This is a genomic window from Streptomyces sp. NPDC028928 (genome assembly GCF_055564915.1).
Genome location: NZ_JBVHVI010000018.1, coordinates 55,103 through 157,396 on the forward strand (window position 1 = coordinate 55,103; position 102,294 = coordinate 157,396).

The window sequence follows — 102,294 nt, forward strand, 5'->3', positions numbered from 1 at the left end:
ATCCAGCAGAGCATCAATGCCTACGACCCGCTCTACCGCCTCAGCGAGGTGGGGCTGCTCGACCTGCTGCTCACCGGCTTCTACCCGGCGCTCCCGTGGATGTCGTTCGTGATCGCGGGCATGGCACTGGGCCGCCTCGACCTGTCCTCCGGCACGGTCCAGCGGCGCCTGGCCACGCTCGGTGCCGCCCTCACCGTGACCGCGTACGGCATGTCCCTGCTGCTCGCCGGCAAGGACGCCTTGCGGAGCATGGCGGAAGACGGGTCGTCGTCGGGCGGCTCCGGTTCGATGCCCCTCGACAGCGGGTCGGTACCGCTCGACAGCGGGTCGTTCCCCGACAGGCCGGCGTCGATGCTCCTGACGGCCGGGCCGCACAGCGGCACCACGTTCGACATCATCGGCAGCGTCGGAGTCGCGATCCTCGTGATCGTCGGTGCGACGGTGGCGATGGACCGCCTGCCGCGACTGCGCCGCCTGGCGAAACCGGTCATCGCCGTGGGCACCATGTCCCTGACCGCCTACGTCGGCCACTTCCTCGCACAGTCCGCGCTGTCCGTGCCCGCCGGGACCAGCACCCAGCAATCATGGGTGCCCCTGCTCATGTTCATCCTCGGAGCCACCCTGTTCGCCGCGATCTGGTCCCGCTTCTTCCGCCGCGGCCCCTTGGAATACCTGCTCAACGCCGCCACCAAGCCGGCGAAGCACATCCGATGACACCGACCGCATCCCCTGCAAAACCCCGCCCACTACCCGAGAAACCCCAGGTCAGGGCCACACCAGGCAATAGGGCTGATGCCCCGCCTCATGCAGCCGGTGGCTGAAGTCCTGCCACTCGTGCAGCGATTGGAGGCGGTGGGGCACTGACCTGGGGTTTCTCGGTGAAGTGTGCGTTGACCTGCGGAAACTCGTCCCGGTAGTTCCCATGGGTCAGCGCCGTTTCCCGGGCTCATGTGCCCTGGATGTGCCCTGCCCTGGATGCAGAACCTGGGAAGCGCCCGCCAGCTCGGCGCATACATGAGGCCGTCTTGCTCGCTGTTTCCGATCCTGGTCCCATGGTCATTGGCCTTTGATGGGATGCGAAACGGAGGGCGCGTGAGCGGCTTACAGGTCTCCGTATGGAAGCGTTACGGCCATGACCGTCTCTACGTGAATCAGTCGGATGGCAAGAAGGTCGCATGGTTCGACCGCCGCACGGGGTATCTGGAGCTTCTGGCCGAGGAGCAGCGGGACGCGGTGCTCGACGCCCTCGCTCCCTACCTTGCAGCTTCATCTTTGCCTGTAGCGCAAAAGGCACTGCGTTCTAAAGACGACCTTGCGGGGAACCGCCCAGGGCACGCGCTGCAGACGAAGGTGGACGAACTGGCGCCCGGCTTCTGGCGGTGGGCGTTGGCCAGGTTGTCCGGTAGGCGCCTGGAGGTGGACAGCTGGCGTACCGGACTGGCCGGCGAGCGTCGTGTGGGAGTGGAGCTGGAGAGGCTGGTGCCGCGCGGCTGGCGAGTATTGCATTCCATACCCCTGGCAGGCGATGTCGACATCGACCACGTCCTGATCGGGCCGGGCGGAGTCTTTTGTGTCAACACGAAGTGCCATCGCGGGGCACGTGTGTGGGTGGGCGACGACTCGGTTCGAATAGGCGGCCAGTCGTACCCCTACGTGCGGAAAAGCCGAGCAGAGGCGCGTCGGGCGTCGGTCGCACTGACGCATGCATGTGGCTTCCCCGTCGAGGTGCAGCCGGTGCTCGCCTTCGTTGCGGTGGCAGAGCTACGGATCGTGCCGTCACTCCGGGACGTACGTGTCCTTCAGGAGCGCGACATCGCGGCGTTCAAGCGCCTCAAGACTGGCTGGGGACCGAACAAGGTCGAGTTGGTGTACACGGCGGCACGTGATCGCCGCACATGGGTTCGCTCCTAACGGTTGGCCGGGTTTCAGTCAACTTCCGCGGAACCTGGCTTGTTCACGTCATTACTCGCCGGTCCCTGTTGATGGCGGCGCTTTTCTCCCGCATTCTGGAAGGCTTTCCGTCGAGCCATGATCTGGGGGATAGGTGTCTCTTCACTCTGCACTCCGTGCGAACGATCCGGAGGCGGTGCACCGCACACGCCAACTCATCGAATACATGCGCGAATTCGTTCGAGGGTCGTACAAGCCGGTGCGGGAGTGGCAGAAATACCCGGAGGTCCTCTGGCTTTCCGACCTTCCGGACGACAGACTCCGGCGGAACCCGGATCGCGACCGGACGCTGCTCAAGGTGGCACACCGCCCGCCTCGCCCAGCTCCTGTCCTGCCCGAGGTGCTGGTGGGATGGGTCGATCCCGAAGCAGCCGCCACCGCGTCGCCCGAAGCGCCTCCGCTGGCCGAGTCGGGACCGGGGCAGGGTTGGCAGGAGGACGAGAACGGAGACCTGTTCAAAGTTTCCGAGATCCGTCGCGAGGAAGCGCCCGACGTGCTGCGCGCTTACACGCGATGGCTCGACGCGTGGCGCAAGTGGTCGGAGAAAGAGCGCGTCGACCGCCCTTACAGGGAGCTCCATCAGCAGCTGTACCGAATGGCGACCAGGATTCAGCAGGACGGCGAGGAATACGAGGCGGTACTGGGCGCCGGATTGCTGACCGTCGGAGCCACACGTCCGTCGGCGCGCATCGCCCGGCACATTCTGACGGCGCCGCTGATACTCACCGTGAGTCCCACGAACATGTCCATCACCGTCGCCCTCGCCCCCGGCGACCCGGCGCGGATGGAGGACAGCGAGTTCCTCGACGCGGACGCGGGCTACAGCACCCGGCTGCTGAGCCCGCTGCGGGACCGTGTCGATACGGAAGGGTTCCAACCGCTGTCCCGTGACTGCCAGGACGTGCTCGGCGACTGGTCGGAGAGGGCGTTCGGTACCGATCGCGCGGTGGCGTTCCACCGTGGCTGGGGCCGCCCGCCCGCTGACCCGGCGCTGCCGGTGCCCACGCTCGGGTTCGCGCCGGCGATCATTCTCCGCCAGCGGGGCCAGGGTGCCCTCGTGAATTTCTACGACGGCATCGCGAACCGCCTCGCCCAGCCCGGTGCCATCGCTCCGCTGGGCCTGGCTCAGTTGCTGTACCAGCTGGAAGCGGAGGACCGCAGGGTGTGGGGTACGGCGGCAGGGAGCCGTGACGTGCCGCCCGCACTTGGCTCCGACCCGCTGTTTCCACTGCTGTCGAACGAAGCCCAGCGGGAGGTACTGAGGCGCCTACAGACCGATACCGGCGTCGTCGTTCAAGGACCGCCGGGCACGGGAAAGACGCACACCATCGCCAACCTCGTGTGCGCCTTGCTGGCGGACGGCAAGCGGGTACTCGTGACGAGTGAGAAGGGCCAGGCTCTGAAGGTCCTGCGGCAACAACTGCCGCCCGAGCTGCGCAACCTGTGCGTCCTCCAGGGCGACCGGCGCCAGGACGGCAGCAACGACCTGGAACAGTCCGTGCGCGCGCTCTCCCAGCTCAGTGCCACCCAGTCGACCGAGCGTCTCGACGTAAGGATCAAGAGCCATGAGGCGCTGCGCTCGGAACTGTCGGACACCCGCGCGCGGCTCCGTGACGAACTGCGCGCCATACGTGAGGCGGAGTGGTACGAACACCTCGACGTGGCACCCGGATACAAGGGGCGGCTTGCGGAGATCGTGGAGGCTGTCGCTGCCGGTGCATCGAAGTACGACTGGATGCCCGCTCTGCCCGCCTCGGCACCGCGCGAACCTTCGCTGAGCCAGGATGAGGCCCAGCGCCTGCTGGGCCTGGTGTCCCGGCACGGGGCCGGAGTACTGGACGAGCATGCCGCCCGCTGCCCGGACCCCGCGGACTTCGTCCCACCCGTGCTGTTCGAAGAAGCGGTCAACGCCCTGGACGCCGCTGTACGTGCCTGTGCTGCGTCGACGTCCGACACACTTGCCCTCGAACTCGCAGACCGTGGGGACGAGTTGATCGCAAAACTGGTCGGTCTGCTGGACGCGGCGGAACACGCGCTGCAGAGCGAGGGACTGCCGGGTGACCCTGCCGCCTGGCCGCCAGAGGAGTGGACCACGCGCGCCTTGCAAGACGGAATGGCCGGCCGGCGGCAGCAGCTGTGGGAGGGAGTGCGACAGGCGTCCGCCCGTGCCGAGGGCGTGCAAAGCGTGCTTCAGCACATGCCCTTCGCTGTGCTCGACGTACCCGACTTGGCGCTTGCCGAGGAATCACGTCTCATCGCCGCCGGGAAGGACCTCGAACAGTACTTGCGTGCAGGTGGCAAGCTGCGCAAATTCGCCCCGAGGCCGGTCCAGAAGGAGGCCCAAGTCCTTCTGCATGACTGCCGGGTGGATGGGCGGCTGCCCAGCACACCAGACGAGATCTCCGCGTTGGTGGCTCATCTGGCGGCACGCCAGTGCGTTCGGCAGCTGAACGAGCGCTGGAAGAGCGTCGACGCGCCCGAGGCCGAGGGCTCCACGCAGGTGGCTCTGTCGGAGCTGCTGGACCGGGTGCCAACGCTCCGCGCGGTAGACGGGTTCACCCAATCCGTACGTACGCTGCACGAAGTCCTACTCAAGGCCCGGATCAAGGCCACGGTGCGGACGGCACAACAGTGGGACGATGTCCGTACGTCGGCGAACGGTGCGGAACGGCTGCTTCGTGCCCGTGAGGCGGAGGAGAGGCTGCGGTCCATCTCCGAGCAGCTGCCGCGACCCGATGCCCGCGGAGTGGCCGAGCTGGCAGAGGTGCACCGTGCTGTCACCGCCCGTGATGTACGGGCGTACTCGTCCGCGATCGACTCGCTGACGGAGGCGTTCCACCGTGAGGCCGACCGCCGGGAGGCTCGCAAACTCCTGGACCGACTGTCCGAGGACCACCCCGAGCTGGCCCGGCGCTTCGCCGAGTCCCCGACCGAGGCGGTGTGGGAGACCCGCCTTGTAAACCTGGATGGTGCCTGGGCATGGCGGCAAGCACGCACCTTCCAGGACACGATGCTGAAACCTGGCAGAGAAGCCAAGCTGGAAGGTGAATTGGAAGCGGTTGAGACGCAGTTGCGGAAAACGGTGACCCAGCTGGCGGCCGACCGAGCGCTGTACCACTGCCTGGACCGGATGACGGCTGGACAGAAACAGGCGCTGAGTGCCTACGCGTCGGCCACGGCGAACGCAGGCAAGGGAATGACGGCACTCGGCAAGCGGCACCTGAAGGCGGCACGTTCCGCGATGCGTGACGCGCGTGCCGCGGTCCCGGCATGGGTCATGCCGATCAAGCAGGTGGCCGAAATGATCGATCCCGAGCCGGACGCCTTCGACGTCGTCATCGTGGACGAGGCGAGCCAGGTCGGTCTGGACGGTCTGATGCTGCTGTGGCTCGCTCCGAGGATCATCGTCGTGGGTGACGACAAGCAGTGTGTCCCGTTCTACACAGGCGGCAAGCACGAACGGCTCAACGAACTCCTCGACTCACTCCTGCCCCATCTCACCGACTGGCAGCGGGACGGACTCAGCCCTAAGTCCAACCTCTACGACCTGCTGTCCGCGCGCTTCAGCGAGACGATCCGGCTGACCGAGCACTTCCGGTGCATGCCGGAGATCATCAAGTGGTCCTCCGCCCAGTTCTACCCCGACAACGAACTGGTGCCGTTGCGGCAGTACGGAGCGGACCGGCTGCGGCCCCTCGAAGTCGTTCATGTGCATGAAGGTCACTGTGAGGGACGGCGAGAGACCCTGGTCAACAGGCCCGAGGCCGAGCGCATCGTCGCCAAGTTGCAGGAACTCGCGGAGGACGAAGCGTACGCGAAAAGGAGTTTCGGAGTCATTGTGCTCCGTTCCGGACACCAGACAAGGCTCTTGGAGAATCTCATCGACACGCGGATCGATTCCTCGATCCAGGAGCGACACAACATACGTGTCGGCACGGCCGAACAGTTCCAGGGGGACGAAAGAGATGTCATCCTGCTCTCATTGGTTGTCGACGCCGACAACACCCGGGCCCTGACCGGCCAGGGTGACGGAAGGCGTTTTAACGTGGCCGCCAGCCGGGCCCGCGACCAGATGTGGCTGTTCACCTCCGTCACACCGGACCAGCTGCGCAGCAGGGACCTGCGTCACTCCCTGCTCACCTATATGCAGGCGCCGCCGGAACTTCAGGGCACATCTCCCAGCCTTTCCGCCGTTTCCCCCGACGAGCAGTGCGAGCCGTTCGAGTCGCTCTTCGAGCAGCGCGTCTTCCGCAGGATCAAGGAACGCGGCTACCACGTCGTCCCCCAGTGGAAAGTCAGCGGCAAACGCATCGACCTCGTCGTCGTTGGAGAGACGGCCCGCCTCGCCGTGGAGTGCGACGGCAGCCCGTATCACTCCACCCCTGACCAGATCCGTGACGACTACGAGCGGGAGCGGGAACTGCGCCGGGCTGGCTGGCAGTTCTGGCGCATACGCAGCAGTGAGTTCGCCTTGTCTCCGGAGGATTCGCTGACTCCGTTGTGGAAGCGCCTTGACGCTTTGGGGATCCGGCCCGGAGTCACCGAGGATGCCCAGGGCGACTCGGGAAGCACTTGGGTCCCAATCGAGATGGACGATGCCGACCTCACCACCGATGAACTCGACGCCATGCTCGATGAGGATGCGTCCGTCTCTCTCGAAGGAGCTTGATGTGAACGAGATCTTCGACGACAGCACGCTGACGGAGATTGCCCACCTGATTTGCGGGGACGAGACGCCGCTGCTTTACCGGAAGGGGTACGAGATAGCCGCCTTCTTCCAGCGTGCGGGCTGGGACGGCGTTCCCGAGTACGACGGCACACCGAGGCACAAGTGGACCTTGGATCTCCTCAGGGAGCGACAGGAGGACGGTACGGACGACGCCAAGCGAGCCGTCCTTCGCCTGGCGAATCGCCTTGAGTACTACAACCAACAGCAGGAGTACCACGCCACGTTGAAGCGGCTCAACGAGATACTTGTGCTCGACGGACGCCGGATCGGCGAGGAAGGAGGCCAGCCGGTCCTTACCCGCTGCGAAGTCGGTTTCGGGGACGAAGTACGGCAGCAGTTGCCGCGTGTGGAGCTGAAGGTTTCCGTGACGGATGTGGTAAGCGACCCGGACCTCGCCGCTACTGTGCAACTGCGGCTGGACGAGGCACGCACCTGCTACGAGCACGGAGCCTATACGTCGGCGGTCATCATGCTGGGCAGTCTCCTGGAGGGGGTGCTCGCACATGCCGCGCAGGTTCGCGCCGCAGGCGTACGCATGCCGAAGCCGTTGCGAAACATGGGGCTGAATGACTTCGTCGACTTCGCGTACGAGAATAAATGGATCGAGCACGATGCCAAACTCGCCTCGGAGCTTATCCGGCACTACAGGAATCTCGTCCATCCCCTGGCGGAGAAACGGACCGGACACAGCCCGAACCGCGACACGCTCGACATGTGCTGGCCGGTAGTGAATGCCACGTTGAACGATCTCGCGGCGACGGCGGCAGCGCCTCCTGTTCCGCCCACTCCGCGTGCGCCGGCAGAACGAGGTCGTGGTCGCAATCCTCATGCCTCCGCACAACGCCCAACGCCGGCCTCTGTCGCTCGTCGCCGTTCGGGTGGGGAACAACGGCAGGCACTTGAACCGCGGCTGCCCATCCAACGTGGGAGGATAGGCGCGGAGTAACACTTCCTAATGCCGCGCGCGCGAGACCCGCGTCGTAGCTTGGCGCGTCCGCTTCGAATTCCCCAGCGCTCAGTTAGTTCCAACCGTCCAGCGACACCTGAGGCCCGTCGGCCAGATAGCGATGAAGGGCGCTGGCGGTGGTCTCCACGAACTCCTCGGGGATGGCGTCGGTGTCGACCCAGCGGACCTGGGCGTGCTTGCGAGGTTCGCGATTCTCCGGCTCGCCGGACCACTCGTGGGCGACGAAGACGACCGTGAGGAAGCCGTTGGGAGCTTCCACGCCCCAGGCGCCGTGGATGATGTGGGCGACCTTCAGCGCTTCCGGCTTGACGGTCAGACCGGTCTCCTCGTACAGCTCGCGGACTGCCGTCGCGGTGATCGGCTCGCCGGGCTCGCTCTTGCCGACGGGGAGGTCCCACATGCCCTTGGCGAATTTGGCCTGGTCGCTGCGCTGGAGGAGGACCACGCGGTTGGTGGCCTCGTCGTGGACGATGACGGCGGCGACCAGCAGAGTCATGGATTCCAGAGCGGGCTTGAGCGCCTTGGGCTGGTCATCGGTTGTCGGCTGAGCCACGGGGGTCCCTTCGTCGGCCGGGTTGGTGGGCATGTTAGGCGAGCGCCTCCCGCGCGCGCCGGGCCAGTTCGGCGGCGCCGGGTACTTTGCGCCGCTGGTAGACCGCCAGGGTTGATCGGATGGAGGTGATGGCCTTGCGAGTGCGGTCGGAGGTCATTCCGTCCATCAGCGTGAGGGCCTCGCTCCAGGCGGCGACTGCCTCATCGGCGCGGGCCTGGGCGGCGAGGCTGTCGCCGAGGTCGGCGTAGGTGAGGGCGTGGACGCGCTTGTACTTCACGGGGTCCCAGCGGATGAGCGCGTCACGGTGCTGTTGCTCCGTTCCGACGTGATCGGCGAGGTCGGTGAGGGTGCGAGCCGTGTGGCTGGCGACGGTGCCGGCGGCCGGTCCGCTGACGAGGGAGAAGCTGGGCTGGGGGCCGTCGTCGCGGAGCAGAGCGTCTTCGGCTGCCAGCAGGGCGCGGGCCGCTGCGGGTTTCTCATTGACTGCGGCGAAGGCGCGAGCGTGGGTGATGTGGAGCAGGGCCTCGGTCTGACCGTCTACGCGGCCGATTCCACGGCTGAGGGCACCTTCTACCAGGTCGACGCAGTGGTGGGGCTGTTTGAGGCTGAGGGCCTGGTGTGCGAGGGCGCGCATCATCCAGGCGGCGTGACCGTGCGGATCGGCTTCGCAGGCGAGCTGGTAGCCGACCTGGTAGTAGCGCTGGGCTGCGCCCTCCTGGCCGAGGTCGTGGTGTTTCCAGCCCGCGAGGTAGGCCAGCTCGGCGACGGCGCCGAAGGCGGCACGGCGCAAGGCTTCTGAGGCGAAACGGGCACGCAGCATCGGAGCGGCGGTGTCGGCGAGGTAGGCGGTGACGGTGGTCAACCCGTGGCCACCACCCAGGCGTTCGTCGGCCGCGCTGAACACGGCGGTGATCTGGCGGACCACGTCGACATCCTCCGCTCCTACCAGGGCCCTGCCGGTGCGAGCGCGGAGCATCCGGGACGCGGCCTCGTGGTCGTAGGCCAAGGGCATGGCCACGCCTGCGGTCGTGAAGGCGGCAACGGCGAGGAAGCGGCGCCGTTCCATGTCGGCACGGCCCAGGTCGGTGACCGTGACCACAGGATCAGGGTCGGCAGGGACGGCGACCTCGGGGTCGCGCAGGCCGATCTCGGTGAGGGTGACGGGGCGGCCGGCCCGGCGGGAGAGGGCCTCCGCCAGGTAACGGCCGGTCCGTCCGGTGGGCTGACGGGTGCCGTTGACCCAGTGGGAGATCGCCGACTTGTTGGTGTGGATGATCTCGCCGTTCTCCGCGGCGATCCGGCGCACCTCCTTGGCCAGCGCGTCATACGTGCAGCCGATCGCGTGGATGGCTTCGCGTAAACGGACATGGGGTTTGTTGGGTGCCGCCATGACCTCCTCCGTCCTGGGGGCTGTAAACCGCGTATACCGCTTGGCCTCGCCCACACCGTACCCACTGTGCGTGACGGCGTGTTCACTGAATATCAGCCGCCCGGCCCCGGTCCGACACCGTTACCCGGCCCCCTTCGGCCGGGCGGCTCCCCGAAGTTCCGTACGCCCTCCCCGAGTTCAGGCATGCCCGTGCCCGAACCCGGCCGATCAGAGACGGAGACACGGTGACCACCATCGACACCACGGCCATCACGGTCGAGCTGCCCGAGGCATTCGACGAGCGCTGGAGCCGCCTGCCGGGCATTCAGGTCGACGGCCGGCGCATCACGATCGACCCGGCCGAGTACTTCTTCCGCTTCGAGTCCAACACCTGGCTCGTCGCCGACTGGGAGCTGGTCAAGTCCCAGCTCCTGGACGTGCAGGAGACCACCGAGAGCGCGGTGGAGCAGCTCGCACTGGACTTCATCAAGGCCCATGGCGAGTCCACCTCGGACGCCGCCCGGGTGCTGTCCACCGCCTACGAGGTGTACGCCTACCTGTTCCGCGACGACCACCTCGACGGGCTCGGCCTGCCGCAGATCACCGCCGACCACCTGCGGATGCTGCGCGAGGCGGCCACGCTCATGGCACTCAACAAGGTCGAGCTCGACGGGCACATCTCCAACGTCGGCCCGTGCTGGTTCTTCCCCGCCGCCACCTCGGTCGTCTTCGACCTGAACGACGAGATGGGCGGGATGCTCGACGAGGTCTACCACGGCGGCTGGTTCAACGAGCACCGCCGCATCGAGTCCATCAAGGCCCACGCCGCCCTCGGCGGACGTCTGGTGCACGGCTGCCAGTCCGTGCCGGACCAGTCCGGCGGCGTCGTCGCGCCCTACGGTGCCTCGATGGCCAGCTTCCGCGATGACCTGGCCGCCTTCAAGGCCGGCTGGATCGAGCAGGTCTACGCCCACCGCGTGACCCCCGCCGCGTAACACCCAGCAGTACGGCTCCGGGGCGGGCAGGCACGCTCGCCCGCCCTGGACGCCACCAAAACGCAAAGGAGACCCCGTGAACGACAACCTCACCACCGATCTCCTCGCCAACCTGTGCATCGTCGCGAACCAGACCGCCGCCAAGCGCGAGGAGGTGAGGGTGTGGTCGATGTCCGGCGTCGAACGCGTGACCTTCCCCGACGGCAGCACGCGGATCTTCAAGTACGCCAAGAGGCCCTTCGACAGCGAGGACCAGGCCCTACGGCTGGCCGACACCCTCGGCACCCCCGTCCCGAAGGTCTACCACTCGGTCCGGATCGAGGGCTGGCTCGGCATGCTCCTTGAGGACCTCGGCACCCCCATCCGAGAAGCGGATGACCTCGACGGTGCCGCCGCGGCCGTGGTTCTCCACCGCACGCGCACGGCCGGCGCGCTGCCCGTAATGCACGAGGAAGGGCTACGGGCCCTGCCCAGCCACGCCCTGGACCACCTCGACCAGCTCCGCAAGGCCGACCGGTGGCAGGACACCGGCGACATCGAGCAGGCCCTCAACCAGATCGCCCAGGTCGCCGACGCCCGCGCGCAGGGAACCGCCCTGGCCCCGTTCGGCTGGGTGCACTCCGAGTTCCACCCCACCAGCCTCCACATCGGCCGACGCGGCTGGCGCCTGCTCGACTTCGCTCGCGCCTTCACCGGGCCCGGACTGCTCGACCTCGCCAGCTGGCACGGCACCCTCGACGACCCCGACCCCGTGCGCCTCCGCGTCTTCCTGGAGTCCTACGTCACCGAAGGCGGCACCCCGGACGTACTCGCCGAGCGGGGCGGCCTGCCCGCGGAGAAGTGGGCGCTGGGCTGGCACCGCATGTGGGCCGTCGAGTGGTTCATGGAGCAGTCCATCCGCTGGATCAACGACCCCGCCACCGATCCCACCTACATCAAGGTCGTCCGCAGACACGTCTCCGACGTCCTCCAGCTCCTGGAGGTGTAGGTGCTCGCGCAAGCCTCCCCCTGGTACGCCCACGCCCTGCAGCGCACGGCTGCCGGCCCGGCCGAACCACTCGCCCCACCCGCCCGGATGGAGTGGACTACACGGCCAGGCATCGGACCCGGTGCCGAGATCCTCGGCCCTGACCTGAGCCGCAAGCGTGTGGTCGAACTTGGCTGCGGACCCGGCCACAACGCAGCATGCCTCGCCACCCGGCACGCGGCCCACGTCACCGGCGTCGACCTAGTCGGCCTGCAAGTCCGCAGGGCCCGTTCACATTACGGACGGCTGAACAACCTCACCTTCGTCGCCGGCCATGCCCTGCACTACCTGCAGGCCGGTGACGAGCAGTTCGACGCGGTCTACTCCGTCTTCGGCGCCATCGGCCTCGTCGCTCCCGAACTCCTGCTCCCCGCCATCGCCAACCGCCTCAAGCCCGGCTGCTGCCTGGCCTTCTCCGTCCCTCACCCACAGCGCGGCGGCCGGGCCCCCGCTGCCGGCAACCGACCCTGCCGCGACTACGTCACGCTGCCAGACCGCACCCGCCTTCCCGTCGCTCGCTGGGACTTCGACGCCGCCCGCTGGGAGAAGCACCTCGACCGCGCGGGCCTGTGGCTGGCCTCGGCCCAGGACTTCCACGACCCCCGACAGGGCCGCTGGCCCGCCACCCTGCTGATCACCGCACGCAAGCTCTGACACCTGCCCCGGCTTCCGCGGAGGAACCGATGCGCCCCTACCTGCTCATCGACATCGACGGCGTCCTCATACCCTTCCCCGACGCGGGCGGGTCGACCCCGGCTACCCACTCGCGCTACGACGTGGTCCCCACCGGTCGAAGCGCCGACGACCCGGTCACCATCTGGCTCAACCCCGACCACGGCCTTGCCCTCATGGAGGTGATCGGTACCGGCCTGGTCACACCGGTCTGGTGCACCAGCTGGCGCCAAGACGCGACGACCCTGATCGGCCCCCTTCTCGGCCTTCCGCCACTACCGCACGTCGCCTTGCCACGCCCCGACATCACCACCAGCCACCCCAACGGCTACCTGTGGAAGCGTGACTACGTCGACGCCTGGCTGGGCGACGCGCCCGCTGTGTGGATCGACGACGACTTCACCAGCCTCGACCACGAATGGTCAGTGGAGCGTGGCGCCCGCGGGTTGCCGACTCTCCTCATCCAGCCCAATCCCCGAGAGGGTGTCCAACCGGAGCACTTTGCGGAGGTCTCGGCATGGGCTATGGAGGTGTCCACGCTCCGGGGAAGCGAGTCCTCGCCTCTGCGTGAATCTGAAGCTGCATAGGCAGAGGCCGCTGCAGCGGATCTCCGCTTCAGGCTGGTATCGCCATGAGGGATGTGTCGTGGGCCAGCGCCGGAATCACCGGTGTCGGAGGAGTCGGCACGAGGAGCCCAGGGCACATCAGTGCCCCCGGCGAAACCAATGTGCCCTCAATGTGCCCTGGCCGCCTGAAGGCCCCTTCCGGCACATGACGAGGGCGGGGTCCGAAAACCCCGCCCACTACCCGAGAAACCCCAGCTCAGGGCCAAACCAAGCAATAAGGCTGATGCCCCGCCTCATGCAGCCGGTGCGAGAAGTCCTGCCATTCGTGCAGCAACTGGTACACGTTGAACGCGTCCCGCGGCCCGCCCCGGTCCGGGACCGTCGACCAGATGAACGCCGCCGCGCCCACCGCTTCCTCGCCGATGTCGCGGAGGGGGTCGACGACGGTCATGGGGAGCTTGACGACGGCGTAGTCGGGGTGGAGGACGACCAGTTCCAGCGGGGGGACCTTGTGGAGCGGCACGCCCTCGATGCCGGTGAGGACCATGGCGGCCATCGTCTCCGGCTTGATCTTGGTGAACATGCCGTTCATGCCCAGCTCGTCGCCGCCGAGTTCCTCGGGGCGCATCGAGATGGGGACGCGGGCCGCGGTCGCGCCGTCCGGCGCGCCGAAGTATTTGTACGTCACCCCCACCCGACCACCATTCCTGCTCCCCGCCCGGAGGCGGTCGGCCCGGTGGTCGAGCCGGCGGTCGGTCGGCCGGTCCAGCCTGCGCTCGCGGCGCTGGTCGGGCTCGCTGTCGAGCTCCCGGTCGATCTGCCGGTCGTACCGCTCGGGCTCACTCGGTACACCCTGTGTCTGACGTGCGTCGCTCTGCCGTGTCTCGGTCGTTTCCTCCGCGTCGCGCCGGTGCCTTCCCCGCCGGGCACGTCGAGGACCCAGGTCATCAGTCCCCTCGCCCAGTCCGCCACCGCGATGCATATCTCCACCCGACTGCTTTTCTAGGACGCGTGGCCCCCGCCGCGCAACCCGATCATCGTGTCAGTGACCTCCCCCACGGCCGCCCGCCGAAACGTGCGGTGGAACAACAGTCCACGCGGGGAAACTCCCGGCCCCTGATCATTACGTGCGTATGAGCTGTGTGTATCAGGTCTCAGTCTCGCAGATGAGGGATGACGCCACGCGCTGCCGATTCACCGCTCCGATCCCGAGGCCGACCGCGGTCCGCCCGGGCCGCGGCCTACCCTGAGGAGGTCACCCCGCAACCAGAGTCGGAGAAGCCGGAGAAGCCGCACGTCATGAGTGCCATGAGCGAAACGCCCTATCCCTACGACGCGCCCGCCTCACAGGCGCTCTTCGACCGCGCCTCCGTCGTCACCCCGGGCGGGGTGAACTCCCCGGTGCGCGCCTTCCGCGCCGTCGGCGGCACCCCCCGGTTCATGGTGTCGGGCAAGGGGGCCTACCTCACCGACGCCGACGGGCGTGAGTACGTCGACCTCGTGTGCTCGTGGGGACCCATGATCCTCGGGCACTCGCACCCCGAGGTCATCGCCGCCGTACAGGAGGCCGTGGCCCGCGGTACGTCCTTCGGCACGCCCGGCGAGGGTGAGGTCGCGCTGGCCGAGGAGATCGTCGCCCGGGTCGAGCCCGTCGAGCAGGTACGGCTCGTCAGCAGCGGCACCGAGGCGACCATGTCCGCCATCCGGCTCGCCCGCGGGTTCACCCAGCGGTCCAAGGTGATCAAGTTCGCCGGCTGCTACCACGGGCATGTGGACTCGCTGCTCGCCGCGGCCGGGTCCGGTGTCGCCACGTTCGCGTTGCCCGACACCCCCGGTGTCACCGGGGCCCAGGCCGGTGACACGATCGTGCTGCCGTACAACGACCTGGAGGCCGTGCAGGAGGCCTTCCACCGGCACCCCGGTGAGATCGCCTGTGTGATCACGGAGGCGTCGCCGGGCAACATGGGCGTCGTGCCGCCGGACCCCGGGTTCAACCAGGGGCTCAAGGACGCCTGCCGGAAGAACGGCGCCCTCTTCATCTCCGACGAGGTCATGACCGGCTTCCGTACCAGCCGCGCCGGGTGGTACGGCGTCGACGGGGTCAAGCCGGACCTGATGACGTTCGGGAAGGTCATGGGCGGCGGGTTCCCGGCCGCCGCGTTCGGTGGCCGTGCCGACGTCATGGCGCACCTCGCGCCCGCCGGGCCTGTCTACCAGGCCGGCACCCTCTCCGGTAACCCGGTCGCCACCGCCGCCGGTCTCGCCCAGCTGCGGCTGCTCGACGACGCCGCGTACGACAAGGTCGACGCCGTCTCCGCGCAGATCCAGGGCCTGGTGACGGAGGCGCTCAGCAAGGAGGGTGTCGCGCACCGGCTGCAGACCGCCTCCAACATGTTCTCCGTGTTCTTCACGGACCGGCAGGTGCGCACCTACGAGGACGCCAAGCGGCAGGAGTCGTACCGCTTCACCGCGTTCTTCCACTCGCTGCTGGCGAACGGCGTGTATCTGCCGCCGTCGTCCTTCGAGTCCTGGTTCGTGTCCACGGCCCATGACGACCGGGCCATCCAGAAGATCGCCGACGCCCTTCCGGCGGCGGCCCGGGCGGCTGCGGAGGCCACGGCGGAATGAGCACCCCCCCGAGCAAGAACGACAACGCCAAGAACGAGATCACCGAGAAGGGCAACGGCGACATCACCGTCGTTCATCTCATGCGGCACGGTGAGGTCGCCAACCCGGACGGGATCCTGTACGGGCGGCTGCCCGGCTACCACCTGTCCGAGCTGGGCCGGCAGATGGCCGAGCGGGTCGCCGAGCACCTCGCCTCGCGGGACGTCACCTATGTGTGCGCCTCGCCGCTGGAGCGGGCGCAGGAGACCGCCACCCCGATCGCCAAGGCGCACGGGCTGGATCTGGACACCGACGAGCGGCTGATCGAGGCCGAGAACGTCTTCCAGGGCAAGACCTTCGGGGTCGGCGACGGCGCGCTGCAGCGGCCGGGCAACTGGAAGCACCTCGTCAACCCGTTCCGGCCGTCCTGGGGCGAGCCGTACGTGGACCAGGTCGTGCGGATGATGGGCGCGTTGAACGCGGCCAAGGACCAGGCGCGGGGGCACGAGGCGGTGCTGGTGAGCCATCAGCTGCCGATCTGGATCGTGCGCTCGTACGTCGAGCGGCGGCGGCTGTGGCACGACCCGCGCAAGCGGCAGTGCACGCTCGCCTCCCTGACCACCTTCACCTACCAGGGGGACAGGATCGTGTCGGTCGGGTACAGCGAGCCCGCCATCGACCTGGTCCCGGTCCATCTGCGGGCCGGCGCCAAGCCGCAGAAGGGCAAGGGCACCGCGCAGGGGAAGGCGTTCGGGGCCTGAGCGCTCCGACTCCGGTGTACTGACCGTCCGTTTAGCGTGACTTAGGGTGGCTTGCCGGAAACCTTGCGAAAAACATAAGAATTACTGGAACCTCCCCGATCTTCGCGCCCTCTTGCTGGGTGACCACCAGCAGGCGCGACGAATCGGGGTTTTCCATGCGCACCTTCTCCCGGACCCTCTCCCGGCGGGGAGCACTCGGCCTCGGCGCGGCCGCGGCGGCCGCCGCCTCGCTCGCCGGCTGCGGGAGTCTCACGTCCTCGGACGGCGGCGGGCGCCCGAACGGTTCCGGCCAGGGCCGGCCCGGCCACGGTGGCGGGAACGGTGCGCGTCCGGCGCGGCCCATCGGCGACGGCTCGACCTCCTTCACGGGCGGGCAGCCGCACCAGCCGGCCAAGCCCGAGCCGCTGGAGCCGGGGCAGACCCCGCCGCAGTTCGTGATCTTCTCCTGGGACGGCGCCGGCGAGGTCGGCAACGGCCTCTTCCCGCGCTTCCTGGACCTGGCCAAGGAGCACGGCGCGAGCATGACCTTCTTCCTCTCGGGGCTGTACCTGCTGCCCGAGTCGAAGAAGCGGATGTACGAGCCGCCGAACAACCCGCGCGGCGCCTCCGACATCGGCTACCTCACGGACGACCACATCAAGGCCACGCTGAAGAACGTGCGCCGGGCCTGGCTGGAGGGGCACGAGATCGGCACCCACTTCAACGGGCACTTCTGCGCCGGCTCCGGCACGGTCGCCAACTGGACCCCGCAGCAGTGGGCGAGCGAGATCGAGCAGGCCAAGTCGTTCGTGAAGGAGTGGCGGACCAACACGGGCTGGACCGACCTGCCGTCGCTGCCGTTCGACTACGACAAGGAGCTGGTCGGCGGCCGTACGCCCTGTCTGCTCGGCCAGAACAACCTGCTGCCCACCGCCCGGAAGCTGGGCTGGCGCTACGACGCCTCCTCGCCGGGCGGCCGTCAGGTGTGGCCGGAGAAGAAGCTGGGGATCTGGGACCTGCCGTTGCAGCAGATACCTTTCCCCGGACGTTCCTTCGAGGTCCTGTCCATGGACTACAACATGCTCGCCAACCAGTCCCTGAACTCGACCAAGGCGCCCTCCTACAACTACCCGGGCTGGCGCAAGCAGTCCGCGCAGGCGTACATCCAGGGATTCCAGCGGGCATATGAGACAAATCGGGCACCGTTCTTCATCGGCAACCACTTCGAGCAGTGGAACGGCGGCATCTACATGGACTCCGTCGAGGAGGCCTTCAAGCACATCGCGCGCGAGAAGGAGAAGGGCGCCGACGTGCGGCTGGTCTCCTTCCGGCAGTTCGTGGACTGGATGGACGTCCAGAAGCCCGAGGTGCTCGCCAAGCTGCGCACGCTCGGGGTCGGGCAGCGGCCGGCGGGGGGCTGGAAGGAGTTCCTGCGGGAGGCCAAGGGTGCCGCGTCCAACGCGGCCTGATGTCCTGAATGTCCCGTGTAAATACGCCCTGAAATGCGGTTTTCCGCCCGGCAGGGGGGCGCGCGAAATCCCCGGAACAGGCATGCGAAACTTTTCACATGAGTACCCGTAGCCGCGCCGTCCTGCTCAGCGCTGTGGCCGCCGTCGCGGCCCTGACCCTTTCCGCGTGCGGTAAGGGCGGTATCTCCGGTGGCGGTGGCGACACCAACTTCGTCACCGGCAACAACGGCATCGACACGGTTCCGGCCGGCAAGCGCGCCACGGCCCCGGACCTGTCCGGCAAGACCATCGACGGCAAGACCGTGGACGTCGCCGACTACAAGGGCAAGGTCGTCGTCATCAACGTCTGGGGCTCCTGGTGCGGGCCGTGCCGGAGCGAGGCGGAGTACTTCGCCAAGGTCTCCAAGGAGTACCAGGACAAGGGCGTCCAGTTCGTCGGCATCAACACCCGCGACAACAGCACCACCCCCGCGGTCGCCTTCGAGAAGGAGCACGGGGTCGAGTACCCGAGCCTGTACGACCCCACGGGCAAGCTGATGCTCCGCTTCAAGAAGGGCACGCTCAACCCGCAGCTCATCCCCTCCACCCTGGTCATCGACCGGCACGGGAAGGTCGCCGCACGCGCCCTGGAGGCGCTCGACGACACCACCCTGCTGAAGATGATCAAGCCGGTGCTCGCGGAGAAGTGACGTGAGCGCACTCCTGACGCTCGCGGCGGAGACGGGCAAGAACCAGACCGTGCTCAACGGAGCCCTGCTGGTCGCCCTGCCGATCGCCCTCCTCGGCGGCCTCGTCTCCTTCTTCTCCCCCTGCGTCCTTCCCCTGGTCCCCGGTTACCTCTCATACGTCACCGGGGTCGCCGGCACCGACCTGGCCGAGGCCCGGCGGGGACGGATGGCCGCGGGTGCCGCCCTGTTCGTCCTCGGCTTCACCGTCGTCTTCGTCTCCGGCGGGGCCCTGTTCGGCTTCTTCGGCTCGACCCTGCAGGAATACAAGGGCACCCTGTCCAAGGTGCTCGGCGTGCTCATGATCCTGCTGGGCGTCTTCTTCATGGGCCTGATGCCCTGGCTGACCCAGCGCGAGTTCCGTTTCCACCGGCGCCCCGCCACCGGCCTGGTCGGTGCGCCCGTCCTGGGCGCCCTGTTCGGAATCGGCTGGACGCCCTGCATCGGCCCCACGCTCGCCTCTGTCGTCGCCCTCTCCTCACACGAGGCGAGCGCCGGCCGGGGCGCGATACTGACCATCGCGTACTGCCTGGGCCTCGGTGTTCCGTTCGTGGTCACGGCCGTGGCCTTCCGCAAGGCGCTCGGCGCCTTCGGCTGGGTCAAGCGCCACTATGTCTGGGTGATGCGCATCGGCGGCACGATGATGATCGTGACCGGTGCGCTGCTGCTGACCGGGGCCTGGGACCACCTCGTGCAGGAGATGCAGGGCTGGTCCAATGGCTTCACCGTGGGGATCTGATCGATGAGCACAACCGAAACCGACAAGAGCCAGGACCAGGAGGACCTGGGGGCGGCCGGTTCCCAGCTGTCCACCGCGCCGCGGGAGGAGATCGCCTCGGTGCCCGCCCTCGGCGTCATCGGCTGGGCCCGCTGGTTCTGGCGGCAGCTGACCTCCATGCGGGTCGCGCTGCTGCTGCTCCTGCTGCTCTCGCTCGGCGCGATCCCCGGCTCGCTGATCCCGCAGACCGGCGCCGACGCCACCAAGGTCGAGGACTTCCGCGCCGCCCACAGGACGCTCGCGCCGGTCTACGACAAGCTCGGCCTGTTCCACGTCTACAGCTCGGTGTGGTTCTCCGCGATCTACATCCTGCTGTTCGTCTCCCTCATCGGCTGCATCGTCCCGCGCACCTGGCAGTTCGTCGGCCAGCTGCGCGGCCGCCCGCCGGCCGCGCCCAAGCGGCTGACCCGGCTGCCCGCCTACACGACCTGGCGCACGCAGGCCGACCCGGAGCAGGTCCGCGAGGCCGCGCTCGCGCTGCTGAAGAAGCACCGCTTCCGCGCCCATGTCGCCGGTGACGCCGTCGCCGCCGAGAAGGGCTATCTGCGCGAGGTGGGCAACCTGGTCTTCCACATCGCGCTGATCGTGCTGCTGGTCGCCTTCGCCTCGGGCCAGCTGTACAAGTCGGACGGCAACGTGCTGATGGTGGAGGGCGACGGCTTCGCCAACACGCTGCCGATGTACGACGACTTCAAGTCCGGCAGCCTGTTCGAGACCGACGACCTGGTGCCGTTCAGCTTCGACCTCAAGGACTTCAAGGGCACCTACGAGACCAGCGGCCCCAACAAGGGCACCCCGCGCACCTACGAGGCGAAGATCCGCTACAGCGTGGGCGCGTACGGCAAGGAGAAGCCGACCACCGTCAAGGTCAACGAGCCGCTGAAGATCGACGACTCCAAGGTCTACCTCGTCAGCCACGGCTACGCGCCCGTCGTCACGGTCCGGGACGGCAAGGGCACGGTCGTCTTCCACGCCCCCGTGCCCCTGCTGCCCCTCGACGGCAACGTCTCCTCGCAGGGCGTCGTCAAGGTCATGGACGGCTACCGCGACGCCAAGGGCAAGAAGGAGCAGCTCGGCTTCCAGGCGTTCTTCGTGCCGACCTTCGACGCGCGCAGCGGCACGATGCTCTCCCAGTTCCCGGCGCTGCTGAACCCGCTGCTCGCGGTGAACGCCTACCACGGCGACCTGGGTGTGAACTCGGGCATCCCGCAGAGCGTGTACCAGATGGACAAGAAGCACATGACGGCGTTCAAGGACGCCAAGGGCCAGCTGCTGAAGAAGCTGCTGAAGCCGGGCGACACGCTGACGCTGCCGAACGGCGCCGGGTCCATCACCTTCGAGAAGGACATCAAGGAATGGGCCGGCTTCGAGATCGTCCAGGAGCCGGGCGGCGGCTGGGCGCTCGGCGGTGCCCTCGCCGCGATCTTCGGTCTGGCCGGGTCCCTGTTCATCCAGCGCCGCCGGGTGTGGGTGCGCGCGGTGACCGGCCCCGACGGTGTCACGGTGGTCGAGATGGCCGGGCTCGGCCGCAGCGAGTCGGCGAAGGTGCCCGAGGAGCTGGGCGACCTCGCCGGAATCCTCTACGACCAGGCGCCGGGGGCCCCCGACCCCGACGACGCCTCCGAATCCCCAGTCGTACCTGCCGAAGGGGCTGAGAAGTGACCCTCGCCGCCGCAACCAACGAACACCTCGCGAGCATCAGCAACACGCTGATCTACTCGTCGATGGCCGTCTACACCCTGGCCTTCTTCGCCTACATCGCCGAGTGGCTGTTCGGCAGCCGCAGCAAGGTGGGCCGTACGGCCGCCGCGCTCACCGCCGGCGGCGAGCGGAAGGCGGCCGCGCCCGCCGTCACCGTGCAGCGGGCCGGGGGCACCGCCGTGCTGGAGCGGCCCAAGGTCGTGGTCCGCTCGGCGTCCGGCGCACGGGACGTGCCGGACGGGCCCGGCGCGCACGGCGGCGACGAGCAGGGCGACCTCTACGGCCGGATCGCCATCTCCCTCACCGTGCTCGCGTTCCTGGTGGAGCTGGGCGGCGTCGTCGCCCGCGCGGCCTCCGTGGAGCGGGCGCCGTGGGGCAACATGTACGAGTTCAACATCACCTTCTCCACGGTCGCGGTCGGCGTGTACCTCGCGCTGCTGGCCCTGAAGAAGAACGTGCGCTGGCTCGGCCTGTTCCTGATCACGACGGTGCTGCTCGACCTCGGTCTCGCGGTCACCGTCCTGTACACGGCCAGCGACCAGCTGGTGCCGGCCCTGCACTCGTACTGGCTGTACATCCACGTCTCCACCGCGATCTTCTGCGGTGCGGTGTTCTACGTCGGCGCGGTCGCCACGATCCTTTACCTGTTCAAGGACTCGTACGAGAACAAGCTCCAGACCGGCGGCAAGCCCGGAAAGTTCGCCTCCTCGGTGCTGGAGCGGCTGCCCGCCTCCGCGTCCCTGGACAAGTTCGCCTACCGCGTCAACGCGGCCGTCTTCCCGCTGTGGACGTTCACGATCATCGCGGGCGCGATCTGGGCGGGCGACGCCTGGGGCCGGTACTGGAACTGGGACCCGAAGGAAACCTGGTCCTTCATCACCTGGATCGCCTACGCCTGCTACCTGCACGCCCGCGCCACGGCCGGCTGGAAGGGCCGCAAGGCCGCCTACCTGGCGCTGCTCGCCTTCGGCTGCTGGCTGTTCAACTACTACGGCGTGAACATCTTCGTCAGCGGCAAGCACTCGTACGCGGGCGTGTGAGTCCCCGGTCCCACACACTGGGGGTATGAGCGGTTCCATCGAACAGGGCACCAGCCAGACCCACGGGAACACGCACATCCTCCACTTCCTGGTGCGGCTCCCGCAGCCCATGGAAGAGGTCTGGCCGGCGGTGGCCACCCCCGAGGGGCTCGCGGGGTGGTTCACCGCCGTCGACGTTCTCGAACCCCGGCTGGACGGCCTGGTCACCCTGGGCGACCTGGGGACCGGGCGGGTGACGGCGTGGGACGTGGACCGTGTCGCGGAGTACACCGTGGAGGGCGGCGGCCGGGTCCGGTTCCACCTGGAGCGGCACGGGGACACGGCGAGCGCGCTGCGGTTCACCCACGAGTTCCAGGGCGAGGGGGAGACCGAGCAGCGCTGGCGGACCAGATTCGAACGACTGATCGAACTCCTGGGGTCCTCGGAATCCCTCCCCGGGGAGGGCGCGGAACCCCTCCCCGGGCAGCTCACCTAGGACGGCGGCAGGCACTCCTTCCCCGGCGGCTTCCCCTCCGGCCAGGCGATCCGCACGAAGCGCGAACCGCCCTCGGGGGTCAGCTCCACCACCGGCACCGCCTTGTCGTACGGGTTGCCGTGCACGTCCAGGCAGATCCAGCCGCTCGCCCCGTTCACCCGCAGCGAGCCCTTGACCTGCGGCCACTGCAGGCCGACGTCCGTGAGCGCCGGGACGGACCCGCCGGACGGCACCGCCTCCCGGATGCCGTGCACCGCGAGCCGCAGCGCGTCGTAGCCGATGATCAGCTGCCCGTCGTCCAGGGCGGCCGCACCGATCGGACCCACCGGCGCCCGGCCCGCGTCCGCCAGCAGCCGGCGCAGCGCGGTGAAGTCCGCCGCCGAGCCGCCCGTCCGCTCCGGGGCCCTCAGCCAGGCGTCCGGGTGGGCGAGGGAGGTGTAGCGGACGGACAGGTTGTGCACTGGCGCAGCTGGGTGTGCCGGCCCGCGAAAAGGATCGTGTCCGTCTCCCGGGAGGTGTCGCACACCAGGTGCGTGATCTGCCGGAAGGTGTTCGCGGTCGTGCCCTCCTCGGTGCGGTCGCCGGGCGGAGTGAACGGCTGCGGCTCGTACGGCGAACCCTTGATCAGCGCCGCGAACGACTGCTGCAGCGTCCGCGTGTACGGGTCGCCGGGCTTGTCGTACACCAGCAGCGCCCGGCCCGCGCTCACCTTGGCGAAGGAGGCCAGCGCGCGGGCCTCGTCGGTGTTGGTCGGCGCCACCCGGGCGAGCCCCGGGTAGGGGTCCTTGCCCCCCTGCCCGTTGGCGAGGTCGTCGGCGGTGATGGTGGAGCCGACCACCGGGATGCCGTGCCGGGTCAGCTCCCTGACGGCCTGCTTGTTGGCGTAGGTGCTCTGTCCGATGCCGGCGACCGCGCGCAGCCGGTCCCCGCTCCTCGTCATCGCCGTCAGCTGCTCGACCGTCCGCCGCCAGTGCGCGCCGGTCGCCCCCGGGTTGGCGAGCACCAGCCGGATCTGCGGGCGCTCCCCGTTGGAGTCGTGGTTGGCCCGGTACTGGGCCAGATAGGCGCCCTGGAGCTGGTGGCGGATGTCGTTCAGGCTGGTCGGCGACGCGGAGGTGTACGGCAGCATCACCGCCACCGTCACATAGCCGCCGGGCTTCAGCCGGTCGTTCTCCCGGCCGATCGCCCCGACCACGTCCCGCAGCCGGGGCTGCCCGAAGTCGTACGGGCCCGTCGCCACGCCCACGCACTCGTCGCTGCCCTCCGGCCGGGCCACCCCCGGTCCGCAGGACCGGTCCTCGTGCAGCAGCACCCGGACCGCGAACACCAGGCCGGCCACCAGCGCCGCCGCCACCAGCAGGGCCGTGTAGCGGCGCAGCGGGATCTCCCACACGCCCTCGCGTATCCACGTGCCCACACCCCTGCGCGCCATCACGCCTCCCCGCTGTCGTCGTCCGGCCCGCCGTCCCCGCCGTCCCCGCCGTTCGCGTCGTCGGGGTCGCTCATCGGCCGCCCGGCCAGCGCCGCCGCCGGCCAGTCCCGGGAGGCCCGCCACAGCAGCGCGTTGCCCGCCGGCCGCAGGTTGGACAGCTGCTCCAGCTCGAAGCGGAGCCGGTCGCACACCTGCGGGTCGGGCAGCACCAGCGGGTCCGCCAGCAGCCACACCGCGTGCAGCAGCCGGCGTATCCGCAGGTGCAGTACGGCGTCCGCGCCCTCCGGCACCGCGTGCCCGGCGTCCGTACGGCCGAGCGCGACCACGGTCCGCCGGTCGCCGCGGCCGGTGAAGTCGCGGCCCTCGGCGTCGTGCGCGTGGAAGTAGGGCGCGGACGCGATGAACCGCAGGCCGCGCAGCCAGGCCCGCGGCTCCGCCGTGAGGAAGGTGTCGCGAAGGTGGGCGACCGCGCCCTCGGTGTCCCCGAGGGCGAGTTCGTGGTGCAGCCGGTACGGCGCGTGCCCCTCGTCGGGGTAGTGGGCGATCAGCGTCTCGTGCGCGGTACGCCAGGACGTGTGGTCGGCGTCCCGCAGATGCAGCCGGAGCAGCAGCAGGGTCCGTACGAACGGATCACCGACGAACCGGCCCGGCACATCGGGCAGCCCCTCCTGGGCGAGCAGCGTCTGCAACTCCCGGACGCTCGCCGGACCGAAGGTGTCCGGCAGCAGCGCCGCCGCCAGCGCGCACGCCGACCCGTGGTCGTGGGCGGCGGCCAGCACGGTCAGCGTGTCCAGGTGCTCGGCCGGCACCAGCCGGGCCAGCAGCGCCTCGTAGGCGGGCACGGCGGGCAGGTCCTCGGCGGGCCGCACGCCCGACGTCAGCAGGTCGGCCGGCGAGGACGCCCCGGCCTGGGCCTGCGCGGCCGACTCGGCGAGCAGCACGATGCCCAGCGGGTTCCCGCCGGTCAGCCGGTGCGCGGCAGCCGCCAGGTGCGGCGGGACCGCGGTGTCCTGGCAGACCGCGCCGACGATGTGCAGCGCGTCGTCCGCGCTCAGCGGCGGCAGGGCGAGCAGCAGCGCCCGCGAGGAGGGCGTCGCCTCCGGCACCCAGTCGCAGCGCCGGGCCACCTCCGGCAGCGCCCGCCGCACCGCGCCCGGCAGCTCCTGACGGCCCTCCCCGCGCCGGGCCGCGACGAACGCCACCCGGTCCACGATGCCCTCGGTACGGTCCCGCAGCACGGCCGCCATCAGCCCCGGCCCCGGCGCCGACTGCGCGTTGTCCAGCAGTACCAGTGGCCGGCCCAGCCGCTGCATCCGCGGCAGCACCCCCGCGTACGCCTCCGTCAGGTCGGCCAGCAGCGCCCGCACCAGATACCGCTCGGCGTGCTCCCGGGAGCTGCCGCCGTCCCGGAAGTGCTGGGAGAGCAGGATCAGCCCGCGCTGGGCGTTGCCGCCCGCGTTCGGATACGTCCGGTACCACACCGACGCCTTCTGGTGCCGGCGGTGGGTGAACCCCTCGGCGACGGACTCCAGCGTCGCCTCGATGGCGCCCGACACCAGCGGCCCGGTGCCGGTGGCCGCGGCGACCACCTTGGCCGCCACCTTCCCGGCCCAGCGTCCGGCCAGGGAGCCGATCCACGAGCCGCTCTCGTTCAGCAGCAGGATCCGCTCGACCTCCCGGCGGATCCGCTCCGAGTCGGCGTCGCCCCAGCCGCCGGCGGCCACCGCGACCAGGCCCGGCATCAGCCGCGGGAACGTGATCCGCCCGGCACCCGTCACCGGCGCGGCGAGCTGCTCGGCGAGCACCAGCAGCGCCTGCCCGAGCGGCGACCAGGAGGCGGCGGGCCGGTCCGCGGGCGGCGCCCGGAACTGCTCCTCCGCGCAGTCGACCAGCGCGACCGGCGTATGCCCCCGGTAGGCGTCCCGCAGCTCCTCGAGAACCGCGCTCTTGCCCAGCCCGCGCGCCCCCGTGAGCACCACGAACGGCGGTTCGTCCGGATGCTCGTACGGATGTGCGCGGTGCTGGTGCGGGCGCAGGCCCACGAGCCGCGGCGCGAGGCCTGCCGGATCGACGTCGAACAGCGCTCCGCGCCCGTGCAACCGTCTGTGCACCGCATCTCCCCCTCAACGGCAGTGTAGGAAGGGGGAGTTGCTTCAGACCAGGGTCCGTGGTGTCCGTTGTGTTACGAAACCGCGGGGAGGCTCCCGTCCGCCACCGAGGCGATCCGGTCCCGCAGCCGCTCCACGTACAGCCGCATCGTCTTCGCCGCGATGTCCGTGTCCGGGTACCGGCTCGCCAGCCACAGCCCTTCGGGCAGCCGGTTCACCCACACGCACACCTGGTCCCCGTACGACACCCGCATCAGCCCGTACGCCTTCCACTGCGCCCACCGCTCGGCACCCGGGATGACGCGGGCGTCGACGTAGGACACGATCGAGTACAGGTCCGGCGAGGTCGGCCGGAAGTCCGCGCCGAGCAGGCGCAGCACCCGGGCCAGCGGCATCCGGGCCAGCGACCGGTTCGCCTGCAGTTCGGCACGGACCGCCCGCAGCGCCTCCGGGAAGCCACGGGTGCGGCCCACCGGCACCTCGATCGGGGCGCCGCCCACGTACCAGCCCACCGAGTCGCTCCACCGCGACTTCACCCGGGTGTGGAACGGCACCACCGTCCGGTACACCGGCCGCCCGCCGAGTTCGTGCACGATCAGCCCGGTCGCGGCCAGCATCCCGACCAGGCTGCCGCCGTACGGCCGGCAGTACGCCTCGAACGCCGCCGCCGCGTCCGCGTCCGCCAGCGGCTCGCACAGCATCTGCTGCCGGGGCAGCGGGCCGCCCGGCGTCAGACCCAGGTCGACCGGGAAGCCCGGCAGCATGCCGTCGCAGCGGCGGATGAACTCCCGCCAGCGGTCCACGACCGCGTGCCGGCCGTCGATGCCGTCCGCGCCGGCCCGCTCGATCTCGCAGAAGTCGACGTAACTGGCGGGCGGCACACCGTGGTCCGGCTCGCTGCCGGCCAGGCCCGCCGCGTACAGCTCGTGGATCTCGGCGGCGATCCGCTGCAGGGAGTAGGCGTCGACGTTGCTGTGGTCGAACGCCATGTACACGCTCGCGCCGTCGTCGCGTACGACCGCCGTGTAGATGAGGTTGGGCCAGCGCAGCGCGTCCGCGACCGTGTCGAAGCGGTGCTGGAGGTACCCCACGAGACCGTCCGCGTCCGGGAAGTGGCCCGCCTCCTCCCGGTGCAGGGACACGTCGGCCGCGTCGAGCGTGAACCGGCGCAGCTCGTCGCCGGCCCAGCGGAAGCCGCTGCGCAGCGTCTCGTGCCGCAGGGTCCAGGTGTGCAGGGCCCGCTCCAGCACGTCGAGGTCGACCGGGCCGGGCAGGTCGAAGGCGGTAGCGAGCCAGGTCGGCACGAACAGCCCGTCGTCACGGACGCACTTGGCCGTCCTGATGTGCGACTCCTGGATGTAGGCGGGCGGCCGGGAGTCCTCCGGGAGCGCCGTCGCCGCCGCGACGGTCGCCGGGCTCAGCGTCCACTCGACGAGCCGTCCCGGCCGGACCTCGCAGCGCTGGATGTCAGTGATTCGCACGCGTCTCCCATCACAGAAGGGGGCCCCTGGATGCGGGCCCCCCTCCAAGGCAATGCCGTGGGACGCGGCCGGGACATGCCCGTCCGGTCCATTTCAACGGAACGGGTGGCAGGCCGAACGCGGAAGTGATTAACCGTCGGTGACCGGCGGACAGTTCGGTCTAGGGTCGTTACGCACGCTGACCGGGGGAGTGACAGGGAGAGCGAGTTGAACGGGGAACACCACGGCGTCGAGCCGTTGGAGGACGACGACCCGCGGCGGATCGGGCCGATCCCGCTCGTCGGGCGGCTCGGGGCCGGCGGCATGGGCCGGGTCTACCTGGGGGTGCACCAGGGCCGGTACGCCGCCGTCAAACAGGTGCTGCCGTCCGTGGTCGGCGAGGACAAGGACTTCGTACGGCGCTTCGGGCACGAACTGGACAACCTCGCCCGGCTGCCCGCCGACGCCACCGCACCGCTGCTCGCCGGTGACCGCGCCGCCCGGCCGCCGTGGTTCGCCACCGCCTACGTGCCCGGGCTGACCCTGCGCGAGGCCGTCGAGGCGCACGGCGGCCCGCTGCCGGCCGGGTCGCTGTGGCTGCTGCTGCGGGAGGCGGCGGCCGGGCTGGCGGCGGTGCACGGGCTGGACATGGTGCACCGGGACGTCAAGCCGTCCAATGTGATGCTGACCCTCGACGGGGTCACCCTCATCGACTTCGGCGTGGCGCGGGCCGCCGAGCAGAGCCAGCTGACCCGGACCGGGATGGTGGTCGGCACCCCGGCCTACATGTCCCCCGAACAGGCCTCCGGCGCCCGGCACATGACCGGCGCGGTGGACGTCTTCGCCCTCGGGTCCGTGGTGGCCTACGCGGGCTCCGGGCGACCGCCCTTCGGCGACGAGTCCGGGCACGGAGTGCTGTACCGGATCGTGCACGAGCAGCCCGATCTGGCGGACCTGCGCGCGGTCGACCCGGAGCTGGCCTCCGTCGTCGCCTCCTGCCTGGACAAGGACCCCGAGGGCCGGCCCACCGCGGCCGAGCTGCTGGAGCTGACCGAGGGCAGGGTGCCGTCCGGCGCGGGCCCGCTGTGGCCGTCCGTCCTCACCGAACTCCTCACCGAACGGGCGGCCTTCGCGGCCCAGGTGCCAGAGGTACCGGAGGTGCCGGAGGTGCCGGAGGCCCCGGAGACTCCGGCGGTCCCCGCGACGGAGCCCGGGGTGCCGGAGCCCCAGGTCGTCGTCCGGCCCGCCGCGCAGCCCCGGGAGCGGGAGCGCGACCGCCGCCGTACCCGCGTCGTGGTGGCCGTCGTACCGGTCGTGGTCGGGGCCGGGGTGGCGACGCTCGCCTTCCAGCTGGCGCCGTTCACCACCGACGCCCGCCGGGACGGCGCCGCCGGCACCCCGAGCGCCTCCGTCTCCGCGCCGGCCGGTTCCGCCTCCGGGGCGTCCGCCACCGGGCCCTCCGGTACGCCGAAGCCGGACAAGGACAAGAAGGGCTCGCCGTCTCCGGCGGACGGGAAGAAGGGCGACGACGACAAGGAGTCCTCGGCGGCGGGCGGGAAGAGCGGCGGTACCGGCGACGGCGGGAGCGGCGCCGGCACCACGGACGGCGGCTCCGGCTCGGGATCCGGCGGTGCCGGCGATACCGGCGGCACCAGCGGCACCGGAGGCAGCGGGGGCTCGGACAGCACCACCGGCACCACGGGCACCACCGGCACCAGCAGCACGGGCGGTAGCGGCGGCGGCTCCGCCCCCGCCACCTTCCGTCTGAAGAACGGCGAGAACGGCAAGTGCCTGATCCAGGTCTACGGCTCCACGGGCCTCGGTGACTGCTCCGCCGAGACCGCCCGCTGGACCTTCCGCAGCGCCTCCGGCGGCACCGTCAAGGTCGTCAACGTCTCGACCGGTTCCTGCCTGAGCGCCAACGGCAAGGGCCAGGCCGTCTTCGTCGGCGACTGCGCGCAGGCCGGCAGCCCCCGCCTGTGGCGCACGGGCTCCGGGAACACCCTGGCCACGGTCTACGACGGCGGCTGCCTCGACCTCGCCTTCGGCGGGAACGTGGCGGAGAGCGCCTGCGCGCCGGGGACCGCCTCGCAGAGCTGGGCCAGGGTGTGAGAGCAGGGGCCGGCTAGACGCCCAGCATGCCGATGATCGCCTGGACCGCCTGTGCCACCGGCTGGCCGACCGCGCCGACGGTGGCGGCGATCCCGGCGATCGACATCAGCGCCCGGTGCCGCTCCTGCGCGGGCACGGCGGCCTCGGCGCTGAGGGCGGGCAGGGACTCGTCCAGCAGCTGGGCGCTGGGGGCCGGTACCTGGGCGCGCAACTCGCCGATCAGCCGGTGCAGTTCGGCGAGGGCCGCGACCAGCGCCGGGTCCGTCCCGGCCGTGCCGGTGCCCGGCGCGGTCTTGACGATGCCCTGGTTGCCCTGGCCGCCGTACATGTTCACGTTGTCGCCGTAGTAGTAGTTGTTGCCGGTCATCGGGTGATCCCCACGTTTCCGTTGCCGCCGTACATGTTGACGTTGTCGCCGAAGTAGTAGTTGTTCGGTGAGACGGTGAGGCGCTCCACCGTCACCCGGAACTCGGTGTCGGGATGGTCGATGGCGTACGAGATCTGGCCCACGAGCTGGTCCAGATAGCTCGGGTCCTGGCTGGTGACCAGCGCGGTGGAGGCGCCGGACGTCTCGACGGCGAGGACGTAATGGGGCTGGGCCGTCAGGACGGACATCATGTCCACGAAGAAGTAGATCGCGGCGGCGAGCGCCAGGAACCACACCCAGGCGACGTAACTGGCCCCGCCGGAGTCGGGGCCCTGGAACGTCAGCGAGGGCAGGCCCGGCAGCATGGCGATGAACCCGACGACCAGCGTCCCGGCGGCGTACCGCAGGAACCGGAAGACCGCCTCCTTGCGCCTCGGCCGCATCATGAAGGTGTAGACGCGGGCGATGCCGTGCAGCGGGTAGACGGCCGAACCGATCCACAGGATCCGCTTGCTGACCCGCAGTTCGATGACGGCGGGCGGCGCGGTCCGGGCCGGCGGCGGCACGTCCGGCATGAGCGGTGCCGCCGGTGCCGCCGGCGGTGCGGTGGACGGTGGCGGTGCGGTCGTGGGTGGCGGTGCGTGGGCCGGGCGCTCGGGCGGCTTGCCGGTTTCCATGGGTCCCCCAGGTCATCCCTCGTCACTGGCTGTGGACCATTAACCACACCTCGGGTCGGCACAGGCAAGTCGTTATGAACGAATGCCTCCGCAAGAGAGCGTGTTCCAGTGCCCGGTGGCCGTCTTCCGCTAGTCCTGCCCGGGGTCGTCCTCGCGCCGGTCCCTCTCCAGGGACTTCAGGAACTCCGGGTTGTCGTCCGGGGCGACCCAGTCCGCGGCGGCGTTCCGGTGCCACTGCGACGGGGTGGAACCGCCCGCCGGGCCCCGCCGGGTCCGGCCCGTGAACAGCCAGGCGGCGGAGTAGACCAACAGGGCCAGGACCAGCAGGAACGGCAGATACCTGAGCATGACCGCCCGTACTCCCCACGCCGTGAGTCGACCCTGGTGACCGGGCCAGCGTAGCGGGTGGCCGATACTGGGACACATGGCTTACGACGATCTTCGCTCCCTGCTGCGGGCGCTGGAGCGCGAGGGAGACCTCAAGCGCATCAAGGCCGAGGTCGACCCGTATCTCGAAGTCGGGGAGATCGTCGACCGGGTGCAGAAGTCCGGCGGCCCGGCGCTGCTCTTCGAGAACGTGCGCGGCTCGGACATGCCCCTCGCCATGAACGTGTACGGCACCGACCGCCGCCTGCTGAAGGCGCTCGGCCTGAAGTCGTACGGCGAGATCTCCGAGAAGATCGGCGGCCTGCTGCGGCCCGAGCTGCCGCACGGCTTCGTCGGCGTACGCGAGGCCTTCGGCAAGCTGGGCGCGATGACCCACGTCCCGCCGAAGAAGGTCAAGGAGGCGCCGGTCCAGGAGGTCGTCCTGCACGGCGACGACGTCGACCTCGACCGGCTCCCCGCGCTGTTCACCTGGCCGAAGGACGGCGGCTCCTTCTTCAACCTGGGCCTGACCCACACCAAGGACCCCGAGACCGGCATCCGGAACCTCGGCCTGTACCGCCTCCAGCGCCACGACAAGCGCACGATCGGCATGCACTGGCAGATCCACAAGGACAGCCGCAACCACTACCAGGTCGCGGCCCGTCGCGGTGAGCGCCTCCCGGTCGCCATCGCCTTCGGCTGCCCGCCCGCCGTGACGTACGCCTCGACAGCGCCGTTGCCCGGCGACATCGACGAGTACCTGTTCGCGGGTTTCATCGCCGGCAAGCGCATCGAGATGGTCGACTGCAAGACCGTCCCGCTCCAGGTGCCGGCCCAGGCCGAGGTCGTCCTGGAGGGCTGGCTGGAACCGGGCGAGATGCTGCCCGAGGGCCCCTTCGGCGACCACACCGGCTTCTACACCCCGCAGGAACCCTTCCCCGCGCTGAAGATCGACTGCGTGACCATGCGGAAGCGGCCGCTGCTCCAGTCGATCGTCGTCGGGCGCCCGCCCACGGAGGACGGCCCGCTGGGCCGCGCCACGGAGCGCTTCTTCCTCCCGCTCCTCAAGATCATCGTCCCGGACATCGTGGACTACCACCTGCCCGAGTCCGGCGGCTTCCACAACTGCGCGATCGTCTCGATCGACAAGAAGTACCCGAAGCACGCGCAGAAGGTCATGCACGCGATCTGGGGGGCCCACATGATGTCCCTCACCAAACTGATCGTCGTCGTGGACGCCGACTGCGACGTCCACGACCTGCACGAGGTCGCCTGGCGGGCCCTCGGCAACACCGACTACGCCCGTGACCTCACGGTCGTGGAAGGCCCCGTCGACCACCTCGACCACGCCTCCTACCAGCAGTTCTGGGGCGGCAAGGCGGGCATCGACGCCACGAGGAAGTGGCCGGAGGAGGGCTACACCCGCGACGGCGGCTGGCCGGACATGGTGGAGTCCGACCCGGATACGGCGGCCCTGGTGGACCGCCGCTGGAAGGAGTACGGCCTGTGACCACCGCTGCCCTCGCCCAGCCCGGCCGCACCAGGGCGTTCCTGCGCCTGGTGATGATCGAGCACTCGGTCTTCGCGCTCCCCTTCGCCTACATCGCCTCCCTCACGGCGATGTACGAGTGGGACAGGAACATCCACTGGGGCCGGCTGCTCCTGGTCACGGTGTGCATGGTCGGCCTGCGCACCTTCGCCATGGCGGTCAACCGGATCATCGACCGCGAGATCGACGCCCGGAACCCGCGCACGGCCCAGCGCGAGCTGGTGACCGGCGCGATGTCGGTGCGGCACGCCTGGACCGGCGCCCTGGTCGCCCTGGTGGTCTTCCTCGGCGCGGCGGCCCTGCTGAACCCGCTCTGCCTGGCCCTGGCCCCGGTCGCGGTGATCCCGATGGTGGTCTACCCCTACGGGAAACGCTTCACCAACTTCCCGCAGGCCATCCTCGGCCTCGCCCAGTCCATGGGCCCGATCGGCGGCTGGCTGGCGATCAGCGGCGAGTGGTCCTGGACGGCGGTGATCCTGGGCCTGGCCGTCGGCATCTGGATCGGCGGCTTCGACCTGATCTACGCCTGCCAGGACGTGGAGACCGACCGCGAGATCGGCGTCATGTCGGTCCCGGCCCGCTTCGGCGTCCCGGCCGCGATCTGGGGCGCGCGGGTGTGCCACACGATCACGACGGCCCTGTTCGTCTGGTACGCCCTGGCCACCCACGCCGGCGCGTTCTTCTGGCTGGGCCTGCTGATCGTCGCGGGCGCCTTCCTCTACGAACACACCATCGTCCGCCCGCACGACCTGTCCCGCGTCAACAGGGCGTTCTTCTCGGTCAACGGGTTCATCGGCATTGCCCTGTTCGTGTGCGCGCTCCTCGATCTCCTGGTTCGGGGTCTGACCGTCTGAGTACGTTCGGCCTACCATCAGGTGCAGAACCCCAGGGAGGCCAGCGTGACCGTCTCGGGCATGGATCGTCTGCACTCGCAGCTCAGCAAGCTGGAGGACCTGTTCCCCGGCTATGTCACGGAGATTGTCGAGGGCAGCATCGTGATGAACCCGGTCAGGCCCTTCCACGGGAGGACGATCACGAACCTCTGGACGATCGTGGAGAGGCAGCTGCCGACGGGCTGGGTCGTGGTGACCGACGTGGCGTTCCCCTTCGACGACGCGCACGAGTTCTGCCCGGACATCGCGGTCATCCCGGCCGAGGCGGAGGCCGAGAACCGCAGCTCCTACTCGCCGGATCTCATCGAGCTCGTCGCGGAAGTCGTCTCGCCGGAAAGCATCCGGCGGGACTACGAGCTGAAACCGCGCTGGTACGCATCGCGGGGCATCCCGAACTACCTGGTGCTGGACCCGCTCAAGGGCCACGTCGTCACGATGTGGAACCCCGGTCCCGACGGCTACCGTGGCCGGGACACGATCCCCTACGGACCCGAGCTGACCGTCGACTCCCCCCTCGGCAAGCTGGCCGTGCCCACCGCTTCCCTCCCCGTCGACCCCAAGGCGCCCCACCCGGCCTGAGCACGGTCGGGCACGCCGGTACGCTCAAGGTGTGAACGCAGGAGAAACGCAGCGCGTGCCTTGGATCGTGGGGGTGTCCGGAGCTTCCGGGACGCCGTACGCGGCGGCGGTGCTGCGGGCGCTGCTGGAGGCCGGTGAAGCGGTGGACCTGGTGGTCAGCCGGGCCTCGCGGCTGACGCTGCTGGACGAGACGGGCATCTCGTTCCGGGACGCCCACTGGCAGGACGACCTGCGGGAATGGCTCGCCCGGGGCGCCGACGGCAAGCCGGACACCTTCGACACGGACATCAGCGCGGTCCGGTACTGGAACGCGGGCGATCTCGCCGCCGGCCCGTCCTCGGGGTCGTACCCGGCGAAGGGGATGCTCATCGTGCCCGCCTCCACCGCCTGCGTCGCCGGTGTGGCCCTCGGCCTGTCCAAGGACCTGCTCCAGCGCACGGCGAGCGTCACACTGAAGGAGCGCCGGACGCTGGTCGTGGCCGTACGGGAGACCCCTCTGAACGGGCAGACGCTGCGCCACCTCGTCGCCCTGGACGACGCCGGCGCCACGGTCGTCCCGGCCTCGCCCGCCTTCTACGCGGGCGCCACCCACATCCAGGACCTGGTGGACTTCGTGGCGGGCCGGGTGCTGGACGCGGCGGGTGTCGCACACGGCCTGTACCGGCGCTGGCAGGGCGAGCTGGGCGGCGGCTCGGCGGCCGACCGGCAGGGCAAGTAGCAGTACGTACCTCATCACTTCAGGAACTTTCACCGGAAGGCTTCGATCGCATGGACGCGGTGGACAGGCAGCTCATCCAGGCCCTGAGGGAGAACGGCCGGGCCTCGTACGCGGAGCTGGGGCGCCTTGTCGGCCTGTCGGGCCCCAGCGTCACCGACCGCATCAACCGGTTGGAGGCGGCCGGTGTCATCACCGGTTACCGCGCGACGGTGAACGCGGCCTCCCTCGGCCTCGGCGTCACCGCCCTGATCGGCATCTCGCTCTCCGACGCCGCCGACCACGAGGACGTCGCCCAGCGGCTGCGGGACCTGCCGGAGATCGAGGACTGCTGGTTCATCGCCGGCGACGACTCGTACATGCTCAAGGTCCGGGCGACGGACGTGGACGGCCTGGAGCGGATCATCCGCCGGCTCAGCGGCACCAAGGGTGTCTCCCGCACCCGTACCACGATCGTGCTCTCCACGAAGTGGGAGAACCGGGTCGGGGAGCTGCCGGAGGAGGTGTAGGGATACGGTGGGTCAGGCTGTCGTAGAAAGGTGTTCTCATGGACGTCGGGCTCAAGCGCGAGCTGGAGGAGAAGGTCCGCTCCGGTGAGCGGCTGACCCGCGAGGACGGCATCGCGCTGTACGAGTCGGACGATCTGGCCTGGCTCGGCGGCCTCGCCCACGAGGTGCGCACCCGCAAGAACGGTGACGTCGTCCACTTCAACGTCAACCGGCACCTCAACATGACCAACGTGTGCACGGCCTCCTGCGCCTACTGCTCGTTCCAGCGCAAGCCGGGCGAGAAGGACGCGTACACGATGCGCATCGAGGAGGCCGTCAAGCTGGCCAAGGCGATGGAGTCGGAGAACCTCACCGAGCTGCACATCGTCAACGGCCTGCACCCGAACCTCCCCTGGCGGTACTACCCCCGTTCCCTGCGCGAGCTGAAGGCGGCCCTCCCGAACGTCTCCCTCAAGGCGTTCACGGCGACGGAGATCCACCACTTCGAGACCATCAGCGGCCTGTCGGCGTCCGAGATCCTGGACGAGCTGATCGACGCGGGCCTGGAGTCCCTGACGGGCGGCGGCGCGGAGATCTTCGACTGGGAGGTCCGCCAGCACATCGTGGACCACCGCACGCACTGGGAGGACTGGTCCCGCATCCACCGCCTGGCGCACGAGAAGGGTCTGAAGACCCCGTGCACCATGCTGTACGGCCACATCGAGGAGCCCCGCCACCGCGTCGACCACGTCCTGCGCCTGCGGGAGCTGCAGGACGAGACGAACGGCTTCCAGGTCTTCATCCCGCTGCGCTACCAGCACGACTTCGTGGACATGAAGGACGGCAAGATCCGCAACCGCCTTCAGGCCCGCACCCAGATGGCCACCGGCGCGGAGGCCCTGAAGACCTTCGCGGTCTCGCGCCTCCTCTTCGACAACGTCCCGCACGTCAAGGTCTTCTGGGTCATGCACGGCGTGCAGACCGCCCAGCTGGCCCTCCAGCACGGCGCGGACGACATGGACGGCTCGGTCGTCGAGTACAAGATCACCCATGACGCGGACAACTACGGCACGCCGAACAAGCTGACCCGTGAGGACCTCCTGGAGCTGATCCGCGACGCGGGCTTCCGCCCGGTGGAACGGAACACGCGCTACGAGATCATCCGCGAGTACGAGGGCCCGGACCCGGCGCGCAGGGAGTCGCCGCAGCCGATGCGCGTCTGACTTTCCAGCGAGCGGCGACGGGTCCAACCCAGGGGCGCGGGGAACTGCGCGACCAGCCACACCGCACCCGCAGACGACAAGGGTCCGAGCCCCGACGGCGGGTACTCGGACCCCATGCCGACCAGCCAATCTCCCGAGGACGCCTACTCAGCGGAGCCCTTCGTCCCGGAGGGCGCCGACCTGGAAGCCCTCCGCCGAGCCGCCGGAGGCTGTCGCGGGTGCCCCCTCCACCGGGCCGCCACGCAGACGGTCTTCGGCGCCGGAGACACCGACGCCCGCGTCATGCTCGTGGGGGAGCAGCCCGGTGACCAGGAGGACCGCCAGGGCAGGCCCTTCGTCGGCCCGGCCGGCAAGCTTCTCGACCGGGCGCTGGAAGAGGCCGGCATCGACCCCGCCGAGGCCTATGTGACCAACGCGGTCAAGCACTTCAAGTTCACCCAGGCCGAGCCCCGCAAGCGCCGGATCCACAAGGCGCCGAGCCTCAGGGAGATGACGGCCTGCGGCCCCTGGCTGGCGGCCGAGCTGGCGCTGGTGGAGCCGGAGCTGATCGTGGTGCTCGGCGCGACGGCCGGGAAGGCGCTGCTGGGGTCGTCGTTCCGGGTGGGCGAGGTGCGCGGGACCGTGCTGGAGCGGGAGATCCACGGCCGGCCGGAGCGGCTGGTGCCGACCGTGCACCCGTCCTCGGTGCTGCGGGCGCAGGACGACAAGGAGCGCAGGGCGGCGTACGAGGGCCTGGTGGCCGATCTGAAGGTGGCCGCTCGCGCTCTCGGGTAAGGGATACCCGCACCGCTCGGGTAATAGATACACTCCATCGGTGCCTCTTACCTTCACCCTGGACCCCGCCATCACCCCCACCCTCCGCGACGGCATCCTGGACCTGTGGACGGACGTCTCCAACGCGGGCGGCGCCGTCGGCTTCGTCGTTCCGGTGACCCGTGAGGAGATACGCCCGGAGCTGGTCCGGCACTTCGCGCAGATGGCCGAGGGACGCACCCGGCTGCTGGTCGGCCACGACGAGGCCGGCGAGGTCGCCGCGGCCGCCTTCCTCACCCGCAACGCGCACCGGCTGATGCCGCACTGGGTGTGGCTGTACACGGTGATGGTCCACCCCCGGCACCAGGGCAGGGGCTACGGCCGTGACCTGCTGGCCGCCGCCGCGGACGCGGCCCGTGGAATCGAGGGCGTGGAGGCGATACGGCTGACCTGCCGGGGCGGGCACGGGCTGGAGCGGTTCTACGCCTCCTGCGGTTACAAGGAGGTCGGCCGGGTCCCGGACGCCATCCGGGTCGCGCCCGGTGACGACCGCGACGAGGTGGTCATGCTGCTGCCGCTCGGCTGACACCGACCCCCACCCCCCTGCATGATCGCCTGTCGGCCGTGCTTCACTGGACGATGACCCTTGTTGGAATCGGACGACTGGATTGAGATGCTCCGCTACACGCTGATGCGCCTCGGTATCTTCGCGGGCTGCCTCGTGGTCGTCTGGGGCGCCGTCTACTCGGGCATCTTCCCGCGCGGCTTCGGCGACTCCAACGGACTGTGGGTCCTGCTGCTGTCCCTGGTGCTCTCGGCACCGATCAGCTGGGTGGTGCTGCGCAAGGAGCGGGACCGGGCCTCGGTGCAGATCGTGAACAAGGTCGACCGGATGAAGGCCAACCTGGACGCCAACCGCAGCCAGGAGGACGTGGCCGACGACAGGTCGCGGGCGCAGGGCGAGGCTGCCGCGTCCAACTAGTCGGGGCTCCGGCCCAACTAGTCTTGCCCTCATGGGTGCGGTCAGGACCAAACGGATGCCGAGGGCGGTGCGGGAGCAGCAGATGCTCGACGCCGCCGTACGGATCTTCGGGCAGCGCGGGTACATGGCCGCCTCGATGGACGAGATCGCCGAACTCGCGGGCGTGTCCAAGCCGTTGGTCTACCTGTACCTGAACTCGAAGGAAGACCTCTTCACCGCCTGCATCCGCCGCGAGGCCGCCGCGCTGACGGAGGCCGTGCGCTCGGCCGTCCGGCCGGGGCTGTCCGCCGACCGGCAACTCTGGGACGGCCTGCGGGCGTTCTTCGCGCACACCGCCGAGCATCCCGACGGCTGGTCGGTGCTGCATCTCCAGGCCCGTACGCACGGGGAGCCCTTCGCGGCCGAGGTCGCCGCGATGCGCGCGGAGATGGTCGCGTTCGTGACCCGTCTGGTCGCGGTGGCGGCCCGGGAGGCCCACCGCGATCCCGACCTCCCCGAGCAGGAGGTGGCCGGCCTGGCCGAGGCCCTGGTCGGCGCGGCGGAGTCCCTGGCCGCCTGGGCCAACGCCACGCCCGGGGCCACGGCCCGCCAGGCGGCGGCCACCCTGATGAACTTCGCCTGGGCAGGCTTGGGCAACCTGATGCGGGGCCGGATGTGGACACCGCCGGCGGAGACGGCCTAGCCCGGTCGGCGCCGCACCTCCCCGCTCAGATGCGCGCGCCCGTCCTCGCCCCGCAACTCGAACCGCCCGCTGCCATCGGCCCCGTACAGCACGGTCCCCGGCAACAGCACCGGTGCCCGGAACCGTGCCCGCACCTCGGCCGCGTCGGGACTGCCGTGGGCGGCCAGGCAGCGGGCGACCGTCCACATGCCGTGGGCGATGGCCCGGGGGAAGCCGAAGAGCCGGGCGGTGAACGGATGCAGGTGGATGGGGTTGCGGTCGCCGGACGCGGCTCCGTACCGCCGCCCCACGTCCTCGCCGAGACTCCACTCGGCCACGACGGGCAGCCGAGCGCCGGCGTCCCCGTGCGGCTCGGGGGCCGTCACCGTGCTGGTGCGGTGCCGCGCCAGATAGGTGCTCCGGGATTCCCACACCGGCTCCCCGCGTGAGCGCAGTGCGGTCGTCACCGTCGCCTCGGTGCCCCGCCGGTGCGGCGCCAGCCGTTCCACCCGGACCTCCACGTCGTACTCCCCGTCCGCAGCCAGCGCGGCGCCCCGCTCGATCTCGATCGAGGTGTGGACGAGGCCCAGCAGCGGCAGCGGAAAGTCCCGGCCGCTCATCAGCCGCATGGCCAGCGGGAAGCCGAGGACGTGCGGGTAGGTGACCGGGAGGTCGGGCTCGCCGGTCGGGAAGCCGCACACCCGCTCGTAGGCGGCCAGCTTCGCCAGGTCGACGCGCAGGCCGGGCAGGACGAGCCGGGTGCGCGGGAAGGCGGCGTCGGGGGCCGGACGCTTGAAGGGGGAGCGCAGGGCGCCCCGGGCCAGCAGCGGCGTCAGCGCGGGCGCGGTGGTGAGGGTGACGGCGTTCGTCGGGCCGCTGAGGCGGCGGTCGGCCATGCGCAACTCCCGCGCGACTCGGTTCCGGAGAGCTGAAACTTCCTTACTCTGGAGTAAGGTTACCGGAGGTAAGGCGCGACCCGCACAGCCCGCACACAAAGTTGAATACCTGTCACATACCCCCCGAGGCTGCACATCCCCGGCCCCGGACCATCCCCGAACCCGCACAACCCCCTCACAGCGGAGCCGTACGATCACCTGCCTAACCAGCGGTAACCCCTGTCCGCCGGGGCTCACCGCAGGTGCACGCACGCCAGAGGAGCCGCCCGTGACCACGCCGTACCCCACCCCGCCCGCCTCCTCCGGCACCCCGGTCTCCGCCACCGACTACGACGGCCGCCCGGTCCTCGTCGAGCCCGAGATACGCCGGCTCGACGGCGCGGTGCGCGAGGCGTCCGTCCCCCCGTTCGCACCCCCGGTCACCCACGGCTCCCTCGCCGACCTGCCCTACGACAACGCGGAGACCGCCCCCGACAAGGTGGTCCTCAGCCGCAAACTCTCCGACGGCCGCTGGACGGATGTGACGGCGGCCCGGTTCGCCGCCGAGGTGGAGGCGGTGGCCAAGGGGCTGATCGCAGAGGGCCTGGTACCCGGGGACCGCATCGCCGTCATGGCCCGCACGACCTACGACTGGACGCTGCTCGACTTCGCCGCCTGGGCCGCCGGCCTGGTCACGGTCCCCGTCTACCCCACGTCCTCCGTCTTCCAGACCCGCTGGATCCTGCACGACTCGGGCGCGGTCGCCCTGGTCACGGAGACCCCCGCCCAGGCAGCCGCCATCGGCCCCGAACTCGCCCACCTGCCCGACCTGCGGCACGTGTGGGTGATGGAGAAGGACCACGTGGCCCGGCTCGCCGAGGCGGGCGCGCCGGTACCCGACGGGGAGGTCGGCGTACGCCGGGGCATGCTGGGGCCCGACACGCTCGCCACGCTGATCTACACCTCGGGCACCACCGGCCGCCCCAAGGGGTGCGCCCTCTCGCACGGCAACTTCTTCGCCGAGGTCGACAACGCGATCGAACTCCTCTACCCCGTCTTCAAGGCCAAGGGCGAGGACCCGTCAGTCCTCCTCTTCCTCCCGATGTCCCACGTCTTCGGCCGCATGGTCGCCATCGCCTGCGTCCGCGCCCGGGTCCGCCTCGGCCACGCACCCAGCCTGGCCCCGGCCGACCTCCTCCCGGACCTGGCCGCCTTCAGACCGACCTGCCTGCTGACCATCCCCTACATGCTGGAGAAGATCTACAACTCCGCGCGGGCCAAGGCGGAGTCGGGCGGCCGGGTGGGCGCCTTCGACCGGGCGGCGGACATCGCCCGGCGCTACGGCGAGGCGCTGGAGGCCCGCCAGACCGGCACCGGGAGCGGCCCGAGCCGCGCCCTGAAGACCCAGCGCACCTTCTACGACCCCCTCGTCTACCGCCGCATCCGCTCCGCCATGGGGGGCCGCGTCCGCTACGTCATCTGCGGCGGCTCCCCGCTCGGCCGCAGCCTCGCCGCGTTCTACGCCGGTGCCGGCATCGAGATCTTCGAGGGCTACGGCCTCACGGAGACCACCGGCGCCTCGACGGTCACCCCACCCCTGAAACCCCGCCTGGGCACGGTCGGCTGGCCCCTCCCCGGCACGAGGGTCCGCATAGCGGCGGACGGCGAGATCTTGTTGTCCGGCGACCACGTCCTGCGCGGCTACTGGGACCCCCAGGCGGGAGGCGTGGTCCCCGCGACCCGAGACGGCTGGCTCCCGACGGGCGACCTGGGCGAGTTGGACGACGACGGCTACCTCACCATCACCGGCCGCAAGAAGGAACTGCTGATCACAGCGGGCGGCAAGTCGGTGGCCCCGACCCCCCTGGAGAACTGGCTGCGCCAGCACCCCCTGATCAGCCAGGTGATGCTGGTGGGCGACGCCCGCCCCTTCGTGGCGGCGCTCATCACCCTCGACTCCGACGGGATCACGCACTGGCGCCAGATGATCGGCAAGCATCCGGTACCACCGGAACTCCTGGTCGGCGACGAGGAGTTGTACGCCGTCCTCCAGCGGGCCGTGGACGAGGCGAACCGCATGGTGTCCCGCCCCGAGTCCATCCGCCGCTTCACGGTCCTGCCGGTGGACTTCACGGAGGAGGCCGGCCACCTGACCCCCTCCATGAAGCTCCGGCGGGACCAGATCCTGCGGGACTTCGCGACGGAGGTGGAGGGACTGTACGAGCGCTGAGGCGAGGGAGCCGATACGTGGCTGCGGGGCCGCCCGGGGGAAGCGAGCGGCCCGACGGTCACTTGGTAGCGCCGTGAGGAGTGAGCGCCAACTCCACCCACACCGTCTTGCCGACGTCCCGCTCCGCGACGCCCCACAGTTTCGCCAGCGCCTGGACGACCACGAGACCCCGGCCGTTCTCGTCCTCCAACCGCCCGTCCAGGAAGCGGAGGGCGCGGTCACCCCGGGCGTCGCTGACCTCGATACGCAAGGTGTCCTTGTCCGGCAGCAGCCGCAGCCGCAGCTCGAAGTCCCGCCCGGCCACGCGACCGTGGGTGACGGCGTTGGCGGCGAGTTCGGCCACGATGAGCTGAGCGGTGTGGCTGAGGTCGCCGTCATGCGGATACCCCCAGGTGGCCAGGGCGGTACCGGTGAGCCGACGGGCCAGACGGGCACCACGGGGGGTGGCGCTGAGCCGTTGGACGAGTTCGGTTGTGGGGGTGGAGATTTCTACGTTCACATCACCGAGAGTGGTGACTTCTCCCTACGCTGACCAGGGGAGACCCGGCGACTGTACGTAGTCGTACGGGTGCGGCTCGTGGGTGTACGGGTTAGTCGGAGGTTGGTGTGACGGAGGAGCGGAGGCCGGAGACTCCGGCGGAGGAGAACGGGGCGACAGCGGTCTTCGTCGTCATCGGGAAGCAGCTGAAGTTGCTGAGGGAGCGGGCGGGGCTGAGCCAGCGGGAGTTCGCCGAGCTGATGGGGTACGGCCCGGACCTGATCTCGGCCATCGAGCGAGGGGTCCGGACGCCGAGGCCGGAGTTCCTGCGGCGGGCCGATGAGATCCTCCAGGCGAACGGCCTGTTCACGGCGGTCATCCCCCAGGTGGAGGAGGCGATGTCGAGGGCGCGGACACGGCATCCCGAGTGGTATCGGGGCTATGCGGTGCTGGAGGCGCAGGCGGTCTCCCTGCACGACTACAGCACCATGGGCGTGCTGGGCCTGCTCCAGACTGAGGATTACGCGCGTGCGGTGTTCACCCAGCGGCATCCACCTCTGGACGAGGAGACCATCGAGAAGCGGGTGGCCGACCGGCTCTCACGCCAGCAGATCTTCGAGCAGTGGCCGCCGCCCGAGTTCAGCTTCGTCATCGAGCAGGCCGTGCTGGAGCGACCGATCGGCGGACCGAAGGTGCACCGGGACCAGCTCCACCAGTTGCTGCGAATCGGTCGCATGCGCAACGTGCAGCTCCAGATGATGCCGACCGGGCGGCACGAACACCCTTGCCTGGACAACTCATTCACCTTGCTTATCCCGAAGGGGAAGGAGCAGGTTGTCTACATGGAGTCACAGGGCTACCCCAAGTTGATCAGCGACCGAGAAGAGGTCCGCGTACTCGCTGCTCGCTATGGGATCATCCGGGCGCAGGCTCTCAACCCACATGAGTCCCTGGCCCGGATCGAGAAGATGCTGGAAAATTGATGACCATAGAGCAGTTGAGCTGGTTCAAGAGCAGCCACAGCAGCGGCGAAGGCGGCCAGTGCCTCGAAGTTGCCCTGCACCCCACCGCCATCCACATCCGCGACTCGAAGCAACCCACCACCGCCCACCTCACCGTCACCCCCGAAGCCTGGTCAGCCTTCCTTCTGGGCGAGAAGGAACGCCTGCGGGGCTGATTCCCCCAGCGCCTCCTCCCGCTCCCGCACCGTGCTGGACCGCAGGACGAATCCCGCCCCGGACAGCAGCTCGGCCATCTGCTCGGGGCGGCGCCGGAGGAAGTCCAGGGTGACCGGCAGACCGAACGGGCGCTCCAGCCGAAGCGGCGCGTCGCCCACCTGGAAGGCGAGCAGGAGCCGTCCGCCGGGGGTCAGGACGCGGTGGAACTCGGCGAAGAGGTCCGGGAGTTCGTCCACAGGTGTGTGGATGCTGGAGTACCAGGACACGACCCCGGCCAGTGAACCGTCGGCCAGGGGCAGCTCCCGCATGGAGCCCTGCTCGAACCGCAGCTCAGGGAACGCGCGGCGGGCGACGGTGACCATCGACTCGGAGAGGTCGAGGCCGTGGACGGACAGGCCCAGGCCGGCGAGGTACGCGGTGATCTCGCCGGGCCCGCAGCCGAGGTCGGCGACCTGGCCGTCCGGGCCCACCTGCTCGGCGTACGCGGCGAGGAGGGCCCGCTCCAGGGGCCTGTCGGCGAGCGGGTTGCGGAAGTGCGCGGCGTAGTCCTCGGCGATGGTGTCGTAGAAGGCGCGGGTGTCGGTCATGGAGGGACCGTAGCGGGAGGCACTGACAGTGCCTCTTGGGGAACGTGCCCGTTCACCCGGCGCGTTTCATCCACTGCTGGTCCTGGTCCCCGTAGGCGCACTCGACCAGCTGCACCGGGCCGTTCAGCCGGGTGGAGGCGAGGCACTTGTACCGGGCGGCGCTCCGGTAGACCCAGCGGTTGCCGCCCACCGCGATCTGGTGCCACCGCGTCACCGCCCCGTTGCCGTTGCAGTCCTGCATGGTCACTTCGGCGAGGCCGTTGAACACGGCGGCGGCGCACAGTTGCTGTCCGCCGATCCGTTGCCTGATCTGGACGGTGTTGCCGCCTTCGGGGTTCACCTCCCACAGTTGGTTCGGCGCACCGTGCCGGTCGTAGACCAGGACGCTGGAGTCCCTCCCCATGCCGGCGTCGTTGTCGAGGACGTACCCGGGGTTGGCGACGTTCTCCAGCACCAGACGGGACTGTGCCGAGGCCTGGCCCGTCAGGGCATGGGAAGTGAGAAACCCGGCGCATATCAGACCGGTGACCGCCCCTTTGCCTGCCTTGTTCATGGATGACTCCCTCACTCCTGTCGGTTCCGAACTGTTGCGCTACTGCGCTGTGAGCTTTGCCCGTGAACCGGCCGGACTGGGTCGGCTTTCGCTCTGTATCACCTGAAGTCGGTATTTGCCAGGACCGGGTGGCGCCACGTAGTTGGCGCCGGGACAAGAGAACGTGTCCCTTAGGCTGCTGCCCTTGGCCAAAGCATCACCGTGGGGGGTATCGGCCGATGGACCAGGCGACGGACGTCTTCCAGCCACTCCAGGCGGACGACCCTCCGGTGGTGGCGGGGTACCGGCTCGCCGCGCGATTGGGTGCCGGTGGCATGGGCCGGGTGTATCTGTCCCACACCCAGGGCGGCCGGCCGGTTGCGCTCAAGGTCGTACGGCCGGAGCTGGCGGACGATCCGGACTTCCGGCGGCGGTTCCGGAGGGAGATCACGGCGGCCCGGCGGGTGAAGGGGGCCTACACCGCCGAGCTGATCGACGCGGACGCGGACGGCGTACCGCCCTGGCTGGCCACGCTGTACGTGCCCGGACCGTCGTTGGCGGAGGCCGTCGTACGGCGGGGGCCGCTGCCGGTGGCGGCGGTGCTGTGGCTGATGGCGGGGGTGGCCGAGGCACTCCAGGCGATCCACGCCGAGGGGATCGTGCACCGGGATCTGAAGCCGTCGAACGTGCTGCTGGCCGCCGACGGGCCCCGGGTGATCGACTTCGGTATCGCGCTGGCCGCCGACGGGACGTCGTACACGGCCACCGGCGGGACGATCGGCACGCCCTCGTTCATGGCGCCGGAGCAGGCGGCCGGGGACGAGGTGACGGCGGCGACGGACGTCTTCGCGCTCGGGCAGACGGCCGCGTTCGCGGCGCTGGGCCGGCCGCTGTACGGCGACGGTCCGGCCGTGAACGTGCTGTACCGGATCGTGCACTCCGAGCCCGACCTGGAGCTGCTGCCCGAGCCGCTGCGTCCGCTGCTCGCCCGGTGCCTGGCCGCCGACCCGGCGGAGCGGGCCACTCCGGCGGAGGTGGTGGAGTGGTGCCGGCAGCGGCTGGGCGCGGACGCCGACGCGGGCGGGGGACCGGCCGTGTGGCGGGAGATCGCCGGGCCGGAGGTCGCGGTTCCGGCGCCGGTCGCGGAGCCGACCCCGGCCTACCCGCAGCCGCTCATCGGATACCCGCGGCCCCCGGCCGGCTGGCCGCAGCCGACGCCCGAGGAGCGCAGGGCCCGCAGACGGCGGGCCGCGCTGATCTCGGTCGCCGGTGTGGCGGGCGGGGCGCTGCTGGTGGCGCTGCTGGCGTGGTCGGTCATGGATGCCAGGGGCCGGGCCGGCGGGCGGGACGCGGCGGGCTCCACGCCGTCCGCCACGGCACCGTCCGCACGGTCCTCCTCGTCGGCGTCCGCACCGGGCTCCGCACCGGGCACTTCGTCGGGCACTTCGGCGGGCTCTTCGTCGGGCTCTTTGGCGGACTCCTCCGGCACGTCCGGGGGCGAGGTGTCTCCGTCGGCCTCGTCCGGGGATCCGAAGCCGGAGGGGTACGCCGGGGTGTGGCTGGACGCGAAGAACTCGCTGAGCCTCAAGGACCAGGACCCCCGGCGGAAGGACCGCAAGGGGGACATCCGGTTCGACTGTCTGGAGACCGGCTGCCGGCTGACGAGCGACAGCGCCGCGTTCGTCCAGATCATGGGCGGACACGGCACCACCCTCGACATGTGCCGTCTCATGCTCGGCAGCGGCAAGTACCACAGCTGGGGGCTGTCCGCCGCGGCGGCCGGCAGCGAGTTCTGCATGAAGGACGACGAGGGCAACATCGGGCTGTACGTGATCCAGACGAAGTCCACCGCGATCCCGAACCTCGCCTTCCTCACGGGCGACCTGACCGTCTGGCGGAACGCCGCCTAATAGCGCGCGGTCGCCTGGCAGCCGAGGATGCAGACCCAGAGCTGGAACAGCTGTCCTCGGTGACGCACCTCACCCAGCACCCGCCCGCTCGCTCCGAGCGGACGGGCGCACAGGGCGCACTCCATGGCCATCTGCTGGCGGGGCCGGAGCCGGGCGACGTCGGGGAGGGACGGGGACGCCGTGTCAGGACTCTTCATTCATCCCCCCTGGTGTCCGTCCTTCCCGCTGTCCGTCCTTCGCCTTCGCTTCGTCGGCGGCCGCCTCGGCAGCCTGCATCCGGTGCCGGGGCAGGGTCCTCCGGGGCGGCCTGGTGAAGGTGATTTGTCGTACCACCTGCTGGAAGCAGGCGAGAGAGGCGAAACTCGGCAGTGCGGCGGCCGCGGTGTCGACCATGTTTTTCGGTGCTTGCGCGACGCACAGCGCCATGGCAATCACCGAGAAAATCAGAAGTACGGTCCAGGAATGGAAGGCCCGGCGTTGGTGCAGTGCTGCCCGCAGAATGGAAAGGGATGCCACCAGCCAGGGGCCGAAAACCAGGAGGGGCCACCAGGAGACCACGCTGCCCGGCATGCGCGACGCTGCCACGAACCGCAGGGGATCGTAAGAGATCAGACCGCCGAAGATGCTTACCGCGGAAGCGATGACGGCCACCATCGCGGCGATGAAATGACTGACGACACGCGTGGTGCTCGGGCGTTGCCGGACCTTGCGGTGGCCCCGCGAAGGGGCCTTCACCGGGGGCAGCTCCGCGGTGATCTCCACCAGGGCATCGCGATGAGTCATCGCGCTCTGACCTGCGAGATCGTCCTCTCTGCGGGCGGCCGGGATCCTCGGCTGCTGCTCGATGGAGTCCCGCAGCATGAAGGCCAGCTCTTCTGCGGGGTCCCAGGCCGAGTCAGGGGGGATCAGGGGCGGGTAGAAGGCTTCCGCGGGCCCCGTGTACTCAGGATGCATGAGCCCAGCGTTTCGAGACGTATTTTTCCAGTGAACTCATCGCATCCATGAAGTCCTGGAGAATCTCCTCGGTCACTTCAAGAGTGACGGAGAGGCCACCCTTCATCAGGACTCCTTTGGTGGGGCCCGTCCTGCCCGGTGCAGGCAGGTAGGTGTGAGAGCCTAGCCGCACGGGCCGCCGAGGAGTTTCCTTCGTCATGCTGCGAATAACGCCGCCATTCGATGATGGATGCGGGGCGAACGGGTGAAGGGATTAGCCGGACAAGCACTTTGTGCGGGGAAACGCGGGAAAATCCGCCGAGCAATCTTTCCGGCAAGCAGATCAACGGATCCGCTCAGTCCACCTCCGCCAGCCGCAGCAGCGCCGTCGTCACCGCCGCGCCCAGCACCACCACGACGAACGGCGCCCGGCGCCAGGCCAGGGCCGCACCGGCCAGGACCCCGGCGGGGCGGGCCCAGCCCGCGAAGCCGCCGGACTCGGTCAGGGCGCCCGTGGCCAGCAGGGCGACCAGCAGGACGACCGCGCCGGCGGAGGCCAGCTCCTGGACGCGGGGCGGGATCGTGACCCGGCCGTGCAGGACCGGGCCGACCAGCCGGAAGGCGTACGTGCCGACGGCCAGGGCGAGGATCACGGCGACGGTGGCGTTCACGCGGCGGCTCCCCGCGGGGTCGTCGGGCTGCGGTGGAGGAACAGGCCCGCGAGGGCGAGCAGGACCGGGACCCCGGCCGGGACGGCGGGCGTGACCGCCAGTGCCACGGCGGCGCCGAGCAGGGCACACCGCCGTACCGCCGCGTCCGCGCGGAGGGTGGGCAGGACCAGGGCGACCAGGACGGCCGGGAAGGCGGCGTCCAGGCCGTAGCGGGCGGTGTCGCCCAGCGCGCTGCCCGCCACGGCACCGGCCAGGACGCCCAGGTTCCACACGGCGAACAGGCCGAGACCGGATATCCAGAACGCCCGGCGCTGCCGTACCGGGTCGGACTGGGCCAGGGCGAAGGCGACCGTCTCGTCCGTGACCAGATGGGCACCGAGGAGGCGGGCCGCTCGGCCGGTGCCGAGGATGTCGGCCACGGCCAGGCTGAAGGCCGCCGTCCGGGTGTTGAGCAGGAGCCCGGTGGCCACGGCGGCGACCGGGCCGCCCCCGGCGAGCAGCACGCCCACCGCGCTGAACTGTGCCGATCCCGCGTACACCACCAGGGACATGAGGACCGGCACCCACATCGGCAGGCCGCCGGCGACGGAGACGGCGCCGAAGGAGACGCCCACGACGCCGCTGGCCAGCCAGACCAGCGAGCTGTCGCGGAGGAGGGAGCGGTCGGTGTCGGGCTCGGGTGTTGTTCGGTGCAGCGAACGCATGTTCACTACGATGGACAGCAGCCCGCCTGTCCGTCAAGGCGAACGATCGTACCGATGGAGCGAACGAGCATGTCCGAGGTGCCCGCCCGGCTCCCCATGGAGTGGATCGCCGCGTCCCTGAAGCGCGAGCGCGCCCGTGCCGGCCTGTCCCTGTCCGAACTGGCCAAACGCGCCGGAATCGCCAAGTCCACGCTGTCCCAGCTGGAGGCGGCGAGCGGGAATCCGAGCATGGAGACCATCTGGGCGCTCGCGGTGGCGCTCGGTGTGCCGTTCAGCGCGCTGGTCGAGCCGCCCGCGCCGGCGGTCCAGGTGATCCGGGCGGGGGAGGGGCCCGCGGTCCACTCCGACCAGTCCAGTTACCTGGCCTCGCTGCTCTCCGCCTGCCCGCCCGGCGCCCGCCGTGACCTGTATTTCGTGTGGCTGGAGCCCGGGACCGTACGGGATTCCGAACCTCATATTCCGGGCACCGTGGAACACATCGTGGTGAGTGAGGGTGTGGTGAAAGCGGGGCCGGAAGGGGAGGCCGTCGAACTCGGGCCGGGGGATTACATGTCGTACCGGGGTGACGTATCTCACTCGTACGAGGCGCTTGCGGTCGGGACCAGGTTTGTGCTGGTCATGCAGCACATGTGAGCGTTCGTGAACGCAAAATGAACGGGAAAAGGCAGGAGCCCCGTCGCCGGATGGCGCGGGGCTCCTTGGGTACTGCGCTAGGCTGCGTTCAGCTCTCCCGAGTCGATCAGACCGGGGTGACGTTCTCCGCCTGCGGGCCCTTCGGACCCTGGGTCACGTCGAAGCTCACCTGCTGGTTCTCTTCGAGGGAACGGAAACCCGTGGCGTTGATCGCGGAGTAGTGAACGAAGACGTCGGGGCCGCCGCCCTCCTGGGCAATGAAGCCAAAGCCCTTTTCGGCGTTGAACCACTTAACGGTTCCGGTAGCCATAAGCCCTCCTTGGGCTCACAAAGGGTTGCCCTGCTCCAGAACCTGCAAGTGTGAAACGGTGCTGCACAACTGCATACTTCTGAAAACGACGAGAGCCCGCGGTTACATGCTCCGCAGGCTCTGTACTGCAAGGGAAACCAAACTGCAACTTGCGGCAAGCCTAGCATCCAGGCAGCCGAAAGCAATAGAGGTCAAGATCACGTCACCCGGATGTTTGAACGTCCGCTAGGCCGTTTGAGGGCGGGGCCGGTCCCAGCACCGTACCGCACGGGGTCTAGTCTCGCGATGTGGACATTTCTCGCACCCGGCCGCGTGTCGGCCACATCCAGTTCCTGAACTGCCTGCCCCTGTACTGGGGGCTCGCGAGAACCGGCACGCTCCTCGACTTCGAGCTGACCAAGGACACCCCGGAGAAGCTCAGCGAACGGCTCGTGCGCGGTGACCTGGACATCGGGCCGGTCACCCTGGTCGAGTTCCTGCGCAACGCGGACGACCTCGTCGCCTTCCCCGACATCGCCGTCGGCTGCGACGGCCCGGTGATGTCCTGCGTGATCGTCTCCCAGGTCCCGCTGGACCGGCTGGACGGCGCCCGGGTCGCCCTCGGCTCGACCTCGCGCACCTCGGTCCGGCTCGCCCAGCTCCTGCTCGCCGACCGGTACGGCGTGAAGCCCGACTACTACACCTGCCCGCCCGACCTCAGCCTGATGATGCAGGAGGCCGAGGCCGCCGTCCTCATCGGCGACGCCGCCCTGCGCGCCAACCTCCTCGACGGCCCCCGCTACGGCCTCCAGGTGCACGACCTCGGCACGCTGTGGAAGGAGTGGACCGGGCTGCCGTTCGTCTTCGCGGTGTGGGCGGCCCGCCGCGACTACCTCGAACGCGAGCCGTTCATCACCCGCAAGGTCCACGAGGCCTTCCTCGCCTCCCGCAACCTCTCCCTGGTGGAGGTGCAGAAGGTCGCCGAACAGGCCGCCCGCTGGGAGGCGTTCGACGAGGCCACCCTGGAGCGGTACTTCACCACCCTCGACTTCCGCTTCGGCCCCCCGCAGCTGGAGGCCGTCGCCGAGTTCGCCCGCCGGGTCGGGCCGACCACCGGCTTCCCGGCCGATGTGAAGGTCGAACTGCTCCAGCCGTAAGGGGAGGGCCGCGGCTCCGCCCCGTTGCGCTCCCCGCCCTCACCCGTCACTACTGTGTCCGCGTTGACGCACGCGACGGGGAAGGACGGGGAACTCCCGCCATGGAGATACTTCAGCCGGACGATCCGCGGGAGTTGGGCAGCTACCGGATGCTGCGCAGACTCGGAGCCGGCGGCATGGGCCGGGTGTACCTGGCCCGTTCGCCCGGCGGCCGGACCGTGGCCGTCAAGGTCGTACGGCCCGACCTCGCCGCCGATTCCGGTTTCCGTGAGCGCTTCCGGCACGAGGCCGAGATCGCCCAGGCCGTCTCCGGCCAGTACACCGCCGCGGTGGTGGACGCCGATCCCGAGGCGCCGCTGCCCTGGCTCGCCACCTCCTACGTCCTCGGCCCGGACCTGACCGACGTCGTCGCCGCGCACGGGCCGCTGCCCGAGCACACCGTGCGCGCGCTCGGCGCCGGACTCGCCGCCGCGCTCCAGGAGATCCACGCGGCCGGCCTCATCCACCGCGACCTCAAGCCGTCCAACGTGCTGCTCGCCGCCGACGGGCCCCGGGTCATCGACTTCGGCATCGCGCGGGCCGTGGACGGCACGCGGATGACCCAGACCGGGGTCGTGGTCGGCTCGCCCGGCTACATGCCCCCGGAGCAGGCGATGGGCAAGGACGTCGGCCCGGCGGGCGACGTCTTCTCCCTCGGCGCGGTCCTCGCCTTCGCCGCCACCGGGCGCAGCGCCTTCGGCGACGGGGCCGCCTCGCACGCCGCGCTGCTCTACCAGGTCGTGCACGGCGAACCCGACCTGACGGACGTACCGCGCTCCCTGCTCGGCCTGGTCCGGGCCTGCCTCCAGAAGGACCCGGCCGGCCGCCCCGCCCCCGCGGAGATCACCGCCGCGCTCGCCCCGCAGGGCGTCGAGGGCGTCCTGCGCGACTGGCTGCCGTCCGCCGTCGCCTCCACGATCGCCACGCACGCGGCCGGAATCCTGGACCTGGAGGCACCGGAACAGCAGCCGGCAGCGGCGGGAACGGCGGGGGCTCATGCAGCCGGGGGGTTCGGGCCGGCACCGGCCAGCGCTCCGGGGGCGCCGGCCGGCGGTCCCACGCCGGGGTACGGGTATCCGCCCGCGCCGGGCTCCGGGTACGGCACGCCTCCCGGGGGAACCGCCCAGCCGGCGCCCGGTCATGGCACGCCGTCGGCCGGAAACCCCTATTCCACCCCGGCCCCCACCCCCGCTCCCCTCCCCGGCACCGTCCAGCTCGGCGACTCCGGGGCACCCGCTCGGCCCACCCGGCGTCGTGCGCTGTCCCTCGCTCTCGGCGGGGCCGTCGCCGTCGCGGGTGTCGGCGGGGGGACCGCCTGGTGGCTGGGCAGGGACACAGGGGACGCCGGCACGCCGGCCGGCGGCGGCGAGGCGGGCGCCTCGGGGGAGCCCGCTGCCGAGCACTTCACCACCCCGCCCGCCGGAGTGGCCCCGCAGCCGCTGTGGCACCGGGCGCTCACCGAGGACGGCACCGCCACCGACGTACCCCTGCTCGTCCACGACGGCCTGCTGCTGATCAGCGGCGACCCCCTGGTGGCGTACGACGTCAAGACCGGCAAGCCCCGCTGGTCCAAGTCCGACCTGGTCGTACCCGGCTCCCAACTGCTGTACAAGGACGGGCGGATGTACCTGCCCGACGCCGAGTACGACGGTGCCCTCATCGCCCGTGACGCGGCGACCGGCGCGGAGGTGTGGCGGGCCCGGCTCGGCAAGCACATCGACATCGAGGACACCATCGCCATCGACGACGAGCACGTGTACGTCGCGGCGAGCGACTTCAGCGAGTCCAAGAGCGCCACCGACTTCCGTACGGCGGTCGCCGCCATCAGCATCGCCACCCGCAAGACGGTGTGGATCCAGAAGCGGGACTGGGGCACCGACGACTACGACGTCGAAGGCTCCGTCTCCGGCACGTACCTGGTGTACGCCGACTCGAAGTTCAACCTCACCGTCCGCGACACCGCGACCGGCGCCCAGCTGTGGACGAAGAAGCTCGGCGACGACTGGAGCTGGCGGCCCACCGTCTCCGACGGCCTGGTCCTCCTGCCGGGCGAGCGGCTCACCGCCGTCGACGTGAAGACCGGCGCGACCCGCTGGACCCTGTCCCCGGCGGGCCGCCGCGGCTTCTACAACCCCACCGTCATCGACGGCGTCCTCTACGCCGGTGACCACGACCGCGGCATCTGGGCCGTGGACGTCCGCACCGGCAAGAAGATCTGGCTCTGCGAGGAGAACGACCGCGGCGCGCCCGAGGTCTTCCTGAAGTACGGGAAGACGCTGTACTGCGGCGCCCAGGCCGTCGGCGGCGGGATCGTCGCCCTGGACGCGCGGACCGGCCGCAAGCGGTGGAGCTGGACCGACAACAAGGGCACCGGCGACCAGTGGCAGATCGCCCTGTCGGGCAACCGGCTGCTGATGGCCAACGGCGAGGACGCCTACGCGATGCCGGCCGTCTGAACCGGGTAGGACACCTGGGAGACGCGAGGGGGGTGGGGCACGTGGGCGGGGTGACCACGGGAGTGCTCGTGCTGGTCGCCGCGGTGTGGGGCGCGTTGGCGGGCGCGCTGCTGCCCCGCGCCGCGTACCGCTTCGCCGTGCCGTCCGGTGAGCCCTGGCGCGACCGTTGCCCGGACGGCCGTCACCCGGTCCGGGGATGGCTGGGCGGGGTGCGGTGCGGGGAATGCGCGGGACGTGCGGAGGGAGCGGGACGTGCGGAGGGAGCGGGGCGCGCGGTGGGGGCGGGGCGTGCGGCGGGGGTGCCCTCGCCGTCGTACGCCCCCTCCGTGCTCCCACTCGCCGTCGCCACCGCCCTCGTCTGCGCCGCCCTCGCCGCCGCCACCGGAACCCGGCCCGAGTTGGCGGTCTGGCTGCTGCTCGCGCCCGTCGGCGTGCTGCTCGCCGCCGTCGACCTCCGGGTGCGGCGGCTGCCCGACCCGCTGACCCTCCCGCTCGCGGCCACCGCCCTCGCCCTCCTGGGCCTCGCCGCCCTGCTCCCCGAACACGCCGGCCACTGGCGCACCGCCCTCTACGGCGCCCTCGCGCTCGGCGCCGGCTACTACCTGCTGTACCGCATCAACCCGGGCGGCATGGGCTTCGGCGATGTGAAGCTGGCGGTCGGCATGGGTGCCGTGCTCGGCTGGTACGGCTGGCCCACCGTGCTGCTCGGCAGCTTCGCCGGGTTCCTGCTCGGCGCGCTGTACGGCGGCGCGCTCGTGCTGGCCCGGCGGGCGGACCGGAAGACGGCGATCGCGTTCGGGCCGTTCCTGATCGCCGGCGCGTTCCTGGGACTGCTGGCGGGCGCGTACGCGGCCTGAGGTCTTTGGGCCGAAACGGCTGGCGTAGGCTGGTTCGGTCCGTCCACACCCCTTGACGAAAGGGACCCCCTGGTGACAGAGAAGGCCGACCTCCAGTCTGTCCTCGACCGAGCCGCAGCGGGCGGACGGATCACGCCCGAGGAGGCACTCGTCCTCTACCGGGACGCGCCCCTGCACGCCCTGGGCGCCGCCGCCGACGCCGTACGCCGCCGCAAGTACGCGGGCATCGAGCACATCGCCACGTACATCATCGAGCGGAACATCAACTACACGAACGTATGTGTCACGGCGTGCAAGTTCTGCGCCTTCTACGCGGCCCCCAAGGACACGGAGAAGGGCTGGACCCGCGACCTCGACGACATCCTGCGCCGCTGCGCGGAGACCGTCGAGCTGGGCGGCACCCAGATCATGTTCCAGGGCGGCCACCACCCGGACTACGGCGTCGAGTACTACGAGAAGCACTTCAAGGCCATCAAGGACGCCTTCCCGCAGCTGGTCATCCACTCCCTCGGCGCCTCCGAGGTCGAGCACATGGCCCGTATCTCCGGTGTGTCGGTCGAAGAGGCCATCACCCGCATCCACGAGGCCGGCCTGGACTCCTTCGCGGGCGCCGGCGCCGAGTTGCTGCCGGAGCGGCCGCGCAAGGCCATCGCCCCGCTGAAGGAGAGCGGCGAGCGCTGGCTGGAGATCATGGAGACCGCGCACCGGCTGGGCGTCGAGTCCACCTCCACCATGCTGATGGGCACCGGCGAGACCAACGCCGAGCGGATCGAGCACCTCCGCATGATCCGGGACGTACAGGACCGTACGGGCGGCTTCCGCGCCTTCATCCCGTACACCTACCAGCCCGAGAACAACCACCTGAAGGGCCGCACCCAGGCCACGCTCTTCGAGTACCTCCGCATGATCGCCATCGCCCGCCTCTTCCTGGACAACGTCCAGCACATCCAGGGCTCCTGGCTCACCACCGGCAAGGAGGTCGGCCAGCTGTCCCTGCACTACGGCGCGGACGACCTCGGGTCGATCATGCTGGAGGAGAACGTGGTCTCCTCGGCCGGCGCCAAGCACCGCTCCAACCGCATGGAGATCATCGACCTGATCCGCAAGGCCGGCCGCGTCCCGGCCCAGCGCTCCACGACGTACGAGCACCTCCTCGTCCACGACGACCCGGCGAACGACCCCGTCGACGAGCGGGTCATGTCCCACATTTCGTCGACGGCGATCGAGGGCGGCACAGCGCATCCCGAGCTGAAGCTGCTCGCTTCCAACTGACGCCACCGTGCTGACGATCCACGCCGACTCCAGAGGCCACGCCCTCGCCGTCAAGGGGGCGTGGATCGCCGACGCCGGACCGCTGGAGGGGCTCGTCGCCGCCCACCCGCGGGCGCGGGTGCGCAAGTGGCCCGGCATCCTGACGCCCGGGCTGGTCAATCCGCACGGCAACGAGCTGCTGGAGGAGGCGTACCACCCGGATCCGCGCGAGGCCGACGCGCTCGGCACCGAGCCGCTGACCGGGGAGGCCCTGGCGGCGCTCGACATGGACGACGCCCGCTGGGGTGCGAGCGCCCGGCGGGCGGTGCAGCGCATGCTGGCGCACGGCACGGTAGGGGCGGCCTGCGAGGAACTGCGCAACCGCGCGGTGCGGGACGCCGTGCACCGCTCCGGTCTCGCGGTCATGGGCCGCGTCGGACGCCCCGGCGGGACCCCCGCGCTCGACCCGTACGAGGCCGGCCTGCCGGTGGAGTTCGCGTCCCCGAGGGAGCGCCACTCCGCCGCCCGGTTCGCCGTGTTCGACGTGCGGGACGAGGCAGAGTTGGCGGAGCGCGGCGCGAGCACCTGTGTGGCTACGGTGGTGGAGGGCCGGTTGGTGTTCCGGCGGCGCTGAGCCCCCTGGCTCAGCCCGAGAACCTGCGCGCGAAGGCACCGGAACTCTGGCGCACCCCACTGCAGTCGGTGGCGGCGTCATCCGCTGAGGAGCCCTCCCCGCACTGCCGATCCCGGAACGCCGACCACATCGAGACCCATCCGATCCCCTTCTCCTCGGCGAACCCCCGCACCTCCCCCGCGTCGGCGAGCGTGAACGTCTCCCCGTCCACGTCATTGACCCCGATCATCGACGTGAGCGCCATCGCCCGCCACGCCCCCGCGTCCGACGTCCCGAACACCTTCCTCAACTGCGTGTGCGCGGCCTTCGCGGAGGCCAGCGCGTAGTCACCCATGTCCCCGCCGTACGACTCGCCGTAGTTCATGGTCATGAGGTTGACCGTGGAAACCTGAACGTCGTACCTGTTCGCCGATTCCAGCAGCGCGAGGCTTTCCGAGTCGAGTCCCGAGGGCATCACCGGGAGGGTGAACGACACGTCCAGATCCGGCCGTTCCTTCTGCAATCGGGCAATCGCCCGCGACCGCAGAGCCACGGAGCCGGAGTCGCTCAGCTCGTCGCCCTCGATGTCGAAGTCGGCCTCAGTGGAACCGGCCGCGTCCAGCGCCGCGGCATAGGCGGCGGCGAGGTCCGCGACACTGTCGCACGCGGCGGCCAACTCCTTCCCGAAGGCCCCGCCGAAGGAGACGCGGACGGTGGCGCCGTTCTTCTTCAGCGCGGATATCCGGGACCGTACGGCGGAGTCGGTGAGGGACTCGGTGCCGTTCCACTTCGGGGTGCAGCCGCTGCCGCCGGAGATCACGAAGGCCAGGTTGTACGCCGACGGGGACCCCGCGGAGTCGGTGGCGGCTGCCTCGGTGACGCTGACGTAGGGCGCGTAGGCCGTGTGCCCGTCCTCGTCCTTTCCGGAGCATCCGGTGGTCGCGAGCGCAAAGACACAGGTGAACCCGGCGATCAGCCTCAGTGGTCTCCTCATGAGGGCAAATCTCTCACAGCGGATATGCGTCTTGCGGATTCTCCTAGGAATACACAGGAATACACAGGAAAGCATGGGAAGGGCCACATAAAGGCTCCCTAATATCCGGGGAATGCAATCCGAAGATGGCAACGGGTCCGTCGAAGGGCCCGTGTTCGTTGACACCACCGGACGCCGGTCGAAGGTGCTGCGCCGCGTCGGCCTGCTCGTCGGCGCCGTCTGCCTCACCTACGCGGGCGTGCTCGGCGCCGCCTTCATGGGCTGGGGCACCTCCCTCACCCCGTCCTCGCTGCTGCCGTTCGGCAACGGGGGTGCGGCCGACGGCGGACGGACTCCGGACGGGATACAGCCGCAGGGCGGCATCGGCCGCCAGGCGGAACTGCCGGCTTCCCCCGCACCGTCCGCGTCCGCGTCTGCGTCCGCCTCCGCCTCCGCCTCCGCGTCTGCGTCTGCGTCCGCGTTCGCGGGCGTCAGGTGACCGGGGCGCAGCGGCAGTCATGATCACTCCGAAGTCCTCCCGGGGCCGCAGGCGCGCGCCCACCCGCATCGAGCGCGCGGCAGGCAGGGCCGCGGCGCTGCAACGCCCCCGGATCATCCTCGCCTTCCTGCTCCTGCTCGCGCTGACCTGCGTGATGCTGCTCGACGGCTATCTGCGCGCCGAGGTCGGCGGCGACCAGCGCGTGCGCACCGGGGCCGGCTCCGACCAGGTCCCGGACAAGATCCTGAACGGCGGTCCGATCCTCACCTTCCGGGGCGGGCAGGCCACGACGATCTCCGTGCCGGACAAGACCATCGCCCTCACCTTCGACGACGGCCCCAACCCGACCTGGACCCCGCAGGTCCTGGAGATCCTGCGGAAGTACGACGTACCCGGCACGTTCTTCCTGGTCGGCTCGATGGTGTCGCGCTATCCGGACATCGTGCGGACGATGGTCCGGCAGGGCGACGAGGTCGGCATCCACACCTTCACGCACGTCGACCTGTCGTACCAGAGCACGGCCCGCGTCAACCGCGAGATGCAGCAGACCCAGCTCGCCCTCGCCGGTGCCGCCGGCATCACGACCACGCTGTTCCGGGCGCCGTACTCCTCCGAGACGGACGCCATCGACAACTACAGCTGGCCCGTCTACAAGAAGCTCGGCCAGGACGGCTACACCAGCGTCTTCGTCGACACCGACAGCGACGACTGGAAACGGCCGGGCGTCTCGAAGATCGTCACGTGGGCCACACCGAAGGGCACCAAGGGTGCCTCGGTCCTCTTCCACGACGCGGGCGGCGAACGCTCGCAGACGATCGCGGCGCTGCCGAAGTACATCGAGAAGATGAAGGCGAAGGGCTACACCTTCACCACCGTCAGCGGGGTCGTCGAGAAGCAGCGGGCCGCCGAGCGACAGGTGCTGCCGGGCGTCGCCACGCCCCCGAACCAACAGGACGGCCTCCAGGCCGCCCACCGGACGGCCACCGGCATGACCCTCTACGAGGGCAAGGCCCTCATCGCGGCCGTCGCCGTCGCCGAATGGACCGTACCGGCCCTGTCGGCCGGGCTCATGGTCGTCGGGGTGGCCGTCCTGGGCCGCTTCGGCATGATGCTGCTCCTCGCCCGCCGCCACTACCGGCAGCGCAACAAACGCCGATTCAGCTGGGGACCGACCGTCACCCGGCCGGTCAGCGTGATCGTCCCGGCGTACAACGAGAAGGAGTGCATCGCCAACACCCTCCAGTCGCTGGCGCGCAGCACCCACCCGATCGAGGTCATCGTGGTGGACGACGGCTCGACCGACGGCACCTCCGGGATCGCCCGCGAGGCGGCCGAGTCGCTCGGCATGGCGAACGTCCGGGTGATCCGCCAGGAGAACGCGGGCAAACCGGCGGCCCTCAACAACGGTGTGCGCAACGCGTCGTACGACATCGTCGTGATGATGGACGGCGACACGGTCTTCGAACCGGACACCGTACGGCAGCTGGTGCAGCCGTTCGCCGATCCGTCCGTCGGCGCGGTCGCCGGCAACGCCAAGGTCGGCAACCGGAACACCGTCATCGGGGCCTGGCAGCACATCGAGTACGTGATGGGCTTCAACCTCGACCGGCGCATGTACGACCTGCTGCGCTGCATGCCCACCATCCCGGGCGCGATCGGCGCGTTCCGCAGGGACGCCGTGCTGGACGTCGGCGGCATGAGCGAGGACACCCTCGCCGAGGACACCGACATCACCATCGCCCTGCACCGCGCGGGCTGGCGGGTCGTCTACCAGGAGCACGCCCGGGCCTGGACGGAGGCGCCGGGCTCCCTCAAGCAGCTCTGGTCCCAGCGCTACCGCTGGTCGTACGGCACCATGCAGGCCCTGTGGAAGCACCGCCGGTCCCTGACCGACCGGGGTCCGTCGGGCCGCTTCGGCCGGGTGGGCATGCCCCTGGTGGTGCTGTTCCAGATCGTCACACCGGTCTTCGCGCCCCTCATCGACGTCTTCACCGCCTACTCGATGATCTTCATCGACTTCCGGGCGGCCCTGCTGGCCTGGCTCGCGGTCCTCGGGGTCCAACTCCTCTGCGCGGCCTACGCCTTCCGCCTCGACCGCGAGAAGTACCGCTACCTGCTGATGATGCCCCTGCAGCAACTGGCCTACCGCCAGCTGATGTACCTCGTCCTCATCCACTCCTGCATCACGGCCCTCACCGGCGGCCGCCTCCGCTGGCAGAAGCTGAAGCGGACGGGCGAGGTGGGCACACCGGCGGGGGTGAGCTGAGATGGGGGCACACAGCCGTACCGCCGTCCCGGTCGCGGCCCGACCGGAGAAGCCCGGCGGGATCCGCGACCGCTACTTCGACACCCTCAGAGCCCTCGCCCTCGTCCGCGTCGTCACGTACCACACCTTCGGCTGGGCCTGGTGCGGCCTGGTCTTCCCCTCCATGGGCATCATGTTCGCCCTGGCCGGCACCCTCATGGCCAAGTCCCTGGAACGCCCGGCCCCGAAGGTCCTCAGGGGCAGGCTCAGACGGCTCCTGCCGCCCTTCTGGTTCTGGGGCCTCTTCGTGGTGTCGGCGATGCTGGTCCACGGCTGGATGCCGGGCCGGGAGATCGTCTTCTGGATCGTCCCGCTCGGCGACCCGCCCGGCAACGCGTGGGGCGAGCAGGCCTGGGAGATCCTCTGGTACCTGCGCACGTACCTCTGGTTCGTCCTGCTCTCCCCGCTGCTGCTGCGGATCTTCCGCCTCGCCCCCGTCCCCGTTCTCCTCCTCTCCCTCGCCCCCGTCCTGGTCCTGGCCTTCCTCTGGTCGGCCCCGGACAACCGGCTGGGCAGCGCCCTGTGGGACCTGTCGACGTACCTCTTCTGCTGGATCCTCGGCTTCGCCCACCGCGACGGCGTGCTCCAGCGGACGAGACCGGCCCTGGTGGCCGTCCTCTCGCTCGCCGCCCTCGGCTACGGCGCCTGGTACGCCCTCGCGCACCAGGCGGACTTCGGGACGTACGACCTGGACGAGAACCCGCTCGCCCAGGCCTTCTGGTCGGCCGGGTTCGTGACGCTGCTGATGTGGGCGAAGGCCTGCTTCCGGATCGACTTCGCGTGGCTCACCCGGTTCCGGCGCCTGGACCGCACGGTCACCGTGTTCAACGCGCGCGCGGTGACGATCTACCTGTGGCACGAGATCGCGCTGATCCTGGCGGTCCCGCTGATCGACCGGTTCTGGCAGGTGCCGGCCTTCGAGACCTATCTGCCGCTGGACAGCCAGTGGTTCATGTTCGGCGTCGGCTGGATCCTGATCGCCGGTTTCGCGCTGCTGTGCGGGTGGGTGGAGGACGTCGCGGCACGCAGGAAGCCGACGCTCCTGCCGGGAGGGCGGGCTGCAAGAATGGGCGGGTGACCCGCGCTTCCCTGAACAAGCAGCCGCACGAAGTCGCCTCGATGTTCGACGACGTGGCGGAACGGTACGACCTGACGAACGACCTGCTCTCGCTCGGCCAGGACCGGCGCTGGCGCAAGGAGGTGGCGAAGGCGGTCGACGCGCGCCCCGCACAGAAGGTCCTGGACCTCGCCGCCGGCACGGCCACCTCCTCCCTGCCCTTCGCGCGGACCGGCGCGTACGTCGTCCCCTGCGACTTCTCCCTCGGGATGCTCCAGGTCGGCAAGAAGAGGCACACCTGGCTGCCGTTCACCGCGGGCGACGCGACGAAGCTGCCCTTCAAGGACGACACCTTCGACGCGGTGACGATCTCCTTCGGCCTGCGCAACGTGCAGGACACGGACGCGGCGCTGCGCGAGATGCACCGGGTCACCCGGCCCGGCGGGCGCGTGGTGATCTGCGAGTTCTCCCACCCGACGTGGGCGCCGTTCCGCACCGTGTACACCGAGTACCTGATGCGGGCGCTGCCGCCGATCGCGCGCGCGGCGTCCTCGAACCCGGACGCGTACGTCTACCTCGCCGAGTCCATCCGGGCCTGGCCCGACCAGCCCGCCCTCGCCGAACGGCTGCGCGAGGCGGGCTGGTCGAAGGTGGCCTGGCGCAACCTCACCGGCGGCGTGGTCGCGCTGCACCGGGGCTTCAAGCAGAGCTGACGACGGCGTAGGGGTCGCCGCCCGGCTCGCCCAGTTCCCGCTGCGACCCGCCGGAGGGCGGCCGCGGGATGCGCGGTTCCCGCACGCCTCCGCCGCCCTCGCCCTCCCCGAAGTCGAACCACACGTACACCATCGAGTCCCGCGGCACCTCGGCGCCGGGCTGCGGGTACTGGCGTACGACGTAGTCGACGACGGCGAGGTGGAAGTCCGGGCGGTCCGGCGCGTTGAGGAACAGCCCCCGCGCCCGGGCCGTTTCGCGCGCGTCCATGGCCATCAGACCGACCAGACGCGGGACGCGCACTTCGGGTGTTTTGGGTGTTATACGCACAGATGTCACCCCCAGCGGTACTGGCAGGGTAACTCCCGCCCGACCTGCCCGGAAGGCGCCGGTGTCTTTCTGTGACAGACGACTACGGTGCGTGATGGAGGGCGGTGTCCAGGGTGGCGTCGAGGGGGGCGTCGAGGGGGGTATCGAGGGCGGCGTCGAGGGTGAGCCGGAAGCAGAGCGCGGGTTCGTCCAGCGTGGGATGCGTGTAGGTCTCGGCCTGCTCCATGCCGAGCCGCCGGGCCACCGCGATGGACCGCTCGTTGCCCGGTCGGACCATCGCCACCACCTCCGGCACCCCGGCCGCCCGCACCCGCCTGAGCGTCTCCCGCGCCGCCGCGGTGGCGTACCCCCGGCCCCAGTGCGCCCGCCCGAGCCGCCAGCCGATCTCCGTCTCGCCGACCGGGCCCCACTCCCGCGGCCACGGCTGCGCCCCGGTGAAGCCGATGACCTCGCCGGACTCGTCCAGCAGCGTCCACAGGCAGAAACCGTGCTCCGCGTCGTGCCGCCGCTGGCGCGCGGTGAGTTCCTCGTAGACCGACAGCTCCGCCGGCCTGCCGCCGTGGAACTCCATCACCTCCGGGTCGCCGAAGACCCGGTGCCAGGCGACCGCGTCCTCGTGCGTGGGGACGCGCAGCCGTACCGTGGGGAGAGGTCGGTTCACAGGACAGCCCTTCAGCCGGGTGATCAATTCTGCTGAATAGACTGCCCATGTCCAGTGCCGGTCGGCACACAGATTTCGACCCTTGGGGAGATCCCGCCGTGACCGTCGTGACCGAGCCGCTCTCCGAGAACACCGCCGATGTGATCGTCGTGGGCGCGGGGCCGGCCGGCTCCACGACCGCGTACCACCTCGCCAAGGCCGGTCTCGACGTCCTGCTCCTGGAGAAGACCGAGTTCCCCCGCGAGAAGGTCTGCGGCGACGGCCTCACGCCGCGCGCGGTCAAGCAACTCGTCGCCATGGGCATCGACATCTCCGAGGAGGCCGGCTGGCTGCGCAACAAGGGCCTGCGCATCATCGGCGGCGGCTCCCGCCTCCAGCTCGACTGGCCGGAACTCGCCGCCTACCCGAACTACGGCCTGGTCCGTAAGCGCGACGACTTCGACGAGCAGCTCGCCCGCAACGCCCAGAAGGCCGGTGCCCGCCTGTACGAGCGCTGCAACGTCAGCGGCCCGGTCATCGACGACCGCACCGGCCGCATCACCGGCGTCACCGCCAAGCTCGGCGAGGAGAAGCGCGAGGTCACCTTCCACGCGCCGCTCGTCGTCGCCGCCGACGGCAACTCCACCCGCCTCTCCCTGGCGATGGGCCTGCACCGCCGCGAGGACCGCCCCATGGGCGTCGCGGTCCGCACCTACTTCGAGAGCCCCCGCCACGACGACGACTACCTGGAGTCCTGGCTGGAACTGTGGGACCGCCGAGGCCCGCAGGACCGTCTCCTCCCCGGTTACGGCTGGATCTTCGGCATGGGCGACGGCACGTCGAACGTGGGCCTCGGCGTGCTGAACACCTCCGCCTCCTTCAAGGAGCTGGACTGGCGGGAGGTCCTCAAGGCGTGGTGCGCCTCCATGCCGGAGGACTGGGGCTACACCCCCGAGAACATGACCGGCCCGATCCGCGGCGCCGCCCTGCCCATGGCCTTCAACCGCCAGCCGCACTACACGCGCGGCCTGCTGCTCGTCGGTGACGCCGGCGGCCTGGTGAACCCCTTCAACGGCGAGGGCATCGCCTACGCCATGGAGTCCGGCCAGATCGCCGCCGACGTCATCGTGCAGGCCCACGCGCGCGCGACGCCCGCCCAGCGCGAGATCGCCCTCCAGCGCTACCCGCGCGTCCTCAAGGACACCTACGGCGGCTACTACACCCTCGGCCGCGCCTTCGTGAAGCTCATCGGCAACCCGAAGGTCATGCAGATCGCCGCCCAGCGCGGTCTGACCCACCCGATGCTGATGAAGTTCACCCTCAAGCTCCTCGCGAACCTCACCGACCCCACGGGCGGCGACGCGATGGACCGCATCATCAACGGCCTGACCAAGGTGGCCCCGAAGGCCTGACTAGGCGCCGGCGCCGAGAGCGGCTTCCCTGGCGGCCCGGCGGGCGTACACCTCGTCCCGCCGGTCCGCCATCTGCCGCAGGGCGTCCTTTTTCTCCCGCTTGGAGAGCCGGTCGAGATAGATCTGCCCGGTGGTGTGGTCCGTCTCGTGGGCCAGGCAGCGGGCGAAGTACCCCGTGCCCTCGATGACGACCGGACGGCCGTCCCTGTCCTGCCCGCGCACGACGGCCCGGTCCGGCCGCGGTACGGCCATCACAGCCCCCGGAACCGACAGGCAGCCCTCGCCCTCGTCCAGCAGCCGTCGCCCGTTCGTGGGCGTTTCCAGCACGGGATTGACGATGTGTCCGACATGCCGGACTCCGTCGTCATCGGGGCAGTCGTACACGAAAAGGCGCAGATCGACCCCGACCTGATTCGCCGCCAGTCCCGCGCCCTCGGCGACGTACATGGTGCGGAACATGTCGTCGATCAGCGCGGCGAGGTCGGGTCCGAACTCCGTGACGTCCCGGCACGGCTTGTGCAGCACCTCCTCGCCGACCTCGGTGATACGGCGCACCGCACCCCGCCCGGCCTCGGGGGCGTACCGCGGGTAGTGGCCGACGGGGCTTCCCTGTACGAACACGCGTGGCATCGCGTGGACTCCTTCGCTCGTGACCGGACCACCGGACGGTGGCCCGAGCAGAGCATGTCAGGGAAGCCGCGAGGGCCGCTGCCCCCGAGCGGCTGCGGCCCTGCGTCTGTGAGAGGTGTGCGGTGCGCTCAGAGCACCCGCACGGCGCCGGTGGGCGGGTCGTACGACAGCGGGCGCTCCACGACGCCGCTGGAGGGGTTCTGGGCGCCCACGAACATACCGTCGCCGACGTACACGGCGACGTGGTACGCGCTGCCCGCGCCGCCCCAGTACAGGATGTCGCCCGGCTGCAGGTTGCTCAGCGAGACCTGGGTGCCGGCGGTCGACTGGTCCTGGGAGACGCGCGGCAGGCTGATGCCTACCTGCTTGAAGGCCGTCTGCACCAGGCCGGAGCAGTCGTAGGCGGACGGGCCGGTGGCGCCGGAGACGTACGCCTTGCCGACCTGTGCCTTGACGAAGCTGACGACGGCCGCGGCCGAGCCGGTGGCCGTGGACGTGCTGGTGGAGGTGGAGGTCCCGGCCTCGGTGCCGCCCGCCGTGGTGGAGAGCGTGGTCCGGTCCGCGTTGCGCGAGGCCCGGGCGGCGGCCTCCTTGCGGGCGGCCTCCTCGGCCCTCTTCTTGGCCTCGGCCGCCTTCTTCTTGGCCTCGGCGAGGTCCGCCTTCGCCTGCTTCGCGGCCTTGGCGGCAGCCGCGTCACGCTCGGCCTGCAGCTGGTAGTTCGCGGCGGCCTGCTCGGTCGCGTCCGCGGTCTGGGCCGCCTGAGCGGCCAGGTCGGCCGTCAGGGTGGGCAGTTCGAGGGTCTGCGTCACCGGCTCGGCCGCGTTCGCCGAGCCGGACGCCCCGGCGACTGCCAGGGTGCCGAGAACGCCACCGGCAACGCCGGCCCGCACGGCGAGGGTCGACGCGCTGCGGCGGGGCTTCCGGTGGCTGCGTATGTGAGCGGTGTGGGACATGGGAACAACCGGTACCAGGGGCTCCTTCATATCTTCAAGAAACGTGTCCTGCGCCACAGTTGCTCAATCGAGACCCGAAATCCGCCTCGCGTCACTCTTTATTGACGCCGTAACGGACATTGCGGACGCCCGTGATCAAGCCCTTGATCACGGTCTTTGATCATTACGTCCGAATTGCCCTCCGCCTACCACTGGTTGCGGTCGTTGGCCAAGCCCGGTTCTCAGAGGTCTCTCATCAATGTGATGGAGGTCACGGAACGGCCACCGTGACCTCGGCGTCCCGCGCGGGTGGACGGCTCGTGAACGCGTGCACGCGGTCCGGGTTCCGTCCACACCCCGCTCCGGCCTCCCCCTGATGTGTGAACGAGCCCCACTATCAAGAGTCGGAGTCCAGCGCCAATTTGCATGCAACGGAAGTCTCTTGATATGGAGACGCCCCCTCCGGCCTGCGATGACATGCAAGATTGTCACTTCTGGTGATCAACTGAACGCTTCGCGTATGAAGATCACTCATCATCCGACTTCATGATCCTTCGTCAGGTGGTGGAGATCACAAAGCTTGTGCAATACCCCGTGTCGCAGATCACAGAGCGGCGGGCATAAGATGCGAGGCAGTTGGGCTTGTGACCTGCTTCACATGTTCTCGATCTTCGCCCGGGACGAGCGGGGTCCGAGGGGCCGGTGAGGCAGGAGTGAGCCCAGTGCAACCGCCAGCAGTCAGTGCCGACTGAGAGGAGCGAGGAGCGGTGAACGCGTATGCGCCCATCCTCGTACTGGGAGCCCTCGGGGCAGGCTTTGCGATCTTCTCCGTGGTCATGGCCACGCTGATCGGTCCGAAGCGGTACAACCGCGCCAAGCTCGAAGCCTACGAGTGCGGCATCGAGCCGACCCCCACGCCGGCCGGCGGCGGGCGCTTCCCCATCAAGTACTACCTGACGGCGATGCTCTTCATCGTCTTCGACATCGAGATCGTCTTCCTCTACCCCTGGGCCGTCACCTTCGACGCCCTGGGGATTTTCGGGCTCGTGGAGATGCTGCTCTTCGTGCTCACCGTCTTCGTCGCGTACGCGTACGTATGGCGGCGCGGCGGCCTGGAATGGGACTGAGGGGCCTTTAACGACATGGGACTCGAAGAAAAGCTGCCGAGCGGATTCCTGCTCACCACCGTCGAGCAGGCCGCGGGCTGGGTGCGCAAGGCGTCCGTCTTCCCGGCCACCTTCGGCCTCGCCTGCTGCGCCATCGAGATGATGACCACCGGCGCCGGGCGCTACGACCTCGCCCGCTTCGGCATGGAGGTCTTCCGCGGCTCGCCGCGCCAGGCGGACCTGATGATCGTCGCCGGCCGGGTCAGCCAGAAGATGGCGCCCGTCCTGAGGCAGGTCTACGACCAGATGCCCAACCCCAAGTGGGTGATCTCCATGGGCGTCTGCGCCTCCTCCGGCGGCATGTTCAACAACTACGCGATCGTCCAGGGCGTCGACCACATCGTGCCGGTCGACATCTACCTGCCCGGCTGCCCGCCCCGCCCCGAGATGCTGATGGACGCGATCCTCAAGCTCCACCAGAAGATCCAGTCCTCCAAGCTCGGCGTGAACGCCGAGGAAGCGGCCCGCGAGGCGGAGGAGGCGGCGCTCAAGGCCCTGCCCACGATCGAGATGAAGGGGCTGCTGCGGTGAGCGACGCGAACGGCACCGGCGCGGGCGGCGTCAACGGATCCGCGAACGGGGTGAACCCCGAGAAGGACCTCTCCGCCTCCAACCTCCCCGGCCAGCGCGGCCAGGGCGGCGAGGAGATCCGCGTCCAGCGCGGCATGTTCGGCGCCGACAACGGCGGCGACACCTCCGGCTACGGCGGCCTGGTCCGCTCGGTCCGACTCCCGGGACCGGCGGTCCGCCCTTACGGCGGCTGGTTCGACGAGGTCGCCGACGAGCTGGAGGGCGCCCTGGAGGAACAGGGACTCCTCCCCGAGAACGCCATCGAGAAGACGGTCGTCGACCGCGACGAGCTGACCTTCCACATCGAACGCGAGCACCTGCTCCGCGTCGCCCGCACCCTGCGCGACGACCCGGCCCTGCGCTTCGAGCTGTGCACCGGCGTCAGCGGCGTCCACTACCCGAACGACAAGGGCCGCGAGCTGCACGCCGTCTACCACCTGCGCTCGATCACCCACAACCGGCTGATCCGCCTGGAAGTCAGCGCGCCCGACAGCGACCCCCGCATCCCGTCGCTGGTCTCCGTCTACCCGACCAACGACTGGCACGAGCGCGAGACCTACGACTTCTTCGGGATCGTCTTCGACGGTCACCCGGCCCTGACGCGGATCATGATGCCGGACGACTGGCAGGGCCACCCGCAGCGCAAGGACTACCCCCTCGGCGGCATCCCCGTCGAGTACAAGGGCGCCCAGATCCCGGCTCCGGACCAGCGGAGGTCGTACTCGTGAGCACTTCCCAGGCATCCCCTCGCGAGACCACCGAGGGCACCGTATATACGGTCACCGGCGGCGACTGGGACGAGGTCGTCCAGTCCGCGGCCCGCGCCGACGACGAACGCATCGTCGTCAACATGGGTCCCCAGCACCCGTCCACCCACGGAGTGCTCCGTCTGATCCTGGAGATCGAGGGCGAGACGGTCACCGAGGCCCGCTGCGGCATCGGCTACCTCCACACCGGCATCGAGAAGAACCTCGAATACCGCACGTGGACGCAGGGCACCACCTTCGTCACGCGCATGGACTACCTGACGTCCTTCTTCAACGAGACCGCCTACTGCCTCGCCGTCGAGAAGCTCCTCGGCATCGAGGACCAGATCACCGAGCGCGCCAAGATCATCCGGGTGCTCCTGATGGAGCTGAACCGGATGTCCTCCCACCTGGTGTGCATCGCCACCGGCGGCATGGAGCTGGGCGCCACCACGATCATGATCTACGGATTCCGTGATCGTGAAATGATTCTCGACCTCTACGAGCTGATCACGGGCCTGCGCATGAACCACGCGTACATCCGGCCCGGCGGACTCGCCCAGGACCTGCCGCCCGGCGCGGTGGACCAGATCCGCGAGTTCGTGAAGAAGATGAAGAAGAACCTCCCGGAGTACGACAAGCTCGCCACCGGGAACCCCATCTTCAAGGCCCGCATGCAGAACATCGGCTACCTGGACCTGGCCGGCTGCATGGCCCTCGGCGCGACCGGCCCGATCCTGCGCTCCACCGGCCTGCCGCACGACCTGCGCAAGGCACAGCCGTACTGCGACTACGAGACGTACGACTTCGACGTCCCGACCGCCGACACCTGCGACGCCTACGGCCGCTTCCTCGTCCGCCTGGAGGAGATGCGCCAGTCGCTCCGGATCGTCGAGCAGTGCCTGGACCGGCTCCAGCCCGGCCCGGTCATGGTCGCCGACAAGAAGATCGCCTGGCCCGCCCAGCTCGCTCTGGGACCGGACGGGCTCGGCAACTCCCTCGACCACATCAAGAAGATCATGGGCACCTCCATGGAGGCCCTGATCCACCACTTCAAGCTGGTCACCGAGGGCTTCCGCGTCCCGCCGGGACAGGCGTACGCGGCCGTCGAATCGCCCAAGGGCGAACTCGGGGTGCATGCCGTCTCCGACGGCGGCACCCGCCCCTACCGGGTCCACTTCCGCGACCCGTCCTTCACCAACCTGCAGGCCATGGCGGCGATGTGCGAGGGCGGCCAGGTCGCCGACGTCATCGTCGCCGTCGCGTCCATCGACCCCGTGATGGGAGGCGTCGACCGGTGACCACCTCTTCTTCCGAGCGGGGCGTCAGCCTGGGCATGCCCGAACTGCCCGCACCCGCCTACCCGGACGACGTCCGGGCCCGGCTGGAGGCGGACGCGCGCGAAGTGATCGCGCGCTACCCCGACTCCCGGTCCGCCCTGCTGCCGCTGCTCCACCTCGTGCAGTCGGAGGAGGGCCATGTCACGCGCACCGGAATGCGGTTCTGCGCGGACATGCTGGGCCTGACCACGGCCGAGGTCACCGCCGTCGCCACCTTCTACACCATGTACCGGCGCAGGCCCTCCGGTGACTACCAGGTGGGCGTGTGCACCAACACGCTGTGCGCGGTGATGGGCGGCGACGCGATCTTCGAGACCCTCCAGGAACACCTGGGCCTCGGCAACGGCGAGACCACCGACGACGGCAAGGTCACCCTGGAGCACATCGAGTGCAACGCGGCCTGCGACTACGCGCCGGTCGTGATGGTCAACTGGGAGTTCTTCGACAACCAGACCCCGGCGAGCGCCAAGCGCCTGGTCGACGACCTGCGCGCGGGACGGCCCGTACAGCCCACGCGCGGGGCGCGGCTGTGCACCTTCAAGGAGACCGCGCGGATTCTGGCCGGCTTCCCCGACGAGCGGCCCGGGGCCGTCGAGGAGGGCGGCAGTGCGGGACCGGCGTCGCTGGTGGGCCTTCGCCTGGCAAGGGGAGAGACCGCACCCGCGCGCGTGGTCCATCCGCGCGGAGGTCCGCACGAGGAACCGCAGGACAGGGTGCACGAGCCGTCGCCGGCCGAGCACCTCAGTTCCCATGACGCGCCGCAGGACACATCGGCCTCCGACCCCGCGCACCCCGCAGGGCCTACCGCAGAGGAGGGGGAGTGATGACCGTGGCAGCCGAACTCAAGGACTCGAGCCCCGAGAAGCTGCTCGCACCCGTGCTGTCGGCCTTCTGGGACGAGGACCGGTCCTGGACCCTGGACGTCTACCGGAGGCACGAGGGGTACGAGGGGCTCCGCAAGGCCCTCGCCATGTCGCCGGACGACCTGATCGCGTACGTCAAGGACTCCGGGCTGCGAGGCCGCGGCGGCGCGGGATTCCCGACCGGAATGAAGTGGCAGTTCATTCCTCAGGGTGATGGAAAACCGCACTATCTAGTTGTCAACGCCGACGAATCGGAGCCGGGCACCTGCAAGGACATCCCGCTCCTCTTCGCGAACCCGCACAGCCTCATCGAGGGCATTGTGATCGCGTGCTATGCCATCAGGTCGTCGCATGCCTTCATCTATCTGCGTGGTGAAGTCGTCCCCGTTCTGCGGCGGTTGCACGAGGCCGTGCGCGAGGCCTACGCGGCGGGCTACCTCGGCGAGAACATCCTGGGCAGCGGGCTCGACCTCCAGCTCACCGTGCACGCGGGCGCCGGCGCGTACATCTGCGGTGAGGAGACCGCACTGCTCGACTCGCTCGAAGGCCGCCGTGGTCAACCGCGGCTCCGTCCCCCCTTCCCTGCGGTGGAAGGCCTCTACGCCTGTCCGACTGTTGTGAACAACGTCGAGTCGATCGCGTCGGTTCCCGCCATCCTGAAAAACGGCAAGGACTGGTTCAGGTCGATGGGCAGCGAGAAGTCCCCGGGCTTCACGCTCTACTCGCTCAGCGGCCACGTCGCGAGCCCCGGCCAGTACGAGGCACCGCTCGGCATCACGCTGCGCCAGCTCCTCGACATGAGCGGCGGCATGCGGCCGGGCCACCGCCTGAAGTTCTGGACACCGGGCGGTTCCTCCACGCCGATGTTCACCGACGAGCACCTCGACGTCCCGCTCGACTACGAGGGAGTGGGCGCCGCCGGCTCCATGCTCGGCACCAAGGCCCTGCAGTGCTTCGACGAGACGACCTGCGTGGTGCGGGCCGTGACCCGCTGGACCGAGTTCTACGCCCACGAGTCCTGCGGCAAGTGCACCCCCTGCCGTGAGGGGACGTACTGGCTGGTGCAGTTGCTGCGGGACATCGAGGCCGGCAAGGGCGTCATGTCCGACCTCGACAAGCTGAACGACATCGCCGACAACATCAACGGCAAGTCCTTCTGCGCCCTCGGTGACGGCGCCGCATCCCCGATCTTCTCCTCGCTGAAGTACTTCCGCGAGGAGTACGAGCAGCACATCACGGGCCGGGGCTGCCCCTTCGACCCGGCCAAGTCGACGGCCTGGGCGGACCGCCCGGAGGTGAACGCATGACCGTGACCACGAGCGCCCCCACGGGAGGGGGACAGGCGGTCCCGCCGGAGGACCTCGTCACGCTGACGATCGACGGCATCGAGATCAGCGTGCCCAAGGGCACCCTGGTGATCCGGGCCGCCGAGCAGCTCGGCATCGAGATCCCGCGGTTCTGCGACCACCCCCTCCTGGACCCGGCCGGCGCCTGCCGCCAGTGCATCGTCGAGGTCGAGGGCCAGCGCAAGCCGATGGCGTCCTGCACCATCACCTGCACCGACGGAATGGTGGTGAAGACCCACCTCACCTCCCCGGTCGCCGAGAAGGCCCAGCACGGAGTGATGGAGCTGCTGCTCATCAACCACCCGCTGGACTGCCCGGTCTGCGACAAGGGCGGCGAGTGCCCGCTGCAGAACCAGGCGATGTCGCACGGCAACGCCGAGTCCCGCTTCGACGGCAAGAAGCGGACCTACGAGAAGCCCGTACCGATCTCCACGCAGGTGCTGCTCGACCGCGAGCGGTGCGTGCTGTGCGCCCGCTGCACCCGCTTCTCCAACCAGATCGCGGGCGACCCCATGATCGAGCTGGTCGAGCGGGGCGCGCTCCAGCAGGTCGGCACGGGTGAGGGCGACCCGTTCGAGTCGTACTTCTCCGGCAACACCATCCAGATCTGCCCGGTCGGCGCGCTCACCTCGGCCGCCTACCGGTTCCGCTCCCGCCCCTTCGACCTGGTCTCCTCGCCGTCGGTGTGCGAGCACTGCTCCGGCGGCTGTGCCACCCGCACCGACCACCGGCGCGGCAAGGTCATGCGGCGGCTCGCCGCCTACGACCCCGAGGTCAACGAGGAGTGGATCTGCGACAAGGGACGCTTCGCGTTCCGGTACGCGCAGCAGAAGGATCGTCTCGACACTCCCCTCGTCCGCAACGCCGACGGTGTCCTGGAGCCCGCCTCCTGGCCCGAGGCGCTTCAGGCGGCGGCGCGGGGCCTGACCGCGGCCCGCTCCCGGGCCGGCGTCCTCATCGGCGGCCGGCTGACCGTCGAGGACGCCTACGCGTACAGCAAGTTCGCGCGCGTTGCGCTCGACACCAACGACATCGACTTCCGCGCACGCGTGCACAGCGGCGAGGAGGCCGACTTCCTGGCCGCGCGGATCGCCGGCCGCGGCCGCGACCTCGACGGTACGGGCGTCACGTACACCTCCCTGGAGAAGGCGCCCGCCGTCCTGCTGGTCGGCTTCGAGTCGGAGGAGGAGGCCCCGGGCGTCTTCCTGCGGCTGCGCAAGGCCTGGCGCAAGCGCAAGCAGCGGGTGTTCGCGCTGGCCACGCACGCCACCCGGGGCCTGGAGAAGGCGGGCGGCACGCTGCTGCCGGCCGCACCGGGTACCGAGACGGAGTGGCTGGACGCCCTCGCGAGCGGCGTCGGTCTGGAGGAGCCCGGCACGCTTGCCGCCGAGGCCCTGCGCACCGAGGGCGCCGTCATCGTCGTAGGGGAGCGGCTGGCCGGTGTCGCGGGCGGCCTCACCGCCGCGCTGCGCGCCGCCACCGCGACCGGCGCCGACCTGGTGTGGATCCCGCGCCGGGCCGGTGAGCGCGGCGCGGTCGAGGCGGGCGCGCTGCCCTCGCTGCTGCCGGGCGGCCGCCCCGCGACCGACCCGCGCGCGCGGGAGGAGGTCGCCGCCGCCTGGGGCCTGGCGGAACTCCCGCTGCGCTACGGCCGTGACACCCACCAGATCATCGAGGCCGCCGCCTCCGGTGAACTGTCCGCACTGGTGGTCGCCGGCGTGGAGGTCGCCGACCTGCCCGACCCGGCACGCGCGCGTGAGGCGCTCGACAGCGTCGGCTTCCTGGTGTCCCTGGAGCTGCGGCCCAGCGAGGTCACCGAGCGCGCCGATGTCGTCCTGCCGGTCGCCGCGGTCGCCGAGAAGGCGGGCACCTTCCTCAACTGGGAGGGCAGGGTGCGGTCCTTCGAGGCCGCGCTCAAGCCCGACCAGATGACCCGCCGGCTCGCGCCGACCGACATGCGCGTGCTGCACATGCTCGCCGACGCCATGGACGTCCATGTGGGTCTGCCGGATCTGCGCACCACGCGCGCGGAGATCGACCGGCTCGGCTCCTGGGACGGCCCCCGCGCCTCCGAACCCATGGAGTCCGCGGACCCGCTGCCCCGCCCGGCCGCCGGCGAGGCCGTACTCGCCGGGCACCGGCTGCTGCTCGACCAGGGCGTCCTGCAGGAGGGCGACGAGGCGCTCGCCGGCACCCGGCACGCCGCACGCGCGCGCGTGTCCGCCGCGACGGCCGCCGAGGCGGGCGTCGCGGACGGCGGCAGCCTGGCCGTCACCGGCCCGGCCGGCACGGTCGAACTTCCCCTTCAGGTCACCGAGATGCCCGACCGGGTGGTCTGGCTCCCGCTGAACTCCGTCGGTGCCGGCGTCGCCTCCGACACCGGGGCACGGCCCGGCTCCCTCGTCCGCATCGGCCCGGCGGCAGTCGCCGGCGAGGCCCCCAAGGAGGTGGAGGCATGAGCCCGTACCTCGCCGCTGAAGACCTCTCGATGTTCGGCCGCGACCCCTGGTGGCTGGTTGTCGTCAAGGCGGTGTTCTGCTTCGCCTTCCTGATGGTGACCGTGCTGTTCTCCATCGTCTGGGAACGCAAGGTCGTCGCCTGGATGCAGCTGCGCATCGGCCCCAACCGGCACGGCCCCTGGGGCATGCTCCAGTCGCTCGCCGACGGCGTGAAACTGATGCTCAAGGAAGACATCATCGTCAAGCGCGCGGACAAGGTGGTCTACGTCCTCGCGCCGATCGTCGCGGCCATCCCGGCCTTCATGGCGATCGCGGTGATCCCCTTCGGGCCGGCCGGCAACGAGATCTCGATCTTCGGCCACCGCACCACCATGCAGCTCACCGACCTGCCGATCGCGATGCTCTACATCCTCGCGGTCGCCTCGGTCGGCATCTACGGCATCGTGCTCGCGGGCTGGAGTTCCGGATCCACCTACCCGCTCCTCGGCGGCCTGCGCTCCTGCGCGCAGATGATCTCGTACGAGATCGCCATGGGCGCCGCGTTCGCCTCCGTGTTCCTGTACTCGGGCTCGATGTCGACGTCCACGATCGTGGAGCAGCAGCACGACCGCTGGTACATCCTGCTGCTGCCGGTCTCCTTCATCCTGTACATCGTCACGATGGTCGGCGAGACCAACCGCGCCCCCTTCGACATGCCGGAGTCCGAGGGCGACCTGGTCGGCGGCTTCAACACCGAGTACTCGTCGATCAAGTTCGCGATGTTCATGCTCGCCGAGTACGTGAACATGGTGACGGTCTCGGCCGTCTCGACCACCCTGTTCCTCGGCGGCTGGCGCGCCCCCTGGCCGGTCAGCGGTTTCTGGGAGGGCGCGAACCACGGCTGGTGGCCGCTGCTCTGGTTCGTCGTCAAGGTCCAGCTGCTGCTGTTCTTCTTCATCTGGCTGCGCGGCACGCTCCCGCGCGTCCGCTACGACCAGCTGATGAAGCTCGGCTGGAAGGTCCTCATCCCGGTCTCCGTGACCTGGCTGATGCTGGTCGCGACCGTCCGCGCCCTGCGCAACGAGAACTACGACTTCGCCGACATCGCCCTCTACGTCGGCGGCGGTGTCCTCGCCCTGCTGCTGATCTCCTTCGTCGCCGACATGTTCCGCGAGAAGGCGAAGCCGGCCGAGCAGCCTGCCGACCGGCAGCCGGCCTTCGACCCGACGGCGGGCGGGTTCCCCGTGCCGCCGCTGCCCGGGCAGGAGCTGCCGCCGGTGCCCAGGCGCAGGTCACGCCGGGAGCGGGAGCTGATTGTCAGTGGCGGGTCGGACACTGTCAGTGACGGATCTTCGGATGGAAAGGAGGCGTCCGATGGCTGAGGAGCCTCAGGAGACCGGGCGGACCGAGCCCGGCTTCCAGAACCCGGTGGCCGGCTTCGGCGTGACCTTCAAGGCCATGTTCAAGAAGCGGCTGACCGAGCAGTACCCGGAGCAGAAGAAGACCACGGCTCCGCGGTTCCACGGACGGCACCAGCTCAACCGCCATCCGGACGGCCTGGAGAAGTGCGTCGGCTGCGAGCTGTGCGCCTGGGCCTGCCCCGCGGACGCCATCTACGTGGAGGGCGCCGACAACACCGACGAGGAACGCTACTCGCCGGGCGAGCGGTACGGCCGCGTGTACCAGATCAACTACGCCCGCTGCATCCTGTGCGGGCTGTGCATCGAGGCGTGCCCCACGCGCGCGCTCACGATGACCAACGAGTTCGAGCTGGCGGACTCCAGCCGCGCCAACCTCATCTACACCAAGGAGCAGCTGCTCGCCGGTCTCGAAGAGGGCATGGTCGACACGCCGCACGCGATCTTCCCGGGGACGGACGAACAGGACTACTACCGCGGCCTGGTGACCCAGGCCGCGCCCGGTACGGTCCGCCAGGTCGCCGTCTCCCAGGGAGAGGTACCGCAGGAGGCGGCGTCCACCTTCGGCGAGGACGAGCCGGCCTCGGAGAAGGTGATCGACCGATGAGCGCGCAGCACCTCGCCGCCTATACGACCTCCACCGGTGAGGCGTTCCAGTTCTGGGTCCTCGGCACGGTCGCGGTGATCGGCGCCCTCGGCACCGTCTTCATGAAGAAGGCCGTGCACAGCGCGCTCTGCCTCGCCGGCACCATGATCGTCCTGGCGGTGTTCTACCTCGCCAACGGCGCCTACTTCCTCGGCATCGTGCAGATCGTCGTCTACACCGGCGCGATCATGATGCTGTTCCTGTTCGTGGTGATGCTCGTCGGCGTCACGGCCGCGGACTCCCTGAAGGAGACCATCAAGGGCCAGCGCTGGCTGGCCCTCGTGTGTGGCGTCGGTTTCGGTGTCCTGCTGTTCGCCGGCATCGGCAACGCCTCCCTGAAGGAGTTCAACGGCACCGGCCAGGCGAACGCGAACGGCAACGTGGAGGGCCTCGCGTCCCTCATCTTCACCAAGTACGTCTTCGCCTTCGAGATCACCGGCGCACTGCTGATCACGGCCGCCGTCGGCGCCATGGTGCTCACCCACCGCGAGCGCACCGAGCGCGCCAGGACCCAGCGCGAGCTGTCCGAACAGCGCATCCGTGAGGGCAAGCACATCCCGCCGCTGCCCGCCCCCGGTGTCTACGCCCGGCACAACGCCGTGGACATCGCGGGCCTGCTGCCCGACGGCACCCCGTCCGAGCTGACCGTCAACAAGACGCTGCGCGAACGCGGCCAGATCCGTGACGTGTCCGCGGAGGCGCTCAACGACCTGCGGGCGCTGGAGCAGCGCGCGGAGGAACGCCTGGAGCGCCGGGCGATCGAGCCGGAGACGTTCAAGCGGCCCGAGGAGGCGTCGAAGTGAACCCGGTCAACTACCTCTACCTCGCCGCCCTGCTGTTCACGATCGGCGCGACGGGCGTACTGATCCGGCGCAACGCCATCGTGGTCTTCATGTGCATCGAGCTGATGCTGAACGCCTGCAACCTCGCGTTCGTCGCCTTCTCCCGGATGCACGGCAACCTCGACGGCCAGATCATCGCCTTCTTCACGATGGTCGTCGCCGCCGCGGAGGTCGTGGTGGGCCTCGCGATCATCGTGTCGCTGTTCCGCACCCGCCACTCGGCCTCGGTCGACGACGCCAGCCTGATGAAGCTGTAAGGGGTCGGAAGAATCGTGGAGAACCTGATCGCGCCGCTCATCGCGGCGCCCCTGCTCGGAGCGGCCGTCCTCCTGGTCGGCGGCCGGCGGCTCGACGCCGTCGGCCACTGGATCGGCACGCTGCTCTCGTTCGTCTCCTTCGCCCTCGGTGTCGTACTCTTCGCCGACCTGCTGGGCAAGGGAGCCGAGGACCGGACCCTGATGCAGCACCTGTTCAGCTGGGTCCCGGTGGCCGGCTTCCAGGCGGACGTCACCTTCCGCCTGGACCAGCTGTCCATGACGTTCGTGCTGCTCATCACGGGTGTCGGCTCGCTGATCCACCTGTACTCGGTCGGGTACATGGAGCACGACGAGCGGCGCCGCCGCTTCTTCGGCTACCTGAACCTGTTCCTCGCGGCGATGCTGCTGCTCGTCCTCGCCGACAACTACCTGCTGCTGTACGTCGGCTGGGAGGGCGTCGGTCTCGCCTCGTACCTGCTGATCGGCTTCTGGCAGCACAAGCCCAGCGCCGCCACGGCCGCGAAGAAGGCCTTCCTGGTCAACCGCGTCGGCGACATGGGCCTGTCGATCGCGATCATGCTGATGTTCACCACCTTCGGCAGCTTCGCGTTCGGCCCGGTCCTCGGCCACACCGGTGACACCTCCGAGGGCAAGCTCACCGCGATCGGCCTGATGCTGCTGCTCGCCGCGTGCGGCAAGTCCGCCCAGGTGCCGCTCCAGTCCTGGCTCGGCGACGCCATGGAGGGCCCGACCCCGGTCTCCGCCCTCATCCACGCGGCGACCATGGTGACCGCGGGCGTCTACCTCATCGTCCGCTCCGGCGCGATCTTCAACGCCGCCCCCGACGCCCAGCTGGCCGTCACCGTCGTCGGCGCGGTCACGCTCCTGTTCGGTGCGATCGTCGGTTGCGCCAAGGACGACATCAAGAAGGCGCTGGCCGGCTCGACCATGTCGCAGATCGGCTACATGGTGCTGGCCGCGGGCCTCGGCCCCATCGGCTACGTCTTCGCGATCATGCACCTGGTGACGCACGGCTTCTTCAAGGCCGGTCTGTTCCTCGGCGCCGGTTCCGTGATGCACGGCATGAACGACGAGGTCGACATGCGCCGCTACGGCGGCCTGCGCACGTACATGCCGGTCACGTTCATCACCTTCGGCCTCGGCTACCTCGCCATCATCGGCTTCCCGGGCCTGTCCGGCTTCTTCTCCAAGGACAAGATCATCGAGGCGGCGTTCGCCAAGGGCGGCACCGAGGGCTGGATCCTCGGCGGCGCGGCCCTGCTCGGTGCGGCCATCACCGCCTTCTACATGACGCGCGTGATGCTGATGACGTTCTTCGGAGAGGAACGGTGGCGCCACGCCCCGACCCCGTCCCCGGCCGAGCCCAGCGTGGAGCCCGCCGCCGAGACCCGCGGCGAACACGCCGAGCCGCACCCGCACGAGTCCCCGAAGGTCATGACGATCCCGATGATCGTCCTGGCCGTCGGCTCGGTCTTCGGCGGTGCGTTCTTCAGCATCGGGGACCGCTTCCTCAACTGGCTGGAGCCGGTCACCGGGCACGACCACGGCGACTCACCGCTCAGCGCCGGGGTGATCACCGGGGCCACCATGGTCTGCCTGGTCATCGGCGTCGCCATCGCCTGGGCCCAGTACGGCCGCAGGCCCGTCCCGGCCGTCGCCCCGCGCGGCTCCCTGCTCACCCGCGCCGCCCGCCGCGACCTGCTCCAGGACGACTTCAACCACGTGGTCCTGGTGCGCGGCGGCGAGCACCTCACGCGCTCCCTGGTGTACGTCGACCACACCCTGGTCGACGGCGTCGTCAACGGCACGGCGGCCGGCTTCGGCGGCCTGTCCGGGCGGCTGCGCCGGCTCCAGAACGGCTTCGCCCGCTCCTACGCGGTCTCGATGTTCGGCGGCGCGGCACTCCTGGTCGCCGCGACCCTGCTGATGAGGGCGGTCTGATACCGATGTCCTTTCCTCTGCTGACAGCGACGGCGGCGCTCCCGGCCCTCGGGGCCGTCGCCACGGCCGCCGTGCCGGCCGCCCGGCGCACCGCCGCCAAGTGGCTGGCGCTGGTCGTCTCCCTCGCCACACTCGCCCTGGCGGTCACCGTCCTGGTCCGCTTCGACCCGGACGGCGCCCGCTACCAGCTCACCGAGTCCCACGCCTGGATCAAGGACTTCGGGGTCAGGTACGAGCTGGGCGTCGACGGCATCGCGGTGGCGCTGATCGCGCTGACCGCCGTACTGATCCCGTTCATCATCCTCGCGGGCTGGCACGACGCCGACCCGCTGGAGACCGGCAGCCGCCGCTGGCGGCCCACCCAGGGCTTCTTCGCGCTGATCCTGGCGGTCGAGGCGATGGTGGTCATCTCCTTCGAGGCCACCGACGTCTTCGTCTTCTACATCTTCTTCGAGGCCATGCTCATCCCGATGTACTTCCTCATCGGCGGCTTCGGGGACCGTGCCCACGAGCACGGCGAGGAGACGGCCGCCACGCAGCGGTCGTACGCGGCGGTGAAGTTCCTGCTGTACAACCTGGCCGGCGGTCTGATCATGCTGGCCGCGGTGATCGGCCTCTACGTGGTCGCCGGGAACTTCTCGCTCACCGAGATCGCCGAGGCCCGCGCCAACGGCTCGCTGCACATGGCGACCAGCACGGAACGCTGGCTGTTCCTCGGCTTCTTCTTCGCCTTCGCGGTGAAGGCGCCGCTGTGGCCGCTGCACACCTGGCTGCCCAACGCCATGCAGGAGTCCACCGCCCCGGTCGCCGTGCTCATCACCGCGGTGGTCGACAAGGTGGGCACCTTCGCGATGCTCCGCTTCTGCCTCCAGCTGTTCCCGGAGGCCAGCAAGTGGGCGACGCCCGTGATCCTCGTCCTGGCGCTGATCAGCATCGTCTACGGCGCGCTGCTCGCCGTCGGCCAGCGGGACATCAAACGCCTGGTGGCCTACGCGTCGATCTCGCACTTCGGCTTCATCATCATGGGCATCTTCGCGATGACCAGCCAGGGCCAGTCCGGCGCCACGCTCTACATGGTCAACCACGGCATCTCGACCGCCGCGCTGATGCTGGTCGCCGGCTTCCTGATCTCCCGGCGCGGCTCGCGGCTCATCGCGGACTACGGCGGTGTGCAGAAGGTCGCCCCGGTGCTCGCCGGCACCTTCCTGATCGGCGGCCTCGCCACCCTCTCGCTGCCTGGCCTCGCGCCGTTCGTCAGTGAGTTCCTGGTCCTGGTCGGCACGTTCACGCGCTATCCGGTGATCGGCATCATCGCCACCTTCGGCATCGTGCTCGCCGCGCTGTACACCCTCGTGCTGTACCAGCGGACGATGACCGGCCCGGTGAGGCCGGAGGTCTCGACGATGCCCGACCTCCGGGTGCGCGAACTGGTCGTCGTCGCCCCGCTGATCGTGCTGCTGATCTTCCTGGGCGTCTACCCGAAGCCCGTCACGGACATCGTCAACCCGGCGGTCAAACAGACCATGTCCGACGTACAGAAGAAGGACCCCAAGCCCGAGGTGGAGGCGGCCAAGTGAGCGCACCAGTCGTCCACAGCCTGTGGACAACGGCGGCCGATCCGATCTCGAAGATCGACGCGCCGAAGATCGAATACGGACAATTGTCGCCGACGCTGATCGTCGTCGGTGCGGCGCTGGTCGGGGTGCTCATCGAGGCGTTCGTGCCGCGCCGGGCCCGCTACCACGCGCAGGTGTTCGTGTCCGTCGTAGCCCTGTGCGCCGCGTTCGCCGCGGTCGTCGCACTGGCGGCCGACGGGTACGGCACCACCAAGGCGCACATCGCGGCCATGGGCGCGATCGCGGTCGACGGCCCGGCCCTCTTCCTGCAGGGCACCATCCTGCTGGCCGGTCTGGTCGGCCTGTTCACCTTCGCCGAGCGGCGCCTGGACCCGGCCGCACACGGCAACCGGGTCGACTCCTTCGCCGCGCAGGCCGCCTCCGTACCCGGAAGCGACAGCGAGAAGGCCGCGGTGAAGGCCGGCTTCACCACCACCGAGGTCTTCCCGCTGCTGCTCTTCGCCATCGGCGGCATGCTGATGTTCCCGGCGGCCAACGACCTGCTGACCCTGTTCGTGGCCCTGGAGGTCTTCTCCCTCCCGCTGTACCTGCTGTGCGCGCTGGCCCGCCGCAAGCGGCTGATGTCGCAGGAGGCCGCGGTCAAGTACTTCCTGCTGGGAGCGTTCGCCTCCGCGTTCACCCTGTTCGGCATCGCGCTGCTCTACGGCTACGCGGGCTCGCTGTCGTACGCGCGCATCGCCCAGGTCGTCGACGGCACGGCCACCGACGTCGACCCGGCGCTCGCCAACACCATGGGCAACGACGCGCTGCTGCTGGTCGGCGGCGCCATGCTCCTGATGGGCCTGCTGTTCAAGGTGGGAGCGGTGCCGTTCCACATGTGGACGCCCGACGTCTACCAGGGCGCGCCCACCCCGGTGACCGGCTTCATGGCGGCGGCGACCAAGGTGGCCGCGTTCGGCGCGCTGCTGCGCCTGCTGTACGTCGTCCTGCCCGGGCTGCGCTGGGACTGGCGGCCGGTCATGTGGGCCGTGGCGATCATCACCATGCTGGGCGGTGCGATCGTCGCCATCACCCAGACCGACATCAAGCGGCTGCTGGCGTACTCGTCCATCGCGCACGCCGGCTTCATCCTCGCGGGTGTCATCGCCACGTCGAAGGACGGCGTGTCGTCCGTCCTCTTCTACCTGGCGGGCTACTCCTTCGTCACGATCGGCGCCTTCGCCGTGGTCACGCTGGTGCGCGACGCGGGCGGCGAGGCGACCCACCTGTCCAAGTGGGCGGGCCTCGGCCGTCGCTCCCCGCTGGTGGCGGCGGTCTTCGCGGTGTTCCTGCTGGCCTTCGCCGGCATCCCGCTGACCTCCGGGTTCGCCGGGAAGTTCGCCGTGTTCAAGGCGGCGGCGGACGGCGGCGCGGCCCCGCTGGTCGTGGTCGGTGTGATCTCCTCGGCGATCGCCGCGTTCTTCTACATCCGCGTGATCGTCCTGATGTTCTTCAGCGAGCCGAGGCCGGAGGGCCCGACCGTCGCCGTCCCGTCTCCGCTGACCATGGTCGCGATCGGGGTGGGCGTGGCGATGACGCTGGTGCTGGGCGTGGCCCCGCAGTACTTCCTGGACCTGGCGAGCCAGGCGGGGGTGTTCGTGCGCTGAGGTGCACCGCTGACATGCCGAAGCCCGGTACCCCGCTCAGGGTGCCGGGCAACGGCATGTCGTCGTAGTCACTGATTCCTGTCGCGGCGCGTCTTGATCTGGGTGAGGTCCAGGTCCACCGGGAACGGCACGTCCAGCTTCATGCGCTCGCGGAAGATGCCGGTGCTCGTGTAGGTGCCGGTCGTCGGCTCCAGCTCGAAGACGTGCACCGCGGCCCGACCGTTCTCGTTCTCGACCCGCCAGTAGTGGGGGATCTTGGCGCGGGCGTACTTGAGTGGCTTGGTCTCGCGGTCGCGGGAGACGGAGTCCTCGGAGACGACCTCGATGGCCAGGACGACGGACTCCGCTGGGAAGCGGGTCTGGCTCGGGTCCTCCACCACGTCTGCGCTTACCACCACGACGTCCGGCTCGGGCCGGTTCTGGCGGTCGATGTCGATCGTGAACTCGCGGATGACCTCGAATGCCTCCGGCGCCAGCGACTGAAGCTGCCAATTGAAGAAGTCGACAGCCCGTACATGAAACATCGTCTGCGGACTCACGAAGACCAGGCTCCCGTCGATCAATTCCGTGTGCGGAGGAAGATTCGGGAGGCGGTCCAGGTCGTCGGCGGTCCAGCCGCCCTTCGGCGGGATCGGCCAGCTGGACGCGGACGCCTTCGGTGCGACGCTCATCAGTGCTCCCATGCGACGGAGTCTCGCCAGTGCGTTCAGGCTATCGGGCGGAAAGAGGGCAAGTCTCCCGCGAACGTGTGAACGACGAGTGTGTCCTTGACGGGCGGTGCCGCCGGCGAACCTGTGGATAACTCCGGGGCTGTCGGTACGGGCCCCTATGGTGGAGGCAGCGGTCGAGAGACGACACACGGGGGACCGACGGGGGACAGGACGATGGGCGTGACGGGCGGTATCAGCGAGATGACACAGGTGACCGAAGGGCCGGGCACGGCCGACAGCGAGGCGCTGGCCACGCTGCACCGGGTCTTCGGATACGACGCCTTCCGGGGCGAGCAGCAGGCGGTCATCGAGCATGTGGTGGCGGGCGGCGACGCCCTCGTCCTCATGCCGACCGGCGGCGGAAAGTCGCTCTGCTACCAGATCCCGGCCCTGGTCCGGCCCGGCACCGGCGTGGTGATCTCTCCGCTGATCGCCCTCATGCAGGACCAGGTGGACGCCCTGCGCGCCCTCGGCGTCCGCGCCGGCTTCATCAACTCCACGCAGGACTTCGACGAGCGCCGCGTGATGGAGGCCGAGTTCCTCGCCGGCGAGCTGGACCTGCTGTACCTGGCGCCGGAGCGGCTGCGCCTGGACGCCACGCTGGACCTGCTCTCCCGGGGCAAGATCTCCGTCTTCGCCATCGACGAGGCCCACTGTGTGTCCCAGTGGGGCCACGACTTCCGCCCGGACTATCTCTCCCTGTCCCTGCTCGGCGAGCGCTGGCCGGACGTCCCGCGGATCGCCCTCACCGCGACGGCCACCCGCGCCACCCACGAGGAGATCACCCAGCGGCTGAACCTGCCGACGGCCCGGCACTTCGTCGCCAGCTTCGACCGGCCCAACATCCAGTACCGGATCGTGCCGAAGGCCGATCCCAGGAAGCAGCTGCTCGCCTTCCTCCGCGAGGAGCACGCGGGCGACGCCGGCATCGTGTACTGCCTCTCGCGCAACTCCGTGGAGCGCACGGCGGAGTTTTTGACCGCCAACGGCATCGCGGCGGTGCCGTACCACGCGGGCCTGGACGCGGCCACGCGCGCGGCGCACCAGTCCCGGTTCCTGCGCGAGGACGGCCTGGTCGTGGTGGCGACCATCGCCTTCGGCATGGGCATCGACAAGCCGGACGTCCGCTTCGTCGCCCATCTGGACCTGCCCAAGTCGATCGAGGGCTACTACCAGGAGACCGGCCGGGCGGGCCGCGACGGCCTGCCGTCCACGGCCTGGATGGCGTACGGCCTGAACGACGTCATACAGCAGCGCAAGCTCATCCAGTCCGGCGAGGGCGACGAGGCGTTCCGCCGCCGGGCCGCCGCCCACCTCGACGCCATGCTCGCGCTGTGCGAGACCGCCCAGTGCCGCCGCGGCCAGCTGCTCGCCTACTTCGGTCAGGACGCCGACGCCGCGGGCTGCGGCAACTGCGACACGTGCCTCACCCCGCCCGAGACCTGGGACGGCACGATCGCCGCGCAGAAGGTGCTGTCCACGGTGGTGCGGCTGCAGCGGGAGCGCGGGCAGAAGTTCGGCGCGATGCAGATCGTGGACATCCTGCTCGGCAAGCGCACCGGCAAGGTGATCCAGTTCGACCACGACCAGCTGTCCGTCTTCGGCATCGGCCAGGACCTCACCGAGGGCGAGTGGCGGGGCGTCATCCGGCAGCTGCTGGCCCAGGGGCTGCTCGCGGTCGAGGGGGAGTACGGCACGCTGGTCCTCACCGAGGCGAGCGGTTCGGTGCTGCGGCGGGAGCGCGAGGTGCCGCTGCGCAAGGAGCCGAAGAAGCCGGCCGCCTCCCGGTCGCGCTCCGCCGGTGCCTCCCAAGGCACCGGCAAGGCCAAGGCCGCCGTGGCCGAACTGCCCGACGCGCTGCTCCCCGCCTTCGAGGCCCTGCGGGCCTGGCGCGCCGAACAGGCCCGGGAGCAGGGCGTCCCGGCCTACGTCATCTTCCACGACGCCACCCTCCGGGAGATCGTGACCCGGTGGCCGGCTTCGGTGCGGGAACTGGGCACGGTGAGCGGTGTCGGCGAGAAGAAGCTGGCGACGTACGGGGAGGGCGTGATCCAGGTGCTGGCTTCCCTGAACGGGGCGGCCCCGGCCCCCGACGACGCCCCGGCCCCCGACGACGCCCCGGCCGCCGATGACGCGCCGGAGGACGACTGGCCCGAGCCGGCGGACGAGCCGGAGCCGGACGACTGGATATAAGCCCGCCGGGCCGGCCCGGGATCGCCCGGCACGGTCAGGGCAGTGCCGTCAGGGCAGTGCCGTCAGGGCAGTGCCGTCAGGACAGCGCCGTCAGCCCCGGAGCGAAGGTGATCAGCAAGGGGAGCAGCGGCACCAGCGCGGCCACCGTCGTCGTCAGGGCTCGGTGCCGGCGCAGCAGCCGCGGCGGTGGCTCCAGCAGGCGGTCGACGCGCTCGCCGAGGAGGCGGCGGCTGGAGTCGCAGGACAGGACGCCCCGGTGCTGGTTCAGCTCGATCAGGGCGAGGGCCGTGGTGAGGTGCCCGCAGCGGCGGGACGCCGTGTCGTCGGCGGCCAGCTCGACCAGGCGGTGCGTCTGGTCGCAGAAGTGGGCGAAGAGCGGCACCCGCGGGAAGCCCGTGGCGAGGGCGGTGGACAGGTGCAGCAGCCAGTCGTGGTGGGCGCGGGCGTGTCCCCGCTCGTGGGTGAGGACGGCGTCCAGCTGGAGGTCGGTGAGGCGGTGCAACGCCCCGGTGGTGACGACCAGTTGCGGCGGGTGTCCCGGCATCCACCAGGCGTCCGGGTACTCGTCCTCCAGCACCAGCATCGGCCCGCGCGCCGCGGGCAGCCCGGCCGGCAGCTCGGGGGCGCGCTCGCGCAGCTGTGCCCGGGCCTGGCCCCGGCTGCGGCGGGCCTCGACGAGTTCCCGGGCCAGCATCGCCGTCGTCCAGGCCGCGCCGCAGGCCAGCAGCATGGTGAGCACCGCGGCCCACACCGGCGCGGTGGACAGGTCGTAGGCGGCGGTGACGGCGGGCGGCGCGGGGGCGAACACGCGGTCGCGGACGGTGTGGAAGACGGCCGCCGCGCCCAGGACCAGCGCGGTCAGGCAGCACAGCAGCACGGTGGCGACCAGGCACTGCCACACCCACAGCGCGACCACGGGTTCCCGCTCGGGCCAGGCGGCGCGGGTCAGCGCGCGCGGTGCCGGTACGGCGGCCGTGAGGGCGACGACGCTCAGCAGGAGCAGGCAGACGGTCATGCCGGGGCTCCGGTTCCTGGTCGGAGAGGTGTGCGGGTGTCGGTGGTGCCGGGCACGCGACACGCGACGGCGGCTCGCGCGTGGTGCGTGTCCCCGTCAGTATGACGAAGACGGGCCGTGCGAGTCAGGTGTCGGCGGCGATCCGGCCGGACCGCGGCACGCGCGTGTGGGCGGTTCTCGCGGCGCCACGCGCGCGTGCCGTGCCGTGCCAGCGTGTCAGCTGTGCCAGCCGTGTCAGCTGTGCCAGCCGTGCCGTGCCCCGGCCGGCCCGGCCCGGCAGCACCGGCCGTGGGTCAGCCCGTCACGACCCGCCCGCTGACCTCGCCCAGCCCGATCCGGCGCCCGTCCGCGCCGGGAGCCCAGGCCGACAGGGTCACCACGTCCCCGTCCTCCAGGAACGTCCGCTTGCCGTCGGGGAGTTCGAGGGGGTCGCGGCCGTTCCAGGTCAGCTCCAGCAGGGAGCCGCGCTGGTTCTCGGCCGGGCCGCTGACCGTGCCCGAGCCGTACAGGTCGCCGGTGCGCAGCGAGGCACCGTTGACCGTCATGTGGGCGAGCTGCTGGGCGGCGGTCCAGTACATGGTGGAGAACGGCGGCTCGGAGACCACATGGCCGTTGATCGCGACGGAGATGCGGAGGTCGTAGCCGCCGGGTTCGGCGCCGGGCGCCGAGTCGTCCAGGTAGGGCAGCAGCGGGTGCGTGCGTTCCGGGGGCGCCACGCGCGCGTGCTCCAGCGCTTCGAGCGGGGTGATCCACGCCGACACCGAGGTGGCGAAGGACTTGCCGAGGAACGGACCGAGGGGGACGTACTCCCAGGCCTGGATGTCCCGCGCGGACCAGTCGTTCAGCAGGCACAGCCCGAACACGTGCTCCCGGAAGTCGCCGAGCGCGACCGGGCTGCCCAGCCGCGACGGCACGCCCACGACGAAGCCGACCTCGGCCTCGATGTCCAGCCGGATCGACGGTCCGAAGACGGGCGCGGGGTCGCCGGGGCCCTTGCGCTGCCCGGACGGCCGTACGACGTCCGTGCCCGAGACGACGACCGTGCCGGAGCGGCCGTGGTACCCGATCGGCAGGTGCTTCCAGTTGGGGGTGAGGGAGTCCTCGGCGTCCGGGCGGAACATCTGGCCGACGTTGCGGGCGTGGTTCTCCGAGGCGTAGAAGTCGACGTAGTCCGCGACCTCGAAAGGCAGGTGCAGGGTCACCTCGGCCAGGGGGTGGAAGAGCGGCTCGACGGTCTCGCGGTGCGCCGGGTCCGTGATCCAGGAGGTGACGGCGCGCCGTACGTCCGACCAGGTGGTGCGGCCGGCGGCGAGCAGCGGGTTGAGGGTGGGTCGGGCGAGCAGCGCCTGGTGGGGCGAGCCGAGCGCCGCGGCCGTCGCGCCCGCGTCGAGAACGTGGTTCCCGAGCCGGACGCCGATCCTCCGCTCCGTGCTGCCGGGGGGCGAGAACACGCCATAGGGGAGGTTGTGCGGACCGAAGGGGTCGCCCTCGGGGACGTCGAAGGGGGGCATGGGGTGCTGCCTCACTCTCATCCGGGCCATGCACGGCTTGCGTTCCATGTGGTCGGGCCACACGTTACGGCCGACTCGCGTGTCTTGGGCAGTGCCGCACGAGGCATTCGAAAGGTTGCTCGCACAGTGTCTAAAGAGTTCGCAATGTCCGGATAAGTCTTGCTGGAGGCGGCAATTCCGGCTTAGCGTCCTTTGGGACACGGACGGGGTGGGTCCGTTCCGTTGGGGGGACACGTGGGGGGACCCGTGGCCGGAAACGCCGTCAGCGTGCCCGTGCACGCCGACCGTGACGTGCCGGGACTGATCGTCAAGTTCGGCGACTACCCGCTGCACCACGGCGGTGTCGGCGCCATCCGCAGCCTGGGCCGCCTGGGCGTGCCCATGTACGCCATCACCGAGGACCCGTACACACCGGCGGCCTCCTCGCGCTATCTGGAGAAGGCCTTCGTATGGCCGACGACCGGCGCGGAGGACCCGGGCCGGCTGGTCGAGGGCCTGCTGCGGATCGGCCGCCGGATCGGCCGCCCGGCCGTACTGATCCCTACGGACGAGGAGGCCGCCGTCCTGATCGCCGAGCACCAGGGCGACCTGGCCGGTTCCTTTCTCCTCCCGCGCGTGGACCCCGCGCTGCCCCGCCGCCTGGCCAGCAAGCAGGGGCTGCACGAACTGTGCGTGGAGCACGGCGTGGCGAGCCCCGCGGCCGCGTTCCCGCGGTCGTACGAGGACGTCGTCGCCTTCGCCGACACCGCCCGGTTCCCGGTGGTGGCCAAGAACCGCGAGGCGTTCGTCCGGCGCCGCCGGCCCGCAGTGAACGGCACCACGAGGATCGGCACGCGAGCGGGACTGCTCCGTCTGGCCCGCGACTGGGGCGAGGAGCCCGGTGTGATCCTCCAGGAGTACCTGCCGCGGGAGGAGGCCGAGGACTGGATCGTGCACGCCTGCTTCGACCAGGACTCCAGTCCGCTCGCGCTGTTCACCGGGGTCAAGGTCCGCTCCTGGCCGCCGCACGCCGGCATGACGGCGAACGCCTACGTCGTCGACAACCCGGAACTCGCCGACCTCGCCGCGCGTTTCATCAAGCAGATCGGCTTCAGCGGCATCATCGACCTCGACCTGCGCTTCGACCGGCGCGACGGACAGTACAAGCTCCTCGACTTCAACCCGCGCATGGGCGCCCAGTTCCGGCTGTTCGAGAGCCAGTCGGGCGTGGACGTCGTCCGCGCGCTGCACCTGCACCTGACCGGCCGCCCTGTACCGGAGGGGGAACAGCGCACCGGCCGGCGCTACATCGTGGAGAACATCGACCTCCCCGCCCTCCTCGCCTACCGCCGCAGCGGCTACACGACGCCGCACGCGCCGGCGAAGGCGAGCGGGACGGAGCTGGCCTGGCTGGCGGGCGACGACCCGCTCCCGTTCGTCACGATGCTCGCCCGCTTCGTGCGCCCGGGCGCGAAGCACCTCTATCAACTGTGGCGGACCAGCCGCCGCGGCGGCAGCACCTCATGAAGAAGGCGACGACCACCACGAAGCAGGCGACGACCACCACGAAGCAGGCGACGACCACCACGAAGCAGGCAACGACCACCACGAAGCAGGCAACGACCACCACGAAGTAGGCAAAAGCCACGCCAGCGTGGCGCACCGTGTCCTGGGGAGGGACTTCGTGATCCGACCGGTTGCAGTCATCGGGGCCGGGCCCTTCGGCCTGTCCACCGCCGCCCATCTGCGGGCGCGCGGCATCCCCGTCCGCGTCTTCGGCGACCCCATGGTGAGCTGGCGCGACCACATGCCCGAGGGCATGCTCCTGAAGTCGACGCCCGCCGCCTCCAACCTCGACTGCCCCCAGCCCGGCCACACCCTCGCCGACTACTGCGACGCGGCCGGCATCCGCCGCCTGGTGACCGACGAGGACATCATCCCGGTGGAGACCTTCATCGCCTACGGGGAGTGGTTCCAGCGCAGCCTGGTCCCCGGCCTGGAGCGGGTGCGGGTCGTCTCCGTCGACCGTGACGGCCGCGGCGGCTTCGAACTCAAGCTGGACTCCGGAGAGCTGTTCACCGCGCGCGCGGTCGTCGTCGCCACCGGCCTGTCCGGGCTGGCCCACCTGCCGGCCGAGCTGGCGGGAGCGGCGGCCGACGGCCCCGCCCCGACCGGCCCGGTCTCGCACAGCGCCCAGCACCACGACCTCGGCCGGTTCGCCGGCAAGGAGCTGATCGTCATAGGCGCCGGCCAGTCCGCGCTGGAGACGGCGGCGCTCGCGGCGGAGGCGGGCGCACACGTGCGCGTGGTCGCGCGCGGACGCGGCCGGGTCGCCTTCGGTGCCGCGCCCTGGGACCAGCCGAGGTTCCGCCCCCAGTCCCCGTTCGGCCGCGCCTGGTCGCTGTGGGCACTCAGCTACTACCCGCACCCGTACCGGTTCCTGCCGGAGCCCGCCCGTCACTATCTGGTCCGCCGGGTCCTCGGCCCGCTCGGCGCCTGGTGGCTGCGCGAGCGCTTCGAGAGCGGGGTGCGGGTGCAGGAGGTCGAACGGGTGGTCAGCGCCGAGGCCCGCGGCGGCAGCCCGGTGCTCACCGTCCGCACCCACGGCGGCCGTACCGAGCAGCTCACCGCTGACCACGTCATCGCCGCCACCGGCTACCGCGTCGACATCGCGGCGATGGACTTCCTCGGCCACGAGCTGCGCACCCGGCTCGCGGTGAGCCGCGGCACCCCCCGGCTCGGCCCCGGTTACGTCTCCTCCGTGCCCGGTCTGTACTTCACCGGCCTGCCGGCGGCGTCGTCGTACGGGCCGGTGATGCGCTTCGTCTGCGGTACGGAGTTCGCCTCCCCGCGCCTGGCGAAGCACCTGGCCGCCGCCCACAGTTGAGTCCGGGGCCCACGGCGGCACTCTCATCGGGGCGTCCGTGGGCGCAACTTGGGGCCGTACAGCACGTAAGTGCGTGTAATGACAGGTGAGTCGGCGGGGCGCGGTGTCCGTATTCTCTGATCATGGCACCCTCCCCGGCATATGCACTGATCGCCACTGACCTGGACGGAACGCTGCTGCGCGGCGACGACACCGTCTCCGACCGGTCGCTCGCCGCGCTCGCGCGGGTGGTGCGGGCCGGCGCCCGGCATCTGGTGGTGACGGGCCGCCCGGCGCCACGGGTCCGGCCGCTGCTGGCGGACCTCGGCTGCACGGGGCTCGCGGTGTGCGGGCAGGGGGCGCAGGTCTACGACGCCGGGACCGGCCGTCTGCTGTGGTCGGTCCGGCTGGACCGGGAGCTGGCCGAGACCGCGCTCGGCAAGATCGAGGCGGAGGTGGGGCAGGTCTACGCGGCGGTCGACCAGGACGGCGTGGACGGGCTCACGCTGATCGAGCCCGGGTACCGGATGCCCCATCCGACGCTGCCCGCGGTGCGCGTCGGCCGGCGGGACGACCTGTGGTGCGAGCCCATCAGCAAGGTGCTGCTGCGGCACGCCTCCCTGTCGGACGACGAGTTGGCGGCCGTGGCCCGCTCGGCGGTGGGCTCGCTGGCGACGGTCACCATGTCGGGGCCGGGGACCGTGGAGCTGCAGCCGAGGGGGGTGACGAAGGCGACCGGGCTGGCGCTGGCCGCCGAGCGGCTCGGGGTGGATGCCGACCGGGCCCTCGCCTTCGGCGACATGCCCAACGACATCCCGATGTTCGACTGGGCCGGGCGCGGTGTCGCCATGGCCAACGCGCACCCCGAACTGAAGGCGGTGGCCGACGAGATCACCTTGTCGAACGAGGACGACGGCATCGCCGTCGTCCTCGAAGGACTCTTCCCGGCCGACCGGCTGTGATGACCGACCGGCCGTGATGACCGGTCGGCCGGAGCAGGTCAGTACGCGCCGAACACGTTGTCGATCGACCCGTACCGCGCGGCCGCGTAGTTGCAGGCGGCGGTGATGTTCGCGACCGGGTCGTAGATGTTGAACGAGGTTCCGGCGACGTGGTACGCGTTGAACGTGGGGTCGATGACCTGGAGCAGGCCCTTGGACGGGATGCCCTTGGCGGCGTTGGAGTCCCACAGGTTGATGGCGTTCGGGTTGCCCGAGGACTCGCGGATGATGTTGCGGTAGATGCCGTTGTAGGTGCCCGGGATGCCCTTCTCGGCCATGATCGCGAGCGACTCGCGGATCCAGCCGTCCAGGTTGTTCGGGTATCCGGCGGTGGTGGTGGCCGCCGTGGTGGTGTCGGTGGCCGCGGAGGCGCTGGTCGCGCCGATGAGCGGCAGGGCGAGCACGGCGACGCCGGTGCCGGCGGCGACGAGGGCGCGGACGAGGCGGCTGTTCCGGGTACGGCGGTGCTGAACGGCAGCGGACATGGGGACGTTCCTCTCCGGCGCCTGCGAGGTGAGCTGTCGGGTTCGGGCGGGGAGGTGCCCGGCCGCGCCCCGAAGAGGCACGGCTTCACCCCTAGCCGTACCGGTGCGGCGTGTGCCGACCGGCCCGGCGGCTTTCCTGGGGTCCCCCGCTCCTGCCGTACGAATGAGTTCGTCGATGGGTTATGCGGGCGGCGGCAGGATTCGGCGTCCGCCCGACGGCCCGGAACGTATGCGAGAGCACATGTCGGGAACAAGTACCGGATTCATAGAACGTGCGATTTGACCTTGATCGACGCCGTATGGGGTGCTTGATCCTTTGCGATTGCCAACCCTCAACTCGCTTGCGCGGCAAGGGGTCGAGGGGGTTGCGGGGGGTGGGCCGGGTATACGGGGCGCGTGACCCAATTCACGAAATAGCAAATCGCTTCAAATCGGGCATGGGGGAATAGGGGGATTCGCGCCTAAGGTGACAGAGGAGAGGGTGTGGAGAGGTTGCGACACAGTGCCCGTATTGCTGTTAAGTCAATAAATGTCCGTTCTTACTGTGTGATCAAATCCATGTTGATCATGAACCGGTACCGCCCGGGCTGGACCGGTGGGCGCTATCGGTGATCGAAACAGGACCGGATACGCTGACTTGAGTGATGGCAGCGACCTATCGACAAACCGTGTAATCGCCAGCAGACACCAGCAGACAGGAGACCCCTCGTGACCGTCGTCGGGCCGTTCGGGCTGAGCGTGCGGGACCAGGCTCTGGAAGCCGATGTCCAGGCCGGATTGACGGCTGTCGAGGAAGGCTTGCTCGAAGCCACCAAGAGCGAGGTCCCGTTCATCACGGAGGCCGCGCAGCACCTCGTGCGGGCCGGCGGGAAGCGTTTCCGGCCACTCCTCGTGATGCTCGCCGCCCAGTTCGGCGACCCCTACGCGCCGGGCGTCGTGCCGTCGGCCGTGGTCGTGGAGCTGACCCACCTGGCCACGCTGTACCACGACGACGTCATGGACGAGGCGGCCGTACGGCGCGGCGTGGACAGCGCCAACGCCCGCTGGGGCAACTCCGTCGCGGTCCTCACCGGCGACTTCCTCTTCGCCCGCGCCTCCCAGATCCTCGCCGACCTCGGCCCCGAGGCGGTCCGGGTGCAGGCCCTGGCGTTCGAACGGCTCGTCACCGGCCAGATCCTGGAGACCGCGGGCCCCTCGGACGGGCGCGACCCGATCGAGCACTACCTGGACGTGCTCGGCGGCAAGACGGGCTCCCTGGTGGCGGTTTCGTGCCGGTTCGGCGCGATGATGTCCGGCGCCGGCGAGCGGGTCGTCGACGTGCTCACCCAGTACGGCGAACGGCTCGGGGTCGCCTTCCAGCTCGCCGACGACGTCCTGGACATCGCCTCCGACTCCCACGAGTCCGGCAAGACCCCGGGCACCGACCTGCGCGAGGGCATCGCGACCCTGCCCGTGCTCCGGCTGCGCGAGCGGGCCGCCCGGCTGGGCCTGCCCGAGGACGTCGCGCTGTGCGAACTGCTCGACTCCGACCTCAGCGACGACGCCCGGCACGCCGAGGCGCTGGCCGCGCTGCGCGCGCACCCCGCGCTGGAGCAGGCCCGCCGGGACACCGTCCGGTACGCGGAGGAGGCGCGGGCCGCGCTGGCCCCGCTGCCCGAGTGCGACGCCAAGGCGGCCCTGACGGAGCTGTGCGACGCGGTCGTGCACCGCGCCGGCTGACCGGGCCGGCAACCCGTACGGGCGACGGCGTCCCACACGACCCCTACGGGTCGGGTGGAGATACCGGCGCCGCGTGTCATACCGCAGGTGGACCCGGAGTTGGCTCCGTGGGCTGACGCTTCCTCACGGCCGATTTGGTCAGATGGATACCACGGAAATCACCACTCCTCACCGATTCGGGTGAGAATGGCGGCTCAGGGTGGACCAGTGGACCAGCGTGAGGACAGCCGCCGCCGACGACGGAGGTAAGGCACACATGGCACCGTACGAATCCGACGACGCAGTGGACGCCGCGCAGGACGAGACCCCGCGCTCCGGCCGGCGCAAGGCCGCCCGGTACGCCGTCCCGGTCGCCGTGGTGGGGGTGGCGGCGGCCACCATCGGGCTGGTCCCGGCACTCGCCGACTCCGGTGACCCCGATCTGCCGAAGATCAGCGCACAGCAGCTCATCGAAAAGATCGCCAGGTCGGACGTGCAGCAGCTGTCCGGCACCGTGAAGGTCAGCACCGACCTCGGCCTGCCCGACCTCGGCGGCCTGGAGGACGGCCTGCTCTCCGGGGCGGGCCAGGGCGGCTCCGGTGACGGCTCCTCGGCCGACCCGCAGGCCAAGCTCACCGAGCTGGTCTCCGGCACGCACACCCTGCGCGTCGCCGCCGACGGCCCGGACCGGCAGAAGCTCTCCCTGCTGGAGCGTGGCGCCGAGTACAGCCTGATCCACGACGGCAAGGACGTCTGGGGCTACGACAGCAAGAGCAACGAGGTCTACCACTCCACCGCGGCCGGCTCCGGCAAGGAGCACCGGGCCGAGCCGCCGGCCACGCCCAAGGACTTCGCCGACGAGGCCCTGAAGGCGGTCGACGACACCACGTCCGTCACCGTCGACGGCACCGCCCAGGTCGCCGGGCGCGACGCCTACAAACTGCTGATCCAGCCCAAGCAGTCCGGCACCACCGTCGGCGCGATCAGCATCGCCGTGGACGCGAAGACGGGCATGCCGCTGAAGTTCACGCTGACCCCGAGGAGCGGCGGCGCCGCCGTGCTCGACGCGGGCTTCACCCAGGTCTCCTTCGCCGAGCCGGCCGCCTCCACCTTCGACTTCACCCCGCCCAAGGGCGCGAAGGTCACCGAGGAGAAGGACGGGGCCGAGGCGCGCGAGCACGCCCCGAAGCACGGCGAGACCCCGAGGCACGCCGAGGACTTCGCCGAGGGCCTGAAGGGCACGGCCGGCCCGACCGTCCTCGGCAAGGGCTGGACCTCCGTGGTCACCTTCGACACCGGTGCCGAGGGCGGCCTGCCGACCGGCTCCCAGGGCGGTGACCTCGGCGGCTTCCTCGGCTCGCTCGGCGAGCAGGTCGACGGGAAGTTCGGCAAGGGCACGGTGTTCTCCACCCGCCTGGTCAACGCCCTGATCACCGACGACGGCAAGGTGTACGCCGGCGCGGTGACCAAGGACGCCCTGGTGAAGGCGGCCGACGCGGCGAAGTGACCTTCCGGGCAGGACGCATCGGATGAATCGAGGGGGAGCCGATGGACGCACCGTCCGCCACGCAGCCGGACCCGGGGGACGCGCCGGCGAGCGTGATCGCCACGCGCGGTCTCACCAAGCGCTACCGCGGCGGACAGCTCGCCGTGGACGGTCTCGACCTGACCGTCCCGGCGGGCAGCGTCTTCGGCTTCCTCGGCCCGAACGGCTCGGGGAAAACCACCACCATCCGGATGCTGATGGGCCTGATCGAACCGACCGCGGGCACCGCCCGCGTGCTGGGCCGGCCCATGCCCCGCTCGGCGCGCACGGTCCTCCCGCAGGTCGGCGCGCTCATCGAAGGCCCCGCCCTGTACGGCTTCCTGACCGGCCGGGACAACCTGCTGCGCTACGACGCCGCCGACCCGACCGCCGACCCGCGCACCCGGCGCGCCCGCGTCGCCGCGGCACTGGACCGGGTCGGCCTCGCGGCCGCCGCGGGCAAGAAGGCGAAGGCGTACTCGCTCGGCATGAAACAGCGCCTCGGGCTGGCCGCCGCACTGCTCCAGCCGCGCAGACTGCTCGTCCTGGACGAACCCACCAACGGCCTCGACCCGCAGGGCATGCGCGAGATCCGCACGCTGATCAGGGAGCTGGCCGCCGACGGCACGACCGTCTTCCTCTCCTCCCATCTGCTGGACGAGATCGAGCAGGTGTGCACCCACGCGGCGGTCATGGCCCAGGGCCGGCTCATCACCCAGGGCGAGGTGGCGGACCTCGCGGCCGGGGCGCGCGGCCGGCTGGTGGTGACCACCCCGGACGGGGCGGAGGCGGCCCGCGTGCTGAAGGAACTGGGCGTCGGGGACGTGACCGCCGACGGCGACCGGGTCACCGGCGAACCGCCCGAGCGGGACCTCGCCGAGGTCACCGCGGCCCTGGTCACCGCGGGCGTCCGGGTCCGGGGACTGACGGTCGAACGCGCCTCGCTGGAGGACGCGTTCGTGGCACTGACGGGGGAGGGCTTCGATGTCGCGGGCTGATGCGCTGCCGGCGGACGCCGGCCGCCGGACGAATCCGCTGTGGACCCTCGGGCTGCTGCGCAGCGAGCTGGTCACCACCGTCCGCCGCTGGCGCACCCTCGCCCTGCTCGGGGTGCTGGCCGCGGTGCCGGTACTGGTGGGGATCGCGGTCAGGATCGAGACCCGGGGCGGCGGCTCGGTGGGCGGCGGGAGCGGTGAGGGCCCGGCGTTCATCACGCAGATCACCAACAACGGGCTGTTCCTGGTGTTCACCGCGCTCGCCGCGACCCTGCCGTTCTTCCTGCCGATGGCGGTCGGCGTCGTCGCGGGTGACGCGATCGCCGGGGAGGCGGGCGCGGGCACCCTGCGCTATCTGCTGGTCGCCCCGGCCGGCCGCACCCGGCTGCTGCTCACCAAGTACGCGACGGTGCTGGCCTTCTGTCTGCTGGCCACGCTGGTCGTCGCCGTCTCGGCACTGATCGTCGGCGCGCTGCTCTTCCCGCTGGGCGAGCTGACGACGATCTCCGGCACCCGGATCAGCTTCGCCGAGGGACTCGGCCGGGCCCTGCTGATCGCCCTGGTCGTCGCCGCCTCACTGGTGGGTGTGGCGGCCCTCGGCCTGTTCGTGTCGACCCTCACCACCAGCGGTATAGCCGCGATGGCGACCACCGTCGGCCTGCTCATCACCGTGCAGATCGTCGACCAGATACCCCAGCTGCACGCGCTGCAGCCCTACCTGTTCTCGCACTACTGGCTGTCCTTCGCCGACCTGATGCGCGACCCCGTCTACTGGGACGACCTGGTGCGGAACCTCGGCCTCCAGGGGCTGTACGCGGTGGTGTTCGGCTCGGCCGCCTGGGCGCGGTTCACGGCGAAGGACATCAACGCCTAGCCCTGGACGCCGGCCCGGACGCCGTCGGTCTGGTACGGAAAGCGCGCGAGGGGCGCGTCCTGTGCGAAGAACGTCTTCGCACGCGCCAGCGCCGCCGTGTCCTTCCGTACGTCACCGGGCGCGCTGCCGTTGCCGAGCAGGACCCCGCCGAAGTGCATGCCCAGGTAGGCGGCCGAGTTGTTGAGCGTGCCGACGTACGGGTCCGCGACCGACGGCTCGTCGTCGGCCAGCGCGGCGACGCCCCAGAGGGTCCGGCCGGCCATCGTCGCCTTGAAGTCGGCGCCCGGGGTGCGCAGCCAGGCCGACCAGTAGTCCAGGTAGCGCTTGGTGAGGCTGGACACCGAGTACCAGTACAGCGGCGAGGCGATCACGACGTCCGTCGCGGCGAGGGTGGCGTCCAGCAGCAGGCCGGCGGGGGTGTCCGCGGACGGCCGGACGTGGTCGTCGTCGTGGCGCAGGTCCGCGAAGTCGGGCAGCGGGTGTTCGGCGAGGCGGATCCAGCGCTGTTCGACGTCGGCGGGCAGCTGAGCGGCGGCCTCGCGGGCCAGCAGCTCGGTGTTGCCGTCCTGGCGGGCGCTGCCCAGGACGAAGAGGAAACGGCGGTTCATGGGTCCCCCAGATGTGTCGTGTCGTACCGCGAATAAAGGCATGTGCATTTTATGCATATGCAAGCAAGCTTGGCCAGGGTGCGGCTGGTGCGAGGCTGTGACGTCGTGGTGACGCGGAAGCCGGGGGAAGCCGACACACTGGTGGACAGGGACGCGTACGACCGGATCGCGACGCCGGGGGAGTGAGGACACCGATGGCTCGACTGAGCTTCGAGAAGAAGCGGGCGCAGCAGCCCGTGGCGCATCCGGCGGCGGTGCCCGTCCGGGTGTTCGGCCCGGGGTACGCGACGGTGGGCGGTACGTCGGTCGTGGCGGCGCCGGGCGAGGAGATCCAGCAGGCCGTCCTGAACCACCTCCAGCGCCTGGCCATCAGCCTCGGCGCGGCCGTACGCGCCACGGTCCAGGACGACCAGGCGGGCTGTGTCGTCCCCCTGGAGGTCTCGGCGGACGGCTCCAGCCGGATGACGGGCGAGCCGGTACGGCTGCCCGCCACGACCACTCCCACCCCGCCCCCCGCGCCCGCCCCCGCGCCAGGGGCCGTGACGCCGGGCACCGTGCAGGCGCCGACCGGCCAGTTCGGACCGGCACCCGTGATGAGCGAGACCGCGGTGACTCCCGTGTCGCCGGAGCCTGTCACCGCCGCACCCGCCGAGCCGACCGCCCCCGTCTCCCCCGTACCGCCGGAGCCCCTCACCGCCGTACCGGCGGACTCCGCCACCCCCACCCCGCCCCGCGGGTTCGACGCGGTGGCCGAGGAGGTGCTCGGGGACGGGCCGTTGACCGAGACGGCCGAGGGGGCGGAGCTGCTCACCGAGCCGATGAGCCGTATCAACGAGGCCGTACGGGCGGGCCGTATCGACGCGGCGGCGGAACTGGCCGACCGGACCCTCGCCGAGGCGTCCGCCGTGCTCGGCGAGCACCACGCCGAGGTGCTGCACCTGCGCGAACTGCGCGCCTACATCGCCTACCTGGGCGACGAACCGGTCCGCGCCTTCCGGCTGTCCCTGGACCTCGCCCGGCTGCGCCGCCAGGCACGGGACGGGGAGGCCGCCTACGGCAACCTGCAGAGCGCGGCCACCGCCTGGCGTGCGGTGCGCGACCCCGAGGAGGGCCTGCGGCTGGGCCGCGACCTGATCGACCTGTGGACGGACCTCACCGCCGAGCCGGGCCCCGCCGCGGACGACCCGCGCCCGCTGGAGTCCGCCCGCGCCCGCATGGTCCGCCTCACCGACCGGGCGGCCAAGGCGGCACGGGCGTGACCGGGCGGGCGCGCACCCGGGCGGCCCGACGGACGGACCGCTGACTACTGCACGCAGAACTCGTTGCCCTCGGGATCCGCCATCAGCACCCATTGACCCGCGGGTTCCTTCACCTCGCGCAGCACCCGCGCGCCCAGCGCCCGAAGGCGTGTCACCTCGTCCGCGCGCCGCTCCGGGCCGGCGTGGAGGTCGAGGTGGAGCCGGTTCTTCACGGTCTTCGGCTCCGGTACGCGCTGGAACAGCAGCCGCCGCCCGAGCCCGGTGCCGGTCTCGGGGTCGTACGGGTCGTCGGGGTGGCGTACGGCGATCAGGTCACGGAAGGCGGCCCGGCCGTGGTACTCGACGGTGGCCTCCCCGGACAGCGCGCCGAGGGACAGCAGCCGTTCGACGAGGGCGCTGTTGTCCTCGGCGGTGTAGTGCAGGGCCGCGGCCCAGAAGTCGGCCTGGGCGTGCGGGTCGGCCGCGTCGATGACGATCTTCCAGTGCAGCGGGGCGGGCGCCTGTGTGGTCATCCCCCACTTATAGCCGGACCCCTCGGCGGAGGGGGCCCTTCAGCGCACCGGTCCACACCGTCAGGCGTCCGCCGCGGCCGATGCCGGGGTCTCGGTGGCGCGCGCCGCCGGTACGGTGAGCCGCTCCGGACGCCGGGTGGAGCGCAGCGCGTCGCCCGTGAGCAGGATCAGCGCCAGCCAGACCAGGGCGAACCCGGCCCACCGCTCGGCCGGCATGGCCTCGTGGAAGTAGAGGACGCCGAGCAGGAACTGGAAGATCGGGGCCAGGTACTGCAGCAGGCCCAGCGTGGACAGCGGCACGCGGATCGCCGCCGCGCCGAAGCAGACCAGGGGCAGCGCGGTGACGACGCCGGTGGAGGCGAGCAGGGCGGCGTGTCCGCCGCCGTGGCTCAGGAACGTGGCGTCGCCGTGCGCGGTCAGCCACAGCAGATAGGCGAGCGCCGGGAGGAACTGGATCGCGGTCTCGGCGGCCAGCGACTCGACACCGCCGAGGGCGACCTTCTTCTTCACCAGCCCGTAGGTGGCGAAGGTGAAGGCGAGGCAGAGCGAGATCCACGGCGGGCGGCCGTAGCCGACGGTCAGGACGACGACGGCGGCGAAGCCGATCGCGACCGCCGCCCACTGCACGCGCCGCAGTCGCTCCTTCAGGAGCAGCACGCCCATCGCGATGGTGACCAGCGGGTTGATGAAGTAGCCGAGCGAGGCCTCGACCACGTGGCCGGAGTTCACGGCCCAGATGTAGATGCCCCAGTTCACGGTGATGACGCCGGCCGCCACGGCGACCAGGCCGAGCCGCCGGGGCTGGCGCAGCAGCTCTCCGGCCCAGGCCCAGCGCCGTACGAGGAGCAGCGCGACGGCGACGACCACCAGGGACCACACCATCCGGTTGGCCAGGATCTCCATGGCGCCGGCGGGTTTGAGCAGCGGCCAGAACAGGGGGACCAGACCCCACATCCCATAGGCGGCGAAACCGTTGAGCAGGCCTATTCGGTGCTCAGCCTCGGACGTCCCGGCCACGGCCCCTCCTTGTTGCCCGCGCGTCCTCCCTGGACGTGCGAGAACGAAGGTAGCGCCGGACGTTCCCGGCTGTCATGCCCGTATCGCCATACGGTCATGACAGCCGGGTCGCCCCGCTCGCCTCAGCCCTTCAGCGCGGCGGTGATGGCGTCCGCCAGCGGCGTCGTCGGGCGGCCGATCAGCCGGGACAGGTCACCGGAGGAGACGACGAGCTCGCCCTTCTCGATCGAGGCGTCCACCCCGGCGAAGACCTCCGCCAGCGGCGCGGGCAGCCCGGCGCCGGTCAGGATGCCGGTGAAGGCCTCCACCGAGACCGGGTTGTAGACGATCTCCTTGCCGGTCTGCCGGCTCAGCTCGGCCGCGTACTCGGTGAAGCTCCACGCCTCGTCGCCGCCCAGCTCGTACGTCGTGTTCTCGTGCCCCTCGCCGGTCAGCACCGCGACCGCGGCGGCGGCGTAGTCGGCGCGGGAGGCCGAGGAGACCCGGCCGTCACCGGCGGCCTGGACGACCGCGCTGTGCTCGAGGACCGGCGCCAGGTTCTCCGTGTAGTTCTCGTGGTACCAGCCGTTGCGCAGCAGGCTGTACGGCAGGCCGGAGGCGAGCAGCACCTGCTCGGTGGCCCGGTGGTCGTCGGCCAGCGCGGCCGTCAGGCTGCCGGGGGCGCTGGTGTAGGCGAGCAGTGCCACGCCGGCCGCCTTGGCCGCCTCGATGACGACCGTGTGCTGTCCGACCCGGCCCTTGTCGAACTCGTTGCCGGAGATCAGCAGGACCTTGTCGCCGGCGGCGAACAGGCCGTCGAAGGTCTCGGGCGCGTTGTAGTCGGCGACCGCGAGCCTCACCCCGCGGGCGGCGAGGTCGGCGGCCTTCGCCGTGTCGCGCACGACGGCGGTGATCTGCTCCGCGGGGACCTTCTCCAGCAGTTGCTCCACGACGAGGCGGCCGAGGTGTCCGGTGGCTCCGGTGACGACGATGCTCATGAGGGTCGATCTCCTTCTCGGGTGCGGTCACTGCTAACCCTAAGACTGGCGCTAACCGAGAGAAAGTACCCACTTTGAAGTAAGGTACGGGTGTGAAGGTAAGTCAGTGGAAGGGTGACGGCGAGGCCATGTGCCCCCATCGCCTGGTTCTGGAGCACGTCACCAGCCGCTGGGGGGTGCTGGTGCTGATCCAGCTCCTCGACCGCTCGTACCGCTTCAGCGAACTGCGCCGTGCGATCGGCCGGGTCAGCGAGAAGATGCTCACGCAGACCCTCCAGACCCTGGAGCGCGACGGTCTCGTCCACCGCGACGCCAAGCCGGTCATCCCGCCACGCGTCGACTACTCCCTGACCGAGCTGGGCCGCGAGGCGGCGGAGCAGGTGCGGGCGCTCGCGCAGTGGACGGAGCAGCGCATGGACGACGTGCTCAGCGCCCGCCGGGCATACGACGAGGCCCGGGAAATCCAGTCCCGGGCCTCGTGAATCACCAGCAGACTCAGCCGACGACCGTCCAGGTGTCCCCGCCGGCGAGCAGTGCGGCCAGGTCGCCCTTGCCGCGTTGTTCGATCGCGGTGTCGAGTTGTTCGGCCATCTGGGTGTCGTAGACGGGTCGTTCGACGGAGCGGAAGACTCCGATCGGGGT

96 protein-coding genes, 2 pseudogenes and 1 riboswitch (1 of these 99 running past the window's edge) are annotated in these 102,294 nt (G+C 70.4%); of the genes and pseudogenes, 66 read left to right on the forward strand and 32 right to left on the reverse strand.

The window, feature by feature from the left end:
* From ACZ4U1_RS34495 to ACZ4U1_RS34510, 4 genes are all read left to right on the forward strand, one after another.
* Positions 1-714: the 3' portion of a DUF418 domain-containing protein gene (locus tag ACZ4U1_RS34495; protein ID WP_467908107.1), read on the forward strand. The gene continues 555 nt to the left of window position 1, outside the view; only the last 714 of its 1,269 coding nucleotides appear in the window; its start codon lies beyond the left edge, outside the window; it ends in the stop codon at positions 712-714.
* A gap of 378 nt (positions 715-1,092) precedes the next feature.
* Positions 1,093-1,911 (forward strand): nuclease-related domain-containing protein, encoded by an 819-nt coding sequence (locus tag ACZ4U1_RS34500; protein ID WP_467908108.1) that lies wholly within the window; start codon positions 1,093-1,095, stop codon positions 1,909-1,911.
* Positions 1,912-2,086: 175 nt separating this feature from the next.
* On the forward strand, positions 2,087-6,619 hold the full coding sequence (locus ACZ4U1_RS34505) for an AAA domain-containing protein (protein WP_467908109.1): 4,533 nt from the start codon (positions 2,087-2,089) through the stop codon (positions 6,617-6,619).
* 1 nt (position 6,620) lies between these two features.
* Entirely contained in the window at positions 6,621-7,625 is a 1,005-nt protein-coding gene (locus tag ACZ4U1_RS34510; protein ID WP_467908110.1) for a hypothetical protein, read from the forward strand.
* A gap of 73 nt (positions 7,626-7,698) precedes the next feature.
* Here the strand turns inward: ACZ4U1_RS34510 and ACZ4U1_RS34515 are convergent, their stop codons facing one another.
* Positions 7,699-8,232, reverse strand: a complete 534-nt coding sequence (locus ACZ4U1_RS34515) for an NUDIX domain-containing protein (RefSeq protein WP_467908111.1) — start codon at positions 8,230-8,232, stop codon at positions 7,699-7,701.
* A gap of 1 nt (position 8,233) precedes the next feature.
* Positions 8,234-9,589, reverse strand: coding sequence for a helix-turn-helix domain-containing protein (locus ACZ4U1_RS34520; RefSeq protein WP_467908112.1), 1,356 nt, complete (start codon positions 9,587-9,589; stop codon positions 8,234-8,236).
* A gap of 224 nt (positions 9,590-9,813) precedes the next feature.
* Between ACZ4U1_RS34520 and ACZ4U1_RS34525 the strand changes: the two genes are divergently transcribed.
* From ACZ4U1_RS34525 to ACZ4U1_RS34540, 4 genes are all read left to right on the forward strand, one after another.
* A complete protein-coding gene (locus tag ACZ4U1_RS34525) occupies positions 9,814-10,563 on the forward strand; it encodes a hypothetical protein (protein ID WP_467908113.1) in 750 nt (249 codons plus the stop codon).
* A 76-nt stretch (positions 10,564-10,639) separates the two neighbouring features.
* A complete protein-coding gene (locus ACZ4U1_RS34530; RefSeq protein ID WP_467908114.1) occupies positions 10,640-11,551 on the forward strand; it encodes a phosphotransferase family protein in 912 nt (303 codons plus the stop codon).
* A complete protein-coding gene (locus ACZ4U1_RS34535; RefSeq protein ID WP_467908115.1) occupies positions 11,552-12,244 on the forward strand; it encodes a class I SAM-dependent methyltransferase in 693 nt (230 codons plus the stop codon). It begins immediately after the preceding gene.
* Between the two features lie 29 nt (positions 12,245-12,273).
* The gene (locus tag ACZ4U1_RS34540; RefSeq protein WP_467908116.1) at positions 12,274-12,849 is read left to right on the forward strand and encodes a hypothetical protein; all 576 of its coding nucleotides are present in this window, start codon (positions 12,274-12,276) and stop codon (positions 12,847-12,849) included.
* Positions 12,850-13,084: 235 nt separating this feature from the next.
* On the opposite strand, the gene ACZ4U1_RS34545 is transcribed toward ACZ4U1_RS34540, so the two are convergent.
* On the reverse strand, positions 13,085-13,522 hold the full coding sequence (locus ACZ4U1_RS34545; RefSeq protein ID WP_010353923.1) for a hypothetical protein: 438 nt from the start codon (positions 13,520-13,522) through the stop codon (positions 13,085-13,087).
* A gap of 614 nt (positions 13,523-14,136) precedes the next feature.
* Between ACZ4U1_RS34545 and hemL the strand changes: the two genes are divergently transcribed.
* The 8 genes from hemL (at position 14,137) to ACZ4U1_RS34585 (ending at position 22,363) form a co-directional block, all read left to right on the forward strand.
* The gene (hemL, locus tag ACZ4U1_RS34550; protein ID WP_467908117.1) at positions 14,137-15,456 is read left to right on the forward strand and encodes a glutamate-1-semialdehyde 2,1-aminomutase; all 1,320 of its coding nucleotides are present in this window, start codon (positions 14,137-14,139) and stop codon (positions 15,454-15,456) included.
* A complete protein-coding gene (locus ACZ4U1_RS34555; protein ID WP_467908118.1) occupies positions 15,453-16,196 on the forward strand; it encodes a histidine phosphatase family protein in 744 nt (247 codons plus the stop codon). The genes hemL and ACZ4U1_RS34555 overlap by 4 nt, the downstream gene beginning before the upstream one ends.
* Before the next feature lie 155 nt (positions 16,197-16,351).
* Positions 16,352-17,644 (forward strand): polysaccharide deacetylase family protein, encoded by a 1,293-nt coding sequence (locus ACZ4U1_RS34560; protein WP_467908119.1) that lies wholly within the window; start codon positions 16,352-16,354, stop codon positions 17,642-17,644.
* A gap of 98 nt (positions 17,645-17,742) precedes the next feature.
* On the forward strand, positions 17,743-18,333 hold the full coding sequence (locus ACZ4U1_RS34565; protein ID WP_467908120.1) for a TlpA family protein disulfide reductase: 591 nt from the start codon (positions 17,743-17,745) through the stop codon (positions 18,331-18,333).
* Between the two features lies 1 nt (position 18,334).
* A complete protein-coding gene (locus tag ACZ4U1_RS34570; RefSeq protein WP_467908121.1) occupies positions 18,335-19,108 on the forward strand; it encodes a cytochrome c biogenesis CcdA family protein in 774 nt (257 codons plus the stop codon).
* A gap of 3 nt (positions 19,109-19,111) precedes the next feature.
* Positions 19,112-20,809, forward strand: coding sequence for a cytochrome c biogenesis protein ResB (gene resB / locus ACZ4U1_RS34575; protein ID WP_467908122.1), 1,698 nt, complete (start codon positions 19,112-19,114; stop codon positions 20,807-20,809).
* Positions 20,806-21,888 (forward strand): c-type cytochrome biogenesis protein CcsB, encoded by a 1,083-nt coding sequence (gene ccsB / locus ACZ4U1_RS34580; protein ID WP_467908123.1) that lies wholly within the window; start codon positions 20,806-20,808, stop codon positions 21,886-21,888. Before resB ends, ccsB begins: the two co-directional genes overlap by 4 nt.
* Before the next feature lie 25 nt (positions 21,889-21,913).
* On the forward strand, positions 21,914-22,363 hold the full coding sequence (locus tag ACZ4U1_RS34585; RefSeq protein WP_467908124.1) for an SRPBCC family protein: 450 nt from the start codon (positions 21,914-21,916) through the stop codon (positions 22,361-22,363).
* Here the strand turns inward: ACZ4U1_RS34585 and ACZ4U1_RS34590 are convergent.
* From ACZ4U1_RS34590 to ACZ4U1_RS34600, 3 genes and pseudogenes are all read right to left on the reverse strand, one after another.
* Positions 22,360-23,795 (reverse strand): annotated as a pseudogene (locus ACZ4U1_RS34590) (ABC transporter substrate-binding protein). The gene ACZ4U1_RS34585 and the pseudogene ACZ4U1_RS34590 overlap by 4 nt on opposite strands.
* On the reverse strand, positions 23,795-25,906 hold the full coding sequence (locus tag ACZ4U1_RS34595) for a hypothetical protein (RefSeq protein ID WP_467908125.1): 2,112 nt from the start codon (positions 25,904-25,906) through the stop codon (positions 23,795-23,797). Before ACZ4U1_RS34595 ends, ACZ4U1_RS34590 begins: the two are co-directional and overlap by 1 nt.
* A 71-nt stretch (positions 25,907-25,977) precedes the next feature.
* Positions 25,978-27,384: a condensation domain-containing protein gene (locus ACZ4U1_RS34600; RefSeq protein WP_467908126.1), complete on the reverse strand. Its 1,407-nt coding sequence runs from the start codon at positions 27,382-27,384 to the stop codon at positions 25,978-25,980.
* A 207-nt stretch (positions 27,385-27,591) separates the two neighbouring features.
* On the opposite strand from ACZ4U1_RS34600, the gene ACZ4U1_RS34605 reads away from it, so the two are divergent.
* The gene (locus ACZ4U1_RS34605) at positions 27,592-29,475 is read left to right on the forward strand and encodes a serine/threonine-protein kinase (protein WP_467908127.1); all 1,884 of its coding nucleotides are present in this window, start codon (positions 27,592-27,594) and stop codon (positions 29,473-29,475) included.
* Positions 29,476-29,488: 13 nt separating this feature from the next.
* On the opposite strand, the gene ACZ4U1_RS34610 is transcribed toward ACZ4U1_RS34605, so the two are convergent.
* The 3 genes from ACZ4U1_RS34610 to ACZ4U1_RS34620 all read right to left on the reverse strand — a co-directional run bounded on the left by ACZ4U1_RS34610 (position 29,489) and on the right by ACZ4U1_RS34620 (position 30,867).
* Positions 29,489-29,842, reverse strand: a complete 354-nt coding sequence (locus tag ACZ4U1_RS34610) for a hypothetical protein (RefSeq protein WP_467908128.1) — start codon at positions 29,840-29,842, stop codon at positions 29,489-29,491.
* Positions 29,839-30,417: a DUF6232 family protein gene (locus ACZ4U1_RS34615; protein ID WP_467908197.1), complete on the reverse strand. Its 579-nt coding sequence runs from the start codon at positions 30,415-30,417 to the stop codon at positions 29,839-29,841. Before ACZ4U1_RS34615 ends, ACZ4U1_RS34610 begins: the two co-directional genes overlap by 4 nt.
* A 231-nt stretch (positions 30,418-30,648) precedes the next feature.
* On the reverse strand, positions 30,649-30,867 hold the full coding sequence (locus tag ACZ4U1_RS34620) for a hypothetical protein (RefSeq protein ID WP_467908129.1): 219 nt from the start codon (positions 30,865-30,867) through the stop codon (positions 30,649-30,651).
* Between the two features lie 76 nt (positions 30,868-30,943).
* Here ACZ4U1_RS34620 and ACZ4U1_RS34625 point away from each other — a divergent pair, with 76 nt between their 5' ends.
* From ACZ4U1_RS34625 to ACZ4U1_RS34670, 10 genes are all read left to right on the forward strand, one after another.
* Positions 30,944-32,395, forward strand: coding sequence for a menaquinone biosynthesis decarboxylase (locus tag ACZ4U1_RS34625; protein ID WP_467908130.1), 1,452 nt, complete (start codon positions 30,944-30,946; stop codon positions 32,393-32,395).
* Positions 32,392-33,288 (forward strand): menaquinone biosynthesis prenyltransferase MqnP, encoded by an 897-nt coding sequence (gene mqnP, locus ACZ4U1_RS34630; RefSeq protein WP_467908131.1) that lies wholly within the window; start codon positions 32,392-32,394, stop codon positions 33,286-33,288. The genes ACZ4U1_RS34625 and mqnP overlap by 4 nt, the downstream gene beginning before the upstream one ends.
* Before the next feature lie 45 nt (positions 33,289-33,333).
* Positions 33,334-33,906 (forward strand): Uma2 family endonuclease, encoded by a 573-nt coding sequence (locus tag ACZ4U1_RS34635; protein ID WP_467908132.1) that lies wholly within the window; start codon positions 33,334-33,336, stop codon positions 33,904-33,906.
* Between the two features lie 55 nt (positions 33,907-33,961).
* Positions 33,962-34,624 (forward strand): UbiX family flavin prenyltransferase, encoded by a 663-nt coding sequence (locus ACZ4U1_RS34640; protein ID WP_467908198.1) that lies wholly within the window; start codon positions 33,962-33,964, stop codon positions 34,622-34,624.
* A 50-nt stretch (positions 34,625-34,674) separates the two neighbouring features.
* Positions 34,675-35,130 carry an Lrp/AsnC family transcriptional regulator gene (locus ACZ4U1_RS34645; RefSeq protein ID WP_059251851.1) on the forward strand — a complete coding sequence of 152 codons (456 nt, stop codon included), beginning with the start codon at positions 34,675-34,677 and terminating at the stop codon, positions 35,128-35,130.
* A 38-nt stretch (positions 35,131-35,168) separates the two neighbouring features.
* Positions 35,169-36,332 carry an aminofutalosine synthase MqnE gene (mqnE, locus tag ACZ4U1_RS34650; protein ID WP_356147087.1) on the forward strand — a complete coding sequence of 388 codons (1,164 nt, stop codon included), beginning with the start codon at positions 35,169-35,171 and terminating at the stop codon, positions 36,330-36,332.
* 114 nt (positions 36,333-36,446) lie between these two features.
* Entirely contained in the window at positions 36,447-37,106 is a 660-nt protein-coding gene (locus ACZ4U1_RS34655) for a UdgX family uracil-DNA binding protein (protein WP_467908133.1), read from the forward strand.
* 40 nt (positions 37,107-37,146) lie between these two features.
* Positions 37,147-37,671, forward strand: a complete 525-nt coding sequence (locus ACZ4U1_RS34660; RefSeq protein WP_467908134.1) for a GNAT family N-acetyltransferase — start codon at positions 37,147-37,149, stop codon at positions 37,669-37,671.
* 87 nt (positions 37,672-37,758) lie between these two features.
* Positions 37,759-38,067: a DUF4229 domain-containing protein gene (locus ACZ4U1_RS34665; protein ID WP_467908135.1), complete on the forward strand. Its 309-nt coding sequence runs from the start codon at positions 37,759-37,761 to the stop codon at positions 38,065-38,067.
* A 31-nt stretch (positions 38,068-38,098) separates the two neighbouring features.
* The gene (locus ACZ4U1_RS34670; RefSeq protein ID WP_467908136.1) at positions 38,099-38,749 is read left to right on the forward strand and encodes a TetR/AcrR family transcriptional regulator; all 651 of its coding nucleotides are present in this window, start codon (positions 38,099-38,101) and stop codon (positions 38,747-38,749) included.
* Here ACZ4U1_RS34670 and ACZ4U1_RS34675 read toward each other — a convergent pair.
* Complete coding sequence (locus ACZ4U1_RS34675; RefSeq protein ID WP_467908137.1) at positions 38,746-39,624, reverse strand: MaoC family dehydratase; 879 nt, start codon at positions 39,622-39,624, stop codon at positions 38,746-38,748. The genes ACZ4U1_RS34670 and ACZ4U1_RS34675 overlap by 4 nt on opposite strands.
* Positions 39,625-39,892: 268 nt before the next feature.
* Here ACZ4U1_RS34675 and ACZ4U1_RS34680 point away from each other — a divergent pair, with 268 nt between their 5' ends.
* Positions 39,893-41,833: an AMP-dependent synthetase/ligase gene (locus tag ACZ4U1_RS34680; protein ID WP_467908138.1), complete on the forward strand. Its 1,941-nt coding sequence runs from the start codon at positions 39,893-39,895 to the stop codon at positions 41,831-41,833.
* A gap of 58 nt (positions 41,834-41,891) precedes the next feature.
* On the opposite strand, the gene ACZ4U1_RS34685 is transcribed toward ACZ4U1_RS34680, so the two are convergent.
* Positions 41,892-42,332 (reverse strand): ATP-binding protein, encoded by a 441-nt coding sequence (locus tag ACZ4U1_RS34685; protein ID WP_467908139.1) that lies wholly within the window; start codon positions 42,330-42,332, stop codon positions 41,892-41,894.
* A 107-nt stretch (positions 42,333-42,439) separates the two neighbouring features.
* On the opposite strand from ACZ4U1_RS34685, the gene ACZ4U1_RS34690 reads away from it, so the two are divergent.
* Both ACZ4U1_RS34690 and ACZ4U1_RS34695 read left to right on the forward strand, forming a co-directional pair.
* Positions 42,440-43,294 (forward strand): helix-turn-helix domain-containing protein, encoded by an 855-nt coding sequence (locus ACZ4U1_RS34690; RefSeq protein WP_467908140.1) that lies wholly within the window; start codon positions 42,440-42,442, stop codon positions 43,292-43,294.
* Positions 43,294-43,488 carry a DUF397 domain-containing protein gene (locus tag ACZ4U1_RS34695; RefSeq protein ID WP_467908141.1) on the forward strand — a complete coding sequence of 65 codons (195 nt, stop codon included), beginning with the start codon at positions 43,294-43,296 and terminating at the stop codon, positions 43,486-43,488. The genes ACZ4U1_RS34690 and ACZ4U1_RS34695 overlap by 1 nt, the downstream gene beginning before the upstream one ends.
* Here ACZ4U1_RS34695 and ACZ4U1_RS34700 read toward each other — a convergent pair.
* Complete coding sequence (locus ACZ4U1_RS34700) at positions 43,447-44,076, reverse strand: class I SAM-dependent methyltransferase (protein ID WP_467908142.1); 630 nt, start codon at positions 44,074-44,076, stop codon at positions 43,447-43,449. The genes ACZ4U1_RS34695 and ACZ4U1_RS34700 overlap by 42 nt on opposite strands.
* 52 nt (positions 44,077-44,128) lie before the next feature.
* Complete coding sequence (locus ACZ4U1_RS34705) at positions 44,129-44,629, reverse strand: RICIN domain-containing protein (protein ID WP_467908143.1); 501 nt, start codon at positions 44,627-44,629, stop codon at positions 44,129-44,131.
* A 218-nt stretch (positions 44,630-44,847) separates the two neighbouring features.
* Here ACZ4U1_RS34705 and ACZ4U1_RS34710 point away from each other — a divergent pair, with 218 nt between their 5' ends.
* Complete coding sequence (locus tag ACZ4U1_RS34710; RefSeq protein WP_467908144.1) at positions 44,848-46,518, forward strand: serine/threonine-protein kinase; 1,671 nt, start codon at positions 44,848-44,850, stop codon at positions 46,516-46,518.
* Here the strand turns inward: ACZ4U1_RS34710 and ACZ4U1_RS34715 are convergent.
* From ACZ4U1_RS34715 to ACZ4U1_RS34730, 4 genes are all read right to left on the reverse strand, one after another.
* Entirely contained in the window at positions 46,515-46,715 is a 201-nt protein-coding gene (locus ACZ4U1_RS34715; RefSeq protein ID WP_467908145.1) for a hypothetical protein, read from the reverse strand. The two genes, ACZ4U1_RS34710 and ACZ4U1_RS34715, sit on opposite strands and share 4 nt — an antisense overlap.
* On the reverse strand, positions 46,702-47,472 hold the full coding sequence (locus tag ACZ4U1_RS34720) for a DUF2637 domain-containing protein (RefSeq protein WP_467908146.1): 771 nt from the start codon (positions 47,470-47,472) through the stop codon (positions 46,702-46,704). The genes ACZ4U1_RS34715 and ACZ4U1_RS34720 overlap by 14 nt, the downstream gene beginning before the upstream one ends.
* A 335-nt stretch (positions 47,473-47,807) precedes the next feature.
* A complete protein-coding gene (locus tag ACZ4U1_RS34725) occupies positions 47,808-48,122 on the reverse strand; it encodes an AzlD domain-containing protein (protein WP_467908147.1) in 315 nt (104 codons plus the stop codon).
* Complete coding sequence (locus ACZ4U1_RS34730; protein WP_467908148.1) at positions 48,119-48,826, reverse strand: AzlC family ABC transporter permease; 708 nt, start codon at positions 48,824-48,826, stop codon at positions 48,119-48,121. Before ACZ4U1_RS34730 ends, ACZ4U1_RS34725 begins: the two co-directional genes overlap by 4 nt.
* A gap of 69 nt (positions 48,827-48,895) precedes the next feature.
* Here ACZ4U1_RS34730 and ACZ4U1_RS34735 point away from each other — a divergent pair, with 69 nt between their 5' ends.
* On the forward strand, positions 48,896-49,459 hold the full coding sequence (locus ACZ4U1_RS34735) for a helix-turn-helix domain-containing protein (protein WP_467908149.1): 564 nt from the start codon (positions 48,896-48,898) through the stop codon (positions 49,457-49,459).
* A gap of 106 nt (positions 49,460-49,565) precedes the next feature.
* On the opposite strand, the gene ACZ4U1_RS34740 is transcribed toward ACZ4U1_RS34735, so the two are convergent.
* Positions 49,566-49,769, reverse strand: coding sequence for a cold-shock protein (locus tag ACZ4U1_RS34740; RefSeq protein WP_004984723.1), 204 nt, complete (start codon positions 49,767-49,769; stop codon positions 49,566-49,568).
* A 287-nt stretch (positions 49,770-50,056) separates the two neighbouring features.
* Between ACZ4U1_RS34740 and ACZ4U1_RS34745 the strand changes: the two genes are divergently transcribed.
* From ACZ4U1_RS34745 to ACZ4U1_RS34765, 5 genes are all read left to right on the forward strand, one after another.
* Entirely contained in the window at positions 50,057-50,905 is an 849-nt protein-coding gene (locus tag ACZ4U1_RS34745) for a menaquinone biosynthetic enzyme MqnA/MqnD family protein (RefSeq protein WP_467908150.1), read from the forward strand.
* A gap of 101 nt (positions 50,906-51,006) precedes the next feature.
* Positions 51,007-53,400: a protein kinase domain-containing protein gene (locus ACZ4U1_RS34750; protein WP_467908151.1), complete on the forward strand. Its 2,394-nt coding sequence runs from the start codon at positions 51,007-51,009 to the stop codon at positions 53,398-53,400.
* Between the two features lie 50 nt (positions 53,401-53,450).
* Entirely contained in the window at positions 53,451-54,257 is an 807-nt protein-coding gene (locus ACZ4U1_RS34755) for a prepilin peptidase (protein WP_467908199.1), read from the forward strand.
* A 72-nt stretch (positions 54,258-54,329) separates the two neighbouring features.
* Complete coding sequence (mqnC, locus tag ACZ4U1_RS34760) at positions 54,330-55,529, forward strand: cyclic dehypoxanthinyl futalosine synthase (protein WP_467908152.1); 1,200 nt, start codon at positions 54,330-54,332, stop codon at positions 55,527-55,529.
* Between the two features lie 7 nt (positions 55,530-55,536).
* Entirely contained in the window at positions 55,537-56,142 is a 606-nt protein-coding gene (locus tag ACZ4U1_RS34765; RefSeq protein ID WP_467908153.1) for a hypothetical protein, read from the forward strand.
* 10 nt (positions 56,143-56,152) lie between these two features.
* Here ACZ4U1_RS34765 and ACZ4U1_RS34770 read toward each other — a convergent pair whose 3' ends face one another.
* Positions 56,153-57,115, reverse strand: coding sequence for a chitinase (locus tag ACZ4U1_RS34770; RefSeq protein ID WP_467908154.1), 963 nt, complete (start codon positions 57,113-57,115; stop codon positions 56,153-56,155).
* Positions 57,116-57,227: 112 nt separating this feature from the next.
* On the opposite strand from ACZ4U1_RS34770, the gene ACZ4U1_RS34775 reads away from it, so the two are divergent.
* The 4 genes from ACZ4U1_RS34775 to ACZ4U1_RS34790 are packed head-to-tail and all read left to right on the forward strand — an operon-like array spanning position 57,228 to position 61,668.
* Positions 57,228-57,593, forward strand: a complete 366-nt coding sequence (locus tag ACZ4U1_RS34775; protein WP_467908155.1) for a hypothetical protein — start codon at positions 57,228-57,230, stop codon at positions 57,591-57,593.
* A gap of 19 nt (positions 57,594-57,612) precedes the next feature.
* Complete coding sequence (locus ACZ4U1_RS34780) at positions 57,613-59,859, forward strand: bifunctional polysaccharide deacetylase/glycosyltransferase family 2 protein (protein WP_467908156.1); 2,247 nt, start codon at positions 57,613-57,615, stop codon at positions 59,857-59,859.
* A gap of 1 nt (position 59,860) precedes the next feature.
* A complete protein-coding gene (locus ACZ4U1_RS34785) occupies positions 59,861-60,976 on the forward strand; it encodes an acyltransferase family protein (protein WP_467908157.1) in 1,116 nt (371 codons plus the stop codon).
* Positions 60,973-61,668 (forward strand): demethylmenaquinone methyltransferase, encoded by a 696-nt coding sequence (locus ACZ4U1_RS34790; protein WP_467908158.1) that lies wholly within the window; start codon positions 60,973-60,975, stop codon positions 61,666-61,668. The genes ACZ4U1_RS34785 and ACZ4U1_RS34790 overlap by 4 nt, the downstream gene beginning before the upstream one ends.
* Here the strand turns inward: ACZ4U1_RS34790 and ACZ4U1_RS34795 are convergent.
* Both ACZ4U1_RS34795 and ACZ4U1_RS34800 read right to left on the reverse strand, forming a co-directional pair.
* Complete coding sequence (locus tag ACZ4U1_RS34795) at positions 61,655-61,969, reverse strand: PASTA domain-containing protein (protein WP_467908159.1); 315 nt, start codon at positions 61,967-61,969, stop codon at positions 61,655-61,657. The two genes, ACZ4U1_RS34790 and ACZ4U1_RS34795, sit on opposite strands and share 14 nt — an antisense overlap.
* 109 nt (positions 61,970-62,078) lie before the next feature.
* Positions 62,079-62,657, reverse strand: coding sequence for a GNAT family N-acetyltransferase (locus ACZ4U1_RS34800; protein ID WP_467908160.1), 579 nt, complete (start codon positions 62,655-62,657; stop codon positions 62,079-62,081).
* Positions 62,658-62,755: 98 nt separating this feature from the next.
* Between ACZ4U1_RS34800 and ACZ4U1_RS34805 the strand changes: the two genes are divergently transcribed.
* Positions 62,756-64,048 carry a geranylgeranyl reductase family protein gene (locus tag ACZ4U1_RS34805; RefSeq protein ID WP_467908161.1) on the forward strand — a complete coding sequence of 431 codons (1,293 nt, stop codon included), beginning with the start codon at positions 62,756-62,758 and terminating at the stop codon, positions 64,046-64,048.
* Here the strand turns inward: ACZ4U1_RS34805 and def are convergent, their stop codons facing one another.
* Positions 64,049-64,678, reverse strand: a complete 630-nt coding sequence (gene def / locus ACZ4U1_RS34810; protein ID WP_467908162.1) for a peptide deformylase — start codon at positions 64,676-64,678, stop codon at positions 64,049-64,051.
* A 128-nt stretch (positions 64,679-64,806) separates the two neighbouring features.
* Positions 64,807-65,631, reverse strand: a complete 825-nt coding sequence (locus ACZ4U1_RS34815) for a C40 family peptidase (RefSeq protein WP_467908163.1) — start codon at positions 65,629-65,631, stop codon at positions 64,807-64,809.
* Positions 65,632-66,377: 746 nt separating this feature from the next.
* On the opposite strand from ACZ4U1_RS34815, the gene ACZ4U1_RS34820 reads away from it, so the two are divergent.
* From ACZ4U1_RS34820 to nuoN, 14 genes are read left to right on the forward strand one after another with little or no spacing between them, the layout of a single operon-like run.
* A complete protein-coding gene (locus ACZ4U1_RS34820; protein ID WP_003992243.1) occupies positions 66,378-66,737 on the forward strand; it encodes an NADH-quinone oxidoreductase subunit A in 360 nt (119 codons plus the stop codon).
* 15 nt (positions 66,738-66,752) lie between these two features.
* Positions 66,753-67,307 (forward strand): NuoB/complex I 20 kDa subunit family protein, encoded by a 555-nt coding sequence (locus tag ACZ4U1_RS34825; RefSeq protein WP_007383964.1) that lies wholly within the window; start codon positions 66,753-66,755, stop codon positions 67,305-67,307.
* On the forward strand, positions 67,304-68,074 hold the full coding sequence (locus ACZ4U1_RS34830) for an NADH-quinone oxidoreductase subunit C (protein WP_467908164.1): 771 nt from the start codon (positions 67,304-67,306) through the stop codon (positions 68,072-68,074). Before ACZ4U1_RS34825 ends, ACZ4U1_RS34830 begins: the two co-directional genes overlap by 4 nt.
* Positions 68,071-69,393, forward strand: coding sequence for an NADH-quinone oxidoreductase subunit D (locus ACZ4U1_RS34835; RefSeq protein ID WP_467908165.1), 1,323 nt, complete (start codon positions 68,071-68,073; stop codon positions 69,391-69,393). Before ACZ4U1_RS34830 ends, ACZ4U1_RS34835 begins: the two co-directional genes overlap by 4 nt.
* Positions 69,390-70,256 carry an NADH-quinone oxidoreductase subunit NuoE gene (gene nuoE / locus ACZ4U1_RS34840; protein ID WP_467908166.1) on the forward strand — a complete coding sequence of 289 codons (867 nt, stop codon included), beginning with the start codon at positions 69,390-69,392 and terminating at the stop codon, positions 70,254-70,256. Before ACZ4U1_RS34835 ends, nuoE begins: the two co-directional genes overlap by 4 nt.
* Positions 70,253-71,602, forward strand: coding sequence for an NADH-quinone oxidoreductase subunit NuoF (gene nuoF / locus ACZ4U1_RS34845; protein WP_189298033.1), 1,350 nt, complete (start codon positions 70,253-70,255; stop codon positions 71,600-71,602). The genes nuoE and nuoF overlap by 4 nt, the downstream gene beginning before the upstream one ends.
* Positions 71,599-74,100, forward strand: a complete 2,502-nt coding sequence (locus tag ACZ4U1_RS34850) for an NADH-quinone oxidoreductase subunit G (RefSeq protein ID WP_467908167.1) — start codon at positions 71,599-71,601, stop codon at positions 74,098-74,100. Before nuoF ends, ACZ4U1_RS34850 begins: the two co-directional genes overlap by 4 nt.
* The gene (gene nuoH, locus ACZ4U1_RS34855; RefSeq protein ID WP_467908168.1) at positions 74,097-75,461 is read left to right on the forward strand and encodes an NADH-quinone oxidoreductase subunit NuoH; all 1,365 of its coding nucleotides are present in this window, start codon (positions 74,097-74,099) and stop codon (positions 75,459-75,461) included. Before ACZ4U1_RS34850 ends, nuoH begins: the two co-directional genes overlap by 4 nt.
* Entirely contained in the window at positions 75,454-76,104 is a 651-nt protein-coding gene (gene nuoI, locus ACZ4U1_RS34860; protein ID WP_467908169.1) for an NADH-quinone oxidoreductase subunit NuoI, read from the forward strand. Before nuoH ends, nuoI begins: the two co-directional genes overlap by 8 nt.
* Positions 76,101-76,946 carry an NADH-quinone oxidoreductase subunit J gene (locus ACZ4U1_RS34865; RefSeq protein ID WP_467908170.1) on the forward strand — a complete coding sequence of 282 codons (846 nt, stop codon included), beginning with the start codon at positions 76,101-76,103 and terminating at the stop codon, positions 76,944-76,946. The genes nuoI and ACZ4U1_RS34865 overlap by 4 nt, the downstream gene beginning before the upstream one ends.
* A complete protein-coding gene (gene nuoK / locus ACZ4U1_RS34870) occupies positions 76,943-77,242 on the forward strand; it encodes an NADH-quinone oxidoreductase subunit NuoK (protein ID WP_028420845.1) in 300 nt (99 codons plus the stop codon). The genes ACZ4U1_RS34865 and nuoK overlap by 4 nt, the downstream gene beginning before the upstream one ends.
* Before the next feature lie 15 nt (positions 77,243-77,257).
* Complete coding sequence (gene nuoL, locus ACZ4U1_RS34875; protein WP_467908171.1) at positions 77,258-79,204, forward strand: NADH-quinone oxidoreductase subunit L; 1,947 nt, start codon at positions 77,258-77,260, stop codon at positions 79,202-79,204.
* Between the two features lie 5 nt (positions 79,205-79,209).
* Entirely contained in the window at positions 79,210-80,781 is a 1,572-nt protein-coding gene (locus ACZ4U1_RS34880; protein ID WP_467908172.1) for an NADH-quinone oxidoreductase subunit M, read from the forward strand.
* Entirely contained in the window at positions 80,778-82,427 is a 1,650-nt protein-coding gene (gene nuoN / locus ACZ4U1_RS34885; protein ID WP_467908173.1) for an NADH-quinone oxidoreductase subunit NuoN, read from the forward strand. Before ACZ4U1_RS34880 ends, nuoN begins: the two co-directional genes overlap by 4 nt.
* A gap of 68 nt (positions 82,428-82,495) precedes the next feature.
* Here the strand turns inward: nuoN and ACZ4U1_RS34890 are convergent, their stop codons facing one another.
* Positions 82,496-83,098: a Uma2 family endonuclease gene (locus tag ACZ4U1_RS34890; RefSeq protein WP_467908174.1), complete on the reverse strand. Its 603-nt coding sequence runs from the start codon at positions 83,096-83,098 to the stop codon at positions 82,496-82,498.
* Positions 83,099-83,311: 213 nt separating this feature from the next.
* On the opposite strand from ACZ4U1_RS34890, the gene recQ reads away from it, so the two are divergent.
* Positions 83,312-85,330: a DNA helicase RecQ gene (gene recQ, locus ACZ4U1_RS34895; RefSeq protein ID WP_467908175.1), complete on the forward strand. Its 2,019-nt coding sequence runs from the start codon at positions 83,312-83,314 to the stop codon at positions 85,328-85,330.
* Positions 85,331-85,406: 76 nt separating this feature from the next.
* Here recQ and ACZ4U1_RS34900 read toward each other — a convergent pair whose 3' ends face one another.
* Together ACZ4U1_RS34900 and fahA are read right to left on the reverse strand one after the other, a co-directional pair.
* Complete coding sequence (locus ACZ4U1_RS34900) at positions 85,407-86,345, reverse strand: M56 family metallopeptidase (protein WP_467908176.1); 939 nt, start codon at positions 86,343-86,345, stop codon at positions 85,407-85,409.
* A 293-nt stretch (positions 86,346-86,638) separates the two neighbouring features.
* Entirely contained in the window at positions 86,639-87,856 is a 1,218-nt protein-coding gene (gene fahA / locus ACZ4U1_RS34905; RefSeq protein WP_467908177.1) for a fumarylacetoacetase, read from the reverse strand.
* A gap of 267 nt (positions 87,857-88,123) precedes the next feature.
* Here fahA and ACZ4U1_RS34910 point away from each other — a divergent pair, with 267 nt between their 5' ends.
* The 3 genes from ACZ4U1_RS34910 (at position 88,124) to ACZ4U1_RS34920 (ending at position 91,663) form a co-directional block, all read left to right on the forward strand.
* Entirely contained in the window at positions 88,124-89,362 is a 1,239-nt protein-coding gene (locus ACZ4U1_RS34910) for a carboxylate--amine ligase (protein WP_467908200.1), read from the forward strand.
* 157 nt (positions 89,363-89,519) lie between these two features.
* The gene (locus ACZ4U1_RS34915) at positions 89,520-90,722 is read left to right on the forward strand and encodes an FAD-dependent oxidoreductase (RefSeq protein WP_467908178.1); all 1,203 of its coding nucleotides are present in this window, start codon (positions 89,520-89,522) and stop codon (positions 90,720-90,722) included.
* A gap of 122 nt (positions 90,723-90,844) precedes the next feature.
* Positions 90,845-91,663: an HAD family hydrolase gene (locus ACZ4U1_RS34920; RefSeq protein ID WP_467908179.1), complete on the forward strand. Its 819-nt coding sequence runs from the start codon at positions 90,845-90,847 to the stop codon at positions 91,661-91,663.
* 38 nt (positions 91,664-91,701) lie between these two features.
* Here the strand turns inward: ACZ4U1_RS34920 and ACZ4U1_RS34925 are convergent, their stop codons facing one another.
* Entirely contained in the window at positions 91,702-92,187 is a 486-nt protein-coding gene (locus ACZ4U1_RS34925) for a transglycosylase SLT domain-containing protein (RefSeq protein WP_467908180.1), read from the reverse strand.
* Between the two features lie 3 nt (positions 92,188-92,190).
* A riboswitch (cyclic di-AMP (ydaO/yuaA leader) is annotated at positions 92,191-92,372 on the reverse strand.
* A 523-nt stretch (positions 92,373-92,895) separates the two neighbouring features.
* Here ACZ4U1_RS34925 and ACZ4U1_RS34930 point away from each other — a divergent pair.
* The 4 genes from ACZ4U1_RS34930 (at position 92,896) to ACZ4U1_RS34945 (ending at position 97,279) form a co-directional block, all read left to right on the forward strand.
* Entirely contained in the window at positions 92,896-93,906 is a 1,011-nt protein-coding gene (locus tag ACZ4U1_RS34930; protein WP_467908181.1) for a polyprenyl synthetase family protein, read from the forward strand.
* A 256-nt stretch (positions 93,907-94,162) separates the two neighbouring features.
* Positions 94,163-95,392, forward strand: coding sequence for a LolA family protein (locus ACZ4U1_RS34935; protein WP_467908182.1), 1,230 nt, complete (start codon positions 94,163-94,165; stop codon positions 95,390-95,392).
* Positions 95,393-95,433: 41 nt separating this feature from the next.
* Complete coding sequence (locus ACZ4U1_RS34940; protein WP_467908183.1) at positions 95,434-96,408, forward strand: ABC transporter ATP-binding protein; 975 nt, start codon at positions 95,434-95,436, stop codon at positions 96,406-96,408.
* Positions 96,395-97,279 carry an ABC transporter permease gene (locus tag ACZ4U1_RS34945; protein ID WP_467908184.1) on the forward strand — a complete coding sequence of 295 codons (885 nt, stop codon included), beginning with the start codon at positions 96,395-96,397 and terminating at the stop codon, positions 97,277-97,279. Before ACZ4U1_RS34940 ends, ACZ4U1_RS34945 begins: the two co-directional genes overlap by 14 nt.
* On the opposite strand, the gene ACZ4U1_RS34950 is transcribed toward ACZ4U1_RS34945, so the two are convergent.
* Positions 97,276-97,887 carry a flavodoxin family protein gene (locus ACZ4U1_RS34950; protein ID WP_467908185.1) on the reverse strand — a complete coding sequence of 204 codons (612 nt, stop codon included), beginning with the start codon at positions 97,885-97,887 and terminating at the stop codon, positions 97,276-97,278. The genes ACZ4U1_RS34945 and ACZ4U1_RS34950 overlap by 4 nt on opposite strands.
* A gap of 194 nt (positions 97,888-98,081) precedes the next feature.
* On the opposite strand from ACZ4U1_RS34950, the gene ACZ4U1_RS34955 reads away from it, so the two are divergent.
* A complete protein-coding gene (locus ACZ4U1_RS34955) occupies positions 98,082-99,146 on the forward strand; it encodes a hypothetical protein (protein WP_467908186.1) in 1,065 nt (354 codons plus the stop codon).
* A 44-nt stretch (positions 99,147-99,190) separates the two neighbouring features.
* Here ACZ4U1_RS34955 and ACZ4U1_RS34960 read toward each other — a convergent pair whose 3' ends face one another.
* From ACZ4U1_RS34960 to ACZ4U1_RS34970, 3 genes are all read right to left on the reverse strand, one after another.
* Entirely contained in the window at positions 99,191-99,658 is a 468-nt protein-coding gene (locus ACZ4U1_RS34960; protein ID WP_467908187.1) for a VOC family protein, read from the reverse strand.
* Between the two features lie 60 nt (positions 99,659-99,718).
* Positions 99,719-100,675, reverse strand: coding sequence for an EamA family transporter RarD (rarD, locus tag ACZ4U1_RS34965; RefSeq protein ID WP_467908188.1), 957 nt, complete (start codon positions 100,673-100,675; stop codon positions 99,719-99,721).
* Positions 100,676-100,797: 122 nt separating this feature from the next.
* Positions 100,798-101,652, reverse strand: a complete 855-nt coding sequence (locus ACZ4U1_RS34970; protein ID WP_467908189.1) for an SDR family oxidoreductase — start codon at positions 101,650-101,652, stop codon at positions 100,798-100,800.
* A 128-nt stretch (positions 101,653-101,780) separates the two neighbouring features.
* Between ACZ4U1_RS34970 and ACZ4U1_RS34975 the strand changes: the two genes are divergently transcribed.
* Complete coding sequence (locus ACZ4U1_RS34975) at positions 101,781-102,134, forward strand: winged helix-turn-helix transcriptional regulator (protein ID WP_467908201.1); 354 nt, start codon at positions 101,781-101,783, stop codon at positions 102,132-102,134.
* A 13-nt stretch (positions 102,135-102,147) separates the two neighbouring features.
* On the opposite strand, the pseudogene ACZ4U1_RS34980 reads toward ACZ4U1_RS34975, so the two are convergent.
* Positions 102,148-102,294 (reverse strand): annotated as a pseudogene (locus ACZ4U1_RS34980) (2-oxoacid:ferredoxin oxidoreductase subunit beta); the annotation flags it as partial.

Coding starts and splice junctions, on each gene's coding strand:
- ACZ4U1_RS34515 (WP_467908111.1), bottom strand. CDS start 8,232: ATGCCCACCAACCCGGCCGACGAAGGGACCCCCGTGGCTCAGCCGACA.
- ACZ4U1_RS34520 (WP_467908112.1), bottom strand. CDS start 9,589: ATGGCGGCACCCAACAAACCCCATGTCCGTTTACGCGAAGCCATCCAC.
- ACZ4U1_RS34540 (WP_467908116.1), top strand. CDS start 12,274: ATGCGCCCCTACCTGCTCATCGACATCGACGGCGTCCTCATACCCTTC.
- hemL (WP_467908117.1), top strand. CDS start 14,137: ATGAGCGAAACGCCCTATCCCTACGACGCGCCCGCCTCACAGGCGCTC.
- ACZ4U1_RS34555 (WP_467908118.1), top strand. CDS start 15,453: ATGAGCACCCCCCCGAGCAAGAACGACAACGCCAAGAACGAGATCACC.
- ACZ4U1_RS34560 (WP_467908119.1), top strand. CDS start 16,352: ATGCGCACCTTCTCCCGGACCCTCTCCCGGCGGGGAGCACTCGGCCTC.
- ACZ4U1_RS34565 (WP_467908120.1), top strand. CDS start 17,743: ATGAGTACCCGTAGCCGCGCCGTCCTGCTCAGCGCTGTGGCCGCCGTC.
- resB (WP_467908122.1), top strand. CDS start 19,112: ATGAGCACAACCGAAACCGACAAGAGCCAGGACCAGGAGGACCTGGGG.
- ACZ4U1_RS34585 (WP_467908124.1), top strand. CDS start 21,914: ATGAGCGGTTCCATCGAACAGGGCACCAGCCAGACCCACGGGAACACG.
- ACZ4U1_RS34610 (WP_467908128.1), bottom strand. CDS start 29,842: ATGACCGGCAACAACTACTACTACGGCGACAACGTGAACATGTACGGC.
- ACZ4U1_RS34615 (WP_467908197.1), bottom strand. CDS start 30,417: ATGCCGGACGTGCCGCCGCCGGCCCGGACCGCGCCGCCCGCCGTCATC.
- ACZ4U1_RS34620 (WP_467908129.1), bottom strand. CDS start 30,867: ATGCTCAGGTATCTGCCGTTCCTGCTGGTCCTGGCCCTGTTGGTCTAC.
- ACZ4U1_RS34625 (WP_467908130.1), top strand. CDS start 30,944: ATGGCTTACGACGATCTTCGCTCCCTGCTGCGGGCGCTGGAGCGCGAG.
- ACZ4U1_RS34645 (WP_059251851.1), top strand. CDS start 34,675: ATGGACGCGGTGGACAGGCAGCTCATCCAGGCCCTGAGGGAGAACGGC.
- mqnE (WP_356147087.1), top strand. CDS start 35,169: ATGGACGTCGGGCTCAAGCGCGAGCTGGAGGAGAAGGTCCGCTCCGGT.
- ACZ4U1_RS34655 (WP_467908133.1), top strand. CDS start 36,447: ATGCCGACCAGCCAATCTCCCGAGGACGCCTACTCAGCGGAGCCCTTC.
- ACZ4U1_RS34665 (WP_467908135.1), top strand. CDS start 37,759: ATGCTCCGCTACACGCTGATGCGCCTCGGTATCTTCGCGGGCTGCCTC.
- ACZ4U1_RS34670 (WP_467908136.1), top strand. CDS start 38,099: ATGGGTGCGGTCAGGACCAAACGGATGCCGAGGGCGGTGCGGGAGCAG.
- ACZ4U1_RS34675 (WP_467908137.1), bottom strand. CDS start 39,624: ATGGCCGACCGCCGCCTCAGCGGCCCGACGAACGCCGTCACCCTCACC.
- ACZ4U1_RS34695 (WP_467908141.1), top strand. CDS start 43,294: ATGACCATAGAGCAGTTGAGCTGGTTCAAGAGCAGCCACAGCAGCGGC.
- ACZ4U1_RS34700 (WP_467908142.1), bottom strand. CDS start 44,076: ATGACCGACACCCGCGCCTTCTACGACACCATCGCCGAGGACTACGCC.
- ACZ4U1_RS34705 (WP_467908143.1), bottom strand. CDS start 44,629: ATGAACAAGGCAGGCAAAGGGGCGGTCACCGGTCTGATATGCGCCGGG.
- ACZ4U1_RS34710 (WP_467908144.1), top strand. CDS start 44,848: ATGGACCAGGCGACGGACGTCTTCCAGCCACTCCAGGCGGACGACCCT.
- ACZ4U1_RS34715 (WP_467908145.1), bottom strand. CDS start 46,715: ATGAAGAGTCCTGACACGGCGTCCCCGTCCCTCCCCGACGTCGCCCGG.
- ACZ4U1_RS34720 (WP_467908146.1), bottom strand. CDS start 47,472: ATGCATCCTGAGTACACGGGGCCCGCGGAAGCCTTCTACCCGCCCCTG.
- ACZ4U1_RS34730 (WP_467908148.1), bottom strand. CDS start 48,826: ATGCGTTCGCTGCACCGAACAACACCCGAGCCCGACACCGACCGCTCC.
- ACZ4U1_RS34735 (WP_467908149.1), top strand. CDS start 48,896: ATGTCCGAGGTGCCCGCCCGGCTCCCCATGGAGTGGATCGCCGCGTCC.
- ACZ4U1_RS34740 (WP_004984723.1), bottom strand. CDS start 49,769: ATGGCTACCGGAACCGTTAAGTGGTTCAACGCCGAAAAGGGCTTTGGC.
- ACZ4U1_RS34750 (WP_467908151.1), top strand. CDS start 51,007: ATGGAGATACTTCAGCCGGACGATCCGCGGGAGTTGGGCAGCTACCGG.
- ACZ4U1_RS34770 (WP_467908154.1), bottom strand. CDS start 57,115: ATGAGGAGACCACTGAGGCTGATCGCCGGGTTCACCTGTGTCTTTGCG.
- ACZ4U1_RS34775 (WP_467908155.1), top strand. CDS start 57,228: ATGCAATCCGAAGATGGCAACGGGTCCGTCGAAGGGCCCGTGTTCGTT.
- ACZ4U1_RS34780 (WP_467908156.1), top strand. CDS start 57,613: ATGATCACTCCGAAGTCCTCCCGGGGCCGCAGGCGCGCGCCCACCCGC.
- ACZ4U1_RS34785 (WP_467908157.1), top strand. CDS start 59,861: ATGGGGGCACACAGCCGTACCGCCGTCCCGGTCGCGGCCCGACCGGAG.
- def (WP_467908162.1), bottom strand. CDS start 64,678: ATGCCACGCGTGTTCGTACAGGGAAGCCCCGTCGGCCACTACCCGCGG.
- ACZ4U1_RS34815 (WP_467908163.1), bottom strand. CDS start 65,631: ATGTCCCACACCGCTCACATACGCAGCCACCGGAAGCCCCGCCGCAGC.
- ACZ4U1_RS34825 (WP_007383964.1), top strand. CDS start 66,753: ATGGGACTCGAAGAAAAGCTGCCGAGCGGATTCCTGCTCACCACCGTC.
- ACZ4U1_RS34850 (WP_467908167.1), top strand. CDS start 71,599: ATGACCGTGACCACGAGCGCCCCCACGGGAGGGGGACAGGCGGTCCCG.
- nuoH (WP_467908168.1), top strand. CDS start 74,097: ATGAGCCCGTACCTCGCCGCTGAAGACCTCTCGATGTTCGGCCGCGAC.
- nuoI (WP_467908169.1), top strand. CDS start 75,454: ATGGCTGAGGAGCCTCAGGAGACCGGGCGGACCGAGCCCGGCTTCCAG.
- ACZ4U1_RS34865 (WP_467908170.1), top strand. CDS start 76,101: ATGAGCGCGCAGCACCTCGCCGCCTATACGACCTCCACCGGTGAGGCG.
- ACZ4U1_RS34880 (WP_467908172.1), top strand. CDS start 79,210: ATGTCCTTTCCTCTGCTGACAGCGACGGCGGCGCTCCCGGCCCTCGGG.
- ACZ4U1_RS34890 (WP_467908174.1), bottom strand. CDS start 83,098: ATGAGCGTCGCACCGAAGGCGTCCGCGTCCAGCTGGCCGATCCCGCCG.
- recQ (WP_467908175.1), top strand. CDS start 83,312: ATGGGCGTGACGGGCGGTATCAGCGAGATGACACAGGTGACCGAAGGG.
- ACZ4U1_RS34900 (WP_467908176.1), bottom strand. CDS start 86,345: ATGACCGTCTGCCTGCTCCTGCTGAGCGTCGTCGCCCTCACGGCCGCC.
- fahA (WP_467908177.1), bottom strand. CDS start 87,856: ATGCCCCCCTTCGACGTCCCCGAGGGCGACCCCTTCGGTCCGCACAAC.
- ACZ4U1_RS34920 (WP_467908179.1), top strand. CDS start 90,845: ATGGCACCCTCCCCGGCATATGCACTGATCGCCACTGACCTGGACGGA.
- ACZ4U1_RS34925 (WP_467908180.1), bottom strand. CDS start 92,187: ATGTCCGCTGCCGTTCAGCACCGCCGTACCCGGAACAGCCGCCTCGTC.
- ACZ4U1_RS34935 (WP_467908182.1), top strand. CDS start 94,163: ATGGCACCGTACGAATCCGACGACGCAGTGGACGCCGCGCAGGACGAG.
- ACZ4U1_RS34940 (WP_467908183.1), top strand. CDS start 95,434: ATGGACGCACCGTCCGCCACGCAGCCGGACCCGGGGGACGCGCCGGCG.
- ACZ4U1_RS34945 (WP_467908184.1), top strand. CDS start 96,395: ATGTCGCGGGCTGATGCGCTGCCGGCGGACGCCGGCCGCCGGACGAAT.
- ACZ4U1_RS34950 (WP_467908185.1), bottom strand. CDS start 97,887: ATGAACCGCCGTTTCCTCTTCGTCCTGGGCAGCGCCCGCCAGGACGGC.
- ACZ4U1_RS34955 (WP_467908186.1), top strand. CDS start 98,082: ATGGCTCGACTGAGCTTCGAGAAGAAGCGGGCGCAGCAGCCCGTGGCG.
- ACZ4U1_RS34960 (WP_467908187.1), bottom strand. CDS start 99,658: ATGACCACACAGGCGCCCGCCCCGCTGCACTGGAAGATCGTCATCGAC.
- ACZ4U1_RS34970 (WP_467908189.1), bottom strand. CDS start 101,652: ATGAGCATCGTCGTCACCGGAGCCACCGGACACCTCGGCCGCCTCGTC.
- ACZ4U1_RS34975 (WP_467908201.1), top strand. CDS start 101,781: ATGTGCCCCCATCGCCTGGTTCTGGAGCACGTCACCAGCCGCTGGGGG.